The 110672-nt window shown below is 69.9% G+C and carries 116 protein-coding genes and 12 pseudogenes (2 of these 128 cut by a window edge); 57 read left to right on the forward strand and 71 right to left on the reverse strand.

Going from position 1 to position 110672, the window contains the following annotated elements; translation table 11 throughout:
• On the forward strand, nucleotides 1–423 hold the 3' portion of the coding sequence (locus ACX25U_RS39895) for a hypothetical protein (protein WP_454387383.1). The gene continues 39 nt to the left of window position 1, outside the view; the window shows 423 of its 462 coding nt (coding positions 40–462); its start codon lies off the left edge, out of view; its stop codon occupies nucleotides 421–423.
• Nucleotides 424–581: 158 nt separating this feature from the next.
• On the opposite strand, the gene ACX25U_RS39900 is transcribed toward ACX25U_RS39895, so the two are convergent.
• The 5 genes from ACX25U_RS39900 to ACX25U_RS39920 all read right to left on the reverse strand — a co-directional run bounded on the left by ACX25U_RS39900 (nucleotide 582) and on the right by ACX25U_RS39920 (nucleotide 10082).
• Nucleotides 582–1727 (reverse strand): Glu/Leu/Phe/Val family dehydrogenase, encoded by a 1146-nt coding sequence (locus ACX25U_RS39900; protein WP_454387385.1) that lies wholly within the window; start codon nucleotides 1725–1727, stop codon nucleotides 582–584.
• Between the two features lie 26 nt (nucleotides 1728–1753).
• Nucleotides 1754–4660, reverse strand: a complete 2907-nt coding sequence (locus ACX25U_RS39905; RefSeq protein ID WP_454387387.1) for an FAD-binding and (Fe-S)-binding domain-containing protein — start codon at nucleotides 4658–4660, stop codon at nucleotides 1754–1756.
• Nucleotides 4661–4714: 54 nt separating this feature from the next.
• A complete protein-coding gene (gene hglS, locus ACX25U_RS39910; protein ID WP_454387389.1) occupies nucleotides 4715–6106 on the reverse strand; it encodes a 2-oxoadipate dioxygenase/decarboxylase in 1392 nt (463 codons plus the stop codon).
• 146 nt (nucleotides 6107–6252) lie between these two features.
• A complete protein-coding gene (locus ACX25U_RS39915; RefSeq protein WP_454387391.1) occupies nucleotides 6253–7989 on the reverse strand; it encodes a hydantoinase B/oxoprolinase family protein in 1737 nt (578 codons plus the stop codon).
• Complete coding sequence (locus ACX25U_RS39920) at nucleotides 7986–10082, reverse strand: hydantoinase/oxoprolinase family protein (RefSeq protein WP_454387393.1); 2097 nt, start codon at nucleotides 10080–10082, stop codon at nucleotides 7986–7988. Before ACX25U_RS39920 ends, ACX25U_RS39915 begins: the two co-directional genes overlap by 4 nt.
• 191 nt (nucleotides 10083–10273) lie before the next feature.
• Between ACX25U_RS39920 and ACX25U_RS39925 the strand changes: the two genes are divergently transcribed.
• From ACX25U_RS39925 to ACX25U_RS39940, 4 genes are all read left to right on the forward strand, one after another.
• A complete protein-coding gene (locus ACX25U_RS39925; RefSeq protein ID WP_454387395.1) occupies nucleotides 10274–10918 on the forward strand; it encodes a GntR family transcriptional regulator in 645 nt (214 codons plus the stop codon).
• 206 nt (nucleotides 10919–11124) lie between these two features.
• Nucleotides 11125–12384, forward strand: a complete 1260-nt coding sequence (locus ACX25U_RS39930; protein WP_454387397.1) for an MFS transporter — start codon at nucleotides 11125–11127, stop codon at nucleotides 12382–12384.
• 667 nt (nucleotides 12385–13051) lie between these two features.
• Entirely contained in the window at nucleotides 13052–13393 is a 342-nt protein-coding gene (locus ACX25U_RS39935) for a hypothetical protein (protein WP_454387399.1), read from the forward strand.
• Between the two features lie 124 nt (nucleotides 13394–13517).
• The gene (locus ACX25U_RS39940) at nucleotides 13518–14216 is read left to right on the forward strand and encodes a hypothetical protein (protein ID WP_454387400.1); all 699 of its coding nucleotides are present in this window, start codon (nucleotides 13518–13520) and stop codon (nucleotides 14214–14216) included.
• Between the two features lie 311 nt (nucleotides 14217–14527).
• On the opposite strand, the gene ACX25U_RS39945 is transcribed toward ACX25U_RS39940, so the two are convergent.
• The 4 genes from ACX25U_RS39945 to ACX25U_RS39960 are packed head-to-tail and all read right to left on the reverse strand — an operon-like array spanning nucleotide 14528 to nucleotide 16486.
• Nucleotides 14528–14710: a DUF397 domain-containing protein gene (locus ACX25U_RS39945; protein ID WP_454387402.1), complete on the reverse strand. Its 183-nt coding sequence runs from the start codon at nucleotides 14708–14710 to the stop codon at nucleotides 14528–14530.
• An 11-nt stretch (nucleotides 14711–14721) separates the two neighbouring features.
• Nucleotides 14722–15576 (reverse strand): helix-turn-helix domain-containing protein, encoded by an 855-nt coding sequence (locus ACX25U_RS39950; RefSeq protein ID WP_454387403.1) that lies wholly within the window; start codon nucleotides 15574–15576, stop codon nucleotides 14722–14724.
• A 6-nt stretch (nucleotides 15577–15582) separates the two neighbouring features.
• The gene (locus ACX25U_RS39955) at nucleotides 15583–16107 is read right to left on the reverse strand and encodes a DUF6879 family protein (protein WP_454387405.1); all 525 of its coding nucleotides are present in this window, start codon (nucleotides 16105–16107) and stop codon (nucleotides 15583–15585) included.
• Nucleotides 16085–16486, reverse strand: coding sequence for a hypothetical protein (locus ACX25U_RS39960; protein ID WP_454387407.1), 402 nt, complete (start codon nucleotides 16484–16486; stop codon nucleotides 16085–16087). The genes ACX25U_RS39955 and ACX25U_RS39960 overlap by 23 nt, the downstream gene beginning before the upstream one ends.
• A gap of 333 nt (nucleotides 16487–16819) precedes the next feature.
• Here ACX25U_RS39960 and ACX25U_RS39965 point away from each other — a divergent pair, with 333 nt between their 5' ends.
• From ACX25U_RS39965 to ACX25U_RS39980, 4 genes and pseudogenes are all read left to right on the forward strand, one after another.
• Nucleotides 16820–17029: a hypothetical protein gene (locus ACX25U_RS39965; RefSeq protein ID WP_454387409.1), complete on the forward strand. Its 210-nt coding sequence runs from the start codon at nucleotides 16820–16822 to the stop codon at nucleotides 17027–17029.
• The gene (locus ACX25U_RS39970) at nucleotides 17026–17514 is read left to right on the forward strand and encodes a DUF6415 family natural product biosynthesis protein (RefSeq protein WP_454387410.1); all 489 of its coding nucleotides are present in this window, start codon (nucleotides 17026–17028) and stop codon (nucleotides 17512–17514) included. The genes ACX25U_RS39965 and ACX25U_RS39970 overlap by 4 nt, the downstream gene beginning before the upstream one ends.
• A 296-nt stretch (nucleotides 17515–17810) precedes the next feature.
• A complete protein-coding gene (locus ACX25U_RS39975) occupies nucleotides 17811–18476 on the forward strand; it encodes a hypothetical protein (protein WP_454387412.1) in 666 nt (221 codons plus the stop codon).
• Between the two features lie 230 nt (nucleotides 18477–18706).
• A pseudogene (locus ACX25U_RS39980) lies at nucleotides 18707–18937 on the forward strand (helix-turn-helix domain-containing protein); the annotation flags it as partial.
• Nucleotides 18938–20243: 1306 nt separating this feature from the next.
• Here the strand turns inward: ACX25U_RS39980 and ACX25U_RS39985 are convergent.
• Together ACX25U_RS39985 and ACX25U_RS39990 are read right to left on the reverse strand one after the other, a co-directional pair.
• Nucleotides 20244–20417, reverse strand: coding sequence for a hypothetical protein (locus tag ACX25U_RS39985; RefSeq protein WP_454387414.1), 174 nt, complete (start codon nucleotides 20415–20417; stop codon nucleotides 20244–20246).
• Between the two features lie 100 nt (nucleotides 20418–20517).
• Nucleotides 20518–21948: a hypothetical protein gene (locus tag ACX25U_RS39990; protein WP_454387416.1), complete on the reverse strand. Its 1431-nt coding sequence runs from the start codon at nucleotides 21946–21948 to the stop codon at nucleotides 20518–20520.
• 466 nt (nucleotides 21949–22414) lie between these two features.
• Here ACX25U_RS39990 and ACX25U_RS39995 point away from each other — a divergent pair, with 466 nt between their 5' ends.
• Together ACX25U_RS39995 and ACX25U_RS40000 are read left to right on the forward strand one after the other, a co-directional pair.
• Nucleotides 22415–22867: an SRPBCC family protein gene (locus tag ACX25U_RS39995; RefSeq protein ID WP_454387418.1), complete on the forward strand. Its 453-nt coding sequence runs from the start codon at nucleotides 22415–22417 to the stop codon at nucleotides 22865–22867.
• A 186-nt stretch (nucleotides 22868–23053) separates the two neighbouring features.
• Nucleotides 23054–23218, forward strand: a complete 165-nt coding sequence (locus tag ACX25U_RS40000; RefSeq protein WP_454387420.1) for a hypothetical protein — start codon at nucleotides 23054–23056, stop codon at nucleotides 23216–23218.
• A 150-nt stretch (nucleotides 23219–23368) separates the two neighbouring features.
• On the opposite strand, the gene ACX25U_RS40005 is transcribed toward ACX25U_RS40000, so the two are convergent.
• The 4 genes from ACX25U_RS40005 to ACX25U_RS40020 all read right to left on the reverse strand — a co-directional run bounded on the left by ACX25U_RS40005 (nucleotide 23369) and on the right by ACX25U_RS40020 (nucleotide 27067).
• The gene (locus ACX25U_RS40005; protein WP_454387422.1) at nucleotides 23369–24544 is read right to left on the reverse strand and encodes an RNA polymerase sigma factor; all 1176 of its coding nucleotides are present in this window, start codon (nucleotides 24542–24544) and stop codon (nucleotides 23369–23371) included.
• Nucleotides 24545–24553: 9 nt separating this feature from the next.
• Nucleotides 24554–24961: a YciI family protein gene (locus ACX25U_RS40010; protein WP_454387424.1), complete on the reverse strand. Its 408-nt coding sequence runs from the start codon at nucleotides 24959–24961 to the stop codon at nucleotides 24554–24556.
• A gap of 756 nt (nucleotides 24962–25717) precedes the next feature.
• Nucleotides 25718–26551, reverse strand: a complete 834-nt coding sequence (locus ACX25U_RS40015; protein ID WP_454387426.1) for a transposase family protein — start codon at nucleotides 26549–26551, stop codon at nucleotides 25718–25720.
• A 51-nt stretch (nucleotides 26552–26602) separates the two neighbouring features.
• Nucleotides 26603–27067, reverse strand: coding sequence for a hypothetical protein (locus tag ACX25U_RS40020; protein WP_454387428.1), 465 nt, complete (start codon nucleotides 27065–27067; stop codon nucleotides 26603–26605).
• Between the two features lie 417 nt (nucleotides 27068–27484).
• On the opposite strand from ACX25U_RS40020, the gene ACX25U_RS40025 reads away from it, so the two are divergent.
• Nucleotides 27485–27652, forward strand: coding sequence for a hypothetical protein (locus tag ACX25U_RS40025; protein ID WP_454387430.1), 168 nt, complete (start codon nucleotides 27485–27487; stop codon nucleotides 27650–27652).
• Nucleotides 27653–27672: 20 nt separating this feature from the next.
• Nucleotides 27673–28166 (forward strand): annotated as a pseudogene (locus tag ACX25U_RS40030) (IS5 family transposase); the annotation flags it as partial.
• Here ACX25U_RS40030 and ACX25U_RS40035 read toward each other — a convergent pair.
• From ACX25U_RS40035 to ACX25U_RS40055, 5 genes are all read right to left on the reverse strand, one after another.
• On the reverse strand, nucleotides 28108–28497 hold the full coding sequence (locus tag ACX25U_RS40035; RefSeq protein ID WP_454387431.1) for a hypothetical protein: 390 nt from the start codon (nucleotides 28495–28497) through the stop codon (nucleotides 28108–28110). The pseudogene ACX25U_RS40030 and the gene ACX25U_RS40035 sit on opposite strands and share 59 nt — an antisense overlap.
• Before the next feature lie 225 nt (nucleotides 28498–28722).
• On the reverse strand, nucleotides 28723–29010 hold the full coding sequence (locus ACX25U_RS40040) for a putative quinol monooxygenase (protein ID WP_454387433.1): 288 nt from the start codon (nucleotides 29008–29010) through the stop codon (nucleotides 28723–28725).
• Between the two features lie 491 nt (nucleotides 29011–29501).
• Nucleotides 29502–30575 (reverse strand): IS110 family RNA-guided transposase, encoded by a 1074-nt coding sequence (locus tag ACX25U_RS40045; RefSeq protein ID WP_454386631.1) that lies wholly within the window; start codon nucleotides 30573–30575, stop codon nucleotides 29502–29504.
• Nucleotides 30576–31513: 938 nt separating this feature from the next.
• On the reverse strand, nucleotides 31514–32158 hold the full coding sequence (locus ACX25U_RS40050) for a hypothetical protein (RefSeq protein ID WP_454387435.1): 645 nt from the start codon (nucleotides 32156–32158) through the stop codon (nucleotides 31514–31516).
• Nucleotides 32155–32703, reverse strand: coding sequence for a TetR/AcrR family transcriptional regulator (locus tag ACX25U_RS40055; RefSeq protein WP_454387436.1), 549 nt, complete (start codon nucleotides 32701–32703; stop codon nucleotides 32155–32157). Before ACX25U_RS40055 ends, ACX25U_RS40050 begins: the two co-directional genes overlap by 4 nt.
• A gap of 583 nt (nucleotides 32704–33286) precedes the next feature.
• Between ACX25U_RS40055 and ACX25U_RS40060 the strand changes: the two genes are divergently transcribed.
• On the forward strand, nucleotides 33287–33652 hold the full coding sequence (locus tag ACX25U_RS40060; RefSeq protein WP_454387438.1) for a replication-relaxation family protein: 366 nt from the start codon (nucleotides 33287–33289) through the stop codon (nucleotides 33650–33652).
• Between the two features lie 30 nt (nucleotides 33653–33682).
• On the opposite strand, the gene ACX25U_RS40065 is transcribed toward ACX25U_RS40060, so the two are convergent.
• Nucleotides 33683–33964 carry a hypothetical protein gene (locus ACX25U_RS40065; protein WP_454387440.1) on the reverse strand — a complete coding sequence of 94 codons (282 nt, stop codon included), beginning with the start codon at nucleotides 33962–33964 and terminating at the stop codon, nucleotides 33683–33685.
• Nucleotides 33965–34209: 245 nt separating this feature from the next.
• Between ACX25U_RS40065 and ACX25U_RS40070 the strand changes: the two genes are divergently transcribed.
• The 5 genes from ACX25U_RS40070 (at nucleotide 34210) to ACX25U_RS40090 (ending at nucleotide 37911) form a co-directional block, all read left to right on the forward strand.
• A complete protein-coding gene (locus tag ACX25U_RS40070) occupies nucleotides 34210–34536 on the forward strand; it encodes a hypothetical protein (RefSeq protein WP_454387442.1) in 327 nt (108 codons plus the stop codon).
• 246 nt (nucleotides 34537–34782) lie between these two features.
• Complete coding sequence (locus tag ACX25U_RS40075) at nucleotides 34783–34965, forward strand: hypothetical protein (RefSeq protein ID WP_454387444.1); 183 nt, start codon at nucleotides 34783–34785, stop codon at nucleotides 34963–34965.
• 487 nt (nucleotides 34966–35452) lie between these two features.
• A complete protein-coding gene (locus ACX25U_RS40080; protein ID WP_454387446.1) occupies nucleotides 35453–36082 on the forward strand; it encodes a hypothetical protein in 630 nt (209 codons plus the stop codon).
• A 65-nt stretch (nucleotides 36083–36147) separates the two neighbouring features.
• Nucleotides 36148–36660 carry a hypothetical protein gene (locus ACX25U_RS40085; RefSeq protein WP_454387448.1) on the forward strand — a complete coding sequence of 171 codons (513 nt, stop codon included), beginning with the start codon at nucleotides 36148–36150 and terminating at the stop codon, nucleotides 36658–36660.
• A 168-nt stretch (nucleotides 36661–36828) separates the two neighbouring features.
• Complete coding sequence (locus tag ACX25U_RS40090; RefSeq protein ID WP_454387450.1) at nucleotides 36829–37911, forward strand: integrase core domain-containing protein; 1083 nt, start codon at nucleotides 36829–36831, stop codon at nucleotides 37909–37911.
• Between the two features lie 308 nt (nucleotides 37912–38219).
• Here ACX25U_RS40090 and ACX25U_RS40095 read toward each other — a convergent pair whose 3' ends face one another.
• Complete coding sequence (locus tag ACX25U_RS40095) at nucleotides 38220–38678, reverse strand: hypothetical protein (RefSeq protein WP_454387452.1); 459 nt, start codon at nucleotides 38676–38678, stop codon at nucleotides 38220–38222.
• 308 nt (nucleotides 38679–38986) lie between these two features.
• Here ACX25U_RS40095 and ACX25U_RS40100 point away from each other — a divergent pair, with 308 nt between their 5' ends.
• The gene (locus tag ACX25U_RS40100) at nucleotides 38987–39238 is read left to right on the forward strand and encodes a hypothetical protein (protein WP_454387454.1); all 252 of its coding nucleotides are present in this window, start codon (nucleotides 38987–38989) and stop codon (nucleotides 39236–39238) included.
• 935 nt (nucleotides 39239–40173) lie between these two features.
• Here ACX25U_RS40100 and ACX25U_RS40105 read toward each other — a convergent pair.
• The 9 genes and pseudogenes from ACX25U_RS40105 to ACX25U_RS40145 all read right to left on the reverse strand — a co-directional run.
• Nucleotides 40174–40386 carry a hypothetical protein gene (locus tag ACX25U_RS40105; RefSeq protein WP_454387456.1) on the reverse strand — a complete coding sequence of 71 codons (213 nt, stop codon included), beginning with the start codon at nucleotides 40384–40386 and terminating at the stop codon, nucleotides 40174–40176.
• A gap of 44 nt (nucleotides 40387–40430) precedes the next feature.
• A complete protein-coding gene (locus ACX25U_RS40110) occupies nucleotides 40431–40739 on the reverse strand; it encodes a DUF6247 family protein (protein ID WP_454387458.1) in 309 nt (102 codons plus the stop codon).
• Nucleotides 40740–41278: 539 nt separating this feature from the next.
• Nucleotides 41279–41566: a hypothetical protein gene (locus ACX25U_RS40115; RefSeq protein WP_454387460.1), complete on the reverse strand. Its 288-nt coding sequence runs from the start codon at nucleotides 41564–41566 to the stop codon at nucleotides 41279–41281.
• A 59-nt stretch (nucleotides 41567–41625) separates the two neighbouring features.
• Nucleotides 41626–42600 (reverse strand): NAD(P)-dependent alcohol dehydrogenase, encoded by a 975-nt coding sequence (locus tag ACX25U_RS40120; RefSeq protein WP_454387462.1) that lies wholly within the window; start codon nucleotides 42598–42600, stop codon nucleotides 41626–41628.
• Complete coding sequence (locus ACX25U_RS40125) at nucleotides 42597–42848, reverse strand: helix-turn-helix transcriptional regulator (protein ID WP_389173471.1); 252 nt, start codon at nucleotides 42846–42848, stop codon at nucleotides 42597–42599. The genes ACX25U_RS40120 and ACX25U_RS40125 overlap by 4 nt, the downstream gene beginning before the upstream one ends.
• Nucleotides 42842–43273, reverse strand: coding sequence for a hypothetical protein (locus ACX25U_RS40130; RefSeq protein WP_451391042.1), 432 nt, complete (start codon nucleotides 43271–43273; stop codon nucleotides 42842–42844). The genes ACX25U_RS40125 and ACX25U_RS40130 overlap by 7 nt, the downstream gene beginning before the upstream one ends.
• Before the next feature lie 474 nt (nucleotides 43274–43747).
• Nucleotides 43748–44653, reverse strand: a complete 906-nt coding sequence (locus ACX25U_RS40135) for a GlxA family transcriptional regulator (RefSeq protein WP_454387464.1) — start codon at nucleotides 44651–44653, stop codon at nucleotides 43748–43750.
• A gap of 7 nt (nucleotides 44654–44660) precedes the next feature.
• Nucleotides 44661–45269, reverse strand: coding sequence for a cysteine hydrolase family protein (locus ACX25U_RS40140; protein ID WP_454387465.1), 609 nt, complete (start codon nucleotides 45267–45269; stop codon nucleotides 44661–44663).
• 79 nt (nucleotides 45270–45348) lie between these two features.
• Nucleotides 45349–45522, reverse strand: a pseudogene (locus tag ACX25U_RS40145) (IS5 family transposase); the annotation flags it as partial.
• 452 nt (nucleotides 45523–45974) lie between these two features.
• Between ACX25U_RS40145 and ACX25U_RS40150 the strand changes: the two are divergent.
• From ACX25U_RS40150 to ACX25U_RS40160, 3 genes and pseudogenes are all read left to right on the forward strand, one after another.
• On the forward strand, nucleotides 45975–47060 hold the full coding sequence (locus tag ACX25U_RS40150; RefSeq protein WP_454387466.1) for an integrase core domain-containing protein: 1086 nt from the start codon (nucleotides 45975–45977) through the stop codon (nucleotides 47058–47060).
• Nucleotides 47061–47298: 238 nt separating this feature from the next.
• Nucleotides 47299–48450: pseudogene (locus ACX25U_RS40155) on the forward strand (IS110 family RNA-guided transposase); the annotation flags it as partial.
• Nucleotides 48451–48541: 91 nt separating this feature from the next.
• Nucleotides 48542–48853, forward strand: a complete 312-nt coding sequence (locus ACX25U_RS40160) for a hypothetical protein (RefSeq protein WP_454387468.1) — start codon at nucleotides 48542–48544, stop codon at nucleotides 48851–48853.
• A 911-nt stretch (nucleotides 48854–49764) separates the two neighbouring features.
• On the opposite strand, the pseudogene ACX25U_RS40165 reads toward ACX25U_RS40160, so the two are convergent.
• Nucleotides 49765–50768 (reverse strand): annotated as a pseudogene (locus ACX25U_RS40165) (IS5 family transposase).
• A gap of 105 nt (nucleotides 50769–50873) precedes the next feature.
• Here ACX25U_RS40165 and ACX25U_RS40170 point away from each other — a divergent pair.
• A complete protein-coding gene (locus ACX25U_RS40170) occupies nucleotides 50874–51206 on the forward strand; it encodes a hypothetical protein (protein ID WP_454387470.1) in 333 nt (110 codons plus the stop codon).
• Nucleotides 51207–51313: 107 nt separating this feature from the next.
• On the opposite strand, the gene ACX25U_RS40175 is transcribed toward ACX25U_RS40170, so the two are convergent.
• The 5 genes from ACX25U_RS40175 to ACX25U_RS40195 form a co-directional block, all read right to left on the reverse strand.
• The gene (locus tag ACX25U_RS40175; RefSeq protein WP_454387472.1) at nucleotides 51314–51688 is read right to left on the reverse strand and encodes a fic family toxin-antitoxin system, toxin component; all 375 of its coding nucleotides are present in this window, start codon (nucleotides 51686–51688) and stop codon (nucleotides 51314–51316) included.
• Nucleotides 51685–51912: a hypothetical protein gene (locus ACX25U_RS40180; protein WP_454387349.1), complete on the reverse strand. Its 228-nt coding sequence runs from the start codon at nucleotides 51910–51912 to the stop codon at nucleotides 51685–51687. Before ACX25U_RS40180 ends, ACX25U_RS40175 begins: the two co-directional genes overlap by 4 nt.
• 296 nt (nucleotides 51913–52208) lie before the next feature.
• The gene (locus tag ACX25U_RS40185; RefSeq protein WP_454387347.1) at nucleotides 52209–52781 is read right to left on the reverse strand and encodes a transcriptional regulator; all 573 of its coding nucleotides are present in this window, start codon (nucleotides 52779–52781) and stop codon (nucleotides 52209–52211) included.
• 98 nt (nucleotides 52782–52879) lie between these two features.
• On the reverse strand, nucleotides 52880–54418 hold the full coding sequence (locus ACX25U_RS40190) for a helix-turn-helix domain-containing protein (RefSeq protein WP_454387345.1): 1539 nt from the start codon (nucleotides 54416–54418) through the stop codon (nucleotides 52880–52882).
• Entirely contained in the window at nucleotides 54415–54729 is a 315-nt protein-coding gene (locus tag ACX25U_RS40195) for a helix-turn-helix domain-containing protein (protein ID WP_454387343.1), read from the reverse strand. Before ACX25U_RS40195 ends, ACX25U_RS40190 begins: the two co-directional genes overlap by 4 nt.
• A 243-nt stretch (nucleotides 54730–54972) precedes the next feature.
• On the opposite strand from ACX25U_RS40195, the gene ACX25U_RS40200 reads away from it, so the two are divergent.
• The 5 genes from ACX25U_RS40200 to ACX25U_RS40220 all read left to right on the forward strand — a co-directional run bounded on the left by ACX25U_RS40200 (nucleotide 54973) and on the right by ACX25U_RS40220 (nucleotide 61125).
• Nucleotides 54973–56045 (forward strand): IS630 family transposase gene (locus ACX25U_RS40200; protein WP_454385098.1). Its coding sequence is split into 2 segments (ribosomal slippage): nucleotides 54973–55456 and nucleotides 55456–56045, totalling 1074 coding nucleotides; the frame shifts between segments, so codons are not numbered across the junction.
• Nucleotides 56046–56204: 159 nt separating this feature from the next.
• Nucleotides 56205–57548 carry an IS701 family transposase gene (locus ACX25U_RS40205; protein ID WP_454383239.1) on the forward strand — a complete coding sequence of 448 codons (1344 nt, stop codon included), beginning with the start codon at nucleotides 56205–56207 and terminating at the stop codon, nucleotides 57546–57548.
• A 207-nt stretch (nucleotides 57549–57755) separates the two neighbouring features.
• Nucleotides 57756–58223 carry a hypothetical protein gene (locus ACX25U_RS40210; protein ID WP_454387341.1) on the forward strand — a complete coding sequence of 156 codons (468 nt, stop codon included), beginning with the start codon at nucleotides 57756–57758 and terminating at the stop codon, nucleotides 58221–58223.
• Between the two features lie 783 nt (nucleotides 58224–59006).
• Entirely contained in the window at nucleotides 59007–60353 is a 1347-nt protein-coding gene (locus tag ACX25U_RS40215; protein WP_454387246.1) for an IS701 family transposase, read from the forward strand.
• Between the two features lie 313 nt (nucleotides 60354–60666).
• Nucleotides 60667–61125, forward strand: a complete 459-nt coding sequence (locus tag ACX25U_RS40220; protein ID WP_454387339.1) for a hypothetical protein — start codon at nucleotides 60667–60669, stop codon at nucleotides 61123–61125.
• On the opposite strand, the gene ACX25U_RS40225 is transcribed toward ACX25U_RS40220, so the two are convergent.
• Nucleotides 61116–61346, reverse strand: coding sequence for a hypothetical protein (locus tag ACX25U_RS40225; protein ID WP_454387337.1), 231 nt, complete (start codon nucleotides 61344–61346; stop codon nucleotides 61116–61118). The two genes, ACX25U_RS40220 and ACX25U_RS40225, sit on opposite strands and share 10 nt — an antisense overlap.
• Nucleotides 61347–61432: 86 nt before the next feature.
• Here ACX25U_RS40225 and ACX25U_RS40230 point away from each other — a divergent pair, with 86 nt between their 5' ends.
• Entirely contained in the window at nucleotides 61433–62473 is a 1041-nt protein-coding gene (locus ACX25U_RS40230) for a hypothetical protein (protein ID WP_454394861.1), read from the forward strand.
• Between the two features lie 20 nt (nucleotides 62474–62493).
• Here ACX25U_RS40230 and ACX25U_RS40235 read toward each other — a convergent pair.
• A pseudogene (locus tag ACX25U_RS40235) lies at nucleotides 62494–63356 on the reverse strand (transposase); the annotation flags it as partial.
• 440 nt (nucleotides 63357–63796) lie between these two features.
• Between ACX25U_RS40235 and ACX25U_RS40240 the strand changes: the two are divergent.
• Both ACX25U_RS40240 and ACX25U_RS40245 read left to right on the forward strand, forming a co-directional pair.
• A pseudogene (locus tag ACX25U_RS40240) lies at nucleotides 63797–63907 on the forward strand (LexA family protein); the annotation flags it as partial.
• Nucleotides 63908–63993: 86 nt separating this feature from the next.
• Nucleotides 63994–65673: a hypothetical protein gene (locus tag ACX25U_RS40245; RefSeq protein WP_454387474.1), complete on the forward strand. Its 1680-nt coding sequence runs from the start codon at nucleotides 63994–63996 to the stop codon at nucleotides 65671–65673.
• A gap of 167 nt (nucleotides 65674–65840) precedes the next feature.
• On the opposite strand, the gene ACX25U_RS40250 is transcribed toward ACX25U_RS40245, so the two are convergent.
• Complete coding sequence (locus ACX25U_RS40250; protein ID WP_454387476.1) at nucleotides 65841–66023, reverse strand: hypothetical protein; 183 nt, start codon at nucleotides 66021–66023, stop codon at nucleotides 65841–65843.
• A gap of 755 nt (nucleotides 66024–66778) precedes the next feature.
• Between ACX25U_RS40250 and ACX25U_RS40255 the strand changes: the two are divergent.
• Both ACX25U_RS40255 and ACX25U_RS40260 read left to right on the forward strand, forming a co-directional pair.
• Nucleotides 66779–66832, forward strand: a pseudogene (locus tag ACX25U_RS40255) (hypothetical protein); the annotation flags it as partial.
• 171 nt (nucleotides 66833–67003) lie between these two features.
• A complete protein-coding gene (locus ACX25U_RS40260; protein ID WP_454387478.1) occupies nucleotides 67004–67510 on the forward strand; it encodes an integrase core domain-containing protein in 507 nt (168 codons plus the stop codon).
• A 32-nt stretch (nucleotides 67511–67542) separates the two neighbouring features.
• Here ACX25U_RS40260 and ACX25U_RS40265 read toward each other — a convergent pair whose 3' ends face one another.
• The 5 genes and pseudogenes from ACX25U_RS40265 to ACX25U_RS40285 form a co-directional block, all read right to left on the reverse strand.
• Nucleotides 67543–67734: a hypothetical protein gene (locus tag ACX25U_RS40265; RefSeq protein WP_454387480.1), complete on the reverse strand. Its 192-nt coding sequence runs from the start codon at nucleotides 67732–67734 to the stop codon at nucleotides 67543–67545.
• A gap of 130 nt (nucleotides 67735–67864) precedes the next feature.
• Nucleotides 67865–68752 (reverse strand): septum formation family protein, encoded by an 888-nt coding sequence (locus ACX25U_RS40270; RefSeq protein WP_454387482.1) that lies wholly within the window; start codon nucleotides 68750–68752, stop codon nucleotides 67865–67867.
• A gap of 422 nt (nucleotides 68753–69174) precedes the next feature.
• Nucleotides 69175–70227 (reverse strand): annotated as a pseudogene (locus ACX25U_RS40275) (integrase core domain-containing protein).
• 38 nt (nucleotides 70228–70265) lie between these two features.
• Nucleotides 70266–70529, reverse strand: coding sequence for a group II intron maturase-specific domain-containing protein (locus tag ACX25U_RS40280; RefSeq protein ID WP_454387484.1), 264 nt, complete (start codon nucleotides 70527–70529; stop codon nucleotides 70266–70268).
• Nucleotides 70530–70557: 28 nt separating this feature from the next.
• Nucleotides 70558–71810 (reverse strand): IS3 family transposase gene (locus ACX25U_RS40285; RefSeq protein ID WP_454387486.1). Its coding sequence is split into 2 segments (ribosomal slippage): nucleotides 70558–71528 and nucleotides 71528–71810, totalling 1254 coding nucleotides; the frame shifts between segments, so codons are not numbered across the junction.
• A gap of 63 nt (nucleotides 71811–71873) precedes the next feature.
• Here ACX25U_RS40285 and ACX25U_RS40290 point away from each other — a divergent pair.
• Nucleotides 71874–72350 carry a hypothetical protein gene (locus ACX25U_RS40290; RefSeq protein ID WP_454387488.1) on the forward strand — a complete coding sequence of 159 codons (477 nt, stop codon included), beginning with the start codon at nucleotides 71874–71876 and terminating at the stop codon, nucleotides 72348–72350.
• A 351-nt stretch (nucleotides 72351–72701) separates the two neighbouring features.
• Here the strand turns inward: ACX25U_RS40290 and ACX25U_RS40295 are convergent, their stop codons facing one another.
• Nucleotides 72702–73949 (reverse strand): IS256 family transposase, encoded by a 1248-nt coding sequence (locus ACX25U_RS40295; protein WP_454382163.1) that lies wholly within the window; start codon nucleotides 73947–73949, stop codon nucleotides 72702–72704.
• A gap of 474 nt (nucleotides 73950–74423) precedes the next feature.
• On the opposite strand from ACX25U_RS40295, the gene ACX25U_RS40300 reads away from it, so the two are divergent.
• Nucleotides 74424–74981, forward strand: coding sequence for a pyridoxamine 5'-phosphate oxidase family protein (locus ACX25U_RS40300; RefSeq protein WP_454387490.1), 558 nt, complete (start codon nucleotides 74424–74426; stop codon nucleotides 74979–74981).
• Nucleotides 74982–75154: 173 nt separating this feature from the next.
• Here the strand turns inward: ACX25U_RS40300 and ACX25U_RS40305 are convergent, their stop codons facing one another.
• From ACX25U_RS40305 to ACX25U_RS40315, 3 genes are all read right to left on the reverse strand, one after another.
• The gene (locus ACX25U_RS40305) at nucleotides 75155–75598 is read right to left on the reverse strand and encodes a VOC family protein (RefSeq protein ID WP_454387492.1); all 444 of its coding nucleotides are present in this window, start codon (nucleotides 75596–75598) and stop codon (nucleotides 75155–75157) included.
• 68 nt (nucleotides 75599–75666) lie between these two features.
• Nucleotides 75667–76137, reverse strand: coding sequence for a helix-turn-helix transcriptional regulator (locus tag ACX25U_RS40310; RefSeq protein ID WP_454387494.1), 471 nt, complete (start codon nucleotides 76135–76137; stop codon nucleotides 75667–75669).
• 343 nt (nucleotides 76138–76480) lie between these two features.
• Nucleotides 76481–77032, reverse strand: a complete 552-nt coding sequence (locus ACX25U_RS40315) for a hypothetical protein (protein ID WP_454387496.1) — start codon at nucleotides 77030–77032, stop codon at nucleotides 76481–76483.
• A gap of 57 nt (nucleotides 77033–77089) precedes the next feature.
• Here ACX25U_RS40315 and ACX25U_RS40320 point away from each other — a divergent pair, with 57 nt between their 5' ends.
• Nucleotides 77090–77476, forward strand: a complete 387-nt coding sequence (locus ACX25U_RS40320; protein ID WP_454387498.1) for a hypothetical protein — start codon at nucleotides 77090–77092, stop codon at nucleotides 77474–77476.
• A 125-nt stretch (nucleotides 77477–77601) separates the two neighbouring features.
• Here the strand turns inward: ACX25U_RS40320 and ACX25U_RS40325 are convergent, their stop codons facing one another.
• Nucleotides 77602–78435, reverse strand: coding sequence for a PIG-L family deacetylase (locus ACX25U_RS40325; RefSeq protein WP_454387500.1), 834 nt, complete (start codon nucleotides 78433–78435; stop codon nucleotides 77602–77604).
• Nucleotides 78436–79022: 587 nt separating this feature from the next.
• On the opposite strand from ACX25U_RS40325, the gene ACX25U_RS40330 reads away from it, so the two are divergent.
• Nucleotides 79023–79589, forward strand: coding sequence for a dihydrofolate reductase family protein (locus ACX25U_RS40330; RefSeq protein WP_454387502.1), 567 nt, complete (start codon nucleotides 79023–79025; stop codon nucleotides 79587–79589).
• Nucleotides 79590–79756: 167 nt separating this feature from the next.
• Here ACX25U_RS40330 and ACX25U_RS40335 read toward each other — a convergent pair whose 3' ends face one another.
• Together ACX25U_RS40335 and ACX25U_RS40340 are read right to left on the reverse strand one after the other, a co-directional pair.
• Entirely contained in the window at nucleotides 79757–79888 is a 132-nt protein-coding gene (locus tag ACX25U_RS40335; RefSeq protein ID WP_454387504.1) for a hypothetical protein, read from the reverse strand.
• Nucleotides 79889–79901: 13 nt separating this feature from the next.
• Complete coding sequence (locus tag ACX25U_RS40340; RefSeq protein WP_454387506.1) at nucleotides 79902–80558, reverse strand: class I SAM-dependent methyltransferase; 657 nt, start codon at nucleotides 80556–80558, stop codon at nucleotides 79902–79904.
• A gap of 1403 nt (nucleotides 80559–81961) precedes the next feature.
• Between ACX25U_RS40340 and ACX25U_RS40345 the strand changes: the two genes are divergently transcribed.
• From ACX25U_RS40345 to ACX25U_RS40355, 3 genes are all read left to right on the forward strand, one after another.
• Complete coding sequence (locus ACX25U_RS40345; RefSeq protein WP_454387508.1) at nucleotides 81962–82384, forward strand: hypothetical protein; 423 nt, start codon at nucleotides 81962–81964, stop codon at nucleotides 82382–82384.
• A complete protein-coding gene (locus ACX25U_RS40350) occupies nucleotides 82381–82722 on the forward strand; it encodes a winged helix-turn-helix domain-containing protein (protein WP_454387510.1) in 342 nt (113 codons plus the stop codon). The genes ACX25U_RS40345 and ACX25U_RS40350 overlap by 4 nt, the downstream gene beginning before the upstream one ends.
• A 275-nt stretch (nucleotides 82723–82997) precedes the next feature.
• Entirely contained in the window at nucleotides 82998–83156 is a 159-nt protein-coding gene (locus tag ACX25U_RS40355; protein ID WP_454387512.1) for a hypothetical protein, read from the forward strand.
• A gap of 32 nt (nucleotides 83157–83188) precedes the next feature.
• Here ACX25U_RS40355 and ACX25U_RS40360 read toward each other — a convergent pair whose 3' ends face one another.
• Nucleotides 83189–84355, reverse strand: coding sequence for an IS630 family transposase (locus ACX25U_RS40360; RefSeq protein WP_454387514.1), 1167 nt, complete (start codon nucleotides 84353–84355; stop codon nucleotides 83189–83191).
• Nucleotides 84356–84442: 87 nt separating this feature from the next.
• Here ACX25U_RS40360 and ACX25U_RS40365 point away from each other — a divergent pair, with 87 nt between their 5' ends.
• Nucleotides 84443–84769, forward strand: a complete 327-nt coding sequence (locus ACX25U_RS40365) for a hypothetical protein (protein WP_454387516.1) — start codon at nucleotides 84443–84445, stop codon at nucleotides 84767–84769.
• Nucleotides 84770–84994: 225 nt separating this feature from the next.
• On the opposite strand, the pseudogene ACX25U_RS40370 reads toward ACX25U_RS40365, so the two are convergent.
• A pseudogene (locus ACX25U_RS40370) lies at nucleotides 84995–86392 on the reverse strand (IS1380 family transposase).
• Between the two features lie 226 nt (nucleotides 86393–86618).
• On the opposite strand from ACX25U_RS40370, the gene ACX25U_RS40375 reads away from it, so the two are divergent.
• Nucleotides 86619–87461, forward strand: coding sequence for an IS5 family transposase (locus tag ACX25U_RS40375; RefSeq protein ID WP_454387518.1), 843 nt, complete (start codon nucleotides 86619–86621; stop codon nucleotides 87459–87461).
• Between the two features lie 251 nt (nucleotides 87462–87712).
• Here ACX25U_RS40375 and ACX25U_RS40380 read toward each other — a convergent pair whose 3' ends face one another.
• Nucleotides 87713–88087 (reverse strand): PIN domain-containing protein, encoded by a 375-nt coding sequence (locus ACX25U_RS40380; RefSeq protein ID WP_454387520.1) that lies wholly within the window; start codon nucleotides 88085–88087, stop codon nucleotides 87713–87715.
• A complete protein-coding gene (locus ACX25U_RS40385) occupies nucleotides 88084–88338 on the reverse strand; it encodes a hypothetical protein (RefSeq protein WP_454387522.1) in 255 nt (84 codons plus the stop codon). The genes ACX25U_RS40380 and ACX25U_RS40385 overlap by 4 nt, the downstream gene beginning before the upstream one ends.
• A 229-nt stretch (nucleotides 88339–88567) precedes the next feature.
• On the opposite strand from ACX25U_RS40385, the gene ACX25U_RS40390 reads away from it, so the two are divergent.
• Nucleotides 88568–88930, forward strand: coding sequence for a hypothetical protein (locus ACX25U_RS40390; RefSeq protein ID WP_454387524.1), 363 nt, complete (start codon nucleotides 88568–88570; stop codon nucleotides 88928–88930).
• A 300-nt stretch (nucleotides 88931–89230) separates the two neighbouring features.
• Here ACX25U_RS40390 and ACX25U_RS40395 read toward each other — a convergent pair whose 3' ends face one another.
• The 9 genes from ACX25U_RS40395 to tnpA form a co-directional block, all read right to left on the reverse strand.
• Complete coding sequence (locus tag ACX25U_RS40395; RefSeq protein ID WP_454387526.1) at nucleotides 89231–89791, reverse strand: transposase; 561 nt, start codon at nucleotides 89789–89791, stop codon at nucleotides 89231–89233.
• Nucleotides 89788–90363 carry a helix-turn-helix domain-containing protein gene (locus ACX25U_RS40400; protein WP_454387528.1) on the reverse strand — a complete coding sequence of 192 codons (576 nt, stop codon included), beginning with the start codon at nucleotides 90361–90363 and terminating at the stop codon, nucleotides 89788–89790. Before ACX25U_RS40400 ends, ACX25U_RS40395 begins: the two co-directional genes overlap by 4 nt.
• Before the next feature lie 249 nt (nucleotides 90364–90612).
• Nucleotides 90613–91215, reverse strand: a complete 603-nt coding sequence (locus tag ACX25U_RS40405) for a hypothetical protein (RefSeq protein ID WP_454387530.1) — start codon at nucleotides 91213–91215, stop codon at nucleotides 90613–90615.
• Nucleotides 91212–92558, reverse strand: coding sequence for a DUF58 domain-containing protein (locus ACX25U_RS40410; protein WP_454387531.1), 1347 nt, complete (start codon nucleotides 92556–92558; stop codon nucleotides 91212–91214). Before ACX25U_RS40410 ends, ACX25U_RS40405 begins: the two co-directional genes overlap by 4 nt.
• On the reverse strand, nucleotides 92555–93562 hold the full coding sequence (locus tag ACX25U_RS40415; protein WP_454387533.1) for an AAA family ATPase: 1008 nt from the start codon (nucleotides 93560–93562) through the stop codon (nucleotides 92555–92557). Before ACX25U_RS40415 ends, ACX25U_RS40410 begins: the two co-directional genes overlap by 4 nt.
• Before the next feature lie 63 nt (nucleotides 93563–93625).
• On the reverse strand, nucleotides 93626–94162 hold the full coding sequence (locus ACX25U_RS40420) for a hypothetical protein (protein ID WP_454387535.1): 537 nt from the start codon (nucleotides 94160–94162) through the stop codon (nucleotides 93626–93628).
• Nucleotides 94159–95136 carry a DUF4129 domain-containing protein gene (locus ACX25U_RS40425; protein WP_454387536.1) on the reverse strand — a complete coding sequence of 326 codons (978 nt, stop codon included), beginning with the start codon at nucleotides 95134–95136 and terminating at the stop codon, nucleotides 94159–94161. Before ACX25U_RS40425 ends, ACX25U_RS40420 begins: the two co-directional genes overlap by 4 nt.
• Before the next feature lie 53 nt (nucleotides 95137–95189).
• Complete coding sequence (locus tag ACX25U_RS40430; protein ID WP_454387538.1) at nucleotides 95190–95357, reverse strand: hypothetical protein; 168 nt, start codon at nucleotides 95355–95357, stop codon at nucleotides 95190–95192.
• Nucleotides 95358–95441: 84 nt separating this feature from the next.
• A complete protein-coding gene (gene tnpA / locus ACX25U_RS40435; protein WP_454387540.1) occupies nucleotides 95442–95870 on the reverse strand; it encodes an IS200/IS605 family transposase in 429 nt (142 codons plus the stop codon).
• A gap of 29 nt (nucleotides 95871–95899) precedes the next feature.
• Here tnpA and ACX25U_RS40440 point away from each other — a divergent pair, with 29 nt between their 5' ends.
• Nucleotides 95900–97069, forward strand: a complete 1170-nt coding sequence (locus tag ACX25U_RS40440) for an RNA-guided endonuclease InsQ/TnpB family protein (RefSeq protein WP_454394726.1) — start codon at nucleotides 95900–95902, stop codon at nucleotides 97067–97069.
• 220 nt (nucleotides 97070–97289) lie between these two features.
• Here the strand turns inward: ACX25U_RS40440 and ACX25U_RS40445 are convergent, their stop codons facing one another.
• Together ACX25U_RS40445 and ACX25U_RS40450 are read right to left on the reverse strand one after the other, a co-directional pair.
• A complete protein-coding gene (locus tag ACX25U_RS40445) occupies nucleotides 97290–98228 on the reverse strand; it encodes a sigma-70 family RNA polymerase sigma factor (RefSeq protein ID WP_454387542.1) in 939 nt (312 codons plus the stop codon).
• A gap of 10 nt (nucleotides 98229–98238) precedes the next feature.
• Nucleotides 98239–99429: an NAD(P)/FAD-dependent oxidoreductase gene (locus tag ACX25U_RS40450; protein WP_454387544.1), complete on the reverse strand. Its 1191-nt coding sequence runs from the start codon at nucleotides 99427–99429 to the stop codon at nucleotides 98239–98241.
• 516 nt (nucleotides 99430–99945) lie between these two features.
• Here ACX25U_RS40450 and ACX25U_RS40455 point away from each other — a divergent pair.
• The 3 genes and pseudogenes from ACX25U_RS40455 to ACX25U_RS40465 all read left to right on the forward strand — a co-directional run.
• Nucleotides 99946–100179, forward strand: a pseudogene (locus ACX25U_RS40455) (IS630 family transposase); the annotation flags it as partial.
• Nucleotides 100180–100435: 256 nt separating this feature from the next.
• On the forward strand, nucleotides 100436–100837 hold the full coding sequence (locus ACX25U_RS40460; RefSeq protein ID WP_454387546.1) for a hypothetical protein: 402 nt from the start codon (nucleotides 100436–100438) through the stop codon (nucleotides 100835–100837).
• 164 nt (nucleotides 100838–101001) lie between these two features.
• Nucleotides 101002–101235 (forward strand): ATP-dependent DNA ligase, encoded by a 234-nt coding sequence (locus tag ACX25U_RS40465; RefSeq protein ID WP_454394863.1) that lies wholly within the window; start codon nucleotides 101002–101004, stop codon nucleotides 101233–101235.
• Between the two features lie 78 nt (nucleotides 101236–101313).
• On the opposite strand, the pseudogene ACX25U_RS40470 reads toward ACX25U_RS40465, so the two are convergent.
• A pseudogene (locus ACX25U_RS40470) lies at nucleotides 101314–101616 on the reverse strand (SDR family oxidoreductase); the annotation flags it as partial.
• 222 nt (nucleotides 101617–101838) lie between these two features.
• Between ACX25U_RS40470 and ACX25U_RS40475 the strand changes: the two are divergent.
• The 4 genes from ACX25U_RS40475 to ACX25U_RS40490 are packed head-to-tail and all read left to right on the forward strand — an operon-like array spanning nucleotide 101839 to nucleotide 104158.
• Entirely contained in the window at nucleotides 101839–102450 is a 612-nt protein-coding gene (locus ACX25U_RS40475) for a molybdopterin-dependent oxidoreductase (protein WP_454387548.1), read from the forward strand.
• Between the two features lie 22 nt (nucleotides 102451–102472).
• On the forward strand, nucleotides 102473–103180 hold the full coding sequence (locus ACX25U_RS40480; RefSeq protein ID WP_454387550.1) for an FAD-binding oxidoreductase: 708 nt from the start codon (nucleotides 102473–102475) through the stop codon (nucleotides 103178–103180).
• A gap of 10 nt (nucleotides 103181–103190) precedes the next feature.
• Entirely contained in the window at nucleotides 103191–103481 is a 291-nt protein-coding gene (locus ACX25U_RS40485) for a DUF6510 family protein (RefSeq protein ID WP_081235550.1), read from the forward strand.
• Nucleotides 103478–104158, forward strand: coding sequence for an RraA family protein (locus ACX25U_RS40490; RefSeq protein WP_454387552.1), 681 nt, complete (start codon nucleotides 103478–103480; stop codon nucleotides 104156–104158). The genes ACX25U_RS40485 and ACX25U_RS40490 overlap by 4 nt, the downstream gene beginning before the upstream one ends.
• Nucleotides 104159–104360: 202 nt before the next feature.
• Here ACX25U_RS40490 and ACX25U_RS40495 read toward each other — a convergent pair whose 3' ends face one another.
• Nucleotides 104361–105278 (reverse strand): NADP-dependent oxidoreductase, encoded by a 918-nt coding sequence (locus ACX25U_RS40495; protein WP_454387554.1) that lies wholly within the window; start codon nucleotides 105276–105278, stop codon nucleotides 104361–104363.
• A gap of 38 nt (nucleotides 105279–105316) precedes the next feature.
• Nucleotides 105317–105592 carry a hypothetical protein gene (locus ACX25U_RS40500; RefSeq protein ID WP_454387556.1) on the reverse strand — a complete coding sequence of 92 codons (276 nt, stop codon included), beginning with the start codon at nucleotides 105590–105592 and terminating at the stop codon, nucleotides 105317–105319.
• A 456-nt stretch (nucleotides 105593–106048) separates the two neighbouring features.
• Between ACX25U_RS40500 and ACX25U_RS40505 the strand changes: the two genes are divergently transcribed.
• The 5 genes from ACX25U_RS40505 to ACX25U_RS40525 all read left to right on the forward strand — a co-directional run bounded on the left by ACX25U_RS40505 (nucleotide 106049) and on the right by ACX25U_RS40525 (nucleotide 109584).
• Entirely contained in the window at nucleotides 106049–106372 is a 324-nt protein-coding gene (locus ACX25U_RS40505) for a hypothetical protein (protein ID WP_454387558.1), read from the forward strand.
• Between the two features lie 243 nt (nucleotides 106373–106615).
• Entirely contained in the window at nucleotides 106616–107326 is a 711-nt protein-coding gene (locus ACX25U_RS40510) for an IS3 family transposase (protein ID WP_454387560.1), read from the forward strand.
• A 107-nt stretch (nucleotides 107327–107433) separates the two neighbouring features.
• Entirely contained in the window at nucleotides 107434–108528 is a 1095-nt protein-coding gene (locus ACX25U_RS40515; protein WP_454386658.1) for an IS110 family RNA-guided transposase, read from the forward strand.
• Nucleotides 108529–108654: 126 nt separating this feature from the next.
• Complete coding sequence (locus tag ACX25U_RS40520; RefSeq protein WP_454387562.1) at nucleotides 108655–109002, forward strand: transposase; 348 nt, start codon at nucleotides 108655–108657, stop codon at nucleotides 109000–109002.
• Nucleotides 109003–109326: 324 nt separating this feature from the next.
• On the forward strand, nucleotides 109327–109584 hold the full coding sequence (locus tag ACX25U_RS40525; RefSeq protein ID WP_454387564.1) for a hypothetical protein: 258 nt from the start codon (nucleotides 109327–109329) through the stop codon (nucleotides 109582–109584).
• A gap of 194 nt (nucleotides 109585–109778) precedes the next feature.
• Here ACX25U_RS40525 and ACX25U_RS40530 read toward each other — a convergent pair whose 3' ends face one another.
• Nucleotides 109779–110672 carry the 3' portion of an SgcJ/EcaC family oxidoreductase gene (locus tag ACX25U_RS40530; RefSeq protein WP_454387565.1) on the reverse strand. The gene runs 111 nt beyond the window's last position, so 894 of the gene's 1005 nt are visible here — the last part of the coding sequence; its start codon lies beyond the right edge, outside the window — the gene reads right to left on this strand; the stop codon is at nucleotides 109779–109781.

The raw sequence follows: 110672 nt of genomic DNA on the forward strand, positions 1-110672 counted from the left end.
GACACGCTGGCCATCGTGGCCGACCGGGCCACTACGGCCGGGTGGCGGCGCGTCGCCGCCTACTTCACGACCACGGAGCGCAGGACGGTCGACGGGATGTTCGTGGCTGAAGCCCGTTTATCAGAGGTCGCAGCGCTGCGACTCATCGAGCTCGACAAGGCCGCATTCGCGGGCAGCCTGCCCGGCCGTCGGGCGCGCATCACCGACTCGCTGTGTCCGGCGCTGCTGCGTGGCCTGACCGGCACGGTGCAGGAGCGCAACAGCCCCGGCACCCGCGCGGGATTCATCCTCGCTGAGGAGTCCACCCGGCGGCTGCGCACCGACCCGCGTAACAGCCGCTACCGCATCCCCGAGGACACCCAGCGCTTCCGGCTGCCCAGCAACGGCGTCCCGGTCTCCTGCCTGGAACTGGTCAAGGACTGACATCGCACCGCGCAAGCGCGGGGCGGGCACCGTCGGTGCCCGCCCCGCCACGTCTGCCCGTCGTCTCCGGCAGGGGCCTGGAGCACAGCACCGACGACGAGCGCACTTTCCGCCTCGTTCCCTCGGCGCCAGGCCTGGTCGCGGTGGACTGCGGCGTCTCAGCGGGGAATACGTCCCTTGCTGTGCATGGCGGTGCGGACGCGTTCCTCGGCGAGGCTGCGGCCAGCGCGGTGAGGAGTCGTGCCGCGGCGCTTCGCCTCTTCCATGACGACGACGGCATTGGCGCGCAGTCGGTGGGAGATCGTCTGGAAGATAGTGGGGGTTTCGGGACGGAAACCGGAGTAGCGGGCGTCCATGGCGAATGCGGCGGCGACGACGCCGCCCGCGTTGGCGACGAAGTCGGGCAGGACGGCGATGCCGCGCTGCGCGAGGATCTCCTGGGCTTGCGGAGAGGTGGGCAGGTTCGCGCCTTCCGCGACGAGTTTGGCCTTGATCTGGTGGGCGGTCTCGTCGTCGATGACATCCTGCAGGGCGGCGGGGACCAGGATGTCGCAGTCGACGGTCAGTTCCCGACCGGGGGCGATGACGGTCCCTTGGGGGTGCCGGTTCACGAAGTCGTCGCCGTGCTCTTCCCGGGCGGCGAGCAGGGCCTGCACATCCAGGCCGCTGGGGTCGTGGAGCGCGCCCTTGGCGGTGGACACGGCGACGATGGTGGCACCGAGCTCGGCGAACCGCGCGGCTGCGGCATGACCCACGGCTCCGAAGCCCTGAATGGCGACCCTGGAACCACCAAGCGGTAGGCCCAGGTGCTGGGCGGCGGCGTCGGTCGCCTCGGCGACGCCGTAGCCGGTGACGCCGAGCTTGTCGTAGGCGACACCGCCGAGGTGTTCCGGGGTGCCGACAGCGGTGCCCCGGTCGCCGAGCTCGTCCTGGATGATGGCCGCGTCGTCCTCGGTCAGGCCCATGTCCAGCCCCATCACGTATTCGCGGGGCACCTCGTTGGACAGGGCACGTGCGAAGGCCCGCAGGATGGCCTCCTTGTCGGGGGAGGCTGGGTCGGCGACGATGCCGGCCTTCGCGCCGCCGTAGAAGAGGTCGACGCTCGCCCACTTCCACGTCATGACGCGGGCCAGGCGGGCCACCTCGTCCACGGTCACGTGAGGGCTCATGCGGGTGCCGCCCTTGCCCATACCGCGGGCGGTGTTGTCGATGACCAGGACGCCCTTCATACCGGTGCGCCGGTGGGAAACGACAACGATCTTCTCGGGTCCCCAGTCGTCAACCAGGGAGAGTGCGTCAGTCACGTGTGGTTCCTTGTCTGGGGTCGGAGTCAGGCACTGGGACGGTGGGAGGGGAGAGCGCGGGCAACCAGCTCGGCGAGGTGGGTGCCGCGGCGGTCGGTCTGCTGGGCGATCTGCGTGCGGCAACTGAAGCCGTCGGCGAGGACGACGGTGTCGGGCGACGCTGCCCGCACGGCAGGCAGCAGGACCTGTTCGCCGGCGGCGACGGACACCTCGTAGTGGCCGCGCTCGAAACCGAAGTTGCCGGCCAGCCCGCAGCAGCCGGAATCCAGGCTGCTGTTGTCGACACCCATGGCTTGCAGCAACGTGCTGTCGGCGTTGAAGCCGGAGGTGGCGTGCTGGTGGCAGTGCGTCTGGCTGATCGATTGGGCTTCGATGCGCGGGGGTCGCCAGTCGGGTGCGTGGTGGACGAGGAGTTCGGCGAGGGTGACGGTGGTCTGGGCCAGGGCGCGGGCGTCGGCGTTGCCGTCGAGAAGTTCGGGCAGGTCGGACTTGAGGGCTGCGGTGCAGCTGGGCTCGAGGCCGACGACGGGCGTCCCGGCGCGTACGGCTGGCGCCAGCGCGGTGACGGTGCGTCCGGCGATGTGGCGGGCGATGCCGAGCTGCCCGGTGGTGATCCACGTCAGTCCGCAGCACTGTGTGCCGTCGGGGACCTGAACGCGGAAGCCGGCGTGCTCCAGCACGGCCACTCCGGCCTTGAGGACCTCGGGGGTGAAGTGGTTGTTGAAGGAGTCGACCCACAGCATGACCGGTCCGCGGTGTCCGGCGCCGTTGGGGGTGCGGGTGCGGAACCAGGACAGGAAGGTCTGCTCGGCGAACCGTGGCACTTCCCGCTCCGCGGCGATTCCGCCCAGGCGTTTGATCAGTGGGGCGAGGCGGGATGCGGTCAGCGCGTTGACTAGGCGCGGCGTGCGGGCGGCCAGGCGGGAGAGCAGGGGAAGCCAGCCCATCGTGTAGTGGGAGGCGGGCCGGATGCGTCCCTTGTAGTGATGGTGCAGGAATTCCGATTTGTAGGTGGCCACGTCCACGCCGACCGGGCAGTCGGCGCTGCAGCCCTTGCAGGACAGGCACAGGTCGAGGGCGTCGCGGACTTCGGTGGATCGCCAGCCGTCGGTGATCACCTCGCCCTGGGTCATCTCGTACAGCAGGCGGGCGCGGCCGCGGGTGGAGTCCTTCTCGTCCAGGGTGACCCGGTAGCTGGGGCACATGACGTCGCCGCGGTGGGCGGCGGTGCGGCATTTGCCGACGCCGACGCAGCGGCGGGTGGCCTTGGCGAAGTCGCCGTCGTCGGCGTGGAAGGGAAAGACGGTGGTCAGGGGCAGCGGGGTGCGGTGCGGGCTGACGCGCAGGTTTGTGTCGAGGGGGAGCGGTTGCACGATCATGCCGGGATTCAGGCCGTTGTCGGGGTCCCAGATGTTTTTGAACTGCTCGAACAGGGCGATGACGTCGGGCCCGTACATCAGGGGCAGCAGCTCGGAGCGGGCCTGGCCGTCGCCGTGCTCGCCGGATAGGGAGCCACCGTGCGCGGCGACTAGTTTGGCGGTGTCGGTGACGAAGGCGCGGAAGGCGGCGGTGCCCTGCTCGGTGGTGAAGTCGAAGTTGATGCGCACGTGCAGGCAGCCCTCGCCGAAGTGCCCGTAGACGGCCCCTTGCAGTTGGTGCTGTTCCAGCAGCTCGGTGAACTCGCGGAGATAAGAGCCGAGTTGCTCGGGTGGGACCGCTGCATCCTCCCATCCGGGCCATGCCTCCGACCCGTCGGGTAGGCGGGTGGCCAGGCCCGCCCCGTCCTCGCGGATCCGCCACAGCCGGCGGGCGCGCACGGGGTCGGTGACGACCTCGCTGCCGGTGAACCCTGCTGCCTGTTCGGCTGCCGCGGTGAGTGCCCGGGCACGCTGGGGCAGTTCGTCTGCGGTGCCGCCGAGTTCGGCGAACAGCCAGGCCTGCGCGGCGGGCAAGGTGTCGATCGCCGCGCGGGTCTCGGGCCGGGTGACGATGTCGGTCAGCGCTTGGTCGAGCCCTTCCAGCGCCAGCAGCCGGTGGTCCAGCAGCGCGGGCACCGCGTCCGCCGCGGCGCAGGCGTCCCGGAAGCCGAGCACAACCAGGGCCCGCGCACGCGGCAGGGAGAGGAGGCGGACGGTCGCCGAGAGGACGACCGCCAGCGTGCCCTCGCTGCCGACGAGAGCCTTGGCGAGGTTGAAGCGGCGCTCGGGCAGCAGGTGCTCCAGCGCGTAGCCCGACACCTGTCGCGGAAACCGCCCCAGATCGGTGCGCAGCGTCGCCAGATTCCTCTGGGCGAGGCGGTGCAGGGACGCGATGAGCTGGCCCCGGTCGCCGCCCGCGGCGACGGCCTCGTCGATCTCGGCCTGGGTCATCTCACCAAGGCGCACCACGGTGCCGCGGTAGGTGACCACTTCGAGTTCCACCACGTTGTCCGCGGTGCGGCCCCAGGCCACCGAATGGGTACCGCACGCGTTGTTGCCGATCATGCCGCCGAGGGTGCAGCGGCTGTGGGTGGACGGATCGGGACCGAACAGCAGGCCGTGCTCGGCGGCGGCCGTCTGCAGGTCGTCCAGGACGATGCCCGGCTGCACCGTCGCGGTATGGGCCCGCGGGTCCAGGGCGAGCAGCCGGTTGAAGTAGCGGGAGAAGTCGAGCACCACGCCGGAGCCGACGGCCTGCCCGGATGTGCTGGTGCCCGCTCCGCGAGAGGTGACCGGCACGCCCAGCCGGCGGCACACGGCGAGCGCGTTGAGGACGTGCTCCCGCTCCCGGGGGAAGACCACCGCCAGCGGGACCTGCCGGTAGTTGGAGGCGTCGGCCGAGTACTGTGCCCGGCGGCCGGCGTCACCGGCGACCTCGCCGCAGTTCCCCCGGCCGAGGGCTTCGGTCACGGCTGCCGCATCGGGGTGGCCGAGGCCCTGCGCTGTCGTGGTCACTGTGCTCGCTCCTTCGTGCTCACTTGAGTCGTCCCTGCGCTCCGACCAGGTGTGTCAGCCGAGCGTGCCGTCGAGTTGCAGCTTGTCGGTGACCTGCGCGATGGAGCGGTTCTGTTGCTGCTCGTAGAGGGCGAACGGATCCAGGACCTCGCGGCCGATGGCACCGGAGAGCCACTCGGCGTCGTAGGCGGTGCCCTCGTGGTCGTTGTTCCTGGAGCCCTCGCCGCTGAGGTTGGACTGGAAGATGCCGGCCGCGGAGCGGGGCAGGAAGTCCTCGTAGACGATGGGCTCGGCACGCACCCAGCCCTGCTTGACCAGGTCGACGACGCCGGTGGGCGGGCGGTTTCCGTCCCGCGGCCGGTCGGGCGCCACCTGATAGGTGAAGTAGGCCTGGCCCTGGGCGAGGAGCTCCTGCTCGGTGCGGGGCATGTGCTGTTCCCACACGGTGCGGGCGAGTTCGCTTCGGTCCGCTTCGGGGTGGGCGGCCGCCTGCTGGTCGACGAGGGCGAGCAGGCGGTCGTAGAGGGTGCGGCCCTCGCGGGTGAGGGCGATGCCCCGGGCCTCGACCTCGCCGAAGCGTACCCGCAGGGCGCCGCTGATGACGGTGCCGTCCGGGGTGCGCAGGGCGCGGGGCTCGGCGAGGGCGCGGAAGGACGTCTGGCGCAGCAGGACGTCGGGGCCCTGCCAGGCTGGCGGGCCCTGAATGGTGTCGATCATCTCGATGCCGCGCTCGGTCATGCGCAGGTAGAGCTCATCGATGTCCAGCACGCGGGGAGTGAGGTGGTTGATGTGCGTGCTGCGTACGCCGCCGATGTCCGCGGCGACGGCGGAGATCCGCTCCAAGGTCTCGTACCAGGCCTTGTCGACGGGCTCGGCCGACAGCTCGAAGGCCTGCACGGCGAGTTGGAGGAAGCGCTCGGCGTCCTCTTCGGGCAGTTGCTTCTCCGCTTCGGCCCGGTCCGCGAGTGCGAGCAGTTTCGGGGGGAACAGTTCGCGGCTGGCGAGGAAGGCCTCCAGACGGGAGCGCAGGCCCGCGTCGAAGAACCGTGGGTCGGCGGGGGTGAGCATGGAGGTGAAGACGCGGAAGGGATTGCGCGCCAGTTCCTCGCTGTCGATGGGCCGGAAGGCGGTCGAGACGACCGGGACCGCGCTGGCGGCGGCCTCACGCAGGTCGTAGAAGCCGACCGGGTGCATGCCCAGGGCGCCGAAGATACGGGCCACCTGCTGCAGCTCCTGCGGAGTGCCGACCCGGATGGCACCGTGGCGTTCGGCGGTCACCCGGCTGATGGACCCGAGGCGTTCGGCGTCGGCGCCCCGCGTGTGCAGGACGTCCTCGTTGACCTCGCGCGAGACGTCCACGAGCGTGGTGTAGGCAGGGACCTCCCGCCCGTACATGTCCGAGAGCCGCGCAGCGAATGCGGCGCGCAGCTGCCACTGGCTGATCATCGACAGGTTTCGCCTTTCAGTCGGGGGAGTTCACCCCACGTGCGCTTCGGAGCGGGCCCCGGCATCGACCCGTGCCCCGGCCGGGTCTGCCGGCCGGGGCACGGGTGTGCCCATCACGTGGGGAGCGGGAGTGTCGACCCGTCGGGTCAGTCGCGGGCCCGTACGACGCGGTAGGACGAGGGAGGCCGCACCAGGGCATCGGGGTCTCCCGTGTATTCGATGTGGACCCCGTAGTACTCGCGAGCGGCCTCGCAGCTCACATAGCCGTTGACGACATCATCGAGTACGCGCTCGACCGGACGCGCCTTCGGGTCGCCGTGGCCACCTCCGCCCGGAAACCGCAACTGGACCACGGAGTCGGGGGCGAGGCGTACCAGCTGCTTGCGCGGAAGCTGCTCCCCGGTGGTGGCGTCGGTGAACTCGCCCCGCGCGCCGGGCAGTCCGCCCAGTGTGCCCGGGGCGGGGTGGTCGACGCGGTCGATGTTGGCGTTGACCGTCCATCCGTGTGTGCCACGGCGGCCGACCCGTACCACCTGTCCGAGGCCGCCGCGGTGCTCGCCGGGGCCGCCGGAGTCGGGGCGCAGCTCGCGCTGCCGCTGTACGAGCGGGGTGAGGGTCTCCAGCACCTCGGTGGGCGCCGCCCGTACGCCGGTGGGGAAACCGGTCGTGTTCAGGCCGTCTTTGCCCGGGCGCCCGCCCGTTCCGCCGGCACCGAACACGGTGAGGGTGAACGGATGTGTCTCTCCCATGTCCCCGCCGCGCCACACGGTCATCCACAGGGCGTCGGAGCTGGTGGCCGGCAGGCCCCCGGGAACCGCCGGGCGGAGGGCGTCGAACAGGAGGCTGGGCAGGAAGTGCCCGACCAGGTGCCGGGAGGCGACCGGGGCGGGGTCGACGCAGTTCAGCACCGAGCCGCGGGGCGCGCTCACATGGACGGGACGGAACGAGCCGGCGTTGTGCGGGACCTCCGGCGCGAGCGCGGCCTTGATCGCGAAGGAGGTGTACGCCCTGGTGTAGTTGAGGACGACGTTCACGCCGTGCGGGGACTGGGGCGAGGAGCCGGTGTAGTCGATGTCGACGCGGTCCCCGTCGATCGTCACGGCGACCACGAGGTCGATCGGCTCTCCGTTGAACCCGTCGGACGTCAGCCGTGACTCGTACCGGCCGTCGCGCAGTCCGCGCAGCGCGTTCCGCAGTGCCTTCTCGGAGCGGAGCATGATCTCGGCGGCGACGGCGTCGATGCTGTCCAGGCCGAACTCGTCCATCATCCTGCCGAGGCTGCGGGCCCCGACCTGATTGGCCGCCACCTGGGCGTAGATGTCGCCCATCGTCTCGTCGGGGGTGCGCACGTTGGCGCGGACGAGTTCCTCCAGCGGCTCGTTGGGCCCGGCGGCGGTACGCAGTTTGAGGATGGGAAGCCGCAGTCCCTCCTCGAACACTTCCGTCGCCGCTGCGGACAGGATCCGCCCGCCGATGTCGGGCGAGTGGCAGCAGCTCGCGAACCATGCGATCAGCGTCCCGTCGCGGAAGACGGGGGTCGCGACCGTGATGTCGTTGATCTGGCCGGCCGTCATCCACGGATCGTTGGTGATCAGTACGTCGCCGTCCGCGAGTGCCTCGGGCGGATACTTCGCCACGATGTGTCTCATCCCGGTCGCCATCGCGTTGATGTGGCCCGGGGTGCCGCCGGAGGACTGGCCGATCATCTCGCCGCGGCTGTCGAACACGGCGCAGGCGAGGTCGAGGGATTCGCGCACCACGGGGCTGAAGGCGGTGTTCACCAGCGCGGCCTGCTGCTCGTCCAGCAGGGAGTGCAGCCGGTTGGCCACCAGCCCGACAACGACCGGGTCGACCGGGCGGCCGGAAGCGGAGGCAGTGGTCATCGGGTTCCTCCTGAAGTGAACTCGACCAGGATGCTGCCGTCGTCGGTGACGGTGCAGCGGGCAGCGGGCGGGACCACGAGCGTCGACTCCCGTTCCCGCACCAGCGCCGGGCCTTCGACGGTGGTGCCGACGGCCAGCCGGTACCGGTCGTACACGGCCGTGGGCACATAGCCCCCGGCTGCGGGGAAGTAGGCGTCGCGGTGCCCGACGAGAGCGTCCTCGGACTCCGCAGGACGCGCCTGTCGCAGCCGGGCCCTCGGGTCGGGGCCCCGTGACGCGACGCGCCAGGTCAGGATCTCGGTTTCGACCCCCACCGGGGCGACGGTGCCGAACCGCTGCCGGTACTGCTCGGCGAAGCTCTCGGCGAGGTCCTCCCTCCAGCGGCTCCCCAGCGGGGGCACCGGCACCTCGATCTCGCTGCCCTGCCCGACGAAGCGCATCTCCAGGGTGCGCTCGTGCGTGATGTCCCCGGCCGACATGCCGGAGCCGCACAGTATTCGGCTGCCCTCGTCCTCCATCTCCCCGAAGATCTCCTCGAGGACGGCGAGTTCGACGGTGCCGAGCTCCGCGTGGCGCGAGCGGACGACGTCGATGGACATCGGCGCGGACAGGAAGCCCAGCGCGCTCAGGACGCCCGCGGCGGGGGGCACGACCACGGCCGGCGAGCCCAGTGCGGCCGCTACTCCGGGGCCGTGCAGGGGGCCGTTGCCGCCGGAGACGAACATCGGCAGGCGCGTGGGATCCTGCCCCCGTTCGATCGCGTGGACACGGGCAGCGTTCGCCATGCTCTCGTTGGCCGTCGCGTGGATCCCCCACGCCGCCTCGGCCACGCCGATGCCGAGCCTTCGGGCGATCTGCTTGTCGATGGCGTCGGCCGCCGCCTCGACGTCCAGGGGCATGTCGCCGCCGAGGAAGTGGCCGGGGTCCAGGTAGCCGAGGACGACGTCGGCGTCGGTGACGGTGCAGTGCTCGCCGCCGCGGCCGTAGCTCACCGGGCCCGGTTCGGATCCGGCCGAGTCGGGGCCGACGGTGATCAGACCGAGGGAGTTGACTCTGGCGATCGAGCCGCCGCCCGTGCCGATCTCGATCATGTCGATGACCGGCGCCCGTACGGGGAGGCCGGACCCGGCGCGCAGCCGGTACACCCGGTCCACTTCGAAGGTGTGGGTGACCAGGGGACGGTCGGCCTCGATGATGCAGAGCTTGGCGGTGGTGCCGCCCATGTCGAAGGCGATCTGGTCGGGCCGCTGCGCGCTGCGGCCGAACGCGACGGCTCCCAGCGCGCCGCCGGCAGGGCCGGACTCCAGCATCCGGATCGGGAACTGCCGGGCGACGTCGATCGCCGCGACCCCGCCGTTCGACAGCATGATCAAAGGGTCACTGCGCAGGCCGAGGCCTCGCAGACGGTCGCGGAGGTCCTGCAGGTAGGTCTCGACGAGTTGCTGGACGTAGACGTTGGCCAGGGTGGTCGAGCTCCGCTCATACTCACGGATCTCGGGGTTCACCTCACTGGACAGCGCCACACGCAGCTCCGGCGCGGTGGCCTGGATGATCTCCCGGGTCTGCCGCTCGTGCTCGTTGTTGACATGGCTGTGCAGGAAGCACACCGCCACCGCCTGGACCCCGGCCGCCGACAGCTCGGCCGCGAGTTGCTTCACGACGGCGCCGTCGAGGGGGGTGTCGACCGTGCCGTCGGCGAGCACGCGTTCGCGGACGCCGAAGCGCAAGTGTCTCGGGACGAGGGGGCGGGGCAGTTCCAGATCAAGGTCGTAGAGCTCGTACCGGTGCTCACGGCCCATCTCCACCACGTCGCGGAAGCCTTCGGTGGTGAGCAGCGCGGTTTTCGCGCCACGGCGCTCGATCAGCGCGTTCGTCACCAGGGTGGTGCCGTGGACGAAGGTGGTGATGTCTGCCGCGTCGAGTCGGTGTGCTGCCAAGGTCTGACGCAGCACGGTCTCGACGGCGGCAGCGGGCTCGCTGTGGGTGGTGAGGGTCTTCCCGACGGCGACGATCCCGGAGTCGTCGAGGATCGCCATGTCTGTGAAGGTGCCACCGATGTCTACCCCGACACGCAGTGCGCGGGACTGGGTCATAGAAATCCTCCAGGGCCGGCTGAGAACGTGCGCGGCGCCTCTTGCTCGGTCATCGGCACGCCAGTCGGACGCTATAGATCGTCCGACGATTTAGCAAGAGATCGTCGGACGAAAATTGCTAGACTCCGACTCCTCCCCACCGGGAAGAGCGATCGGCCGCCGCTGTCGTCGCGGCCACGAACGGAGCAGGAATGACGGATTCGGCCGGCACCGCGAGCCGCGTGGCGGACGCACTGCGGGCACAGATCGTCTCCGGCGAGCTCAAGCCGGGAACGCGACTGTCCGAGGAACAGGTGAGGAAGGTCCACGGCGTTTCCCGCAGCACCCTCCGCGAGGCCTACCAGCGGCTCATCCGGGAGCGACTGCTGGTCCACGAGCTGAGTCGCGGGGTCTTCGTCCGTCAGCTGTCCCGGGAGGACGTGGCCGATCTCTACCAGGTCCGGCGGATCGTCGAGTGCGCTGCGGTGCGGAGCATTCGGATCCTGACACCGGCCGGCCTGCGCAGACTCTCCGCCGCGATCTCCGACGGCCGCGCCGCGGCGGAGGAGTCGCGGTGGGACGCCGTCGCCGCCGCGAGCATCCGGTTCCACGAGGCGCTGGTCGCACTCGCGGGCAGCGACCGGCTGGACACGATGATGAGCGGCGTCCTGGCGGAGTTCCGGCTCGCCTACGCGCACATGAGCGACACCCGGGTCTACCACGCCGCCTACCTCGACAGGAACAGGGAGATCGCCGAGGCCCTGCGTTCGGGAAGCATCGAGGAGGCAGCCAGCCTGCTGGAGTCCTACCTGACGGACTCCGAAGCGGCTCTCCTCGAGGACTATCCCGATCGATAACGCGAAGGTCATCGTCTGATGACGGAGATGTTTCGGCGGCGAATCCCTTGCGCATCGTCAGACGATTCCCTACGGTCGCAGCACTGTCGACCGCGGCATATGCCCGCCCGTCCCCATCGGGAGTTCCTGTGAGCGCTGACCCCAAGACCGCCGCTCCTCCAGGGGCGAGCCCCCCTGAGACGCGACCGGTCCCCGACAGGTCCACGTTGCGCCGAGCGACCGCCGGAGCCACCATCGGCAGCGTCGTCGAATGGTTCGACGTGGCCGTGTACGGCTACCTGGCCGGTGTGCTGGGCAAGGTGTTCTTCCCCACCGGCGATCCCACCACCCAGCTGCTCAGCTCCTTCGCCGTGTTCGGAGTGGCCTTCGCCGTAAGGCCCCTGGGCGGCATCTTCTTCGGCACGCTCGGCGACCGCATCGGCCGGCAGAAGACCCTGGCCCGGGTCATCATCTCGGTCTCGGTCGCCACTTTGTGCATCGGCCTGCTGCCGTCGTACGCCTCAATCGGATTGCTCGCCCCCGTACTCCTGGTGATCCTGCGGCTGATCCAGGGATTCTCCGCGGGCGGGGAGATGGGCGGCGCGTCCGCCTTCGTCGCCGAGTACTCACCACCGAAGCGGCGCGGCTACCTGGTGAGTCTGGTCGAGACGGGCTGCATCCTCGGCTTCCTGCTCGGCTCGCTGGTCGTGCTACTGCTGAACCTCTCCCTGACCTCGGAGCAGATCCACGACTGGGGCTGGCGCATTCCGTTCCTGATGACCGCCCCGCTCGGACTCATCGGGCTCTACATCCGCAACAAGCTGGAGGAGACCCCCGAGTTCACCGCGCTGCGCGCGGAGGGCAAGGTCGCCAAGCGCCCCCTGCTCGAGTCGATCACCAAGCACTGGCGGTCCATCCTCCGCACCGCCGGCTACGCGCTGTTCCAGAACGCCGCGCTGTACGTGATCCTCACGTTCATCCCGAGCTACCAGGAGAGCACACTGGGCCACACGGCCACTCTCGCCTCGGTCTCGTCGGTCGTCTCCATGGTCCTGGTGTGCCTGGTGATCCCGCTGATGGGCGCACTGTCCGACAGGGTCGGCAGAAGGCCCGTGCTCGGCGGGGCGTGCGTCCTGGCCCTGCTCTTCTCGTATCCGCTGTTCGTCATGATGGACTCGGACAACGCCGTGCTCGCGGTGGCCGCGCACTGCGGCCTGGGACTGATCCTGGGGATCTTCCTCGGCCCGACCCTGGCCGCGATGAACGAGCTGTTCAGCACCCGGGTGCGGTACGGCGGGTTCTCCCTCGGCTACAACCTCTCGGTCTCCGCCTTCGGAGGCACCGCGCCCTTCCTCGTCACCTTCCTCGTGGCCGAGACAGGAATCGTCGCCTCCCCCGCGTTCTACGTCATGGCGAGCGCCGCCATCACCCTGACGGTGGTCCTGGCAACCCGGGAGACCGCACCGCACAGGACCGGCGAGGCATAGCGCGGCTGCTGCGTGATCTGCCTGGGGCAGTCCGGGAGCGCAGGGCAGGACTGACAGTGATGATTGCTGTGGCTCCGCCCGGAGGCCTGGCCCCAGGGCCAACTGGCGCTTCGGCCGCTCTTGGATGGATTCGTCGGCCACCCGGGCGGAGCCACAGCGCGCGTCGTCGACGAGTGGCTGCCGGTCAAGGACCGGCCTACCGCCACGGTCCTGGAACGGCACCAGGGTGCACCGGTAGGACACCACTGGACGTACGACTCCCAGCCGGGCGCGGGCGACTGGCTGGGAGTCAGCAGACATGCTCCTCCTCGCTGTGCGTCTTCGCCTCCCGCCATGACGTGCAGCTCTCCCTTGGCCGGCGGCCGGCCGCTCTGTATGCAGAGGCCGAGCAGGCGCGCAGCGGTAACTTCCGCGCCGACTGGCGCGTCACCGACCTAATCGAGGCCAGCCGCCGGCCCACAGCCCCGACCCGGCATCACCTGCCCCGGCGACGGCCCCGACATGGACGTGCTGGAGCTGCGGGTCCGCCGCGCCCTGCAGCAGCCGCCCCGCACAAGGCGGTCGACCTCGCCGCCCGCCACACCTCCGCCTGTGACGGCTGCAGCCGACCACCACCTTCTGCTCCCTCTTTCTCACCGCCCTCAAGAAAGGAGGGATACTGCTCATAATGACGACGACCACCCAGCGCCTCCTCGACCTCGCCGCCGCCGCACCGGCCAGCCACGACGCCGACCTGCTGCTGCTCCTGCGCGAAGCCAACGAGCTGTACCAGCAGGGCCTTGAGGAACTGCGCCAGACCGTCACCACGCGCTTCAGCGACCTGCCCACCGACGACCTCCTCGCGGCGACGGCCGCGGTCGGCCTGCCCGGCGACGCTTCCCTGGACCGCGGCGAGCTGCTCCTGCTGCTGACCCTGGCCGAGTGGGAGCTCACCCCGGCCGCCCTGGCCTACTCGGAAATGGCCGAGGACGCCGCCCGCCGCGGCGTCTGCCTCATCCCGGAGACGTGAGAAAACAGCCCGCCGCCCGGAAGAAGCCGGGCGGCGAACTGGACCCCACCCCAAACTCCTGCCATTATGAGAAGTAGGGGCCGGGCAGGCCGGCCCTCCTCCCCACCGGACGGACGCTTCTGCCATGCCCCCGCGCCGTGAGCCGCGCCTGACCGACGCTGCCGAGATCGCGGCCGAGCAGGACCTCTCCCCCGCGCGGATCAGCATGCTCTACAACGACCGCGCCGCAAACGGCTTCCCCGAGATCGCCGGCACGCGCGGCCGCGCCCGCCTGTGGGACCACGCCGAGGTCACCGCCTGGTTCGCCAACCGCCAGGGCGCCCGGCTGCGCACGCACACGCCACCCAAGCGCAATCCCGAGGACCTGCTCAACGCGGCGGAAGCCTCAAGATTCCTGGGCTACAAGAACCCCAACCAGGTCACCACCTACGTCCGCGACCACCCCGGCTACTTCCCCGACCCGGACGCCGTCGAGGAACTCGGCACCCCCGCCAACCCCTACCGGCGGCAGCTGTGGCGGGTGCAGACCCTGCTGGACTGGATGGCCACCCGCCCCGGCCGCGGCAAACGCGCCGGCGCCCAGCGCACCGCCCCCACCCTCCCCGACGTCCCCGCCGACGGCGACCCCGACGAGCTCCTGGGCGCCACGCAGGCGGCCGCCCTGCTCGGCTTCAAGAGCCTGAACTCCTTCTCCAGCAGCCTCTCCCAGGGCAACCTGCCCCTGCTGCAAACCCCCGACGCACTCACCGAGAAGGGCGGCCGCCGGCGGTGGACGCGCCGACGCATCCTCGAGCAGGCCGCCCAACGCAGCCCGAAAAGATAGAAACCGGCGGTGCACCCACCGCCCCCACAGCACGGCACCCGGTAACGGGTTCGATGGTCCCTTGTGGGCCGGGTGCCGCAGGCGATGGCCGGCACGGCGTGACTCGCCACCACGCCCCGCAGCAGCACACGCTGCCGCGGACCGGCCATCGCCAACCACCCAAGCGCGCGGCTGGCAGGCACCAAGCTCACACGAGCCGCAGGTGTGAACACCCCCGCGTCGGCGGGAAGGGCCGCGTGACGGTCGGCCAGGGTGCTCGATTCGACGGAACACCCCTGGGATGGGTAACCGAGGACCGGCTTTCCTGGAATCTACTGCTGCTGCTTTGCGTACCACACGAAGGCTGCCCAGGATGCCGGCAGGACACAGACGACCCCGCGGCCGTGGTCCTTGGTGTCCCGCACCATGACCGCGGCCGGGTCGTTGTCGGCGACCTCCACGCAGGTGTCCTGTGAGGTATATGAGCTGGTGCGCCAATTGGGCTTCTCGGGCACGGCGTGGCCTCCTAGTCGGTTGGCATCCGGTCGAAGTGCTGGATGGCAGCGAAGATGATGTCCCGGACGGCGTTGCCGTAGACGGCTGACTGCTGGAGCAGGGCGAAGGCCTTGGCGTACAGCTCGATCTCTCGGGGCTGGGAGACGGACAGCTCTGCGGAGTAGGTCTCGACGAGGACGAGCTTGTTGTCGAACATCGAGAACGAGTTGCCGGGCCAGATTGCGGCGGGCGCGGAGCGGGGGACGATGCCTAGACTGAGTCTGGGTAGCCGCATCACCGCCAGGAGGCGGTCGAGCTGTCCTTTCATCACGTGCGGGCCGCCGAAGTTGGTGTAGAGGGCCTGTTCGCCGAGCAGGACGTTGAAGATTCTCTCGCCCTGGTAGAGGTACTGCTGGCGTTCCAGCCGCCTGGCCACGGCCGCCTCGGAGTCGTCGGGGATCTCGTAGTAGTTGACGACCTGCTCAAAGACCTTGCTTGCGTACTCGGTTGTCTGGAGGGTTCCCCATACGACCGTGGGGTGCCAGATGCGGAACACCTTGGTTCTCGCGTAGACGGGGATGGCTTTGTGCTGGCGCTTCTCCGCCCCGGCCTGAAGCTGCCGGCGCCACTCGAGCCACAGTTCATCGACGTGGCGGACGATGGCGATCAGGTCGCCCAGTTGCTCGCCTTGCCCGGTGATCTCGCACCAGAGGCGGATGTCGTCCTCGCTCGGGCGCTGCTTGCCGTGCTCGATGCGGGAGACTTTCGATTCGTGCCATGCGGCGGCATGCGCGAAGGCCCGGCCGCTTGTGAATCCGGCATCCTTGCGGAAGCCGCGCAGCCGGGCACCGAGCGCTTGCAGTGCCTCATCTACTTGTGTGCTCACGGAAGTTCAGGGCTTGTACTCGGCGTGGGGGATGGCGTGGGTCCACAAAAGGTCCCGCAGGGCTACGCACTGGGTGACGGCGTCTGGGGCGTCGATGAGTTCCGATCCGAGCACGCGGCCGTCCGCATCGAAGTGGCCCACAGCCAGCAGGCGGCTGTCGTACAGCCACCAGTCCCTGGCATCGAAGGGGAAGATGACGCCGTTTGGGAGGAGGTGTCGGGGTAGCCAGCGGATGGTCTCGCCGGCTTTCTCGTTCAGCGGCGTGGTGGCGTATTCCCACTGGATGTAGGGGCTCAGCGGCTCGGTCACGACCCGCATCCGGCGCACCGTCATGCCACGGCCGGTGGTCTGTCGCATGAGCTGGATCCACGGCTCGAGGTAGGAGTAGTCGACGTCGCTTCCCTCAAGCCAGCTGTGGAACGGTCCGCCTTCGCCGGGTACGGAGTAGTCATCGCGCAGCTCCAGGTGGAAGGCATCGCGCTGGAAGCGCTCGAAGAGCCGGTTGCGCTCAGCGCTGGAGATCAGCTCCACGGGACTCCTCCAGGAGGACGGTGATGGCCGGCTTCGGGACCTCGACGCAGGTTTCGTAGTGCGGGATTGACATCTGGGCCAGGGCTTCTGGGTCGGTCACCGCCTTGCCCTGCACGACGCACGTACCCTGCGGGGTAAGGATCATGATCGGGGCCTGGAAACGCTTGATGTCCACGACCGGAAGACCGTCCTCCTTCAGATGCTCGAACAGCTCGGTCGGCACCTCCACCGCGGTTTCGCCTTCGGGGATGTCGAGCTGCATCAAAAGCTCGTTCGCGAAGAGCTGCCAGCCCTGCACGATGTAGCTGTCCTGGTCGGTCGCGTACAGCGTCGGGCAGTCGCCGCCGGTGGAGTTGGTGCCGAGGAACCGTAACTTCATCGCCTGTCTCCTGTCCTCAACCTTGCTCAGGTTTGCGTGACACGTCGATGGTCGGCGAGCCAAACGAGCCCGTCAATCACGCTGCTGCAAACTCACGCAAGTTCCTTGGGATTTGAGTAACGCCGGTCCTACGGTCGTCATCGGTCGCCCGGAGGCCACCGTCGCATCCCACCCGCGGCATGGCTTACCGCCCGGCGGCATGGAGGAGAGCCTGGCCCTGCGTTCCCCCGCCAGGGCCGGGCGCCCCTCGCAGGGGGGCGTCCCTTGAGCTTGACCGCCGCACAGCCCCACGCGGCCGGAGCACCCAGCTACACGACACCAGGGAGCATCAAGATGCCGAGCGGTACCGCGCCGCCTTTGCACCGCCCACCCGGCGCCAAGATGTGGATGCGCATCTACACGGTCACCCGGGAAGGCACCGCGACGCCGCCGCGCGCCGCCGTGATCGTGCCCGACGGCCACAGGCCCGTGCCCACGCCGATGAGCACCGCGCTGCCGCCCTGCGCCTGCCCCCTCCACCGCACGGCGGGGTCAGCCCGGTGAACGCGTCCGACGCGCCGGCGGATGCGCCGCTGGCCAGCGTCACGGTGCGCGCGGCGGCCGGCTGGTTCATCGACCAGCCGACGCTCCTGCGCCACCAGACGGTGAAGGGCTTCGAACAGGACTTCCGGCAGCACCTGTGGAAGCTGATCGCGCGTATCGAGCAGCTCACGGGAGGCCTCCCGGCCGACGACGTGCCCCGCAACGTGGCGCTGGCCGGAGTCGGCGAGGCCCGCCGGCGGCTTGAGGAGATCGAGGCCGCCGGCCTGCACGGCGAGGTCGAGCGGGTCAAGCGGCTTGCCCGGTCCGTGATCGCCTTGTGCGACCACCACGACACCCTCACCGGCGTGCGGATGTGCCCGGCCTGCGACCAGCCGATCAGGGACGGTCAGGACTCGATGCCCTACGACCACATCAGTCCCTCCGGCGGCGCCGCCCACTCCGGCCGCATCCACACCCGGTGCGCCCACACCGTCCGCCGCCGCTGACCAACCCTCCCCCAACTTCCCGCCCCCGTGGCCGCCACCCCGGTGGCCGCCGGCCCCGTAGCGGCCACTCCGGGGCAGGAGCACACCCCCAGGACCGCCCCACGCCCCGCCCGCGATGCAGGACTGCGGTCCACCGCACTCGCTGCCCGCAGTGCACGTGCGGCTTGCCGGTCTACGGGAAGCCGGGGCCCAAGCCGCCCGTCCCCGGCCCCCACCCGGACCGGCCGAGTCCCCGGGGCAGACACCCCCGCCACGTCGTCCACCCACCCCTTACCACCGATAGGAACCCCTTTTCGATGAGCACCGCCCCCACCAGGTCCGCGAGCACCACCGCGCGGCTGGTGCCCTACATCACCAGCCGCGACGGCGAACACCCCGACCTGCACGTATCGCTGCGCGGCATCCACGGCCCCGACGGTCGCCTGCAGCTCGGCTACCGGGACGAACAACCCGAGGACCGGGACCTGCGCGGCGTGCTGTGGGGACGCTGCTCCCAGACCATCGGCACCGACGGGCTGCCCGCCGGGCGGCCGCGCTGGCGGATGGTCCACCCCTCCCGGCAGCGCGAGACCATGGAGCAGCTGCGCTGCCAGGTCTGTGCCGCCCCGGCCCGCACCCGCCACGGCGTGATCTTCCTCGCCGGCCCGCAGGAGGTACGCCCCGAGGATGCGGTGGTGCGCACCGCGCAGCCGCCCGTCTGCCTGGAACACGCCCGCATCGCGGCCCGGCAATGCCCGCACCTCGCCTGCCGGCCCACCGTCTTTTTGGTGCAGAGCGCCCCGCTGTACGGGGTCATCGGCACCCCCTACCACTGGGGCGACGGTGGACTCCGTGCCCTGCCCGCCCCGGACGACGCACTGCCCTACGGACACCCCGGCCTACGCTGGTACCTCGCCTCGCAGATGGTCCGCCGCCTCCGCGCCTACACCACCATCGACCTCAACGACCTCCCGGAGGCGTAAGGCACCAGCCACCCACGGACACCCGCCCCTCCTCCCACGCATCCCCGGCTTGCGGGGAGGGGCGGGCCCCAATCCCCGGTACTCCACCACGAACCCGACCACACCCCCCAAAGCCCCGACCACGACCCCCACCAAAGCCCCCGAAACCCCGACCATGGACCCGACCACAGCAGCTCAGCGCATTGCGCAGCCCACCCGGCCGGAATGCGCAGGCCCCAAAGCCGCCGCGTGGCTCGCGGGCGCTGGGCCCGTTCCGCCAGGCGGTGCTGGTGCTGCGCTGGTTCCGCGAGTGTGGCTGCGTGCACTGCCTGGCTCGTAATGCCGGCGTCTCCCAGGCCACCGGCTACCGCTACCTGCACGAAGGCATCGATGTCCTCGCCGAGCAGGCCCCCGACCTGCACGAGGTCCTGAAGGGCTGTCAGACGCAGGGCATGGCGCACGTGATCCTGGACGGCACGGTGCGCCACGAGGCGCTTGAAGACCGGGCGGGGGTGAAAGGACTCCGCCACCGGGCTGTCGCAGCAGTCCGGTTGAAGCTGAGGGCAGCCTGATCCGGGGGACGCCGGTGAGGGTGGGAAGCGGCCCTGACAACGCCGGGACGTGCTGGCACTGCCAGACGGTGCGGGCCCGGCAAGCGAGACGAGAAGGTGTACGCGAGGAACCAGTGGTAAAGCCCCGTAAGCGAGCGAACCGGCTCCAACCTGGTGGATATGGGCCGGGATGCAGCGCGTGGCCACTTCGGTGGTCAACTCCGAAGCCGCGTAGTGCCGTCGGTGAGGAGGCCACGATGAAGAACTGCGGCGTAGTCGTGGCGATGCTGCCGGGGCAAGAGCTGGGCACCTCCCTCGTCAACCGGTCATCGAGTGAACGTGGGAACCACCCCCGGTCGCCCTCGGGAGCAGGCAGCCGGCCTGGTCCAGGGCAGGCCCGTCGCCGGCCGAGGGCCGCGGGGTGGGGCGGAGGTCCCGTAGTAGTCCGAGCGCGCGAGAGGCGTGCACATGGCGAAGGGGACCAGCCTGTGTGGTTGGCGAGCGTCACTGCCACTGACCGGTCCTGCGCCACGGCCGGTCATGGGCGCCGCCGCGCTTCTGGCAGGCGGCCCGGTCGAGCGCGGCCGCCGACGTCATCTCCTCGCATGGTTCAGCGGGCGCCTTCCCGTATGGAGTCACCACGGCCAGCCGTGGCGTCTGGCACCCGCATGGATGCGCGCCCGTGCGGAGCACGCGCGACCGCTTGGCACGCTCCGGGGCGTCAACCAGGGCCGCCCGGTACCCGTCCAAGGGCACACGCCGCCGCCTTGCCTTCGACCGGTTGAATCGGCGCAGCCGCTCTTTGCCGGGGAAGACCAGGGGGAGGAAGGCAGGGCCGCGGATCTGGCCCGGCTCCGGGTCGAGCACGGCCACCGGCACGCCGTTGCGCAGGACAGGACGCGCTGCACAGGCAGCAGGGGCGTGCAGCCGTCAAGCCGGCTCCCCGCCCCACCGGCCAGGTCCGGATCGTCAACCGGCCGGCCGAGGGCGGCGACCTCACCGACTCGTTCTCGCCCGGTTTCGGGCTCGGACCTGTTCGCGGCCGCGCACGCGCGGCTGGACGCACTCGGCGTCCGCGGCCCAGCGATCCGGCGTGACCGCCGTACCGGCAAGTCGCCGCGGTCCCCTGACCGCACGTATGGCGTGACATATCGGACGGAGTGGGCGGGGCGAGGCAATCAGGCCTGGAGGCGGCCGGGGGGCTGCCGTGGTGGCCGTTGGCGAGCGCGCGGCCGCGTCAGCCGGGCGAGGCGTGCGGGCCGATGCCGAGGTGCTGCGGAACGAGGCCGGTCGACAGGTGCCGGCGCGGCCGTGCGGTGTGCCGGTGGCGCACCCGGCGCGCACCCTGCGGCCGCCGCACCGCGGTCTTCACCACCGCACGGCAGAACAGCCGTCCCAGCTTGTTCGGCACCAACCGCTCGACCAGACTCCCCCTGCTCCGCCGAACGACCGCAGACGACCAATAGAGGCTGCCGGTGAAGAGGCTGACGTCCCTGCGGGACGGCCGGGCGTCAGCGGCCCAGACCGGCCGCCCCCAGGAGCCGACGGTACGCGTGGGCGCTGAAGAGATGCTGGACCTTCTGGAGCAGTTCGCCTACCTCCGCCGCTCCACGGGGTACGTCGGCACAGGGATGCCAGCCCTGCACCGACTGCTCGGCCCACGACCGCAGCCGGTCGTCCGGATCCGCCAGCAGCGCCACCGACGCCCTCAGCCCTACGAGCCCGCCGGCGGCGTTAAGGAGCCGGAACGCGGCGACCCGCACGTGCCGCGGCCGGTCGGACGCCAGCCGCGCGGTGAGCCAGTCGGTGTCCAAAGACCGCGCCGAAGGCAGCAGGGCCGCGGTCACCTCCCGGACGACACCGGGCGCTGCGTCCTCCAGCAGGGGCAGCAATCGTCGCGTGCCGGTTGCGTCCAGCGTGCGCAGCCCGGCCACGGCCCGCGCCCGCACCCCGGGGGCGGGATGGGTGAGCAGGGGCCACAGCAGTGCGGCGTCGGTGCGCTGGCCGCATTCCGCCAGTCCGATCGCTGCGCCGGGCGGCAGCGCGGCGTCGCCCGCACAGGAGCAGCGGCGCCGGTACCAGGGCAGCGGATCGATGCCGTGCTGCCGCAGGACGTACCGCGCGCAGGCCCGTACCAGGGCCGCGCGGTCGGCCAGGAACTCCTCGGCCCGATCCGGCCGCCCCGCCCGCCGCAGTGCCGTGACGCCGATCGCACGCACGCGCGGAAAGCGGGCTCCGAGCAGTGGGGTGAGCACGTCGTCGCCCGGCGCGCCCGCGGCCGAGTCGCCCACGGCGGCCAGAGCGGCCTGGCCGCACAGGGTCTGCACGACCACGTCCTCGTCGCGTGAGGCCGTGCGGGCCAGTTCCGCGGAAGTCAGCAGGCGCTCCTCGACCGCCAGGCGGTACGCGAACCGCCTCACCCCGCGGTCGGCATGACCGAAGAGGAAACCGAGATGCTCGCGGGGCGTCGTGCGCAGGATCTCGCCGAGCAGTCCGACGACGGCGTCACCGCGGTCTCGGCGGCCGACGAGCAGGATCAGCGGGGCCAGGGCCACAGCGGACTCCGCATCCAGCAGGTCGCGCAGGAGCGCCCGGGCCCGCTCGCGCACCGGGTCCGCCCAGTCGGAGGCACGGATCACCAGCAGCGGCAGCAGACCGGGATACGCCGCCGCCTGCCGCACGGCCCGCTCACGGATCCGGCCGTCGCGGTGGCACAGGGCCAAAGCGAGCCGCGGCTCGTCGAACGACGCGGCGTCGGCGGGCAGCGGGGCGGTGCGCTCCCCCTGCGGCAAGCGGCCCGGCCGGTACCAGTCAACGGTCCGCACACCGGTGTCCAACGCCAGCCAGGCAAGAGGATCGGCGACGGTGAGGGCAGCTTGCAGCGGCGCACCACCCGCCAACCGCACCGCCGCAGCCTCACCACCCCTGAAGTCCCCACGCATGCCCCACACCCCCACCGCCGCCCCATGGCACCCGTCCCCCCGGGATCGTAATTCGGATACAGACCCAAGACCGCAGGGTTTTTGGTTCCCCCCGCACATGCATCCGCCGGGAGATCCGCAACGACACCCGCGAAGCGCTCCTCCTCACCCTCGGATGCGACGGAGGGCGCAGGAAAGGCACCGCCACGGCAGCGCCGTCCACCACACCCTCACCGCCCTGGGCACCGGCCTGCTCAACGGCACACCACGGCTCTCGCAGCAGGAGGTCGGGACGCCATAAAGGTGGCCGCGGGTCCACTCGGCGTGGTGCCCGTGACGCCGGATGGGCGCTGTGGTGGAACCGCGAGGAACGGTCGAGATGCCGACGGTCTCGTCGTCGCCCCGGACGGTACAGCGATGAGTTTTTACGCCCACGGGCGTCTACAAGTGCAACAGCCCGACCAGGAACGAGACGAGGAGACGAGACATGAGCACCGAGCAGACCACCGCGGCCGACGGCTTCGCCTACACGCTGACCCGCACGCTGGACGCCCCCGCGGTGAAGGTGTGGCGGGCGTGGACCACCGCCGAGCAGTACGCCCGGTGGGCAGGCGCTGCCGCCGGCTCCGTCGAGATGGACGTACGGCCGGGCGGAGCGTGGAAGGCCACGATGCTCACCCCCGACGGCGGCCAGTTTCCGCTGACCGGCTCCTACCTCGAGGTCGTCGAGAACCGCCGCCTGGTGATCGGCATGGACGTCCCCGGCAAGCCCGAGCCCGCCACCATGACCGTGAAACTCGACCAGCAGGACGGCCACCACACACAGATCGTGCTCCACCAGACCTGCGACACCGCCGAGGAACGCGACATGGCCAAGCAGGGCAGCACCATGCTCCTCGACAGCCTGAGCACCTTCCTCGCCGCAAGGACGACAGACTGAACGCTTTCAGAAGTCACCAGCAGGCCGCAGCTCACAGGGCAGGTCCGGGACAAGCCCGATCCTGTCCCTGACCGACCGGCTGTGCGGTTACTGTCCGGCCTGTCAGCGGTGGATCGTGACGCACGGTGAGCCGTTACTGCGGCTGAACCGGACACACATCCTGGTGCCGTTGCGAAGGCGGCGCCCGTGCGGGTGCTCAACTCCGTGAAAGCCCTCGAAGAAGACATCGACACCACACACTGCGATGCGGTCGCTTTCTGCGATACGCGCGTGGGTGAGCCGCTTGCCGCACAGCCGAACCGTCGCGGATGGGCCGCCTTCACCGGGCACTTCACCGGGCGGGTCTGTTGAGGCACCACGCTTCCAGCGCGCCTGTCGTCGCTACGCTTCCCCGCCGGCAACGCGTTGCGCATCTGGTCTCGGCCTGCCTACTCACTGTGCGGCGACCGCTTGGGCCGCGGGGCCGCGCCGGGTACTGCGGGACATTGCGAGCGCGGCCCGTCAGCGACATCGGCGGGCGTTGAGCCGGGCGGCCTGACGGGTCAGGTGGTCGCGCTCGGCGAGGCTGGATGCCTTGTGGGCCGCCTCGGCGTACAGCCGTGCCGCCGTCGCCAGGTTGCCGTCGCGCTCGTGGAGGTACGCCGCCACCGCGGCGTGGCGGGGCAGTGAGTCGTCCAGCGCCGCGAGTGCCGCCAGGCCGGCGCGCGGTCCGTCGGCCTCCCCGACGGCCACGGCGCGGTTGAGCCGGACGATGGGGCTGCCGGTCAGGCGCGCGAGCTCGTCGTACCACTCGACGATCTGCACCCAGTCGGTCTCCTCGGCGGTAAGCGCGTCGGCGTGGAGGGCCGCGATGGCGGCCTGGGCCTGGAACTCGCCCAGCCGGTCGCGGGCGAGGGCCGCCTGCAGGATCGCGATGCCCTCGGCGATCGAGGCGGTGTCCCACCGGCCGCGGTCCTGCTCGGCGAGCGGTACCAGGCTGCCGTCGGGCGCGGTCCGGGCGGCGCGCCGGGCGTGGTGGAGCAGCATGAGGGCGAGCAGCCCCGCCACCTCGGGATGGTCGACGGCGGCCGCGAGCTGCCGGGTGAGCCGGATGGCCTCGGCGGCGAGGTCGACGTCGCCCAAGTAGCCCTCGTTGAAGACCAGGTAGAGGACGCGCAGCACGGTGGCGACGTCGCCGGGCTGGTCGAACCGCACGCCGGCCACGGTGCGCTTGGCACGGCTGATGCGCTGCGCCATGGTCGCCTCGGGCACCAGGTAGGCCTGGGCGATCTGGCGGGTGCTCAGCCCGCCGACGGAGCGCAGCGTGAGCGCGACCGCCGATGCCGGGGTCAGCGACGGGTGGGCGCACAGGAAGTAGAGCTGGAGGGTGTCGTCCACCGCGGGCGCCGGCCCGGGCGCCGACTCCTCGTCGAGGAGGTCCTCACGCCGACGGCGGGCGGCGTCCGCCCGCCGCCCGTCGAGGAACTTGCGCCAGGCCACAGTGACCAGCCAGCCCTTGGGATCCCGCACCGGGTATCCCCTGCCCGAAGAGCTTGGGGAGGGGCCGGCCGGCCAGACGCGCACCGCCTCAAGAAGCGCCTCCTGCACGGCGTCCTCGGCCGCCGCGAAGTCGGCTCCGCGGCGGACGAGGATGGCGAGCACGCTCGGCGTGAGGCTGCGCAGCAGGGCCTCGTTCATCTTGAAAGGTCATTCCGTGACGGTGGGCGGCGCGGCCAGGAACGGGCGCACCTCGAGCCACTCGTGGATCGGCTTCCCGCCCGCCCCTGGGGCGGCCGACAGTTCCCCGGCCAGCTCGATGGCGCGCTCGTAGCTGTCGACGTCGATCACCATCCAGCCGGCGATGAGGTCCTTGGTCTCGGCGAACGGGCCGTCGGTGACCGGCGGGCGCCCCTCGCCGTCGTACCGCACGAACGTGCCCTCGGGGGCGAGCGCCTGACCGTCGACGAACTCGCCGGTCCGCTCCAGCCGGGCCGCGAAGTCGTGCATGTACCGCACGTGCGCCGAGATCTCTTCCGGCGTCCACTGCTCCATCGGCACGTCGTTGACCGCGGCCGGAGCGCCGCGGTAGTGCTTGAGCAGCAAGTACTTCGCCATCGTGTCTCTCCCCGGTGCTGGTGCGACCCATTGTGGGCCGCGTTCACCCCGGGGACGGATCCAGTCACGGGTTCTCGACATCGCCGTCCGAACTTTTTTCGGGCTCTCGTGGATGAGCCCGGATGAGCCCTCTCGCGGTGCCCGGATCCCCGTTTCCTGCCCCTGTGGGAAGCCGAAACCCCCGCACCCTCCGCCCCGGCCCCCCAGCCACTCCCCCCAACCCCCCTTCAGGGAAGCCCCCCGTGTGGCACCCGCGTCGAAGAACTCCTCACCGCCTTCAAAGACGCACTCAGCCCCCAACGCCCCCCCAACCATCGGCACCCGCCGCTGCCTCGCCACCCCCATCCCCAGCGTCACCCACTGGAGCGGCCGCTGAGTGCGGTCCCGCGAACACGGTGGTAGGCCAGGAACAGTGACCCCTGGCTGGTCTTGGGCCGCGCGTGACGGCTCATCCTCCCGCCAGGCCCGTCTGACACGCCCGGTCCCGGTACTGCAGCGCCGAGAGGCTACCGGGCCAGGTAACGGTGACAGGGCTGTCGGGACAGTGACTCAAGGACTCCGTCAGTGCAGCCTGCTCGCCAGCATCGACGCTCCCCCTGCACGCACCCGGCTTCACGGAACCTCCACGATCCGGGAACCTCGCCATGGCACTGAGCTTCCTCCAACTTCGAACCCGCAGGTCATCGGGGCTGGTGTGAGTCAGCGATCTCGTACTCGTACTGGTCGCGGGCGGTTGCCTGCTCCCAAGATCGTCTGTCAGCGTGCGACCTCGGTGTTGGTCAGCACGAGCAGCGCCCGCAGCAGCGTGGTCGCGTAACGGGACGACAGCCGGAGCTTGGTGAGGATGCGCCAGTTCTTCAAGTGGGCGAAGGCGTGCTCGCAGACCGCGCGGACGGACGCGATCAGCTTGTTGACCTGCTTCTTCGCCTTCGTGAGTGGCTTGGTGCGGGCGGCCTTGTAGCCGGTGATGACCACGGGGTTGTCCACATCGTCGTCCAGGCCGGTGAAGCCGAGGTCGCCGATGGCGCCCAGCTCGTGGGCCCGCAACTGCTCGACGAGCCTGTTGTAGCGGGCGGTGGTGATCTCCGAGGAGCGTCCCGGGCGGGCCGCGGAGATCCACAGCAGGCGGCCCTTGTCGTCGGTGAGTGCCAGGAAGAGCAGGCCGTGGGTCTTGTGTTTCCCACTGTAGTTGCGCCGGTTGTCTTTCCCGGTGCGGCGCCGGGTGCGGATCAGGGTGCCGTCGACCAGGACCACGTGGCCACCCTTTCGGGTGACCTTCTGCAGCGCGCGGTCCAGCCGCTCGGCCCGCGCGGCGAGCAGTTCGATCACCTCCATCACCCAGCGGCGCACCGTGGTCGCGGAGATGCGGTTGCCGCCCGCCATGTCGGCAAGCCGCTGGTCATGGCGGAGAACGGCCAGCACGATCGTGGCGATTCTTCCGGGCGGCAGCTTGCGCCACCGCGAACCGATCTTCTTCAGGTGACCGCGCAGCAGGTCGCCGAGGAGGGTCAGGGTGGCCGTGGACAGCGTGAGGCTGGACTGGTAGACAACCGTTCCGGTGCCCCCGGCGGGGCTGGTCTTGTTTCGCATACGATACCAACTGCCGCCGGGGGCCCTTGGGTTACGGTCCTGGGCGGACGCTCACAGCGTGGTGGTGAACTTCCCGTCGGCCGGCTTGCGCAGCCAGCCCCGCTCGGCCAGCCGGTTCAGCTTCGCGCGCATTGCCTCCGAGCGGGCCGGCTCGGTGGACATCCCCAGCCCGGCGCAGACCTGCCTGACCATGACCGGCCCTTCCGCCCGCCGCACCACGTCCATGATCCGCTGGTAGTCCGCGGGCAGCACCGCCTCGTCCATGCCCCGCTCGCGCGGCGGCACCAGCAGCACCGCACGGCCCGCGACCTGCCCGGCAGCCGGTGCCGGCACCGCTTCCCGCTCCACGCGCAGCTGCTCGGCCAGCCGACGCGCAACCCGCTCGGCCACGGCGAGCTCCTCCAGCTCCTCGCGTACTTCCTGAAGCTGCTGACTCAACTTCTCCGCCTGCAACTCCAGTTCCGCTCTGCGGGCCGTGATCAGCTCGCGAAGGTCCGGTTCCGCGTCCTGGGCCACCCGATGCACCTCCCGCCCGGATCGTACGGACAGGCGCCCCGCGCACGCCGGGAAACCCGTGGATCCGTGATCGCCGAAACGGCAGACGATCTTGAGCTCCGACAACCGCCCCCGACCAGCGCGAGAGCACGATCAACGACTCACACCAGCCCCGTGACCAGCAACTTCAAGGTGGTGGATCTTCAGTGACCTGCGGCGCTACGAGACCGGTGAGAAGGCTCGCGCAAGAGATGACGCAAGAGATCATGCAGGAGATACCGCAGGAGATCGCGCAAGAGATGTTGCCGATGATCTTGGGCGGGGTCAGTAGCCCAGGCGGCAGGTGTTCCAGCCCCGGCCGCCACGTATCAGCGCGCCAGACCACTCCAGGTCGGCCAGGTGGTAGGCGACCGACGCGGTGCTGCGCATCCCGACGGCGTGGACGGGAGGGCCGAGTGGACGTTCCCGGCCACGTACGGCGCTGCTCCAGCCGTCACGGCGGTCACCCTCGACCCGGATCCCGACGACGACCATACAGTGGCCGTCGCGCTGGAGGAGGTCACGGCCTGGTGCGCGGTCGCGGGTATGGCGGACCTAGTCTTCTGAGTCGGGAGTTCTGTTCAGATGTGTCTGTCCGGTTGGTGATCACTGATGCGATGTGGGTCCTGATCGAGCTGTTGATGCCGGCTGATCCAGTCCGCGGTCGGCGATGGGCCGACCACCGCCGAACCCTGGAGGCCATCGCGTGGAAGTACCGCACCAGCTCGCCCTGGCGAGACTTGCCGGACGAGCTGGGCCCGTTCCAGACTGCTCACAAACGGCTGCTCAGGTGGGCCGTGGACGGCACCTGGGAACGGATCCTCGCCGTGCTCTTGGCAGCGGCCGACGGTGCTGGCGACATCGGCTGGACCGTGTCCGTGGACTCCACCGTCTGCCAGGCCCACCAGCACGCTGCCGGAGCCAGGAAAAAGGGGCTTCAGATCGGGCTGAACCTGAGGACCATGCGCTCGGCCGCTCCCGCGGCGGCCTGAGCACGAAGGTCCACCTTGTCAGCGGACGTACTACCGCAGGTCCGTGCTTGGTTGGCGACGCCAGTCCCATTCCGGGTGATGGTCCAGCAGCGTGAGGAACTCATGCGTCGACAGGATTTCGTGGTGGTTGGTGTCGATAAGACCGTCGAAACCATCGAGAACGCGACGGAGGAAGGCCCGGGCCGCGTCCATGGACTCGCACGAGACATAGACCCCGTACGGCTCACCGATCTGGGATCTCACCTCCGCAAGCTCGTCCGGCTCGTAGTCGGCCAGGATCCTGCCGGAGAGGTCGAGGTAGTACGAGTACCCGTGCCAGTGGAGCCGTTCGTCACCCGTCGCAGCATCCGGCGCGAGATCAAAGGAACGGATTAGCCCCTCAAGTAGCGGGCGTCGCCCCACAGGGGCAAGAACGATCACAGACGGCCAGGACACAAGCCTCCACCTCCGCAGCGACAGTATCCGAGCAGCTCCCTCACGTCGTCTGACTTCTCGACCAGCCAGTGCAGCTGGCACCGGCGCACGAACAAGGAGACACGCTCTAGGCCCGCCGCGGCCACGGCGTCGCCGAGCCCGCCGGACCCGATGTGCGCGTGCACGTGATGGCCGTGGATGTCGGGCAGGAGAACTCCTGACGGAACAGGGTCAGGTGAGCGAGCGCACATCCACAACGCCGTACTCGGCGACGGAGGCTGCGAGCATCGCGGTACTCTGCTCCTCGCTTGGGCCACTGCCACGGAAGCTCGTGACGGCCTCCTGACTCTCCCACCGCTCGAAGACGTTGATCCGCCCCCGGTCGATCAGATCGGCAGTGATCGCGAAGTCGAGGCAGCCCGGTGCGCGGCGCGCCTGCTCCACGATGCCGACGCACCCAGCCAGGTATTGCTCTCGCTGAGCAGGGTCGACAAAGATCTGTCCGGCGACGATCACCATGGCGTCCTCTTCCGAGTCTGGACCAGCATCTGCCAGATCAGACCCCCCGCAGCGTCCAGACTCATCGCTATGCCGCCCCACTCCTTCGCGCTGGGTCGCACGCCGTCGCAGCGCTGTCATCCCTGAAGGAGCGGGGCCGGTCAAGGGTGTTACCCTGTCTGTTTTCCCGGTTTCCGGCCGAGTTCGGGCAACGCCGAGCCCAGGCGCGGGGTCAAGGCGGAGCGCCCGCAGGCGGAGCCGAGGACGAACGGCCTTGAGGCCGCGGCGGATCGGCGCACACTGGCGGCGCCGGGGACCGGGGGTATGGAGTTGTGGTGTCTCGCCCCAGAGGTGTGGTCGTGGGGTGGGCAGGCTCGGCTGCCGGTCATCCCTTCGCGGCTGCGTCCGGCCCCGCGGCCGGACGAGCTTGTGCATGGGGCGTTCCGCGACGGCCGACGGGATCGATCACGTTAACGGCCGCGCCGCATGCGCGGGGGCCAGACAGTGCGCGATCACGCGTCGGCCGCGTTCCGGCCTGCTCGCGCCGGGTCCGGCTTCGTCAGGCAGCGGACCTCGCCGTCGCGCAGGGCGTAGTAGACCAGGGTGAGCAGCTTGCGGGCCGCGGCGGTCTTGGCCACGTTGCGGGCCGTGGTGCCGCGGCGGTAGACGATGCGGTCCTTCAGGCGCCGCATCGGGGTGTCGGCCCCGCTGCGCTGGACCGCCTCGACGCAGGCCCAGCGCAGCAGTGGCGAGCCCTGCTTGGTGATCCTGCCGCGGTGGACCTTGGTGTCCGAGGCCCGGTGCCGCGGGGTGAGCCCCGCCCAGGAGCACAGCTGGCCGGGTCCGGCGAAGCGGGCCACGTCGCCGATCTCGGCGACCATGACGGCGGCGAAGACCGGGCCGATGCCGGGGATCGTCTGCACCGCGCGGTAGCCGGGATCGCCCGCCAGGGCCTGCGCGATGAGCCTGTCCACCTCTGCGATCTCGCCGTCCAGGAAGGCGATCAGCCGGAGCAGGGAGTCGGCGCGTACCCGGTAGGAGCCGTGCAGCGGTATCCCGGCCAGCCAGGTGCGGCCGCCGCGGTCGAACACGTCGGTCACGGGCACGTGCAGGCCAGCCTTGCCGAGCACCGCGTGGATCTGGTCCTTGGCCGAGGTGCGCATGCCTACCAGCTTGTGCCGGTAGCGCACCAGCTCCCTCACCTGGCGGGTCCGGCGGGGAGCGATCCACGCCTGCGGCAGGCGTCCCATGCGCAGCAGGTCGGCCAGGTCGGCGGCGTCCTTGTCGTCGGTCTTCACCCGCCGGTAACCGAACATCTTCACGCCCAGCGGATGCGCGAGGTGCACCTCGGCTCCGGCTTCCTGGAGCGTGTCGGCGGCCCAGTACCAGCCGTAGGTGGCTTCCAGCACCACCTGCGGGTGCGGGCCGGCCTTGGCGATCTCGGCCTTGAGGGCGGCCGGGCTGTTGTCGATGCGAATCCGCTCCAGCCGTTCCCCTTGGGGGGTCATGCGCAGCAGTACCGAGCGGTTGCGGTGCAGGTCCATGCCCACGATCTGAGGTCCGTCGTAGGCTTGCATCTGGTCCATCAGGGCCTCCTGCCTGTGGACGGTCGTTACTTCTCCTGGACCGAGCATCGTTCGCACCCGGCCGGAGCGGGAGGCCCCGCTCCTTCATCGCATCACGTTGCTGGGTGCATGGATCTCCGACGGCGCGTCGGGGCGTGGCGGGGGTCGGGATTCGGGCCGGTGCTCAGGCCTCGGCAGGCTGGCCGACGGCGCCGGTGGCCTGGCCCCAGATGACGAAGCGGACGGCCATCTCGGCTCGGTAGCCGGGGGCGGTCATCAGGCGGCGGCGATGCCGTCCGTGGGGACTTCCGGCGCGACGTCGTGACAGGCCTGCCGCTGCCGCTGCGCCCTGGCCGCCTGTTCCTCTGGCGTGCCGGGCCCCGCCCGGCGTGCAGCGCGGAGGCCCCTGCCGCCGCGCAACACGAGCCCCGGGCCGCCCGATCCCCCGCCGCGCCGACCACCGGCCCCAGCCCGCCCCAACCCTTTCTCTTTCCTGCTTCGGGACGGCTGCGAGAGGCGCATAGGGGGATGTCAGCACCCCGACCACACCGTTTTAGGCCTGGTGACCTGCGGCGCTGCAAGACCGGCGGGAAGGCTCGCGCAAGAGCTGCCGCAAGAGATCATGCAGCAGATGCCGCAGGAGATCGGGCAAGAGATGTTGCCGATGATCTTGGGCAGGGTCAGCGGCCCAGGCGGCAAGTGTTCCAGCCGCGCCCGTCGCGTATCAGCACACCGGGCCAGGTGGGCGAGGTAGTAGGTATCCGACGCCGTGCTACGCATCCGACGGCGTCGGCGAGGCGCAGCACGGACGGGTCCTCGCCCCGCTCCTCGATCCACCGCCGGATACAGCGCAGGATCTCTTCTGACGGCGGCCGTAGCAAGCGGCCGTTGACGCTCTTCTTCCCGCTCGGTGTCGATGAGGTGTCGATGCCCAGCGGTCCGGTGCCGGAGCTCCGGGCTCAGGACCGGCGGCCGAGGGCTGTGCCGAGCGCGGCGATCCAGACCAGCAGCAGGGGCAGGGATACGAACGCCATCGGGGTCAGGGCGGTGGACGGCAGCAGGTAGCCGATGCCGGACGCGGTAATCGTGGCGGCGAGGGCCCAGCCGGTGACGGCCTCCCAACGCCGCAGCAGTGAGCCGTGCCGCGAGGCCGCGCAGGCAGCAGCGGCGAGCGCGAACATCTTGACGCCGTCCACGCGCTGGACCACCTCGAACAGTGTGCCGGTCCTGCCCGGTGACGCCGGATCGGCTCCGGACACGGCGATCAGCTCCAGGACGAGTTGTACGGACGCGAGTGCGGCCGCGGCCGTCCCGGCCCATCCGGCGAAGCGAGCTGTAGCGTTGCCGGTCCGGCGGGCCCAGCCGAGCAGTCCGGATCCGACGACCACAAGGCCGGCTGCTGCCACACCGTGCACGAGCAGCGCCTGGGCGATCGCCTGGACCGGCCGGTCGGCGTACGCGGTCGCGATCCGGGCGTGTGTGTCACCGACTTCGGGCGTGGCGCCCCATGCGACGGCGAGCCCGACGATCCATGCCGCGGCGTGTGTGTATCCGGCGGCGCGGGTGGCGGTGGCGGTGGCCGGCCCCGTAGCGGTCACGGTCATGCGGTGTCTCCCTGGCTTTTGTCGTGGATGGCACGGGCGAACGCCTCGCAGCCGGCTCGCCATGCGGCGTCCAGGTCTGCGCCGGGCGGGAAGCGGCCGTCGAGTTCGAGCACGACCATGCCGTGCGCGAATGCCCAGAGCGAGCGCGCGATGTCGACGTCGCCGTGCGCCGCGCGGACCAACGGCATCGCCGCGCGGCCCTCGAGCCCTTCGGGCAGTGCGGTGCGGACGAGCGGCCGGGTGTGGGTGATGCGGTAGAGGTGCGGGCTGGCAAGGGCGTGCCGCCGGTAGGCGCGGGCAAGCGCAGGCATGAGTGCTTCGACGCCGATCCCGGCTTCGGCGGCCTCCAGTTCCTGCGCCAACTGGGCCATGCCCTGCGCCTGGAGGGCGGCCTCGACGGCGCCCTTGTCGGGGAAGTGCTTGTACAGGGACGGTGCCCGGATGCCGACGCGCTCGGCGATGCGCCGCATCGACAACGCGTCCGGCCCTTCGGTCTCGAGCAGTTCCCGGGCGGCGGCCGTGATCTGCTGCACGCGGTCAGCCATGGCGCGCCGTCCGCGCGGTTGCGATGCTGGTGGGCCGGCCGGGTCCGGCGACGGGCAGGGTGCTGTCGGGGGTCGTGGCAGTGGTCACGTGGTCCTCCCGCGTCAAGACTGATCCCATTGAGCTAACAGCGTTAGCCGAGCGGTCGTCACCATACGGCTAACAGCGTTAGCCGTCAAGTCTGGAGGGTGTCAAACTCCGATCAGGCCGCTGAGCTGGGAGCCTCCCGTACCACGTCCCCACGCGAAGCCGTCCCCTGGTGAACCTCGTCGTTCCAGCAGCACGATTCCTGCGCTCACGCCCCGCTCCGGCGAAGGCGGCCCAAGAGGGCCGGTTCCTCCTCGGAGAGACGCAGAGCGCCCGCGGCCACGTCGGCGGCCGGATGGTCGAGGTTGCGGTTCCTGGGATGGCCAGCGCGGGCAGTGAAACCGGCTGACCCGCTCCCTGGTCGAGCCTGCAATCAACTGGAGCGAAGAGTAGGGGTGGGGATTTTCAAGAAGTCCCAACACGGCGCCGGCTGCTGCTCTGGCCGGTACGCGCGGTGCCGGACAGGGTCGGCGCCGCACCATGCGGAGGAGGCCGGCGATGGCGGACGTGGACGCGGGCGGCGGCGACCGGATGGCGCCGGCGGTGCTGACGCAGTACCGGATGGCGACCACCGAGCAGATGCACCACATCCTCAACCCCCGGCTGCGGATCGAGCAGACCCGGCGCCGGCCGGCCAAGCTGCGCACCGAGGCGCTGGTCGACCGGATCACCCTGCCCCAGAGGGGGCGGCTGCGGGTCTGGTTCCCCACCCGGTACGGGGTGCAGGTCGCCTGCGAGTGGCCGGAGCTGCGGGGACGGCGGCCACCGAAGACCGTGTCCGACCGGACCGCGGTGCGGCTGCGGGTCAGGCACGCGCTGACGGTGGCGGAAGGTGCGCAGGCCAGTGTCGTGCAGCTGGCCTGACGGCCTACCGCCGACGATCACTGGGACACCTCAACCGTTCTCTTGGTCCTTTGTCTCCCGCGCCCGCGAAGTGCGACTGCGAAACCGCTCCAGTACGACGGTGCCCCCGAGCACAAGACCGATGGAGATGACCTTGCTCGCCTGGTAGCCGGCCGTCGGGTTGTCCGCAGCGCCGGACGACCCGAGGAAAACCCACAACGCCCAGGCGATCCCGGCGATGACAAGGATGACGGCTCCCACCGGGCCGATGCCCCACCACCAGGGCGCCTGGGGATGCAGGTCGTCGGACTGGCCGCGTGCGTCGTCTGCCATGGACGGCTCTCCTTGTCGTGAGGCGAGTAGCGCTTCGCGGGACTGCCACGAAGCAGTGATCAAAAAGACGCCCGACGTGATCTCCTTGGTTCCGGGAGGTGAGATGGTCGGAGAGGAACGCCCTTGTCCGTAAACCCGAGTTCGACAGTTGGTGGGCATGCGGCGGTAGCGGATCTGCGAGCCTTCGTCGAGGGCCGACCGGGCCACCATGGGCCCCGAACGCCTGGCCACCAAGCTCACCGCCTATGCCCGCCTCCACCAGTACGTACCCGCGGCAGCGGCCAGCCGGCGAGCAGCCGCTGCAGGAGGAATGGCGGCGGCACTACCCGCTCTTTCCCCGGCTGCGGTTCGTCCTGGACGGCACCGGCCCCACCGGCATCACCACCCGCATCACCGCCCTGCACGCGGCCGCCGCCAACCCGGCGCCGGCCGGCCTCCTGCGCCACGTCTCCGTGCTGGCGGCGCCGCTGGTCGACCTGCTGCAGGGTGGCCCTGCCGAGCCCGTAGGGCACCCCGTCCGGGACCCCGACCGCACCGTCAGCTGGATGCACACCCACCACTCCCATGCCTAGCGCATCTGCCCGCGGGCCTGCGCAATGCCCCGACTGCGCAGGCCCGACCACAGCCCTTCCGCGGGGTACGTGGCTCCCCCGGAGAAGTCATGGAGACACGCGGATGCCCGGTGACACGAGGAGGCCCCCGCTGCCAGGCGACAGGGGACCCGCTCATCCCCGCGAGGCGTCAGCACGCCGCGCACCGTGTCGCCCTGTCCGGTGCCCCGAGTCGCAGGACGCCAGCCGGGCCCTTAAACCGGACACATGAGCAACAGCAGCGACCAGATCTACCACCCCGGCGAGATCGTCCCCGAGTCGGGCATCTACGAGTGCGACTGCGGACAGCATCAATGGAGCACGGACGTCAAAGGGCACCGCTTCCCGCCGATGCACGAGGGGTGCAGCGGCAGCGGCTGGAAACTGAAGGCCGCCGCCCACCCCAGCTGACCGCCCAGGGGAGCGGGATGGTCCTCCGTCTGACCCACAGCAGGCCAGCACGCTGCGCAGCCCCACCGGCCGGAAATGCGCAGCCACGGCAAGAACCCGGCACGACGGCATGAATGCGCAACCCGGCGCTCGTTGCGCAGCGACCTGCTCGCCCACGCCGGCGGACACCTTGGCGACGACGACGCCGCGGTCGCCGTCCAGCGCAGTCCCCGGCCGGCACCCACCGCGCAGCGGCCGAGCGCGCCCCACCCCGACCCGCCAGCAGAGGCGACCCCGTGCCCACCGCGCATACGAGCCCGGCTGAGGAAAGCAATCCCCGGCCGGGCCCCGCCACGATCAGGAGCCGCTCGCTGCTCTCGGAGGCCGCGCGCAGCATCTCGGTCCGGTCGGCGCGCTTCTTGTCGTCCAGCTCGCGCAGGACGACCGGCTGCACTTCGGGTCAGAGATAGGAGTCCGGGGCCTACAAGACCCAGGAGGTCGCCTTCACGTGTACGCCGACAGCGAGGGCGGTGACGGGTCGATGCTGCGGGCGTTCGTGGAGGGCCGGCCGGGCCACCATGGGCCCGAGCGCCTGGCCGCCAAGCTCAACTCTTATGCCCGCCTCTACCACTACGTGCCCGCACCCGCGCCCGGCAGACGGCACCGGCCGGCCTTCCAGGAACCGTTGCAGGAGGAACGGCGGCGGCACTACCCGCTCTTCCCCCGGCTGCGGTTCGTCCTGGACGGCACCGGCCCCACCGGCATCACCACCCGCATCACCGCCCTGCACGCGGCCGCCGCCAACCCGGCGCCGGCCGGCCTCCTGCGCCACGTGCCCGTCCTCGCGGCCCCGCTGGCCGACGTACTGCAAGGCGGCCCCTGCCGAGCCCGTAGGGCACCCCGCCCAGGACCCCGACCGCACCGTCAGCTGGATGCACTCCGCGCCCCTGTAGCTGCCCCACGCAGCCCCTGCCCGCCTGGCGAAGCCGCTGCGCACCACCCCGACCATGGCCCCAACCACAGGCCCGACCACAGCAGGTCATGGAGTCGGCGCGGCTCGGCTCCCCCGGCTTCGGCTGCGCGCTCGTCCTGGACCTCGGCGTCGGAGTGCGGGTCGTACACATTGCCGGTGCGGTGAGAAGCCACCGCGTGCATAGTGAGTGTGGCACTCGATGCGGGGAGGCGGGTGTGGAGGGGGAGAGCATGCGCAGGTATGTCCACCACGAGTTGACAACCATCGCCGAGGCGGTGTGTGCCGTGGCCATCAGCGTGCCAGTGGTGTTCGGCGTGCGCGGCATCCCCAAAGTGGATGCCGGTTGGCGGGCTGCCGTTGCCGTCATCGCGCTCGGCGCTGTGTACGGGGTGCTCACGTCCACCCGCTTGACGTGGCTGGGCGGCGAGAAGCGGGACTTCGAGAGAGCGGTTCCCTTGAACCCCGACACGGCACTTCCCACACCTGGCGAGTCTCTCCGTCATAGCCTGGACGGAAGGTTCGTCGCCTTCCTGGTGGTGTCGACGCTGGTCGTTGCCCTGTTCTGGGAGCCCTTGGCGGCCCTTCTGCCACTGATATTTGTACCGGACCGGCTCGCCAAGGCGGCATACGCCGCTTACTGGGAACGGCGCCACGGCATCATGCTGTGGCGGGGACACGTTCCCGATCAGCCCCTGGAGGAGGGCCAGTACCTCTATTCATCGATACGGCACCTCGCGTCCTAGACGGCAGCGCGCCCGCCACGTAAACCGCCCACTACGGTCGTGCACTGGCAGCGTCCAGGAACCTGTGGGTGCCGACAACCCTGTCACCTGTGCTGAGCTGCGGCTTCAGAGTCACGATGGGATCACATCGAAGGTGTTCGCGAGCCCGTCGGCGCAGGCTTGGGAAGCGTGACGTTCCGTCTGGTCTACCGATTCGGCTGCCTCCTGCTCGGCCGGCTGCGCCTGCCGGCCCGCTCCTCCGCGGCCAAGGATGCCGAGATACTGGTGCTCCGGCACCAGCTGGCCGTCCTGCAGCGCGGCAGCCCCAAGCCAGCCTTCACCCGCGGGGACCGCGCGGTGCTCGCCGCCCTGCTCCGCTTGCTGAGCAAGCGTCACCGTTCATCGTTGAAGCTGCTGGTCACCCCGCGTACCGTGCTGCGCCGGCACGCGAGACTGGTCGCGAAGAAGTGGACCTATCCGCAACGAGGCCCGGGCCGTCCGGCCAAGCCCGAGGCGCTGCGTGCTCTGGTGCTGCGCCTTGCTCGCGAGAATGACGGGTGGGGGTATCCCCGGATCCACGGCGAACTGCTCAACCTGGGCTGGAAGATCGCCGCCTCGACGGTGTGGAAGATCCTCCAAGAGGCTGGGATCGACCCGGCGCCCCAGCGCGCCGACCGCTCCTGGGCCCGGTTCCTCAAGGCTCAGGCCCGCGGGATCCTCGCCGTCGATGTCTTCCACGTGGACACCGTTCTCCTGCGGCGCCTGTTCGCCCTGTTCTTCGTCGAGCACGGCACCCGGCGGGTCCACATCGCCGGCGTCACCCGGCACGTCACCGCCGCGTGGGCCACCCAGTGCGCCCGGAACCTCCTCATGAGCTGGGACGACACACGCGGCGAAGGCGTCAGATTCCTCATCCGGGACAACGCCGGCTACTTCACCGAGGGCTTCGATGCGGTCTTCACCGCCGTCGGTGCCCGGGTCGTGCCCATCCTGCCGGGCGTGCCCCGGATGAACGCGATCGCCGAGCGCTGGGTCGGATCCTGCAGGCGCGAGGCCACCGACCGCGTCCTGATCACCGGGGAGCGGCACCTGCGGCTCATCGTCGGTGAGTACGCCGATCACCACAACGAGCATCGGCCTCACCGATCACTGGGACAACGGCGCCCCGACGGCCTCGGCGCACCCGAACCACCCGCCGTCGACGCCCCATCGCGCATCCTCCGACGTGACCGCCTCGGCGGCCTTATCCACGAGTACGCGCAGGTCGCATAGGGTGACGGAGGTTGTCGGCACGCACAGGGGATAAAAGATCGCTAACAAGGGCGAGTCTCAGTCACCACCGCCCCATCACGAACAATTCACTCTTGTGACCGCCTCCGGCGCCGCCGTTCCAGCCAGCGAACAACAACCGGGCCCGGAAGACCGAGCGGCACGGCGGGGACGTAAGAGGTGCGCCACGAGCAGCAAACCATCGACCGCCTGATCGCAGACCCTGACCGGATTCTGATTACGGATGCGGAGATGAGCGCTTCCGCCAGGTCGGTATGACCAGTCCCAGACCGCCGGGCGCCGCAGTGGATTCATCGGTTGCGGCGTGCTCGCGCGGCAGGGCCTGGCCGAGTGCGGCGGTTGCGCGTGTGCTGGGTGGCGCTTCGGCGGCCTGGAGGAACCTCCTCGGAGGAAGGCGCCGGGTTGGCGGGGGGTGAGCTGCCCGCTCCACCGCGCAGGATCAGCAGGGTTCCGGTGCCGAAGACCACCAGGAACAGCACGATTGCGCCCACCGCAATCAGCGCGGGAGGAACATGGGCCGCCCTGCCTGCCAGGGTGAACAGCACGGCCGGAACACTTCCGCCGGCAGCCAGTAGCAGCATGGTCACGCCGATCGCGGACGGTGAGGTCGACTCGGCTTTGTCAGTGGTGACTTCCACTTTGGCCGGGCCGAGCTGCCAGCTGAACGTCAGTCCCGCGCTCTCCCGCAGAGCGAAGACGTCCGCGCGGTTGCTGGGCGTTTCATCGCTGAGGTCGAGGTGCTGGGCCACCCTTCCCCCATTTCTCCCCTGGTTGTTCCCCCCATCACTCAAACAGCTCATAGTCAACGGTACCGACGATCCTTGTACTTCTCTAACCCCCTTGTTTCAACGTACACATGACCGACACTCAGCTCGGACGCGACCGTGACGAAGCTGCCAGCTGAACACACTCAGCCATACGATGCGCATACGATGTATGCTATCCATGCAGGAGATTGATTGACATCATGAGGCCAACCTGCCATACTGAAGAAATTCAGGAGTCTGGGCAGCGCACGCCAGACCCGGACGGACCGGATTGAAGGGGGATCTGCCAGATGTCCACCTCGCTTGCGGACTCCAAGGACAAGCCGCAGGGCATGAGCCCCTGCCGAATCACCGTCAACCTCGCCCCGAAGGGGGCCGCGGCATTGGACCAGGCCGTCAAGCTCACCGGCGACACCAAGACCGACACCATCAACCGGGCCCTGCAGGTCTACGCCCACCTCGAGAAGGTCATCCAAGACGGCGGCACCCTGTACACCAGGTCGGCGGACAGCGACGAACTCGAGCGCCTCCTCTTCGTCTGAACGCCTCACGGCGGCTCCGCGGTCACGTACCGCATGAGCAGCCACAGCGCCCCGGCGGCCGCTCCACTGGAGTCAGCCGCCGGGGCGTTCGCCGTCGTTGAAGGAGGCCGAAGCGCACCGGTGTGTTCAGGCGGACCCGGCCCGGCATGAGAGCAAGTCGGCTGCGCGGCAGGGCCGAACGCCCACCGACGCCCTGGCCGCCTGCGAGGACTCCGCCACCACCGGCGCGCTCGCCTCCCCCGCCTACGACCACCCGCTGATCGCAGCCGGAGCCGACACCCCGCCGGAAGAGACCCACCAGCAGATCCCGGCCCGGACATCGCGGCGGTCGCGGCCCGCGGCAGCCTATCGTCGTGGCCACCACCGCCCAGCACCACGGCATCCCCACCCTGCCCCCATCACACAGATACCAAGGATCCCTCACACGCGCGGGCGGCGTGACCGGCCACAGACCCGACCACAACAGGTAAGCGCCTTGCGCAGCCAGTCCGGAAATGCGCCGCCACGGCAAGAACCCGGCCAGGACCGCATGAGTGCGCAGTCCGGCGCTCGTTGCGCAGCGAATCCAGCTCGAGCTGGGGCGCTGATCGGGCCGGTGGTCCCGCTCCGGTACGGCATCCGACCACGGGCGCCACGAGCCCGACCACAGGGCCGACCATGGCAGGTCACAGCGTTGCGCACGGCAGTCCGGCCGGACTGCGCAGACGCGGGGGCAGCGCAGCGAAGATATGCAGGGACGCGCAACCCGTCCGGCCGTTGCGCAACAGGCCGGCCCCGCCCCCCTCCGGCCCTGCGCAGCGGGCGATGCCCGGCCGCGGCGTGCGCATCTGGTTGCGCACCGGTCATGGGCCAGGCAGGACGCGGTTGTATCCGGGAAACGAGGCCACATCAGGCAACGGCGCGGCCCAGCGCCACCCCGTGGCCCTGCAGGGCCACTAGCCAAGCCAGATGATGTCGAGGACGTACAGGCGTCCGGCGGGTCGGTTGATCCAGTAGACGGCGCTCAGCTGTCCGACCGAGGCGGAGCGGACGTCCTCGCCCTCAGGGTCCCGGCTGTCGAAGACCGGGAACGACCACGGGTCACGGCCGGCAAGGTCCAGCACATCGCGGACCATCTCACGCGCGTGCTCCGGCAGTTCCTCCAGCACGGTCACAGCCTGAGGTGACAGACGTGCGGGCCACGGCGCGTCGCTCACCGGCGCTCGCCCAAGGCGTCGGCCAGGTCGACGCCGTCGGAGTCGTCCCTGCCGGAGGTGAGGAACGCCTGAACGGCCGGGGCGGCCGCAAGGCGGGCCTGCCAGGTGCGCACCACGTCGTGGAGCGGGCTGAGGCTGTAGCTGTGCCGGGAGTCCTCCAGGGCGCGTGCCCAGTCCTGCTCGAAGGCCGGCACCCAGCTGTCGGCGCGGTGACTGGCCCGTAGCTGAGCGAGCAGCTGCGCGGCCGCGGTCGGCGCGGGCGGGGCCGACGGCGCGGCAGGGGCGTGGTCGGGCTGGGTGCTCATGGACTCCTCCAGGCGGGTCTCACCGCCACCGTAGCCACGACTGTCCTCGCTCAACAGACGTCCGGCCAAACCTGCTGGTCACAACCAAAGTCGGGTTATCCAACGTTGGCTGAGCCGGGTCGGGGACTGGCGCGGTGGCTGACGCTCCGTTTCCAGTCCCCGACCCTACTGAGGTGCCCCGCCTCGCCCACGCGCTGCGCCGGAGACTCTGCTTGATCATCGGGGCGAGCCGAACGGTGGATCCGGGGCTAAGATCGCGCAATCGCCATTGCGGTCACCGCACGTCGAGCGGCTAGGGCCTGTGTGATGTTGTGATCAACCGGCTGCCTTCAGGAGGTCATTGATCCAGATCATCGAGGCACGGAGGTGGAGGCCGGCAAGGTGGCCGCGTTCGGGCACTCGCTCGGTACACGCTGTTCCGTACCGGCGCACGGCCCGATCGTTGCTCGGGCGCCCCTGCCCCCGGCTCGCGCGCCCGAGCAACGACATGGTGCCCCCGGCCCGGCCGCACGTGCCGAGGCCGGGCCGGCTGCTACCAGTCAGAGCGACTTCGCGACCTCGACCAGCTGGTCCAGTGCCATTCCCCAGCCGTGGATGTACGCCTCTTCGTCGTTGTCTGCGGCGTGAAAACCAATGAGGAAAGCCCTGATGCCGGCTTCGTCCTCCAGGACCAGGCTGATGCCGGAGAAAAACTGCAAGAACAGCTTGGGGAGCAGCAGTGACAGCTCGCGGGCCTGCGCGGGGGTACGTGAGTCCCCCCACCACTGCTGCACACATGCGACGATCGTGCCGTGGTCGGAGACGCGGGCCTGTCGCAACACTGGCATGTCGTTCCCTCTCGGGGTCATGGCGTTGGCCGGGCACCCACTTTGAGCGAAACTCACCGTCAGACGCTGACGGCTATTTTCCCGCGTGCGCGGCCGCTCCTCAGGTAGCCGATGGCCTCGGGGACGTCGGCCAGCGGGTAAGTCCGGTCGATGACGGGGGTCATCGCGCCCGCCTCGATGAGCTCCGCGAGGAGCCGCAGGTCGTCGTGGCTCTGCGTGGAGAAGAAGCCGCGGAGGCGCTGGCCGGTGAACGGAGACAGCAGCAGCGCTCGCAGGAGCCGGCCCATGCCGCCGAACCACTTCCCGCCGTCCTCACCGCCGACCAGGACCAGCGTCCCGCCGGGGCTCAGGACGCGGCGCAGCCGGGCCAGGGGGCGGTTGCCGGCGATGTCGAGAACGAGATCGTAGCGGCGGGTGCCGTCGGTGGGGTCCTGACGCGAGTAGTCGATCACCTCGTCGGCGCCGAGGGAGCGGACCAGCTCCGCTTTGGCGTCGTTGCAGACACCGGTGACATGGCCGGCCCCGAGGGCCTTGGCCAGTTGCACCGCGAAGGTGCCCACGCCGCCCCCGGCGCCGATGACGAGGACACTCTGCCCGGACCGCAGTCGCCCGACATCGCGCAGCGCCTGGAGGGCTGTGCAGCCGGAAACCGGGACGACGGCCGCCTGCTCGAAGCCGGCGTTGCCGGGCCTGCGGGCGAGCCTGTCCTGCTTGGCGCAGGCGTACTCGGCGAACGATCCGTCGCAGGTGCCGTACACCTCGTCGCCCGGCTGGAAGCGGGTGACGTCCGGGCCGACGGCCTTGACCCGTCCGGCGACATCCATGCCCCGGACGCGTGCCTTGGGCGCCCGCAGCCCGAAACCGAGGGCGCGCAGCAGATACGGCTGGCCTGTGGTGAGGTGCCAGACGCCCGGGTCTACGGATGCCGCCCGGACTTGGATGAGCACCTCGCCGCTACCGGGCTGCGGCTGTGCGATCTCTTCGACACGCAGGTCCTCGGGCGGTCCGTAGGCGTCTTGGACGATGGCCTTCACTTGCTCTCTCCCTCGATTTCGCCGGTTTCATCGGTTCCGGGGTACTGGAAAGCCTCTTCGAGCGGGACGCCGAACACTCGGGCGATCTGGAAGGCCATCTCCAGGGTGGGCGAGTAGCGGCCCTGTTCGATGGCGATGACGGTCTGGCGGGTCACGCCGATGCGGCGGGCGAGTTCGGCCTGGGTCATCTCGCCGTGGGCGAAGCGCAGCGCCCGGATCGCATTGGTGACCCTGGTCGGCCTCACCACGGGTGGAAGCCCAGCCGGTAGGCGACGATCTTCGCCGTGGATGACAGGATCGCCGACAGGACGAACGCCAGGTAGATGGCGTTGGCGATCCAGAACTGATCGGCGCGGACCATCGCGAGGACGAGTCCGGCCACGCCGCCGATCACGATGAACGACTGCCCGATGTACATGCCGAAGCGGTGGATCTCCCGGTCGCGCTGGTCTTTGGTGTTCGCGCCCTCGGGAGACACGATCGCCACTGTGATGTTCAGCGCGATCTGCGTGACGATCGCCGCACCGACGGTCCACAGCAGCGGGGACGCATAGGACGTCTGCGCCAGCGGCGCCGCTCCTTCGTGCCGCCGAAGGACGACGCCCAGGTACGCCGCGTATGACGCGACCGTGACCAGGACCATGATCCAGGCACGTTTCTCTTCGAATGCCACTGCCGCTCCCGATGTAAAGAAAGCTTGACACGGGCAGTGTCAAACAGCAGCGACATGATGTCAAGTTTTCTGTACATCGCAGGGGGGCGGCAGCGGTTGGGCCGGCAAGCGCTGACCAACCCGGCCTCCCCTCATCGCCACTGAGGGTGCCTTCGAACCGGGCTGGAAGCCGGGATCGTCGATGGCCGCTGCCACACCGCCGACCCCGCGCAACGCCCGTCGCAGCCGGGCGGCGGGAGACCGGTCAGGCGGACGGACGCCGGGCCCTGCTGGTCCGCACGGAGGGGGACGCGCCCTGACCGACCAGGTGCACCGCCGCCGCTCGGCGTTCACGGCGGCGTGGCCCGCGCCCGACCAGGCCCTGTTCGCCCGCCCTCTGACGTCCTTCGTCGAAGCCCTCGGCAGCCTGCCGAACCGAGAGACCTGGAACCCGCCCGCCGGCCCCGGCACACACCACCGGCCCAACCCGGGGGCTCAGCCGCGGGATCTGAGTCGCCGGAGCATTCGCGCGTCCTGGAAGCCGACCGAGCGGGCCGCCGATTCGACCGTTGCGCCCTGGCCGATGAGGTGTTCGGCGCGCTCGACGCGGAGGAGTTGCTGGTATCGCAACGGGGTCAGGCCCGTCGACTCCGTGAAGTGGCGAGTCAGTGTGCGTTCGCTGACGCCGACGGCAGAGGCGAGATCGGCCAGGCCCAGGTGCTCGGTGAAGCGGGAGTCGATCAGGTTCTGGGCGCGGTGGACCGCGTCGTTGACGTGCGCGCGGTGCCGCAGCATCGCGCTCACCTGCTGGTCGTGGCCGTTGCGGCGGGTGTAGACGACCATCTGGCGGGCCACGCGCGCGGCGGCGGCCGGGCCATGGCGGACGGCGATCAGATGGAGAGCCACGTCGATGCCGCTGGCGATGCCCGCCGAGGTCACCACGCGATCGTCAACCACGTACAGCACGTCCCGTACAACGCTCGCCCGGGGATACCGCCGGGCGAGCTCGTCCTGCACATCGTGGTGGGTGGTGCAGCGCCGACCGTCGAGCAGCCCCGCCCGGCCGAGTGCGTCCGCCCCCACGCAGACACTGGCGACGGTGCCGCCGGACGCGTGATGATCCGCGAGCCACCGCAGCGCGGCCGGGCCGATCGGCCCACTGCCTCGGAGCCTCACCTCGCGCCAGCCGGGGACGATCAGCAGATCGTCAGGCGCGGGCTCCGGCAGGCTCACCTCCGCTTTCAGCGTCACGCCCTGCGCGGTGGGAACGTCCTCCCGCTCGGCCACATAGCCCACCTCGTACCCGTAGCCGAAATCGGCCGCCGTGGAGAAGACCTGGGCGGGCCCGGCGAGATCCAGGAGATGCAGCTGCGGGACGAGAAGGAAGACGACACGGGTCACGATCCGGTCAGCCCCTTCCGCCGCTCGTGGCTGCCTTGCCGGTCAGTTCGTCGACACCGGCGATGGTCGCGAAGCGGCCCGCCAGCGCGTACTCGGTGCGGGCGATGATCTGGTCCGTGGAGAGGGTGAGCGGGTCGGCGAGGATCTGCGCGAGGGAGCGCCCGGCGGGGGCGTTCCAATGCTCGATCGGATGGGTCGCCGTCGCGTCCGTGACGAACGTGACCCGGAAACCGAAGTCGGAGGCCAGCCGGGCGGTCGTCTCGCAGCACTGCTCGGTGCGGATGCCGCATATGACCACCTCGCGGATGCCGCGCTCGGTCAGCAGCTGCTGCAGGTTGGTCGTGGTGAAGACGTTGCGCGAGGTCTTGGTGACCACCGGCTCGCCATCGGCCGGGACGAGGCCGTCGATCAGGCGGACATGGCCGAGGGCCGGGTCGAAGGCGGTTCCGCTGCCCGGCTGGGAGTGCAGCACCCATACCACCAGGTCGCCCTTGGACCGGGCGGCCTCGACCAGGCGGTCCACCTGTGCCACGACATCAGGGTTGGACACGGCCGCCCAGTTCGGCAGCTGCCGGAACGACTCCTGGACATCAATGACGATCAGTGCTCTGTTCATGCCTCGATCCTGGCCCTCGCCATGGCTCGCGCGAAGACACCATCCTGCCCCGATGCGGACCGATCCGGTCACAAAAAGCTCAGAGGGGCGCCGGGTCGCGCCAGGAGACGGTGGCTTCGCCGGTGAGGCGACGGGCCATCAGGTCGGTCATGGCGAGGTGGATCATGGCCTCGGACCGGGCCGGGAGGGTTTCGTAGTCGCGCGCCAGGCGGCGGTGGAACATCAGCCACCCGTAGGTCCGCTCCATCGCCCAGTCACACTGCACGTATGGATGGTCGAGAGCGCGAGCGGGCGCCGATAATCGGTCGCGAGGGCCTGGTGCGGCTGGCTGCGGTGGCTGAGCGGTTGCGGGGCCGCAGGCGCGAGGGTGAGAGGACCGGGTCGCCATGCGAGACGGGAGTGACGTCGGCCCCAGACGACGGTGAGGGCGGCGCCGGGCGAAGGGGTGTGGGCCGGGCTGCCGGAGGTGAACCGGCGGGCGGTGGTGGGGCAGCTGGTGCGGCCGGCCGGCCGGGCGGTGGCCGCCGTGGCGATGGCGGGTGAGCGGGACCGGCGATGACCGCGGTGATGCCGTGGGGGCGGCCCGGCAGCAAGATCGACGATCATCACCTGCAGCGGCTCGCGGTGGTATACCGTTCGGAAACTCATCGCTGCTGCCCGGAGGGGGTCTGGCGCGGCATCACGGTCTGCTGGAACCCTGTCCGGGTGATCGTCTCACTGGTGTATCGGGTGGTACGCAAGCTGCTCGCGGTTCCGGCAGTGCTGCTGCGCCGGAACATGGCCAAGGACGCGGAATTGCTGGTGCTGTGCCACGAGAACGCGGTGCTGCGCAGGCAGCTCACGAGTCCGGTGCGATACGAGCCGACGGATCGGCTGTGGTTCGCAGCACTGTCCTCGCTGATCCCCCGGCGCCGGTGGACGCAGGTGTTCCCGGTGACGCCCGCGACGCTGCTGGCGTGGCACCGCAGGCTCATCGCGGTCAAGTGGGACTACAGCAAGCGCCGGAGCAGGCCCGGGAGACCGGCGACCGCGAGTGCGGTGAAGGCTCTGGTCCTGCAGCTCGCCAAGCAAAATCCCCGCTGGGGCTGTCGACGGATCCAAGGGGAACTGGTCCGGCTCGGACACCCGGTCGGCTCGACGACGGTCTGGGAGATCCTCACCGCAGCGGGCATCGATCCAGCCCCACGCCGCAGCGGGCCGACCTGGCGCGAGTTCCTGACCGCGCAAGCCGAGGGCCTCATCGCCTGCGACTTCGTCCACATCGACCTGGTCGACCTGCGACGGGTCTACGCGCTGGTGTTCCTCGAACACAGCACACGCAGGCTGCACATCGCCGGAGTGACCGCCCATCCCACCGGGTCCTGGACGGTGCAACAGGCAAGAAACCTCGCCGTCGAGTTGGGCATTCGGGTGGACTCGCTGCGTTTCCTGCTCCGCGACCGGGACGCGAAGTACACCGAGTCCTTCGATGCAGTCTTCGAGGCCGACGACATCCGCATCGTCAGGACCGCGCCGCGGGCCCCTCGGATGAACGCGCACTGCGAACGGATCATTGGAACCCTGCGGCGCGAGGCCCTCGACCACCTCTTGATCTGGAACGAGACGCACGCGAGGCAGGTCCTCGATTCCTACGCCCGGCATTACAACGGTCATCGCCCCCACCAGGCTCGCGGACAGCTCCCTCCCCTTGCCCAGGAGCACCCGACGCCCATGGTCACCCCGTCCGCTCACCGGCTTTTACGCACCCGAATACTTGGCAGCGTGATCAACGAGTACAGATACGCGGCCTAATGGGAGCTGCCGGGTCGGAGAGACTCGGTGCCGTAGCCGCCAGCAGGTGAGCACTTATGTGGCCGGAACCAGTACGAGTTCTGTGGTCAGACCGTGCCCCTGCTGGTCGGCCGGAAGGCCATGACCGCTGATGGGGTGGCGTGCCCGCCGAGCTGAGCGTGAGCACTGGATCCATTAGGCCGCGTGCCGTGTCTTCCGCGGGCTGCACGACCGGGAAGTACCTGACCAGGAGGAAGAGTTGCTGCTGATCGGCGACGACTGGGCCGAGGACCATCACGACGTCGAGGTCCAGGACACCACGGGCCGCCGCCTCGCGACCGTGAGGCTGCCCGAGGGCGCGGAAGGCATCGCCAAACTCCACGAGCTCGTGGCGAGGCACGCCGGTGAGGATCTCGAGCCGGCCGATGTGGTTGTCGGGATCGAGACGGACCGCGGTACCTGGGTGCAGGCCCTGCTCGCCGCCGGCTACCAGGTCTACGCGATCAACCCCCGGCAGGTCGCCCGGTTCAAGGAGCGGTACGGCACCTCCGGCGCCAAGAGCGACAAGGGCGACGCCCACGCGCTGGCCGACATGGTCCGCATCGACCGTGACCAGTTGCGGCCCGTTGCCGGCGACAGCGACCAGGCCCAGGCCGTCAAGGTCGTCGCCCGCGCCCACCAGACCCTGATCTGGGAACGCACCCGCACCTTTCAGCGGCTGCGCAACACGCTGCGCGAGTACTTTCCCGCCGCCCTGAACGCCTACGCGAGTCTGGAGCTGACCAGCACGGACGCGCTGGAACTGCTCGTCAAGGCGCCCACCCCGCAGGCAGCGGCGAAGTTGACCCGCACGCAGATCACCGCCGTCCTGGCCCGCGCCCGACGCCACCACCGGGACCAGAAAGCCGGGGCCATCCAGGCCGCGCTGCGTGAGAAACACCTGGAACTGCCCGAACCGGTGGCCGCCGCCTACGGGGCCACCACGACCGCCCACGCCCGTCTCCTGATCGCCCTCAACGAACAGATAGCCACGCTGGAAGAGCAGGTGAAGGCGCATTTTCTCGCGCACCCGGACGCTGAGATCTACCTCTCCATGCCTGGCATCGGAGCGATCACCGGCGCCCGGGTGCTCGCCGAGTTCGGGGACGACCCCACCCGCTACGCATCCGCCAAGGCCCGCAAGAACTACGCCGGCACCAGCCCCGTCACCCGGGCATCCGGCAAGAGCCACACCGTCCAGGCCCGCTATGTCCGCAACAACCGGCTCGCCGACGCACTCCAGCGCCAGGCGTTCTCCGCCCTGCGGGTCTCACCCGGCGCCCGCCGCTACTACGACAAGCAGCGAGCCCGTGAAGCCGGCTACAACTCCGCCCTCCGCCAGCTCGGCAACCGCCTCGTCGGCATCCTCCACTGATGCCTCAAAACCCGCACTCACTACGACGAAGCAACTGCCTGGGCACACCACGCCCAACCCCATGCCGCTTGACACCAAACAACATGGGGTGTCTGACCAGCGGCGACGAATTTCCGAACGGCACAGGGCCCGAGAGAGCCAGCAGCGGGCGCTGGAGCTGTCCGCGCCGACCAGCACCATGACCCGGTCCCTGCTGACGATCGACGCGGCGGCCTGCGTCCACCACGACGGGGACACGGAGCAGGCGTGCCGCCGGACCGTCGCCGTTCTGGACGGTCTCCCGGACGCCTACCGCACCGGGCTCGTCCGCCGCCGCGCGCTGGACCTGTACCACTCGATCCCCGCCCAGCACCACCGCGAGAGCGCCGTACGCGAACTGCGGGACGTCCTGGCGGCCTGAAAACGGTGGGACGCGGAGCACGGAGCCCGTTGGAGGAGTCGGGACGTGTACTGCGGCGGGCCGGTGGGCATCAGCGGCGACTCTGTGAAGATTCTGCGATGACCCCATGTGTGGCGCTGTCCGTGCCGTGCGCTGGCGTCTGACCAGTCGTAGCCGTCTGCATACGTCGGCACCCCGAGACGACCACAACCCTGAACTTCCGAATGCATCTCCTCCGCGCAGGGGCCCCTGCCGTCGGAAGTCCGATGGTGTCCCGCCGAGTGGTGTAGCAGCGATCACCGCGAAAGTGCAGCTCGCGGGCCTGATTCGAGTGGCCGCCCATCGGGCCGACCTGACGACGTGTCAGTGAATTACTGCCCGAGGCGCTGCGATGCCAGCGTTGACACGGCCTTCTTCGAGGCTGGGCCCAACAGGCGCGGCGATGGCGGTCACGACGACCGCTCTCACCTGACGGACGGTCAGGTAATGGTGGCGTCGGAGCGAGCCAGCTTGGAGCGTGACCTGCAGCTTCCCCTTGATCGCTGCTACACCACATGGCGGGACGTGACCGGAAGTCCGCCGTCAGAACATCAACCACCGGCCGCCAGAGAGAACCTCAGCCATACACACACGTACTGCCCCCCCATCCGCCGCCTGTCAGCCATCCCGGTGATAGTCGGCGTGTGGCGGCCCGGCCGACGCCGAGCAGCTGGCGCCGCGTCGAGGCCCAACTCGGCCTGGCTGACCGACACCGCGCCACCGAAGTCCGCCGCGGCCTTGGGTTAAGCCGACCGCTACGTGTGCACCCGGCTCGACGCCGACGTCGCACTGGGTGACACCGTCACCGAACTGATGGTCGCCAGCCGCGGCGGAAAGTTGGACGCCGTGGTCCACCCCGTTGCCACAGACCTAGGGCGTGTATCGAGTTGTGATCATTGGCCGGTCCGGGTGAGGTCTTTGATCCAGATCATCGAGGCGCGCAGGTGGAGGCCGGCGAGGTAGCTGTCTGGGGTCTTGTCGTATCGGGTGGCGATGCCTCGCCAGGCCTTGAGCTTGTTGATCAGGCGCTCGACGGTGTTCCTCTCCTTGTAGAGGTCGGCGTCGTGGCTGACGGGACGGCCGCCCCTGGAGCCCTTCTTCTTCCGGTTGGCGGCCTGGTCCTTCTTCTCCGGGATGACTGCCTTGATGTGGCGCTTGCGCAGGTGGGCGCGGTTGCGGCGGGATGAGTAGGCCTTGTCCCCGGCGACGGCGTCCGGCCGGGTGCGGGGGCGGCCGACAGGCCCGCGGACCCGTATCTTCCCCAGCACGGGGATGAACTGCGGGCTGTCCGCGGCCTGGCCCGCAGTCAGAACGAACGCCAGCGGGCGACACTTCCGGTCGGCGGCGAGGTGGACCTTGCTGGTCTGCCCGCCCCTCGAGCGTCCCAGGAGGGCAGCCTTCAGACGGAGTTTCCGCCGGCGTCGGACGCGTCGTCGTTCTTCCTGCCCGGGATCGTCTCCGGTTCCCTGCCCGTTTTGTTCTTCGGAGCTGCCCCCTTTGACCTGGCCTTCTCCTCCTCGGCGGCGGCCTTCTCCAGGGCGGTGAACACGTCCTCGCTCAGGTGCATCCCGGCAGCGTCGTGGTGTGCCCGCGCGGTGGTGGAGTCGATGCTGACCAGGGACAGGTCCACCTCACCCCGCTTCGCGGCTTCCGCGATCATGCCCTCCAGCAGGGCCTCGAACACGCCGGCGTCACGCCACTGCCGGAAGCGGTTGGAGACGGTCGACCAGGCACCGAACTCCTGCGGCATCTCCCGCCACTGCCCGCCCGTCTTGAACCGCCAGATCACGCCCTCGAACTGCTGCCGCAGGCGCTCGGGGTACGGGCCGTACTCGCCGATCGGCAGATACGGCCCGATGAACTCCCACTCTTCGTCTGTCAGTTGCACTCGCGTCACACAAGACGATCTACCGGATCAGGCCTCGGAGCGAGGGCAAACCCCAAGATTGATCACGACTCGATACGCGCCCTAATGCCGCGCAGATGTGACACCACCCAGTTCATGGAGTTCGTCGACAAGATCATGTCGTGGACGGCCGAGGGGGACACGGTCCGGCTTCCCAGCACGCCGGTCCAGCCGGTAGCAGCCGATGAAGCCGTCCAGGCTCTCGCCGACGTCGCCGTGGAAGAACCGCTGAAGGGCACCCTGAACGTCGTGGGCCCCGACGTTTTCCCTCTCGACGAACTGGGGCGCCTCACCCTGCGAGCCCGGCCCGCGGGCGGCCGCAAGGTCGTGACGGACCACACCGCACCCGCGGGAGCCCGACTCGGCACCGTCCACTACACCGACTGGCTCACCGGACAATCCGCCGGGGACACGCCTGGTCCGGCATGAGCACTCTTTGGCCCCTGGGGGCAGTAGCAGTACTGGACCGAGAATCAGCGGTAGCGGTGGTCCCGCGCCACCAGTCGCCTGGCCTACGCGGGCTGACCGCCTGGTGGTCAGCCCGCGATCCATTCCCGTCGGATCTCGTCGGCCAGATCGCGCACGCCGAGCCCGTCACGAACCCGGGTGGCAAGGGCGACGGCGTCCTTCGGTTCGACGATCACCGTGAGCCCGCTCGCCGCCAGGTACGAGGTGGCCGCGACCACGCCGAACAGTTCGTTGAAGGTCTCCAGCCCGGGCACGCGGATCAGTTGGTGCATGAGTGCCGCGGCGCGGTGGTGCGGCTGGGTGTAGACGAGGGTGTCCATCACCTCGTCGGTGTGTCGGGCGGCCGCGGCGGCGAGGGTGCCGTAGTCGGTGACGTCGGGGTCGCCGGGCAGGGTCTGGCGGGCGATCTCCAGTAGCCACCCGCGGTCAACGCGGAGGATCACGCGGCCGCTGCCCCGCGGTCGGCCTCCGGGTAGCCGAACGCCTCCGTGAAAGCGGGGGTGAGCAGGGCCGTGAAATGCTGCGCGGCCGCGAGGAATCGGCGCTTCTGCTCGGCCTCGGCGAGTACCTGGCCGGCGAACTCGGAGACCTCCATGCCGGCGGCCGCGGCTCGCTCCTCTATCCCCTCGAAGGTGCCGTCGTCGACCTGAACCCTGATCTCCTTCATGCCCAGAAGCGTAGCCGTCTGGGCAGAGGCCGACAACGAAAACGGGAGCATGCCCCGGCCCGGCAGGATGAGCTACCGGCTGCTCTCGCGCGTGCTGGGCGGCGGCCCGCCCAGCTTCCACCCCGACGACTGGTCCGCGGAACGTGGGGCCGGACTCCACCGCGGCCTTGTTCCGGGCGAACTCCCTCTCGGCCGCCGCCGTGTCCCACTGGCGAGGCCCGGCCGAACTGGTCGCCCCGTCGGCTGCTCAGAACCTACGAGGTGAAGTTGCCGGGCCGGTGGTCACCCCAGCTGCTTCACGCGGCGAAGCCGATGTTGGTGACGTACTCGTACTGGCCCCACTGGGAGCCGAGGTCGACGATCTGGTCGACCCAGGCGTCGTCCAGCTCCTGGTCGTCGCCGGCCGCCCAGGCCCGCACGATGCGGTCCCAGCGGCGGACGTTCAGCGTGCGGTACTCGATGACGCGCTGGCGGGGCCGGTCGACCTGGGACTGGTTGAGCGGGTGGATCTCCACGCGGGTGCCGCGGCCCTCCCGGTTGAGGCGGGCGAGCAGGTAGCGGGCGACGTTCTCGCGCCGCACCGTGCGGTAGGCCTGCTCGATGCGCTCCAGGTTCGCCTTCGACGGCGCCCGCTTGCCGTCCAGCCAGGCGCGCAGGGTGCGGTCGGTGACGGTCAGGCCGGCCTCGCGCGCCCTGTGGCGGGCGTGGTCGGTGCGGGTGAGGTAGTGCAGGCGGGCGAGCAGGCCGCGCCGGGCGGTGATGGGGGTGGCGATGTAGCCGGCGAGCGCATCGAGTTGGCGGGCTACGGCTTCGTGTCCCTTGATGCCGCGAGCCCCGTGTTTCCCGAACTCGATGTTGCGCTCAGGCACCGGCTTTCTCTTTCGCCGTCGTACGCGACTCTGATCAACTGGGAGCAGAGTACAGCAATTCCCGTGCCGGCCCTCGTGGAGTGCGAGGCAGGCTTTCGCTATCCGCTCGTGCCGGCCGTGTCGCTCCCGACGGTGTAGACGTCCTTGACCTTCACCTCGGTGACGCCGCGTCCCTCGGGGAACACCGCACGCCAGTCGCCGATCACGTGCAGCTCGTCGGTGCCCATCGCGCGGACGACCATCAGGCCCTCGTCGTACGCCCGGTGCGCCTTCCACCACAGGTTCACGAAGGCCTGGGAGCGGATGAGGTGCATCCAGTCGGTGCGGTACAGCTCCCGGTTGTAGTTCGACTCCCCCATCGTGGAGACGAACTTCGCGTACATGGCCTTGACGTACTCCAGCGTCACCCCGTCGTCCTCGGCGATCGCCCGGTCCCGGGCGTCCTTCAGCACGATACGGAACTTCTCCAGCAGGTTCTCCGTGGCCCCCGACGTCCAGGACTCGTGGATCTCCGGCGGGTCGCACAGCCCGTGCGTCGGGCCCGCCAGACGCAGCAGCAGGCGCAGGGTCGGCTCGGTCACCCACAGCGGGCCCGGCTCGTCCCGACTGCCGAGCGGGTTGGGCAGGTAGGCGTCGTGCTCCCAGACGGGCGGGGTGATCAGGTGGACGCCGGCGCGGCGGCGTTCGTGGTGGTTGCCGACCGTGTGCTCCAGCTGGCCGATCGGCAGGTGCGTCTTGAGCGCGGACAGGTAGGCGCCGTTGATGTCGAGCGCGGTCACCTCGTGTACGCCCGGCGGCAGTTCGGGCCTGCTCCACTTCGGGCGGGCCTCCCAGATCTGGTCGGCGCCGCGTGCCGTCTGCTTGCGCAGGATGTCGGGCAGCCACGGGTGGGCGACGATGTCGTACCGGCCGCCCTTGCGGGTCTCGTCCAGCAGCGCCATCGCGTCCGGGATGGCCCGCTTCACCAGCGCCTCGGTCGCCGCCTCGACGTCGCCGGCGTGCTGGGCGAGCGCGGCTGCGACGGCGGAGCCGATCAGGTCCGGGGTGTCGGCGGTCTTCAGACGACGGCCGACGGGTACGACCTTGACCCCGCCCGCCGCCCGGCCCTGCCCGGAGGACGTCGTCCGGCGGGGTTCCTTCTGCCCAGCGGGTTTCTCCGGCCGCGAGGGCTCGACCGTCTGCGTGTGCTCGGCCGTGCCGCACTCGGCGGGGTCCAGGTGCTGCGGAAACCCCGCGACCTCGTGGGAGGCGGGCTGCCCGCACAGCACACAGGGCTGCGACGCGGACAGGACCCCAACGTCGTCAACGTCGTCCTGACCCGTTCCCGTTTCTTGCGCAGCTTCCGCCGCGACGGCGTCCACGGGTTCCCCGGCCGGGGCCTCCTCACCCGCGGCGGCAGCCAGCTTCGTTCGGGCGCCCTGAAGGAAGTACGCGTACTTCTCCCGTACTTCACCACTCGGGTCCCGTCCGGACTCCCAGCCCCCGACCGTGGACGGACTGACGTTCAAGGCCTGCGCGAGCTGGGCGCGCGACAGGCTCAGCCCTTCGCGCAGGGCGCGCCGCTCCCCGGCGGGCGGCAGCGGGACCTCTTTCCTGGCTCCGGCGAGCAGAGCATCGATCGCGTCGAAATTGGTCATCGGGCTCCCCCGTCCCGTACGGCCGCGGGGCGTACGGTGCCCACGTGGCGGCCGGGAACGCGGCGGCGTTCCGCGGGCAGCGACTCCGTGGCCCGGGTGGGCCCCGCCAGGAGTTCCAGGACGTCGATGCCGTAGTGCGCGGCGACCGCGTCGCAGTCGGCCAGGCTCCATGCGGCGGCGCCGGACTGACGGCGGCTCACCTGGGCCTGACTCACCCCCAATGCGGCGGCGAGATCGGTCTGCGCCTCGCCGGTCGCGTGCAGGAGCGCGGCCACCGCGGACCGAACCCGCTCATCGAGACTCATACCCATGAGGACGACGCTACCACTTAATGCTCATATTTCATGCGTATAACGCATCGATGTCGTGGAAGGGACGTCCCGGTCTGGTGGATCCGGCGCTCGTAAGGAATGGGAGTTTCATTTGGGCTGACTGTTCTCTGATGAGTGCGACGAGCCGGGTTCCTGGGATGAGACGCCGCTCGAGGCCGGCGTGTGCTTCTGAGTTTGGCTTCTCGGGGTGACGAATAGTGTATATGGGTGTATTCCGGAGGTATGCGGTACCCCGATGGTGGCGGCCTGACCGCGAAGCAACGTGCCCAGCGGGAGCGGCTGCGGTTCGAGGCCGCCGAGATGTTCGCCCAGGGGGTCCCGCCGCCCGAGGTGGCCAAGCGGTTGAGGGTCTCCCGGAAGTCGGCCTACGCCTGGCACGCACGCTGGCGCGAGAAAGGACCGGACAGCCTTGCCTCCAAGGGGCCCAGCGGCTTCCCCAGCCGGATGCGACCGCAGTGGCGGGCCTGGCTGGAAGCGGAGCTGGACCGCGGTCCCGCCGCTCACGGCTGGACCGAGGACCAGCGCTGGACCCTGGCCCGCGTGGCGACCGTGATCGCCCGCCGGTTCCACGTCCGGTTCAGCCTCAAGCATGTCTCGCGCATCCTGCACCAGATGGGCTGGACCGTGCAGAGCCCCGTGCACCGGGCCGCCGAACGCGACGAGCAGGCCGTAGCGACCTGGGTCAAGGAGGCCTGGCCCCGCGTGGGAAAACCGTGAGGAACCGGGATGCCTGGCTGTGCTTCGAGGACGAAGCAGGGCAGAGCATCAGGCCGCCCAAGGCGCGTACCTGGTCCCGACGCGGCCATCCGCCGGTGGTCAGGGTCAGCGGCAAGGGCTCCGGGCGGATCTCCCTGGCCTCGATGCTGTGCACCAAGCCCGGCACCCGCACCCGGCTGATCTACCGGATGCTGGTTCAGCACGCCGGGCGGAAAAAGGAGAAGAAGGGCTTCAAGGAGCCGGACCTCGCGGCGCTTCTGGACGCGGCGCACGCCGAGCTCGGTGCGGAAATCGTGCTGGTATGGGACAACTCCACGCAGCACACCGACCGCGCGATGCGTGACCTGCTCGCCGCACGATCCTGGCTGACGGTGTTCCACTTCCCGCCGTACAGCCCGGAGTTGAATCCGGATGAGGGCGTGTGGGCGAACCTGAAGGGGAGTCTGGGCAACCTGGCAGCGTGCACCACCGACCAGCTCGCGGCCTTCGCCCGGACCCGGTTGAAGAAGATGCAGTACCGGCCCGAGCTCCTCGACGGGTTCATCGCCGAGACCGGACTGGCCCTCGCGCCGCCGTAGAGATCGATGTCACCCCGAGAAGCCAACCTCAGTTGTCAGTGCCTGTATCTACGCTGCCACCTGTTCTGACACGGCAGCTGTAAGTCTTGATCGTTGGCGTGCCTGTGCAGGTCAGGGGTGGTGCAGGCGTGGGAACGGCCACCGCGATCATGGTCGTTTGTGAGGACAACGCAAGATGTGGTGGCCGTGGAGGCCACGATAGCCCAGCAGGAGTGGACGGCCGCGTTCGGGGACGTGATGGCGCAGGTCGCGGACTGCTTCCCGCGGCGGGACTCGCGGCTGCTGGCCCGGGAGGCGGTGCAGGCGATGCTGATGGAGCTGGAGCGGCGCAACTGCTGGTCGCTGGCCGAGGCTCTGGGGCATGGCGGGCCGCACCGGCTGCAGCACTTCCTCTCCCGCGGCGCGTGGGACCACGACCTGGCCCGGGACCGGCTCGCGGTCTGGGCGGCCGGTGAACTCGTCGGCCAGGAAGCGGTGTTGGTGGTGGACGAGACCGGGGATGCGAAGTCGTCCACGGACTGCGTCGGTGCCGCCCACCAGTACTCCGGTGCTCTGGGTGGGGTCGGCCTGTGCCAGGTCGCCGTCCACCTGACCTACGCCTCCACCCGCGGCCATGCGCTGATCGACCGGGAGCTGTACCTGCCGGCCGGCTGGGCCGCGGACGAGGAGCGCCGCCTGCTGCGGCACGTGCCCGACGCGGTGGAGTTCGCCACCAAGCCGCAGCTTGCCGCCGCCATGCTCGCCCGCGCCCGATCCCTGGGCATCTCGGCGCGCTGGTTCGCCGGGGACGAGGTGTACGGCGGGCGCGAACTGCGCCGCACCGCCCGCTCCCTGGGATTCGACTACGCCCTGGCCGTGAAGGCCGACCACCACGCCACCACCCAGGCCGGCCGCCTGAGCGCCGCCGAACTCGCCCGTCGCGTCCCGAAGAAGGCGTGGATGCGGATGCGCACCGGCCACGGCCTGAAGGGCGACCGGCACTACGACTGGGCCGTGATCGACGTGATCGAGGACGACACCCCCGCCGACGAGGCAGCCGCCGCCGGGCACGCCCACCTGGTCGTCCGTCGCCACCGCTACACCCGCGAACTCTCCTTCTACCGCTGCCACTCCATCACCCCCGTCAGCCTCGCTGACCTCGTCCACATCATCTGCACCAGGTGGAAGATCGAAGAGGACTTCCAAGGCGCGAAGGGGACCACCGGCCTCGATCAGGGCCAGGTGACCTGCTGGAACTCGTGGATGCGCTGGAGCCTGATCAGCCTCCTGGCCGCCGCGGTCCTGACCGTCACCCGCGCCCGCGCCACCGGCCCCGCAGGCATCGACCTCGTCCCGGCCAGCCCGCGTGAACTCCTGGCCGTCCTCCGCGCCACCGTCATCCCGATGCCCCGCCGCGACCTCGACCACGTCCTGCACTGGTCCGCCTGGCGCCGCCGCCACCAACACCGCGCCACCACCTGCCACCGGCACTGGAACAACGTCACCGCCGAGGCGAGCACATGACCCGACGGCCAAGATCAAGACTTACAGCTGCCGTGTCTGACGGGCGAACCTAATGGGGACGAAGTGGGATTTTGGGGCGATTTCATCGTCTTCCGCAGCAAGGAGCCGCCGTCACGTGCACCAGTGTTCTCGGGATCGCCTACATGCAGCGAGGGACACGAGCGCTGCGTGTCGATGTGCTGGCCTCGGGATGGAGGGTGGCAGACGGTGCAGGTCCATCACGGACTTCCGGGCGACGCCGAGGATGCCCTGCTCTCCGTTGTTCAATGGACCGGGGCTCCGGCCTGTGTCGCCACGATCTGCGACAGTGACTTCGGTGTTGTCATGGGCGCAGCACCCGACGGCAGCTTCTGGCAGGGGTGGCTCAACCTGGACACCGCTGCCGGGGAGCTGACGGAGATGCCCGAGGATGCCGAGGAGTCTCTCCCCGAGGACCCCGCCTTCCAAGCGGCGGTCACCTGCAAGCGAGCCGAGATGGAAGCGTCCGTTTCCAATGACGCTCTCAAGGCCGTGATATGGGCTCGCGCCGCTGGTTTCGGCCAGGGTGTCGACCCGTCCGTCGTCGAACAGATCTTCCGGGGCCATGAGACGTTCGCTGAAGATCTCTTCTTCACTCTGCTCGACAGACTCGGCTTTCCGCCGGCCGTCGATCCGGGGGGCTTTGATGGCCGGTGACTCCAGTCGGGTCCTGGTCCCGGATGAGCTGTGGGAGTTGTTCCAGCGGGTGGTGCCGGCGCCGTCCCGGCCACAGGGCGGCGGTCGTGAGATCGCCCGGCGCGCAGGCGTCTCCGTCAGCGCGCTGAACGAATACGGATCGCCGTCGACGCAGTCCGCGCGGCCTGTGAGGCCCTCGCCAAGCAGCACGCCGAACAGCGCACCGCGACCCCGGTGTAGCCGCGCCCTACATCTCGGCGGGGTCGGGGTGAACCTCGAACATCGGTGCGGAGGATACGGTCACGCGCGCAGCCTTGATCACCCATGGCTACCTGCAAATCCGGGGAACAAGGTCCTTGGGACTGACGAGGAAGACCAGTAGCGGCAGCGGTCAGCCGGTGTCCAGTACGAGGATGACGACTAACGTCCGGGAACGCCCCCGCCCGAAGGGAAGGGGCGGGGTTGTTGTCACCGTTCCGGAACGCACGTCGGGGAAGGAGCTGGCCGGGGTCTTGCCCGCCTCGGCTGGAGCATCGGGTGTCGCGGTGGCCGCGGCAGGAGGCTGGCCGCCGGACGTCTGCCCAAGCCAGCATCTGAGTACGGAACGCACCTCTGCTGCGTCGGCACCGCACGCCTCGGCGATTCTGATCACGAGATCCGGGCCCGAGGGCGTTCCCTGGCCCGTGAAATAGCGGTGCAGGCTTGAGGTACTGACACGGCAGCTGTAGTTCTGGTATCTGTGCTGTTCAGCAGCTTGGGGGCTGGGTCCGGACATGGGTACGGCCACCATGATCATGAACGTTTGTGACGACGTTTCAAGAAGCGGTGGCCGTGGAGGTCACGATAGCCCAGGCCGCCTGGGACCGGTTGTTCGGGGCGGCGATGGATGCGATCGCGGGCTGCTTCGCGCGGCGTGAGACACGTGCGACGGCCGCGGAGATGATCACCGGGCTACTCACGGAAGTGGACACGCGAAACTGCTGGACGCTGGCTCAGGCGCTGGGACATCCAGGCCCGCACCGGCTGCAGCATCTGCTGTCACGGGCGAGGTTCGACCATGACCGGGCCCGGGAGGAGATCGCCCGCCTGGTCGTGCGGGAACTCGCAGGTCAGGACGTGGTGCTGGTTGTGGACGAGACCGGGGACGCGAAGTCATCGACCGACTGCGTCGGCGCCGGCCGCCAGTACTCCGGCGCGATCAAAGGCGTCGGATTGTGCCAGGTCGCCGTGCACCTGGCCGCGGTCACCGAGTCGGTGCGGGTGGTGATCGACCGGACCCTGTACTTGCCGAGGGACTGGGCTGGGGACGAGGAGCGCCGCGAAGCAGCCGGCGTCCCGGAGGAGATCATGTTCGCGACGAAGCTGCAGCAGAGCGCCGCCATGGTCAAAAACGCGCTCGAGCTGGGTGTCCGGGCACGCTGGTTCGCCGGTGACGATGTGTATTCGGGCCGTGAACTCCGCCAGATCATACGGGGGTTCGGGCTCGGTTACGCGGTCGGCGTGTCCCACACATACACGGTCACGGACGGAGCGGGCCGCAGCTGGAAGGCCCGCCAGGTGATCAACAAGGTGCTGCCGCACCAGTGGATGCGCATGCAGACCGGGCACGGAACGAAGGGCACCCGCGAGTACGACTGGGCCTGGCTCGATGTCCGTGCGGACGACACCCCCAACGGACACGAAGATGACGGCACCAGCGTCCTGGTCGCTCGCCGGCACCGGTACACCGGCGAGATCTCCTTCTTCCGCTGCTGGTCGCCCGAAGATGTCACCCTCGCCCAGCTGGTGGAAGTGATCTGCCGACGGTGGCGGATCGAGGAGACTTTCCAACTCGGCAAGACCTTCACCGGCCTGGATGAAGGACAGGTGACCTGCTGGAACTCCTGGATGCGCTGGTCGCTGTTCTCCCTTGTCGCATCCGCCGTCCTCGCCCTGACCGCGGCCGCCACGACTACGGCCGGCCCCGCCGGACCAGCCCGTCTCGTCCCGTTGACCTGCCCCGAACTCGTCCGACTCCTTCGGGCGTTCGTCCTCACACCACCCGTCCGGGACACGGAACACATCCTGCACTGGATGGCCTGGCGCCGCCACCATCAAGCCATCGCACAAGCCTGCCACCAGCACCGACACGCTCTCCAGGACCAGCCATGACCAGAACTACAGCTGCCGTGACTGAGGTAGCACTTGCGTGAGATCGCCGCGTAGCTGAGCCCGCTGCGCTCCTTCAGGCGGGTGAAAGCTTCCGCCAGCGTCGTTGCCCGTACTATCACGTCCGCCCCGCCCCCCGACCAGAACCCCAGTACCAGCGCAGCATCCCATAGCGTCCCAACCTGTGGAAGGATCCCCAGCCAGGCCCGTGTGAATCATCCCGGGACGCCCCTTCCGTTGCCCCCGGCCCCGGGCCCGACCACTGTGTGGACGGCGAGCCGTCCGCCGGGCGGCTCTCGTCCTAGGGGAGGGAACAGTGGAACACCGCACTAGATGGCGGTCTGCCGCCTTTGTGCTGGGAGCTGCTGCGGCCGCAGTCGTGGTCGGCGTCGCGAGCCCTGCGTACGCTGTCGTCGGCGGAGATGTCATCCGCCACGACAGCATCCAGAACCTCGTCATCGCCAAGGACATCCAGTTCACCAACGGCACCAAGGGCAGCACGTGCCACATCTGGAACCGCGACGGCGGCAACACCTATAAGTACGTTAACGCGCATAACAACTGCACTACAGCCAGCATGAACGGCCGCACTTACAGCTGGACCGTCTGGAACGACACCGACGCCTTTACCATGCAGTACGAGAACTACTGGGTGAACATGCACGGCGCCTGGCGCTACGTCAGCGCCAACGACTACACCCGCATCCACGACAACGAGAACGCCCATTGTTACCGGGAATCCGACGGCGTCAACTGCTACGTCTCCTACGGCTGAGCCACGCGGGGGGTGCCGACTTCGCCGTGCGCGGTCCACGTCTTGAGCACGTGCGCGCGGCCGCCTGCCTCCTCGATGAGGCGGATGACCACGCTCTGCTGGCTGCCGTACAGCCCGACCCACCCGCGGTAGGTCCGCAGGGCGGCGGCGTCGTCGGCCCACTGACCGGTGACGGCCGGTTCGCCCTCCTCGAACTGGAGGACGGCGAGGTACGTGGTCACCGGGCGGGCTCCGCCTGCCCCGCCGTGCGTGGGGCTACGAGTGCAGCCGGGCCAAGACCGACTACGGCGACGAGCTGTGCCAGCAGTTGTCCGGGACCTGCGTCGACCGCTATGTGGCCGGCCTGCTGCTGGCGGCGATGGCACCGGCCGCGCTGGAGGTCTCGCTGCAGGCCGCCGAGCAGGCCCAGGCCCGGCGAGAGGAGGTGGACCGGATCTGGCGCCAGCGCCTGGAGCGGGCGGACTATGCCGCAGGCCGGGCCCGGCGCCAGTACCAGCTGGCCGAGCCCGAGAACCGCCTGGTGGTCCGGGAGTTGGAGAAGGACTGGGAGCGTGCGCTGGCCGAGCGGCAGCGGCTCGCCGAGGAGTACGACCGCTTCGCCGCGGCCCGGCCCCGCCTCCTCACCGCCGCCGAGCGCGAGCGGATCCGGGCCCTGGCCGCCGACCTCCCCGCCCTGTGGCGGGCACCCACCACCACCGACGCGGACCGCAAACAGCTCATCCGGCACCTGGTCGAGAAGGTCCACCTCACCGTCATCGGCGACAGCGAACGCGTCACCGTCCAGGTCACCTGGGCCGGCGGACACCGCACGAGGGGCGAACTCGCCCGCCCGGTCGCCCGCCTGGACCAGCTCAGCTACTGCCCCCAACTGGCCGCCCGGGCCCGCGAACTCGCCGCGGCCGGGCACTCCGCCCCGGCCATCGCGAAGATCCTGGGCGCCGAGGGCTTCCGCCCGCCCAAACGCCGCGAACACTTCGCCGCCCAGGGCGTGCGCAGGCTGCTGCAGGAGCTGGGCTGCGTCAGCCGGCAGGAACAGACCCTCCGCCGGGGAGCACCCCCACTCGGCCCGCACCAGTGGTGGCTGACCGACCTCGCCCGCGAGATCGGCGTGCCCCGCGTGACCCTCTTCGGGTGGATCACACGCGGCTGGGTCACCGCGCACCAGCAACACGACGCCCGCCGGTCCTGGGTCATCCACGCCGACCCCGCAGAGGTCGAACGGCTCCGCCGGCTCCACGAGCAGTCCCGCGGCCACCGCCCACGCCAGGCCTGGCTCGACCACCAGCAGGCGGCGATAATCCCGAACGAGGAAGGAACCCGAGGCGATGATGCCGAACCGCAGCTATGACAGCACTGCGGCTTGCCCGTCTCGACGGTGTTGCGATCTTTATAGAGCGTGGCGTCGTGGCTGACCGGGCGGCCGCCGGAGCGTCCCTTCTTCTTGCGGTTGGCGGCCTGGTCAGCCTTTTCCGGGATCACCGCCTTGATGTTGCGTCTGCGCAGGTGAGCGCGGTTGGCGCGGGAGGAGTACGCCTTGTCGCCGGCCACTGCGTCCGGCCGGGTCCTGGGGCGGCCGACCGGACCGCGAACCTTGATCTTCTTAAGGACAGGGATGAAGCGCGGGCTGTCCGCGGCCTGGCCGGGAGTCAGCACGATGGACAGCGGGCGGCAGCGCCGCTCGACGGCGAGGTGGACCTTACTGGTGAGCCCCCCTCGCGAGCGGCCCAGTTCGGCGGCCCGCAGTCGGGCCCTGCGGCGTCGGCGCACGATGCGGCGGTGTTCTCGATCGGGGTCCTCCTTGTCCGGCCCCTCGCCTACGGGGTCGTTTTGCCCCTTTGCTGCAGCCCCTTTTCCTCCGCCACGGCCTTCTCCAGGTCCTCGAGGAGCTCCGGGTCGACGACCATGCCCGCCGCGTGGTGATGCGCGCGGGCAACGGTCGAGTCCACGCTGACCAGGCTCAGGTCGACGTCGTCGCGGGCCGCCGCCTCGGCGATCATCGCGTCCATGAGGGCCTGGAAGACCCCGTCACGCGCCCACATCCGGAACCGGTCGTAGATCGTCGACCAGGAGCCGTAGCTCTCCGGCACATCCCGCCAGGGGCTGCCGGTACGGAACCGCCACATCACCGCGTCGAAGTAGCTGCGCAGGTCAGGGATCGGCCCGAACGCCCCCAGCGGCAGGTGCGGCTCGACCAACTCCCACTCACCATCGATCAGGTCACCACGAGTCACGTGACCGGTCTACCGCAGCCAGCACCCTCATGAAGTGGGAATGACCGATCCTGTGATCTCAACTCAGAACAGGCCCTAGTCGTCGCCACCGAGCAGATGCCGTGCCCCGCCCAGAATGTCGTCTGACTGATCCACTTCAGCGAACCGGAACCGCCTGGCGGGTACGGGGAGAACGATGCGGCCCGGCGGACGACGCCGATACGGCGGCCGGGGTCCTCGCCGAGGCGTCCGCGGCCCGGACCCTGTACTGCAGACTCCCGTCCTCCAACGTCGTCCGGTCGGGATCACCCACGTCGTAGGGAGTGAGAACGGCCCGCACCACCTCCATGTCCAAGGGAACGGGCGCGACGCTGCCTTCGACTAATTTGTAGATCGACGGGCTGTAGTTCACACCAACGTCCTTTTCTTCGCTGGGGGCCGACCCGGTAGATGACCGTGATGTTCTTGAGGTGGTTGGCAACGCCATGGTCGCGGCCGCCATCTGCGACGGCGACGGGGTCACCGTCCGCCGCCAGCCCGTCGCCGAGAACGGCGACACCGGGGCGCCTCTGTCAGTGAAGGGTGCGAGCATCGGTGCCGCCAGGTCGGGGGCGACACCGGCAGGGGGCGTGGGCATGTCGATGAGAAGGGGGCGGGGATGGGTGCGACGCGGGACACACGGCGGATCCAGACGGCGGTGCTGGGGCACCGGGAATCCGACGAGCCGCTGGTTTTGCCGCTGGAGGCGTTCGAGTTGGATGTCTTCCGGCACCTGTACCAAGGGGCGACGTTCTGGTGCGGGGTCCTGCTGGGCGGCTGCGGTGGGCGGTTGGCGACGAAGCTGTACACCGACCGGGCCTGCCACTTCGCGCACTACCCCGACCCTGACGGAGCGTTGACGGTGTGCTCGCGCACCCATGGGGGTGTGGGCAGCGCCGACCACCTGTACCTCAAGGCCGTGACCACTGCGTGGCTACGGGAGCAGGGGCGCGGCGCGCATTTCCATTTCGCCCGGCACGAGGGCGCGCCGGTCGGGTCCGTGGTCGACATCGACGTCGAGGGCGGTATGCAACTACGGGTCCACATCAACGGCGAGGTCCCTGTGCGCTGGGACCCCACTGGGCGGACCGAGACGGTCCTCGGGCCGGGGGTGCGGGTGGAGTACGAGACGTTGGCCCGCCGCCGGTACGTCAACCGGGTCCGGTTCTACAGCGACGGCCCGTGCCGCCGGGTCCAGATCGGCACCGAAGCGCTGGGCCGGGGCACGGAGTGGTTCGCGCTCGAGGACTGCACGATGGCCCCGGACGGGCTGGTGACGCCGGTCGTCGCCGAGTTGCGGCGCCGCTGGGAGCAGCTCACCGCGCCTCGCCCGGGAGCCGAGGCGCCGGGCACGAGCGATACGGCAGCGGGTACCGCCCCCGCGGCGGCAGCCGCCAGTCCCGCGGTCTCCGACGCAGTGCCGGGGAAGGTTCATCGCCTGGTGCTCCGGCTGGGCAGCGCGCAGCGCGCCGACAGTCTGGCCGAAGTCCGCAAGCTGTGCGCCGACGGCGACCATCTGCTGGGCCGGCTCAAGGACGGCACGGCCGCCCGTGACAGGCTCCAGAAGGCACTGAGTGCGGCACAACGCTGGCAGGAGCAGAAGGACAAGGTGTGGCAACTGGTACTCGCCCGCCTGCAGGAAGCCATGGATCGGCAGCGGGTCGCAGAGATCCGCTCCCTGGTGCAGCAGGCCATCACTCTGCGCGGGCAGGGCCACCACCTGTCCGTGGAGGAGGAGGCACTGATCAAGCAGGCCCAGTCCGTCCAGCATCGTTTGCCGCGGCCCGGGCACACGGGCCGGATCCCGTTGGCGCGGTCCGGTTCCCCAGCGGACCGGACGCCACCGCGCGGCAGTGAGCCGCGCTCGCGCAGCCGTACCCGTGGACCGCAGGCAGATGCGGTACCAGTCCCGGCCCGCCGGCCGCAGCCGACGTCCCTCGTAGAACGTTCGCAGCAGGAACTCGAAGCGGTAGCGAGGGCCGTACGCGGGGCATTGCGCAGGACCGCCCGGCAAGGAGGCGTCACCTCGTGGAATACGCTGCGTCGCCAACTGGGCTCCACGCTGCCCCGGCTCACTGCCACCGACCAGGCTCGAGTGTTGCTCCTGGTCGACCGCGCCACCGAGACCGACCAGCCGCCCCTGTCCACACTGCTCGCGGCTGGCGACCCCAGCGCCGTGGCGGCGTACCGGCAGTCCGCCGCCAACCTCGGCCTGATCGTCCCCGGTGACCCCGACGCCCTGCGCGACGTCCTCGACGCCGACACGGCGCATCTCCACCGCCTATGGCGCGGCCGGTGACAGCCGCAACGCCGTGTCCGGTCGTCGAGCCAGATCGCGGCCGTTATCAGCGCCGTGGACGGCATCATCACCGCGGTCATCACCGCGCGGCGGCGGGGCCTGGGGCAAGTTGCGCGCAGAGGTGACGTGACGCGACATCACCGCTCTGGCCGCGTCACGTCACCTCGTCACCGCGTCGAGAGCCGGGCGAACAGGCTGCGCCAGGCCGAGCGGACACCGAAGTGCCGTTCGGCCTCGGCGTCGAGGTGCTCCCGGCACGCAACGAGGAACGCTGGCGACAGCATCGGCGCGGCCGAGGCGGGACCGACCGGAGCGTCAAGGGTGAGGACGTCGACGAGGCGCCAGTACACCTCGAGGAGCTGCCGTGCGCCAGCACGGACACCAGGGCCGGCTCCCAATGCGACAAGCCCCTCCGAGCGCTCGAGGCGCCGCAGGTAGGCCCGGGCGCTCTCCCGCTGCTCCGGCCGGGCCGCGGCGAGCAGCGTGGGCCACAGGGCGGCGGTGGCAATCTCGTCCGCGACCGTGGCAAACCCGGCTCAGGTGTCGGCGCGCCGCTGGTGCGTCCGCTGCCACTCCACGCTGTCGGCGAGCGGCCGGGGCCGGGCCGTAGCGGCGCCGGTCACCAGGCGGAGAGAACGCGGGTCACCCGGCGAAGAGACGCGGCGGGCGCGGTCGGGGCCTTGTAGGGTGCCGAAACTCACGTATAGCTGTTGACCAGGAACTTTACGAGGGTCGGCAGTCCTGACAGGCTCGGACTGCATGGCGTTGCGCATGCTCTATCTGATCTTCATTCGGCTCCTCGGACTGATCCTTCTCCTCTCCCGTGCAGACCGGACGAGGGATGTAGAGCTGCTCGCACTGCGCCATGAGAATGCGGTGCTGCGCCGGCAGCTCGGTGTCCGACCGAGGCCGACCTGGCCGGAGCGTGCGGTCCTCGCCGCTCTCGCTCGGCACCTGCCCGGCAGACTCCGCCGACACCGCCTGGTCACCCCCGGCACGCTGCTGTCCTGGCACCGACGCCTGATCCGCTGGAAGTGGCGGCCAAAAACCCGCACGGACCGGACGGCCACCGATCCCCGAGGATCTCACCGCTCTGATCCTGCGCCTGGCCCGAGAGAACCCGACCTGGGGCTCAACCCGCATCCAAGGCGAACTGCGGCGCCTGGGCCACCGCGTCGGCGCCACCACCATCCGCCGAATCCTGCGCAGCGCCGGTCTCGGTCCCGCGCCCAGAGGCGGCCCCGAAACAGGGCCTACCTGGTGCGAGTTCCTACGCGCCCAGGCCTCCGGCCTGCTCGCCGCCGACTTCTTTCATGTCGACACTGCGGCCTTGACCAGGCTGTATGCCTTCGCCGTCATGGAGGTCGGCACCCGCACCGTCCACATCCTCGGCGTCACCGCCCACCCCACCGCGGCCTGGGCCGCCCAACTCGGCAGAAACCTCCTTGCCGACCTCGGCGAGCGGACATCAGGCTTCCGCTACCTCCTGCGCGACCGCGACAGCCGGTACTCCCAGGCATTCGACGCCGCCTTCACGAGCGAGAACATCGCGATCTTGAAGAGCGCGCCGCAGGCGCCGAAGATGAACGCCCACGCCGAGAGGTTCATCCACAGCGTGCGGGCCGAGTGCACCGACCAGATGCTGATCTACAACGAGCAACACGCACGGCGTGTCCTCGCCGAGTACGCCGAGCATTACAACTCCGGAAGGCCGCACCGAGCCCTGCAACTTCGCGCACCAGCCGACGACCCGGACGTCATCCCCTTCCCAGCCCAGCGGATCCAGCGCCACGACGTCCTCAGCGGACTCATCCATGAGTACCGCGACACACCCTGACGAAGATCATGACGCTCTGGCAAGCGCCCAGCTCAACGCATGTACGGGACTTTTGGCACCCAACACGGGCCGCCCTTGTTCTTGCCGACCAGGTAGCCGTTGTCGTCGGTCCAGTAGGTCCGCTCCACCGCCGCGGTCTTGCTGTCCGCGCCGTAGATGTAGGTGCCGTCGTACACCCATCGGCAGGTGTTGCCCGTGCTGCGGCTGTCGCCGCAGCCGCGCATCTCGGTCCGCGAGCCGGATGCGGCCGACGAGGGGTGGATCCCTTCCTTGGCGGCGGCGTCGAGGCCGGACAGGTCCTAGGAAGCGGGGCCGGGTCCTTGACGGACACGGCCCCGCTAATCCGACGGAGCGTCAGCCCGCCCAGACCTCGGCCTCGTCGGCCGGGACGGTGGTGGCCAGGCCCAGTTCCTTGCGGGCGGCGACCGACTCGTTCGGGTCGATGTCGGTGAACGCCGGGGCGTAGGCGATGTGGAACGCGTCGGCGTCGGCGGCGTTCGCGGCCTTCTTCCAGTTCCCGGCCGCCTTCGTCAGCGTCGCGCGGAGCTTGCCGACCTCGGTGCCCTCGATGCCGTCCAGGCCCTTGACGTGTGCGTCGAGGGCGGCCGCGACGGCCTTGGCCTGCGCCTTGTAGCCGGCTAGGTCGTCCTCGATGGTGTCCTTCTCGGGCTGGTTCGCCCACAGGGCCTCGTAGACCGCGTTCGAACCCTTGAGGTACGTGGTCTGCTCGGGCTTGAGGGACCTCGCGGTGTCCAGCGAGCCGCTGATCGTGCCCTTCTCCGCGGTGTAGGTGCAGCTCACCGCGCGGTCACCCGTCGCCCAGCTCTCCTTGGTCGGGGTGTAGTAGAAGAGGGCGACCCCCTTGGGGAGCGCCCAGGTGTCCGGGGCGTACTTCTGCGCCTCGACCGGGCAGCGGTTGTCCGCGATCGTCGAGACCCCGTCGTCGCCGGGGTACTCCTTGCCCTTGTCGATCGCGAACTCGCCGACGACCTGGCCCTCGTGCGCCTCGTCGCAGGGCACGATCTCGACGGCGTACGCCGTCCCCTCGGCCTTGCCGGTCGGGTTGTAGCAGTCGCCGATGTCCAGTGAGAACACCGAGCGCTGGCGAGCCACCTTCTTCGCGCTGTCCTTGGCACTGTCGACGGCGTCGGAGACGTCCGAGCATCCCACCGCGCCGATCGCGAGCAGGGCGGCAACGGCGGATATGCCGCGAAGGGAACGATACGGTGCACGGATTGCCATAACGTGTACATCCTCTTATGTGATCTTTATGAGGGTCGCACGCATCGTATGCCCTTCCTGTGGCCCGGTTGTGCGAAGGCCCTCACCTCATCGCGGCGTCTCTGACTCGCGACGGGCCGCGAGGGTTGTATCCGGGCTGCTCGCAGGTGGGAGTCGGGAGGGCCCTGTGACACTTCTGTGGAGCCGGGCGCTGTTGAGCGTGGAGGGACGTGCGCAAGGGCGGGCGTACCGCGAGGTACGGATTCGCCACGAACCGGTCACACATCTTGTCGGCCAGATGCCCGCAGATTCAAAGCGTGCATCTGTACGTAAGCGTCGAGGCCGCTGCCTGGGTGCACGTATACCTTCGAGCGGGCTTGCTGAACCTGGAGCTGGTTGAGCTGGCGGCGAGGGTGCTGGTGCCGATTATTCATCCATCCTGGTCACGCGGCATGTTGGTACTCGTGAAGGGTTCCGCCGAGTCGATCTCGTCGACGGACTTCCAGGGGGGGTGATCTGCCCGGGATCGGCGATTGGTGCGGGGAGTTGGCAGAGCGGAGCCGCTTGCCCCAGGGCTCGGTGCGGCCGGTGCCGGCTGTAGAAGGTCTCGAACTCGCGGAGCGCGTGCCGGAGGTGGCCCTGGTTCCAGATCACAGTGCGGTCGAGGAGCTCGCGCCGGCAGGTCTGTATCCAGCGCTCCATGAGGGAGTTCATCCGGGGCATCCGGACACCGGTGGCGACGACCTTCAGACCGGCATCGGCCGGCAGGGCGTCGAAGGCCGCGGTGGACCTCGCGTCCCGGTCCCGGATCAGGAACCTGGCCCTGCTGCCCGCGTCCTCCAGGTCCATGACGAGATTGCGACCGAGCTGCACGACCCACTCCGCGGTCGGGTGTGCCGTGGCGCCCAGGATCCAGACGCGCCTCGTGGAGTGCTCGATGACGGCGAAGACGTGCATCCGCGCCCCGGTCAGCGTCCGGGTCTCGAAGAGATCGCAGGCGAGCCGCGCGGCCGCCTGGCTGCGGAGGAAGTCGGCCCAGGTGGTGCTCTGCCGCTTGGGCGCAGGCGGGATGCCGTGCGCGCGAAGGATCTCCCCGACGGTGGAGGCGGCGACCTCGATGCCCAGCGCCGCGAGCTCGCCTGGGGGCACCTCCCGGCCGAAGGCCGGGGGAGGACCCGGCGATACCCCCACGAGGCGTTCTCGCGGGCCAGGCGCAGGACCAGGACGCGGATCGAGCGGACGGTGGGCGGGCACCCACGCCGCTTGGGCGCGCAGGTCGCGGCATGGCATCGCTTGAGCAGGTCACGGTGCCGGCGCAGGATCGTGTCCGGGCGGACCAGCAGCAGGAGGTGGCGCAGCCTCTGCCTCGGGAGGTGGTGGAGCAGGCCGGCGAGGACCACGCGGTCGGTGTCGGTGAAGGCGGGCTTGCCAACCTGGCCTTGCAGGACCAGCAGGTGGTGCCGGAGCGCGAGGTGAGTCGGCGGCGGGAATCGCACCCGCCGCCGCTCGCAGAACCGTGCGGGAGCCTCTCGGCTCACACGGCTCCCATCGTCCAGCCGTCAGGCTTGAGGCCGAACCGCCAGTGGGCGAACAGGTTCGGGTAGCGGCGGGCCGCACCCGCCAGCAGTTCCCGCGCCCGTTTCTCCCGGCGGCGGAGTCGTTTGTACTTCCGGCACGCCCACCGCACCAGGTAGTCGTTGATGCGCCGGAGGAGGGGATACAACCCGGACTGGTAGAAGCGCCCGTAATAGTTGATCCATCCCTGCACGATGCTGTTGAACATCCGCGCAAGGTCCATCTGAACCGCCCCGGGTTCGGTAGAGATCTCAGATTGTGGTGATGACCTGGGATTTCGTGAGTTCGGTGTAGTAGTTGGCTTCGTATTCGACGGGCGGAACGTGGCCTATCTCACCGTGGAGTCTTCGGTGGTTGTACCAGTCGACCCACTCGGCGGTGGCCAACTCCACCTGGGAGAGCGTCTTCCAGGGCCGCTGGGGCTTAATCAACTCGGTTTTGAACAGGCCGATCGTGGACTCCATCAGGGCGTTGTCGTACGCGTCACCGACGGATCCGATGCTCGCCGCGATGCCGGCGGCGTCCAGGTGCTCGGCGAGCTTGAACGATGTGTATTGCGACCCGGCGTCCGAGTGATGGATCAACTCGCCTGGCTGAACAGACTGTTGGTCGCGGTCGCGTTGCCAGACGGCCATCTCCAGGGCGTCCAGGACGAAGACGGTCTCCTTCACGGTGGCGGCCGACCAGCCGACGATCCGGCGGGAGAAGGTGTCCACGACGAACGCGACGTAGACGGTTCCGGACCAGGTCTTCACATGGGTGAAGTCCGCCACCCAGCACCGGTTCGGAGCGACGGCGACGAAGTCGCGGTCGACCAGGTCGGGGGCCCGCTCGACCTGCCCGCCGGGGATCGTGGTGATGACGCGCTTGCCGCGCACCGCGCCCTGGACACCCATCTCGCGCATCAGGCGCTCGACGGTGCAGCGGGCCACCGCATGTCCCTGCCGGTTCAGCTCGCGCCAGATCTTCCGGGCGCCGTAGACGCGGTAGTTGGACGTGTAGACCTCCTGGATCCGCTCCTTGAGCTCCGCATCGCGCAGGGAACGGGCGGAGGGGGTTTCGAGGCGTTTCTTGTGGGCGTAGTAGGTGGAAGGGGCGATCTTGCAGTCGTGTGCGGTGAGCGTCCTGCAGATCGGCTCGACGCCGCCGAAGCGGTCCCGGTGCTCGTCGATGAAGGCTACGAGCGCGTGTGTGGCCGGTCGAGCTCGGCCGCGAAGAAACTCGCCGCGGCCTTCAGGATCTCGTTGGCCCGCTTGAGTTCGGCGTTCTCCTTCTTGAGCGCCTTGAGCTGGGCGGACTCCTCCGTCGTCGTCCCCGGCCGCGTCCCCGCGTCGACCTCATGCTGCTTCAGCCAGTTCCGCAGTGTCTCGCGGGAGCCGATGCCGAGCTTGTCCGCGACCGCCTGCAGGGCCGCCGTCTCGTTCGGGTAGTCGCCGCGCACTTCGGCGACCATGCGCACCGCACGACGGCGGAGCTCAAGCGGGTAACGGGAGGGTCGTGCCATGACTCAATCCTTACATGGAATCGAGCCTCCACCTGACCCGGGGCGGTTCAGCAGGTGCTTGGCGTGTCGCCGGCATCGGTGCAGCCTGAGGCCGTCCTGGACAGCTCCGCCGTGCCCGCTCCCCGCAAGAAGGCTTCTGGTGAGCCTGGCGCCGGCAAGCGGACGCGGGCGAAGAGGGCCGCCGACGCACAGGACCGCGCGGCGGTCAAGAAGGCGACCTCCAAGAAGGCGGCGGCCGGCAGGAAGCCCGCGAGCAAGTCCGGAGCCGCTAAGGCGGCCCAGTCCACGCTGGTCGAACTCGTCCGCCACCACCTCACCGAACAGAGCGAACCGCGCTCCGCGGCGGAAGTCACCACCGCACTCGACAAGGCACATCCCGAGCGCGGCATCAAGACCACTGTCGTGCGCACCACTCTCGAAGGACTCGTGGCCAAGAACCAGGCTCAGCGCACCAAGCAGGGCAGCTCCGTCTACTACACCGCGGCCGAGCAGACGTCCACGCCCGTCCAGGACGAGCAGCAGTCCGAGCAGGCCGAGTGAGACCGCTGGGCCGCCCTCTGAGTTCGGCCACTTCACAACATGGTGGCATTCCATCACAATCTGTGAACATAGGAAGGTGGTGGCCGGAGGTCGGCGTGAGTTGAGGCTTTCAGCTCCGAGAGGTGCGCTGCACCGGAGTGAGGTGGGATGTCGAGACCTGCCGCCCCCTCGAAGCGAATAGCAGAGGCCCACCCCACGGAGTTCCCCCGATACCGCAGCCATCTATCGTCTGGTTGGGGTCTTTGCCCCCTCGTTGTCAGCGACCTGCTGGCCGTCGACCTTGATCACGCAGGATGTCGGCTGCAGCGTTCCATCAGGAGTAATTGTCAAGACTTGTGGGTGAGTTGAGGTTCAGGCGGCTTCGAGGTTCTCGACGAGGTGGCCGTTTTCGAAGCGGGCGCCGGAGCGGACGAGGGCGACGAGGTGGGGTGCGGTGACCGCCCGCCAGCGGGCCTGGGCGGCCTCGGCGAGCTTGAACACCATCGCCAGGGCGGCGGCCGGGCTGCCCGCTCCTCGGGTGACCTTCGTCCGCAGCCTGATCGTGGAGAACGTCGACTCGATGGGGTTCGTGGTCCGCAGATGGATCCAGTGCTCGGCGGGGAAGTCGTAGAACGCCAGGAGCTCGTCCAGGTCGTCGGTGACCTTCTTCACGGCCTTGGGCCACTTCGCCCCATAGGTCTTCTCGAACGCGCGGGCCGCCTTCTCGGCGTGGGTGCGGTCCTCGGCGTTGTATATCTCCTGCAGGGCCTTCTTCGCTCCGGGCTGCGCGGACTTCGGCAGCGTGTTCATGACATTACGGGTCTTGTGGACCCAGCACCTTTGGTGCCTGGCCTGCGGGAACACCTCCGCCAGGGCCCGCCACAGGCCCATGGCGCCGTCGCCCACGACGAGGGCCGGATCGCGCATGCCCCGGCGGCGGCAGTCCCGCAGCAGGTCGGCCCACGACTCCGTCGACTCCCGCAGCCCCTCGGCCAGCGCGATCAGCTCCTTGGTGCCGTCCAGCCGCACGCCCATCAGGACCAGGACACAGGAGTGGGCCTGGCCGAGGCGGACCTTGGGGTGGACGCCGTCGGCCCACACGTAGACGTAGTCAGTGCCGGACAGGTCCCGGTTCTGGAAGGCCGTGTGGTCGTCCTGCCACTGCTTCGTGAGCCGGTTCACGGTGGCCGCCGACAGGCCGGCCGCGGAGCCGAGGAACTGCTCAAGGGCGGGCACGAAGTCCCCGCTGGACAGCCCGTGCAGGTAGAGCAGCGGCAGGACCTCGCTGATCTTCGGGGACTTGCGGCACCAGGGCGGGAGGATTTTCGAGGAGAACCGCTGCCGTTCGCCGGTCGCTTCGTCGACGCGGCGGTCGTTCACTCGCGGGGCGCGGACCTCGACCGGGCCGGCGGCCGTGGTCACGGTGCGGGGGCGGTGGTGGCCGTTGCGCACCACCAAGCGCCGCCCGCGTTCGTCCCGCTCGGCAGCCAACTCGGCTATGTACTGGTCGACTTCTGCCTCCAGCGCGGCGGCGAGCATCCGGCGGGCGCCTTCCCGCACGATCTCGTCGATCAGCGAACCGGTAGCGGTGGAGCCGTCTTCGTTGACTACGCTGAGCACGGGCGTGCCTTCCCGACCCGCGCTGCGAACGCGGGCCTGACTTGGTGACCGATACAGGATCATTCGGGAAGGTACGCCCTTCGCGTGCCGTCCCGAAGACCGATCCACAAGTCATGAGCATTGCTCTTCCATCAGCGGCCCGGACCGAGCCGGGGACGATCGACACCAGGTACCCCACCTTCTGCTCGCCCTCGGTCAGTTCGACTGTCTCCGTCTTCGTCCACGGAAGGGTCTGCTCCCCGAAACCGTTGCTTGCCGCGTGGTACATGATCTGGGTGGTGCCCTCGCCGGCGACCTGCAGCGTTGCTCCATGGCATGCCCGGCAACATCTGGCCTGGTGAGCTGTGTGACGCGCTGACCTGCTGCGGTCGGCGTCCTGGCCGTCGTGGTCGGGCGTGCAGATGGACACAAACGAGTGGGGCGATGGTTTCGGTGCGGGTAGTCGGTCGTTATGGGGAAGGAAGGAGATCTGCCATGCCGGCACAGGGACCCGCAAAGCAGCCCACGAGCCAGCTCGACGCCCGCTACAGCTCCGCGCTCCATCCCCGCCCGGGTGCCGCGGACGTCACCGCCACCGCGTGGGCCGAGGCCCGGCGGCGGCTGGAGGCCGCCGAGATCTTCTGGGTGTCCACGGTGCGGCCCGACGGCCGGCCGCACGTCACTCCCGTGATCGCCGCCTGGCACGACGGGGTGCTGTACTTCTCCACCGGCGCCGGGGAGCAGAAGGCGAGGAACCTCGCTCATGACGGGCACTGCGCGCTGACCACCGGCAGGAACTCGCTCACCGAGGGGCTCGACCTCGTGGTCGAGGGCATGGCGGAGCCGGTTGCCGATCCGGCGGTGCTGGAAGAGGTGATCGCGGCGTACGAGGCGAAGTACGGGCCGCACATCACCTCGCCGGAGGGCACCTTCCATGGGATCGGGGACGCGTTCCGGACGGGGGACGCGGTGGTGTTCGCGGTGGCCCCGGCCACCGCGTACGGCTTCGGCCGGGGTGACGGGGTCTACACCCATACACGGTGGACGTTCTGAACAACAAGGCCCCCACGGGGCTGTGGGTGGGCATTTCGCGAGGCTGAACGGGCGGGCACAGCCGGACCAGCCGGACCGCGGCCGCCGGCACAACGGTCACCGGGTTCCGGGACAGCCATTACCGGCGACAAGCCGCACTCCGGGCATGAAGATCACGGTCTACGGCTTATGTATCAGCAGCTCCAGTCCTTGTCGAGATCGAGCTGCTCGCGGCGCTGGGTGAAGGAAAACCAATTGCCGGAATCATCGCGGAAGATGGCCTCGATGCCGTACGGCCGCTCCTGCGGTTCCTGCAGGAACTCCACACCGCGCGCCTTCATCGCCTGATAGTCGGCATGGATGTCGTCGGTGGCGAATACGCCCGCGCCCAGTACGCCCTTGGCGATCAGCTTCTTCAGCTCCTCGGCGGACTCCGGATCGAGCGCGGGCGGGCCTGGGACCATCAGTGTGAGCTCGAGATCCGGCTGGTCCTTGGCGCCGACGGTGAGCCAGCGCATCCCGGCCTCGCCCATCGTCATGTCGGTACAAACCTCCAGTCCCAGCTTCTCGGTGTAGAACGCCCTGGCCCGCTCGTGGTCGAGAACCCAGACGTTGGCGATGGACAAACCCTTGATCACAACTGACTCCCGCGCTCGTGCGGGGCGCCGCTCGCCACGCGCTGCAGCCCACCGTAGTTACCGCTGCCTCACCGGGCTTCTCCAGAATTGCGCTCTTCGGTGCTGTGCTCCAGCAGTCCCTTGAAACTTCCGTGCCAGAGCAGCGCATAGCACCCCGGGATCAGCGCCGCCCCCTGCCCGACATGCCGGGCACGGTACTCACTCGGCGTGAGGCCGGTGTGCTTTTTGAAGCTCGAGGAGAAGGAGCCCAGGCTGGTGAAGCCCACCAGTGTGCAGATCTCGGTGACCGACAGGTCGGCGGTGCGCAGCAGGTCCTCCGCGCGCTCGATACGGCGGCGGCTCAGATACTGCCCGGGTGTCTGCCCGTACACAGCCCGGAAGACGCGGACGAAGTGGTAACGCGAGTACCCGGCATGCGCGGCGACCGCGTCCAGGTCGATGGGCTCGGCCCAATCACGGTCCATGACGTCCTTGGCCAGGCGTAGCTGCCGCAACTGCGAGAGCTGGGCGCCGCGCGTCGAGGCCGGGGTGGTACTCATCTGGCGATGGTGACACACCCACCCCGACGCCCCGCCCCGGACAGGCTGATCCGCGCTTCGGCCACCGGCACGGCTTCATCGACCATTCACGGTGTTCGTCGTCCGACCCTTGCACGATCCGGTCACCGGCCCGACTGATCCACCCGACGACGTCACCACCAGGCCCGAGCCCGGGCCGGCCATCGCCGCTGACGAGTCGCGAATCAAACACAGAGATCACAATCTGCAGCTGAAGTATTTCCCTTCAGCTGCAGATCGTGATCAGGCCCGCGCTTGGGGCGCAGGCTCGAAGTCAGCAGCCGGCGCAGGCCCGCCCAGAATGCGTAGGGCCCGCAACCGAACATTACCCGGGGCCTTCGGGAGGTACTTCGGCCGGCAGGCCGTCGCCCGGCCAGAGGGTGCAGCCCGCTTCCGCCCACTCCAGGTGCCTGCCGATCTCGACCAGCACCTTCATGCGGTCGGTCGGCCCGTAGGCCTGATACCGCCCGGTCGCCGGGTCGTAGGCCCGCACCTGGCTGTGCGGGCCGCAGCACACCAGAGCGCGGGCCAGGTCCGGCAGTCCCAGGCTCAGCGCGTCGCAGCCTCCGTCGCGGACAAGTTGAAGCAGGTCACCGGTGACCTGCTCCCAGTCGCCGACCTCCGGCCAGCCCGCCTCGCCGCCCAGTTCGTGGGTGAGCGTGGACAGCGGCACGATCTCGCCCGGCAGCCGGCCGCGGGTGAGGCGGTCGTAGATGCGCGCGCCGTCGGGCTGCCGTACGCGCGGGTGCAGCAGGGAGGCCGCGGCCACGAGCGAGGTGTTGATCTCCTGGGCGGCGGCCGGGTAGTACGGCTCGTGGGCGAACAGCAGATACACCTCGCCGGTCCGCTGCTCGGGCTCGTCCTGCAGGTGGGGCATGGGAGTTTCCTCCTTCGTCGACGACATGGGTGTCGTGCACCGGGCTGCGGACCGGAAGTGTCGGCGGCCCTGCGCAGGCGCGATGATCTGGCGGGTCTGAAGGGCGAGTTGCAGCATCAGCCGCTTGCGGGCGACGAGCGCGCCGGCGGCCGAGCGGGTGTCGCGGCGGATGGGCAAGTCGGCTGTGTCGAACAGCTGGTGGTGGCCGACCTCGACGGCGCGCCGCAGCTCACAGGCGTCGCTGCCGCCGGCAGCGTGGACGAGGCCCGCGTGCAGGGCGGCGAAGCGCTGCAGACAATGGCAGGCGGCGTGGGCCTCAACGATCCGGACGTGTCCGCGGACGCGGGCATCGAGCGGGTCGGACAGATGTTCCACGAGCAGCGGGGCCACAGCGGCCGCCGGCACCGCGGCGCGACAGCGCAGGCAGGCGGCGCACCGCTGTGAGGATGCGCCGCCCGGCCGGGGCGGCGCCTAGCGCGTCCGACTCGCCTAGTGACTCCGGGTGTGTGACGCGCTCGATCGCGCCGTGCGGCCGATGGGCTTTCCCGGGCCCCAGTCGGACGGGCGGATCAGCGCAGTCCGGCGAAGAGATCGTTCTCGGGTACGGCCGCGCCGGTGGCGTCCTGGACACGTACGAAGGTCTCCGTGCCCATCAACTCGCCGAACCTCTTCTTGCCCATCTTGAGGAAGAAGATGTTCTCGCCCTGACTGGCGTGCGCGGCCAGCGCGTCGAACTTCTGACCGCTGAATGCGGTGGTGTCCACCCACGTGGTGATCTCATCGTCGGGGAGGCCGATCTCGGCCATCGCGGCGGCCTCGGCAGGATCCAGCTCCGGCACGTCCTCATGAAAATCGCGCATGACCTCACCGAACTGCTGCATCATCGAGCGGGGCATCGTCGTCCAGTACACCTTCGGTGTCAGCGCGGTCATCTCCAGCGCCGCCATCGTGATGCGGTGGGCCTGGATGTGGTCGGGGTGGCCGTAGAAACCATTTTCGTCGTAAGTGACGACCACATCGGGTCGGTAGTGCCGCATGAGTTCCGCGAGTCGGGCGGCGCCTTCCTCCACGGGGGTCTGCCAGAAGGATCCGGGGGCGTCGTTGCTCGGCCAGCCCGTCATCCCGGAGTCGGCATAGTCCAGCATCTCCAGATCGCTGACCTTCAGGACGTCACAGCTCGCCTTGAGTTCTTGACGGCGCATCAAGGCGACGGCCGCCGGATCGTGCCCGGGATCGCCCGGCTTGACACCCCCCGGTCCGTCACCGCAACCGCCGTCGGTACACGTCACGAGAACCGTGCGGATGCCTTCCGCCGCGTACCGCGCGAGGATCCCTCCGGTACCGGTGGCCTCGTCGTCGGGATGAGCGTGCACTGCCATGAGCGTCAAGGGCCGGTCAGTCATGAAACAGTCCTCCTGCAGAAATACGTCTTGGTTCGAGTGCGCGGCGGACGTACCGCGATCCCGGAGCCCGGATCCTGACGGGGCGGACGACCTTGTGGTCCCCGTGTTCCCCGCCCGTGCGGCGCCGGTCCCTCGGCCGATGCAACAGCGGCGGCCGGACCGGCTGTTCCCGCCGCGGCCGCTTGACCTTCCAGGCGTCGGCGTTTCAATTCGAACGAGGTACGGGCACGACCTGCACGTCTTAGCGCTACGTCGGATCCGACTTCCATCCGGCATCAGCCATGCGATTCCGACACGAAAGGTGAGCCCCTACAGCCATGTGGGGTCTCGCCGCTCGTGGCATGTCGATCTTGCGTGACCTGGGCGTTCTTGGCTGTCTCACGGCCTTTTCATCCATGATCAGTCTCAAATCCGTGGCATTTCCTCGCGAGGGCGAGGTCGAGATCAGGCGGCTTGCCCGTGTCGGCCGAGTACACCACGCTGAACCCCGAGCACGAGGGCTACCGGCGAGCCCGGATCGCGCACCGATGAGTTTCCCGCGCCGCGCTGGTCTATACGCCGGACACCCACGGACGGAAGGCTGGGCCATGCGGAAACTGATCTACGGCATGAACCTGACCCTGGACGGCTACATCGCCGCGGCCGGCGACGACATCGGCTGGAGCGGACCGCCGAGCGACGAGCTGTTCCAGTGGTGGCTCGACCACGAGCAGGCGAGTGGCCTGTCGCTGTACGGGCGCAAGCTGTGGGAGACGATGAGCTCCTACTGGCCGACCGGCGACCGGCAGCCCAACGCCACCCCGGCGGAGATCGAGTTCGCGCGGAACTGGCGGGACACGCCGAAGGTGGTGTTCTCCTCGACGATCGACAAGGTCGACTGGAACACCCGCCTGGTCACCGGCGACGCGATCGCCGAGATCACCCGGCTCAAGGCCGAGGACGGCGGCCCAATGAACATCGGCGGCGCAACGCTCGCCGGGGCGGCCATGCGCGCCGGGCTGATCGACGAGTACGCGATCGCCGCCCATCCGGTCCTGGTGGGCGGCGGCACGCCGTTCTTCACCGCGCTGGACAACTGGGTGAACGTGAACCTGGTGGAGACGCGGACGTTTCCCGGCGGCGTGGTCCTGACCAGGTACGAGACGAGGCACTGAGCAGCTTCCCGCTGCCTCACGGCTTGGATGGGTGTTTCCTCTCACCGTCGTGTCATTTCCTCGGCAGGGATCTTGTTGATCGCGATGACCACTCGTTTGGGGGTGTGACCCAGATACGCGTCAAAGGGGCAACGAGTTGATCTTGAAGACCTGGCGGGCGTCCGGTCTCACGCGGTGCTGTCGGCTTCCTCGGCGAGGATGCGGTAGACGGTGGCGACCGAGGGGTGTTCGCCCTTGTTCTTGCCCGAGGTGATGACAAGCTTCTGCGCGATCTGGGGTGCCGGTAAGAACGCTGTCACCGATCCTGCTGGCTTATTGTGCGGTGGCCTCGACGGTGTCCTCCGACTTGCGGGCGAGCAAGTGGGCGTCGAGGAAGCCCCGCTCAGAGGCCGGGTCGTGGAGCAACCGGGCGAACGTGACGAGCCCGGCCCCGGCCAGCAGCTCGGCGAACCGGTCCGCCGGCCAGCTATAGGCGGGCGTCACCTTGTGGTCGAAGCGGACCGGCTCGGGCCCGTCGGTCGCGAAGAACGAGACCAGGAGCAGGCCCCCTGGTGCCAGGCCACGCGCCTGCTCGGCGAGCAGCGCGGGTAGTTCCCCAGGAGGAGTGTGGATCATCGAGTAGTGGGCCAGCACGCCGCCGAGCGCGCCGTCCTCGACTGGCAGGGCCTCCATCCGCGCCTCGTCGAACTGCAGCGCCGGATGGGCCCGCCGGGCGTGGTCGACCATGGCTGGGGAGAGGTCGAGCCCGAAGGCATCCAGCCCCAGCTCATGCAGCATGGCCGTCAGATGTCCGGGCCCGCACCCGACGTCGGCCGCCCGCGGGTTCCCCGTCCCGCGCACCAGCTCGGCAAAGATGCCGATCATGTTCCGCGAGAACGGCTGCGTCTCCAGTCGATCAGCGAACATCGACGCATACAGCTCGACGACCCCGTCGTAGGCCGCCCTGGTCTCGTCCTGGTGCCCCACCATGGAAAGGAAGTTAACACCCGCCGTTCGCAGCTGTTCTCCCGCCTTGTGCCGAATCCCGCGTCCGTCGCCGCGGGCGCTCTCGCTACCAGGACAAGACCACCACCCGGCTCCGCAACGAGGCCGGTGGGACCCGGAGCCGATACCCCGCCTTGGTCGACCTCGCCCGCAGCCTGCGTGACTTGATCACCTTGCGCATGGTCCTCCAAGACACGGACCCTGACCAGCGGGCTGATCTCCTCAGTGTCCACCGTGCCTGGCGCGCCGATCCCACCAGCCGACCGCGCCGCATCCCGCCGCAGCGCACACGCCGATCGTCGACCAGCTCACGAGGCTGACCCCGACTTACGGCTCGTCGGGATCGTCCTCCTGCAGTCCCGGGGCGCGTAGCTCGCACGTTCCCGGGGCTGCAGGCTGGGCGAAGGCGTAGCGGCCGAGGTTGATGTGGTCGAACTGGAGCGGGGACAGCCGGGCCCTCTGCGACAGCGACGAGGCGACACGGCCGCCTCTCTCAACTAACCGTTTGCGAGAGACCCGAACCGGAACCACCGCTACCGTCAATCACGGTTCCGTTGTCCCTACCGACGCCAATTGCATCGGATGCGAATAGGCGACACCCGACCTGGAGGTCACCCCCGAACCGCGGGCGAACGGTCCCACCAGGGACGTTGACCTCGGCATCGCGCGGAACCACGATAGCCGTCGCAGCGGCGCCTTTGCGGGTGCGTCACTCCATCGGGCGATTGACCTGCGAAGACGCCCCAGGTTCGCATCTGATGCGAAATTCTCGCATCAGATGCGATAGACGGAGAGTGATCGTGGGTGGGGACGGTCTCGTGCCGGGATCTGCTCAACTGCACCTGGTGGTCGGCCCTCCCAGGGCAGAACACTTAGTGGTCGGCTCCGGAAGTCCTTCGGGGGTTGTTTTTGGATCTGGTGGCGTGCGTGTCGGCTGGTCAGATGTCGGGCGCGGCAAGGTGGACTGCGCGGGCGCAGTCGAGGTCGTCTCCGGGGCTGCCCGCGAGGACGCCGGTGGGCAGAAGGGAGTCCTCTTAGCGGTCGCTGCTGGCGTGGTAGAGGGTAAAGCCCAACCTGGTGACAGTTTGGCCGTAGCGCAGGCGCATCAGCTTGACGGCCTCGGTCCCCCGGCAGTTCACCGTTGGCGTGGGCGAAGGTTGCGCCGTGGCGGACGCCGTCAGTTGGGGGCAGGCGGTACGGGCGTGCTCGCCGGGTTGCTGCTCAAGTAAAGCGAGGAACGGTGCGGCTGCCCCCGGTGCAGGCGCGCGGTGGCGGCGTGTCAGGTATGTCGAAGAGTGCCCCTGTTCTGCGCGCCGTGCCGCGCTTGCCGCCGACTGGATCACAGCATCTAGTTGCCATTTTGGTAACTAGATGCCAGAGTGGAATGCATGGATGAAGCGATGACACCCGAGGCCGCCCGTGAGGCGCTACGCTGCGCCGCAGGCGCGTCTGAGCGGCTGCGCGTACGCGCGCGCTGGGCCAGCACCAAACTCGTCGTGTTCGGTGTCGGTATCGGCTTGGTCACGGCCGCCGTCGGGCTGATCGAGTCGAAGCTGTTGAAAGCCGTCGTCTTTGCCGCGTGGGGGGTGTTGGCCGTGGTGATGTCGGTGTGGGAGCGGCGCCGCCTGGCCCACCTCTCCGGCACGGGCCGGCGTATCAGCCCCTACTGGGGCGGCAGTTTCGCCCTCTACGGCGTGGCTCTGGCGGTCGGCAGCGACGAGACGATCGGAGACCTGGCTTACTGGCTGCCCGCCGGTGTGATCGTCGCACTTCCCATGCTGATCGGAGCGGTTCGGGAGCGGCGCGCATGAGCCACGGGCACGACAGCGATCGCGGGCAGGGGGCAGCCCTGAGCCACCCGCGCCGCGATCTGGACGACCTGCTGATCCACGCGGTCCGGTTCTCGATCGTTGCCGCGCTTGCCGGCGTCGCGAACGCTGAGTTCGCTGCGGTGCGCGACAGTGTGGAGATCAGCGACGCGATGCTGTCCAAGCAGGTGGCGCTGCTGGAGAAGGCGGGTTACGTCCACGTCGAAAAGGGGCGTGTCGGCCGACGGCCGCGTACGTGGCTGTCACTGTCCGGCGAAGGGAAGGCGACGTACGCGAGGCACGTCGCGGCGCTGCGAGCCATCGCTGATCTCACCGGCTGACGCACGACCGACCAGATCGCAGTTCAGGGTGAGGGATTTCCCAGTGGGTGACGCGGAGCTGTACTGGCCGGCGGGGTGAAGGCTCGGGTGTGCTCGGTAGAGGACAGGGTGGGGGACGGGCGAGCGCAGGGTGGTGCTGAGGTCGGGCTGGGTGTGGTCGGTCTCGGGCCGCAGGGCTTGGAGGGCGTCTGTGGATGCTGCCGCGGCGGCGAGGGCGACGGGCACTACAGCAGCTCCGGCGCGCTCACCCGGGCAGGGCCGAGGGCGTGTTCCTCATGCAGTTCGCGTCGCAGGGCGGCCAGGAGGTCCTCGCCGGGCTCGACGTTGCTGCCGGGGCCAAGCAGGCCCGCCAGGAACAGCAGAAGAAGGCCGCAGCCGAAGCCAAACGGCGGCAGGAGGAACGGGAAGCACAAGAACGCGCCCGCCGCGCCTAAGTAGTCCCGTCCGGAAGTCCTTCGGGGCTTGATCACGTCACCGGGCCGGCGGAGGATTCTTCTGGGTGATCGGTGGTGTGCCGGTCGAGCCTGGCCAGCAGATCGTCCAGGTCGGAGGTGGTGAACTTCCACTGGAACGGCTGTGCCGTGGCGTTGTAGCGGTCTTCGAACGCTCGGAGCCGGTCCCCGATCTCGTCGAGATCGGTGAAGTCGTTGGGCGAGACGACCTTGCGCTGCACGACGGAGAAGTAGATCTCCACCTGGTTCAACCAGGAGGCATGTACCGGGGTGTGGACCATGACGGCGTTGGGGAATGCGGCGGTCAGCCGGTCGGCGGCCTTCTGCCCGCGGTGGGAGGAGCCGTTGTCCACGATCCAGAACACGCGCTTGGCGCTGGCGTACGGCTCGGTGCTCATGACCTGGGCGACCAGGGCCATGAACGGGTCGATGCCGGTTCTCGGCTCGCAGCGGCCGAAGACCTTTGCGCGGTGGACGTCGTAGGCGGCCAGGTAGGCCAGGGCTCCGCCGCGGCCGTAGGTGTGGTTCACCCGCACCGCCCTGGCCTGGCCCGGGGCCAGGGTGGGATGGCAGCGGCAGCGGGCCTGGATGGAGGTCTTCTCGTCGGCGCTGATCACGTATTCGTCCGCGCCGAGGGCCTCGCCGTTCCGGATGCGGGCGTACAGGTCGAGCACGCGTTCGGCCCTGGGCCGGAAGGCGGGGTCGGTGATGAAGATCCAGGACTGGTGCTGCCAGGGTTTGATCGCGTCTTCCTTGAGCCAGCGCCGCACGGTGGAGGCTGAGATCGTGTCGGCAATGGCGCGGGCGGCGACCTCGCAGGCCAGCTCCGGGCAGGACCAGCGTGACAGCGGGGTGCCGCTCTCGGCGGGCAGTTGGCAGGCCAGGGCCTTGACCTGCGCGCTCTGAAGCGGCGTGAAGGTGGCCGGGCGTCCGGAGCGCTTGCGGTCGGACAGGGCCGGCAGTCGGTGCTCGGCGAACCGGCCGCGCCAGGTGCGGACGGTGTCCAGGTGCAGCCCCATCTCGCGAGCGATACGGGCGTTGGGGCGGCCCCGGGCCGCGAGCAGGACGATCTGGGCACGCTGACGGATCCGGTGCTCGGTCTTGTGGCCGTAGGCCATCGTCTTGAGCCGCTTGCGCTCGGAGGCGGTCAGGGCTATCGGGCGGGCAGGGGCAACGGGCAAGGCGGGAACGCCGATCACGAGAAGTGGATCACGACAGGCCGCATCCTGCCGCACCCCGGTCCCCGGCCCTCCGGCAGGATGTCCGCTGTGCCCACGCCCTCGGAACACACCCGGCTTCAGCTCGAGCTGTACCTGAACATGCGCGCCAAGGCCGCCTGGCCGCAGCTGGCCGGCCTGCGGGTCCGCCACCGGGGCCAGTACGTCTACGTGGAAGGCGAACTGGCCGATGGCGGGAACGTCAAGCTGATGCGCCTGCGCTACCACGGCACCGCGAGCCGTTGGGGCTTCGCCCTGTACGACGCGGCCAGCGACCGCTATCTGGACGCCCTCCTGCCCACCGGCAGCGGCAGCGGCACCCCCGAGGACGCTCTCGACACCGCCTGCCACCTCCACCTCACCGGCCTCGGCACTTGACCGCGGGTAAGCGCACAGCAAGCTCCAACGTCAACCCCCGAAGGACTTACGGAGCCGACCACTTAGCCTCGATCCACCGACGTGGTTTCGAAATGATCTCCGAGGGTTTTCGGGGCGGGTCCTTGGGCTGTCGGCTGAGTGCGGGCAGGGTGCATCCGCTGGTCTGCCCAGCTCTTCCACGATTCGGCTCCGGTCGGGCCCTGGCGGGCGGGGTGGTCGGTGACGTCAGGGTGTCTCGGGCGGCGCGTGGACGGTGGTGAACAGTCGTGTCCACGCGTGCTGCCAACGCCAGTTGAGCGGCAGGTGCAGGGTGGTGCGGCGGGCGGAGCGGGCGGTCCTGGCGGGGATGTGGACCAGGTGGGCGCGGAGGGTTGCGGTGGTAACCCTGGCGTGGAAGGCGGAGGCCAGGGCGCCGGCGGCCCGCAGCAGGTTGTGGGCCATCGCCCACAGGGTCAGCCAGGCCGCGTTGGCGTGGAAGTGTCCCGAGGGCAGGTGGGCCAGGGCTCCGGCTTTGCTGTCGGCGATGACCTGTTCGACGACGGCGTGGTGGCGGTGTTCCCGCTCGGCCTGAAGCGTCGGAGCGGGGTTGTCGGTGAAGAAGGGGTGGTAGCGCCAGACGGGGAACAGTTCGCCCTGCTCGCCGGCGGTGGCGGGCCTGGCCAGGTCGCGGACACGGCGCACGATGAGGCGGGCGGTGACCCGTTCGGTCTTCTTGCGGCCGGTGAACGCGGTGTAGGCGGGGATCTCGGCGACCTCGGCGCCTGAGATGAGCTCGCCCGTGTCGGGATCGGGTACGGCGGTGGGGTAGGTGATCTGCTGCCATGCCTGGTCCGGGATGGCCTGGACGGCGCGTTTGACGGAGGGGTTCATGCCGCAGGTGATCGAGAAGCGGGCACCGGCCCGGCGGCAGGCGGCGATCACACCGGCGTTGTAGAACTGCGAGTCCGCGCGCAGGATGCGCAGGCCGGTGCAGCCGGCCCCGGCCGCGGTGGCCAGGGCCTCGCTGACGAATTTCGGGGCGCCCCGGGAGTCGGCTGCCTTGCCGCGGCGCATCCGCACGGTGGCGATCACCGGCCGGGTGGTGGGGGTGCAGAGGGTGGCGAGCAGGGGGTGCAGGGTGCGGATGCCCTTGAACCGGCCTTACTCCGCGCCCTGCTTGGCGCGGCCGTAGACCCGTTTGTGGGTGGAGTCAACGTCGATGAACGCCTTCTCGCCGGCGCCGGGCAGCAGCGGAGTGTGCCGGGTCAGGGCGCCCAGGAACTTCCGGTGCACGGCGTGCAGTTGCAGGGCGTGGCCGTGGGTGAACGCGCACAGGAAGGTGCCGAGCGTGGACGGGGCGCGGATCCCGCCGAACAGAGCCGGCATGGCGCCGTGCCGCAGCAGGTCCAGGTCGTCGATGCTGTCGGCGCCCGCCACCATTTCGGCCACCATGCTGGTGACCTTGGCGTCCGCCGCGGCACCCGCACCGTTCTTCGCCCCGCCCAGCTTCACCTTGTCCGCCGTCAGACGGGCGAGCCCGCACCGCTCGGCCAGCCGCATCACCGGGACCAGCCCGGCATGCGCGACCAGATTCGCGTCATCGAACGCAGCGGACACCGCCGACGCGGCATGGGAAGATTGCATCTCGCGGGTGCTCTCTTGCTCTGTGGATGTGGAACCGTAGGAAGTCCCATCATCCCAGCTCAGAGGGCATCCGCGTCCTCATGTCCAAGCCCCGGACCCGCTATTGCTCGGTGGATCGAGGCTAAGAACTCGCGCAAATAGGCGACGTGGGGAGCCCCGGCAACAAGGCGGGCACAGGTCCCAGTGATCATGGAGTTGCGACGCTCTGTGACCACTGGGGAGACCTGTGCCCGTCCTTCCATCATGGCTGACCGACCCGCTCTGGGACCAATTCGCGGCACTGCTGCCCGAGCGCCCCGCGGTCGATCCGGCCCACCCGCTGGGCTGCCACCGCAGCCGTATCAGCGACCGGATCGTGTTCGACAAGCTGCTCCAGCTCCTGCGGTTCGGCTGCTCCTACCAGGCGATCGCCGACACCACCTGCTCGGCGACCACCATCCGCAACCGCCGCGACGAGTGGATCCGGCTCGGCGTCTTCGCCCGGCTCAAACAGATCGCGCTGGAGTCCTACGACCGGATCGTCGGGCTCGTGCTCGACCACATCGCCATCGACGGCGCCATCACCAAGGCCCCCGGCGGCGGCGAGGCCGCCGGGCGCTCGCCGGTCGACCGCGGCAAACAGGGCCTGAAACGCTCGGGCATGACGGATGGTTATGGGATCCCGCTGGGCAGGGTCCTGGCCGGAGCGAACCGCCACGACTCTCCGCTGCTGGCTCCGGCCCTGGACCTGCTGGCGGACCTGGGGCCGCTGCCCGAGGACATCACCGTGCACCTGGACGCCGGCTACGACTCGGACAAGACCCGCGCCGAACTCGCCACGCGCAGCCTGCACGGCCGCATCGCGCACAAGGGCGAGAAGGCGCCGACCCAGGCGAGCCGGCGGTGGCGCGTCGAGCGCACCCACGCCTGGCAGAACGCCTTCCACCGGCTCGCCCGCTGCTACGAACGCCGCGCCGCGGTCATCGACGCCTTCTTCGACCTCGCCGATACGATCATCACCGCCCGCAGCCTGCTCCGCAGGGCGTGGACGACCCACCGCTGGGACAACCGCCCGAACCGCCGCCCATGAGCACGCGCCTATCTGCGCAGCCTCTAAGTGAAGATCGAAAGAGCCTCGGGGGGATGGTCGCCGCCGCGTGACGGACGGGCCGCTCGTCCTGGGCGCGGACCGTGCCGACGAGATCGGGTGCCGACTCGCCGAAGTGGTGCGGGTGCACAGAGAGCGCGGTGGGCACCGGTGTTTCCAGGGCGCCAGGCGCTGAACCAACGAGGCGGAGCCGGTTCCCGTGGAATCGGCCTCACTCTCGCCGGGTGCGTGACTTATCTGGGGTTCAGCGGAGTGATGCCGGTGCCCGCGTATAGCTCGGGTTCTAGTGACAGGACCGTGAGCGGCTCCCCTGCCTTCATCGCGTGCCAGGCGATCGCAGCCGCGTGAGCCACCGGCCAGTCCACGTTTCTCCAGTCCATTGCATCCACCGCGTGGTCTGCGGTGAACGGAACGTTCTCCGCGAACCGCAGGGATGCCGCGTGCTTGCCCGCGCCCACGACCTGCCGCTCGGCAGCGAGGACGGACAGTGACGGGATGATGACGCGGCCGGTGCCGCGCGAGGCCTCGATGTAGAGACCGGTGAAGAAGGGGTCCGCACGGTACAGGGCAGCCAGGGCGGTGTGGTCCAGGACGGCCGTCAGATTCATGCGGCGGCGCCGCCCTGATGGGCGCGGATCTTCGCCCAGGCATCCAGACCAACCTGCTGAACGTGCTCGGTGTACTCGATGCCGAGCTCATGGGCAGCCTCGATGGCACGCTGCTCCCGCTCGGCTTCCGTGAGCTCGCGGGAAGCGAGCTCTTCCAGCAGCTCGGTGATGGTGGTACCGCGCTCGTCGGCGAGGATACGCAGCCGGTTGCGCACTTCCTCGCTGGTCTTGATGCTCGTCGGCTTACTCATACAGTCAATTCTACCGTTGGTAGAACGGTTGGGGAATGTTGTCGGCCGGACGGCACTCCCCCGGCCAACGACAGCCTGTCGACGACATTGACAACGCGGTTCGATGACATCTGCTCCGCAACCACTCATTGACATCCTCCCTATCCCGCTCGGAAATACGATTCTGGGTTTGGCCTGCAGCTTCTCCGTGTGGGGCAACGGCCTCCACGGCGCCTGGGATGATCCTTCGATGCCGCTGTCGATCGTCACCGCACCGGTCCGGAATCTGATCAGGGTGCCCGCCGCCGTGCTGCGCAGCCGGGTGGCCAAGGACGCGGAGGTGCCGGCGCTGCGGCACGAGAACGCGGTGCTGCGCCGCCGGATCACTCGGGTCCGCCATGAGTGCGCCGACCGGATCTGGCCGACCGTCCTTTCCCGGCCGGTCCCGCGGGAGCGCCGGCGTCAGGTCTTCGCGGTCACGCCGGCCACGTGGCCGGCCCGGCACCGACGCCTGGTCTTTCGGAAGTGGGCATTCACCGAGCGCCGCCGCCCGGGACGGCCCCCGACCGCGCCCACCGTCAAGCCTGCGTTCCGCGTAATTCGTCACGCCTAGAGGCTTGAACAGGCCGGTGACCTGCGAAAACAGGTGGGAGCGCATCGGTGGCGCGTTTCTCTAGGCATAGAGAAACGCGCAGGTCAGCAAAGCGCCAGACCATGCTGGTCGACCGACAATGCCCCCAGCAACCCGCCCTACCAAAGGACCGTAAAACGGCGCAAAACGCCACACGTATGCCGAGCGGAGCCCCGGGCCTCTATCGTGTAGATCGAACTTGGCGGTCGGACTGCCACCTCCGCCGACCGTCTCAGGAAGCCCGCTGACCTGCGTGAACATCAGCACCTAGTGCTGCGTTCCTCAAAGATGGTAAACAAAACGGCGACGCAGTGTGCGGGTCGGTGGTGCGGGGCGTCCCCAGATCCAGGGTCTGGCACGGGAGTTGAGCTGGGTGGTGGCCAGTGTCGTGGACCGGTCGATCTCGGCGGGGTCGGCGAAGGACTGGCCCGCCAGAGCGGTCTTGCGGAAGATCCGCCACCACCCCTCCTGCAGGTTCAGCCAGCAGGTGTCGACCGGGATGAAGGCGTGCCGGATGCGGGGGTGGTCCTCCAACCAGGTCCGGGTGGCCAGGCTGTTGTGGGAGGAGAGGTTGTCGGTGACCACCACGATCTCGCCCGTCGGGTTGGCGTCCTCCACCGTCTGCAGGAACCGCTGGTAGTTGACGCTGTTTCGGGAAGAGACGGTCATCGTGACCTCCCGGCCGTCCGCCGGCCGCAGGGCGCCGTAGACCCAGGTCTTCTCCGGCCCCCGGCCGTAGTCCAGTTCACTCTTGACCCGGTGCCCGTCCGGCGACCAGCCCGGCGCCGGCGGGAAGGCGCGCGGAATCACCGGGCCGAGCTCGTCGGCGCACAGGACCGTCACGCCCTCGGGCGGGCTGGTGTAGAGCGCGACGATCCGCGCCCTTTCCCCGCGAAGTCGGGATCCCTGCTCCGCGCCCAGGACCGGGCACGGCGCCAGCGCACGCCTTCGGCCAGCAGGATCCGGCGCACCTGACTGCGCCGGACCTCGATGCCCTCGGCCCGGGCCGCCTCGGCCAGCGCGTCCAGCGTCCACACCGGCGCCCCGCCCTCGTCGGCGGCCTCCAAGGCGCCGTCGGCCCCGGGGACCGGGCGCCCGGGCGGCGGCTCCCTGACCAGCGCGATGATCCGGGAGCGCTCGGCCTCGGTGATCCGCCGCTTGCGGCCCTGCCCGCCCAGATCGGCCAGACCGTCCAGGCCGGAGGCGTTGAAGCGGTGCAGCCATCGGCGCACCGTCTGCTCATGGCAGCCCAGCTCCCCGGCGATCTCCGGGACCCGCAGCCCCTCCCAGCTCAAGACCACCACCCGACCCCGCTGGATCCAGTCACCCGGGGCATGACGAGCCCCGGCCAGCTTGCGGATCTTCTCCTCCTCGGCCGCATCCGCAGCCGGACGCGCGCGCAGGATCTTCGGCATGCGGCTCGCCTCCAGACTCGAACCAGCATCCCTACCAACCTACGCTCCGAAAGAGGAACGCAGCACTAGAGAAACGCCTCCCAGGTGCTCTCACCCATGTTCGCCCAGGTCACACCCCAGATTCGCGTCTCCAGGCCGCGGAATTACGCGGAACCCAGGCAGATGGGACGCGTGGTGTTGAGTCGGGATCGACGGCATCGCTGAACCGCTCCAGGTCGGTCCGGTGCCGCAGTCGGTCCGGTGCGGCGGTCAGCCGGGCGGGCGGCGACGGGTGCGCAGCGCCAGTACCAGGCAAACCGCGGTCGCGGCGATGGCGAGTGCGACGGGCAGCCGTGCCCATGAGGTGCCCGCGACCGGCGCCTGGGCGGCAAGCAGGACCACCGCGGTCGCGGCGGCGGCCGCCAGTGCGGGTGTCGCCTGCGGCTGGCCGGGCGGGGCGGTGACACCGGCTGTCCACGCGTCGGTGACGAGCAGGTAGGCGAGCAGCAGTGCGGCGATGCAGACGACCAGCCAGAGTGCGGGGCCGGTGGCCGCCGCGACCGTGATCGCCGCGGCCGGCAGCACGGTCGTCCTGCGGCGGGCCGCGACGGTCCGCCAGCGCATGGAGGTCAGGACGGGGCGCGCGTCGACCATCGGAGCGGCCCACCACGCGGCCGCCGCCGCCCCGAGCACCAGCACCCTGACCGGCAGCGGTGCGTGCAGGGCGGCCGGCGGGTCGCAGGCGGCGACGGCGAGGGCCGTTCCGAGCAGTCGATCGGTGATGCGGGAGGTGAGACGTGCGATGAGCCGAGCGGCTCGGCTGCCGGCGGAGCGCGGGCCTGGCCGGGCGATGCGGGCGGGGGCGGTGGTCATCGGGTCCCCCCGTGGATGCGGGTGCGCAGCAGCGGCGCAAGGGCGAGGTCGAGGGTCTCGCCGGGCCGGTGGGCGACGACCGCGATGCCGCGTTCCACGAGGGCGAAGCGCATGGCGTCGCGGTCGGCCCGCCACAGCCGCAGCGCGAGTTCGCCCTCGGTGTCGCCGGGTTCCACGACCGGGTCGCCGGTGGGGATCTCGACCACGACCATCGGGTTGGCCCGTTTGCGCACCTGGTGCAGGACGTCGAAAATCCGCTGGTCAGTCAGCGGCGTGACGACGTACACCAGCGCTCCTTCGGGCAATGCGGGAGGTGGGAGCAGGCTGAGGCCCGCCGTGCGGTACGCGCGGTCCTTGCGGACCTCCAGCACACTCTCGACGATGCGGTAGAAGTACCCCTGGCCGCTGCCCGGTTGCAGCCAGCGGGTTGCGCCACCGACCGACACGACGCCGACCCGGTCGTGGGTGCGCAGGTAGGCGCGGACCAGCCCGGCAGCAGTCCGGAAGGTCTCGTCGAGCGAGGACGCGCCGGTGACCGGGTCGACCACGTCGGTAAGCACGTCCAGCAGCACCACGGTGTCGGCGGTGCGCTCCGCGGCGAACTGGTGGACCTGCAGGGTGCCGCGGCGGGTGGTGGCCGGCCAGTGGATCCGGCGCTGCCGTTCGCCGCGCACATACGGGTGCACGCCGGTGACCTCGACGCCCTCGCCGCGCTGCACGGCGGTGTGCTCGCCGAGCCGTTGCGGCAGCCGGACCGGGATGGGCGTGAGGCCGGCGTGTTCGGGCACCGGGAAGACGGCGATCTCTCCGAGTTCGGCCCGCACGGTGCGCCGGGCCAGCCCGCCGCGGTCGTAGACGTCGACGTCGACCGTGCCGAGCGTCCAGCGGCCCCAGCGCTGCGCGGTCAGGACGAGATCGACGCGGTGCGGGCCGACCGCGAGGTGGTCGAGCTGGACCCCGTGACCGAGGGTGACACCGGGGTCCAGGCGGCCGGTCTCACCGTCGTAGGCCACCGCGATCCGCACCGTCACCTGCTCGCCCTCAAAGCACCGCCGCGGCTCCACCTCGGCCTCGGCCGTCACCGCGTCCGGGCGCGGCCCGCTCGGCAGAGCGAGGGCGAGCAGCACCAGGGGCGCGGTGGCGAAAGCAAGCACCCAGGGGCGCCCGGTGACCAGCGCGGCGGCCAGCGCGACAACAGCCAACGTACCCAGCCGCAGTGCGCGTTCACCGGTGCGCCAGCCGGGCGGGGGCGGCGGCGGGGGTTCGGCGGTCACGTCCTGGCGGCCGTCCAGGGCCCGTTGGGCGGCGGCGGCCGCTCTGCGGGCCGGCACTGGCTCCGTCATGACACGATCGGAGTGCGCGGCAGGGTCTGCGGGGCGGGCACGGACTGCATGATCTCGCGGATCACGTCGTCGCCGTCGATCTGCCGGACCCACAGCTCCGGCTTGAGGGTGACGCGGTGCGCGAGGGCCGGCACCGCCACGGACTTGACGTCCTCCGGGGTCACGTAGTCCCGCAGGTCCAGGACGGCACGGGCACGGGCGAGCTGCACCAGGGCCAGGCCGCCGCGCGGAGAGGCACCGACCTGGATGTGCGGGTGGGCCCGGGTGGCGCCGACCAACGCGACGACGTAATCCAGCAGGTCGTCGTCCACCTCGACGCGTTCGACGGCGGCCCGCATGGCCAGCACCTCGCCCGGCCCGCTGAGCGTGCGCAGCACAGCCTCGGGCGCCGCCCGATCGACACGCGCGCGCAGCATGCCGGTCTCCTGGGACGCCGTCAGATAGCCCATCCGCACCCGCAGCAGGAACCGGTCGAGCTGGGCCTCGGGCAGGGTGTACGTGCCCTCATATTCGATGGGGTTGGCGGTGGCGACGACCACGAACGGCTCCGGCAGCGGCCGGGTGCTTCCGTCGATGGACACCTGGGACTCGGCCATCGCCTCCAGCAGCGCGGCCTGGGTCTTGGGCGGGGTGCGGTTGATCTCGTCGGCGAGCAGCAGGTGGGTGAAGACCGGTCCGGGCCGGAAGACCATGTCGGCGGTCCGCTGGTCGTAGAACGGAGCGCCGGTGACGTCGGAGGGCAGCAGGTCGGGGGTGAACTGGATGCGGCAAAAGTCCAGGCCGAGGGTGGTGGCGAAGGAGCGGGCCAGCAGCGTCTTCCCGAGTCCCGGCAGGTCCTCGATGAGGACGTGGCCGCCGGCGAGGATGCCGAGCATCACCAGCGCCAGCGGTTCCGCCTTGCCGACCACGGCCGTGCGGATCTCGTCGAGCACGGCCGCGGCCCGTTCGCCCGCCTGCCGAGGGGTCAGGATGTCTTGGTCCGGGGTGGGCTGCGGGCTGGTCACGATCGGATCCTCACGGGGCGGGGTCGGGTGTGCGGGCTGCGGGGTCGGCCGCAGCACCACCGGTCACAGGGCTTCCAGGCGGTCGAGCAGGGAGCGCAGGACGGGCTCGGGGAGAGTGGGCTGCGGAGCGGTCGCCTCGGGATCGATCCACGGCCACAGCTCAGCGCCGACCAGCGCCCGGGCCCGCTGCGGGTTCCGGTACATCGCCACGCCGTGCCGTTCGGCCAGCCGTGCGGCGAACAGCCGCTGCAACTGCGGCCGCATGACGGTGCGCAGGTGCACTTCGCTGTCGTCCGCGAGAGTGTTGGCCACGATGCGCTGCCACCCACCAAGCGCCGGGGCCCGCCTGCCCAGCAGACGCACCGGCTTGCGGTGTCCGCTGTCCTGGGCGGCACCGCCCGCGACATAGCGCCCCAGGGCCAGCGCAACAGCGGTGATGAGGGCGAGACCGGTGGCGGCCGCGGCGGCACCGTCGGCCAGGACGAGTAGCACTTCGGCCGCGACGGCGACGGTGCCCAGTACGGCCAGCGAGTGCCGTACCGAACCGGGCGCCTGCAGCACGGAGTTGACGAAGGTCCGGGTCCGTGTGAGCGCCTTCACGTGGCATCGCCCACGGCTTCGGGCCCACGCGCCCGCGCGCGCAGGCCGTGAGCTATCTCGGCGAGCGCGGCCGCGGCCCGGTCGCGGTGGCCGCCGTCCATCGGGTGCGTGGAGTAACGGGCCTCGCGGAACAGGGCGGTGAGCTCGGCGGCGGCCGCCCTCGCGGGCAGGCCGCCGGCGACGGCCCGCTCCAGCAGGTCCTGCGGGCTGTCCGAGGCGCGCCGGGCCACACCGGAGTCGGCGAGCGACTCCTCCATGGCGACATAACAGGCGATGACGGCTGCGCGGGTGTCGGTTCCGTCCAGCAGGGCGCGGCGCCCGGAGTCCACGGCCTGGGCCAGGCGTTCCTGCTCGTCGTCGAGCGTCGCGTACGTCGCCGGAGCCTCGGGCGCCGGCGGCCGGGTCAGATACCGCCACAGGTGCAGCCCGGCGAGCACGACGGCCACGGCGAGCAGGGCGACGCCGAGACCGAGCAGGATGCGCGTCAGCCCGAAGTGCATGCTGTGGTCACTGTGCTCGGCATGCTGTGTGGGTGGCGGGGTGCGCACCGGGTCCTGCCGCGCGGGGGGAGACCGGAAGGGCCCGTGGCCGTCCCCGTGGCTGCTGCCGGACGAACCGAACTGGTGCAGGACCAGGATGAGCAGCGGGAGGACCAGCGGTGCGGCCAGTAGGACGCGGCTTACGCTGTCCACCAACCGCTGTTCCACCGGGTTGAGTTCCTTGCCGACGCCGACCTGCTCCAGGTACTTCTCGCGCAGTGCGATGCCGCCGAGGAGTGACAGCAGGGCGAGGCCGACCACGAGGACAGGGTTGCCGCTGAGCGGCCCGCGGCCCTTGGCGAACAGGCCCGTGCTGGGGTGCAGAAGCAGTGCTCCCAGGGCGGCTCCGCCCACGACCAGTACCGTCAACGCGGCCTGTGCGGCGCCGATCGTGCCGTGCCGCCGTCGCCCGCCGGCCGTACGCTCCCGCCCCACCGCCGCACCCCCTCCCTTGCGACCGGCAGCTTTGCACACCGGTCGCCGGCGTGTCAGCAGGGGTTCACCGGTGGGGCGGACTGGGGCGGGGCATCCAGCGCCCGGCGCACCGTCCGCCCCGTCACGTTGTGCGTGCGCTGCAGCCCGCGCTGCGCCACCCCGGCGTCGTGATCCCTACGGATCGCGGCGTACAGATCGACCTTCGCCTGCGAGTCACCCATCAGGCCCTGGCAGCAGAAGTACACCTCAGGGCGGCGCGGAGCGCCGCCGCATCGCTTCGGAATGCTCCCACGACGGGGCGGGGTTCAGTCCGGGCGCTTCTGGTTCTCGATGTACTCCTTGACCACGGCCAGTGGTGCCCCACCGCAGGAGCCGGCGAAGTAGGAAGGTGACCAGAAGTGCTCGCCCCACAGGTACGTGCGGAGGTGGTCGGGGAATTCCTGGCGCAGGCGGCGGGCGGAGACACCTTTGAGGCTGCCGACGAGCCGGGAGAGGGCAACGGACGGCGGGTAGTGCACGAGCAGGTGGACGTGGTCGGTTTCGCCGTTGAACTCCCGCAGTTCCGCGCCGAAGTCCTCGCAGACCTTCCGCATGACCTCTTCACACCTGGTGAGGATGACGTCGGTGAAGACGCCGCGCCGGTACTTCGGGGTGAAGACCAAGTGCGCGTGCAGGGTGTGAACAACGCTTCTCCCCCTGCGCACGTCGGGGTTTGGGTCCCATCGTGGTGACATAGATCAATGATATGGTCGTGTGTGTGAAGATGATCGTGCAGGTCAAACTCACCCCGGAGGCCGTGCAGGCTCCGGCGGTTGAACGGACCCTGCACGCGGCGAACGAGGCCGCGAACTGGGTCTCGTCCGTGTCGTTCGGCCGCTTCGGACTCAAGGGCTCCGTTCGGGAGCTGCGCAAGCTGTGCTACGCCGGGCTGAAGGCCCGTGGATTCGGCGCGCAGGCCGCGCAGCACATCATCAAACGGGTCGCCGACTCATATACCGCGCTGCGAGCGGGCATCAAGGCCGGGAACCTCGGACCCGAGGGATCCAAGCGCCGCCGCAAGGCCGAGTCCAAGCCGGTCACCTTCCGCCCGGACGCGGCCCACACCTACGACGACCGCTGCCTGTCGTGGAACTACGACGCGCAGACCGTGAGCATCTGGGCCCTGGACGGCCGGATCAAGAACGTCCGCTTCGCCTGCTCTCCCGCCGTGCTCAAGCAGCTCACCGAGCACCGTAAGGGTGAGTCCGACCTGATGGCGCGGGACGGCAAGCTGTTCCTGGTCGCCACCCTCGACATTCCCGAACCCGAGGTGTTCGAGCCGAAGGGCTTCCTCGGGGTGGACCGGGGCATCACCAACCTCGCCACCACTTCCGACGGGGACAACCACACCGGCCGCCGCCTGAACCGCTACCGGCGCTGGCAGGCCCGCAAGAAGGCCGAACTCCAGGCCAGGCAGACCCACAGCGCCAAGCAGCTCCTGAAGAAGCGTGCCCGCCGTGAATCCCGGCACGCCACCCACATCAACCACAAGATCTCCAAGACTGTCGTTGCTGTCGCCCAACGCACCGAGCGCGGCATCGCCCTCGAAGAACTGAGGGGCATCCGCGAGCGGGTCACGGTTCCCCGCGACCAGCGAGCACGCCAGTCCTCCTGGCCGTTCCACCAGCTCGGCGCCTTCATCGCCTACAAGGCCAAACGCGCCGGAGTGCCGTTCGTCGAGGTGGACCCGGCCTACACCTCGCAGCGCTGCCCGCGCTGCGGCCACACCGAGCGAGCCAACCGGCCCGCCCGGGACCGCTTCTCCTGTCGTCGGTGCGGCCTCGCTGGGCCGGCCGACCACGTCGCCGGGGCCAACATCGCCAAGCGCGGGGCCACGGCGTGGGTATTCGTCAACATGCCCGATCCGGTCCCCGCACAACGCGGGGACCGGTAGATGTGACCCGTGACCGTCCTGTCGTAGGGGACAGTCGGGAGCATAAGCAAAGCCGCATCGAACCGAGCCAACAAGCTCGGTCGTTTACGGCCGAGTAGTTGACTGGTGCCGCCCTTCTGGATCTGTGCAGACGTGCTTCGGCCCCCGTGCTGTGCAGCGAGGGGGCCGAAGGGGTGCCGTCCTCGCTCCGACTCAGGTCACTGGATTCCGGTGGCTTTGGTCACCATGCGGTGATGACCGGCGCGTCGGGTTCGTGCTGCCGCCAGGCCTCGTTGAGGCGCGCGAGCCGGTCCGCGGCGGCGATGCCGCGCAGGGACGCGACCTTGCCGTCGCTGACTTCGAACGCCACGGCGCCCACGACCCGGTCGTCGACCACGGCGAGGACGGCCGGGGAGCCGTTGACCAGCGCGATATGCATCGCGGGCGAGCCGCCGGCCAGTCGCCGCTTCGCCGGCGTGGGCTTGAAGCCGGCCCGCACGTAGGAGGCGACCCGCTCGCGCGTCTTGTACCGCAGCAGCCGCTTGCCCAGTCCGGCGCCGTCCGAGACCGCCGTCACGTCGTCGGTGAGCAGCGCCACCAGCCGTTCGGTGCGCCCTGACGTGGCGGCGGCGAGGAACTCCTCGACGACCCGGCGCGCGGACACGGGGTCGCCCTCGCCGCCGCGGCGGCGCTCGGCGGCGACCCGGATCCGGGCCCGGTGGACATGCTGCTGGCTCGCGGACTCGGTGATGTCGAGGATCCCGGCGATCTCGGCGTGGCTGTACGAGAAGGCCTCACGCAGGACGTAGACGGCCCGCTCGACCGGCGAGAGGCGCTCCATGAGGGTCAGTACGGCCAAGGACACCGATTCGCGCTGCTCGAACGTGTCGGCCGGGCCGAGCATCGGGTCGCCCTCGAGGAGCGGCTCGGGCAGCCAGGCACCGGCCGCTCGCTCGTGGCGCGCCTGCGCCGAGCGCAGCCGGTCGAGGCAGAGATTCGTGACGACCTTGGTCAGCCACGCTTCCGGCACCTCGACCCGTTCGCGGTCTGCGGCCTGCCAGCGCAGGAACGTGTCCTGCACCGCGTCCTCGGCGTCGGCGGCCGAGCCGAGCAGCCGGTAGGCGAGCGAGGCCAGCCGGCCACGGCTGGCCTCGAACCGGTCGACGGCTGCGCTGTCCATGCGGAACACCCTATGCGGCCACCCTCACACCGGCCCGGTCGGGCGCGGTGGCCAGGCGGCGCCTGCGCTTCGGCATGCCGAAGGTCGGGTGGGCGATGCCCCACCCGGCCCCCTTGAGCACGCCCGACTTGAGCCGCGCGGCGGTCCGGCCGCCCAGGTACCAGGACTTCGACCGGGCGTCCCCGTCCACCATCTGGAAGATCGCGTCCCGCCGACCGAGGCTGATGTGGTTGCCGTGGTACTTCAGCCCGGTGGTTGGGACCTTGCTGCCCGTCAGGCGCGCGATGATCGCGGCCGTCGCCTGCATGTTGGTGAAGCCGGCCGAGGCGCAGGACATCGGCAGCGGCCGGCCGTTCTCGCCGATCGCATAGGCGCAGTCACCGGCGGCGTAGACGTCCGGGTGCGAGACCGAGCGCATGGTGCGGTCGACGACGATCTGGCCGGTCTCGGCGACCTCCAGGCCGCTGGCGGCCGCGATGGGGTGCACGGCGAACCCGGCCGACCACACGGTCACGTCGGCCGGGATGGACCTACCGTCGGCGGCGATCGCCCGTGCCGGCTCGACTGCTTCGACGGCGGTGTGCCCGTGGACGGTGATGCCGAGCCGGGCGAAGGCCTGGCCCAGGTGACGGCGGGCCTTCGGGGAGAGCCAGGCGCCCAGCTCGCCGCGGGCGGCGAGCGCGACCGAGAGGTCGGGCCGGGACTCGGCGAACTCAGTGGCGGTCTCGATGCCGGTCAGCCCCTCACCGACGACCAGCACGGTGCCGCCCTCGCCCAGGCCGGCCAGGCGCTCGCGCAGACGCAGCGCCGAGGACCGGCCGGTCACATCGAAGGCGTACTCGGCCACGCCCGGGACGCCATGGTGGGCTACGGAACTGCCGAGCGCGTAGAGAAGCGTGTCGTACGCGAGCTCGCCGTCGCCGTCCTCGCCGGTCACGGCGACAGCCCTGCGCTCGGGGTCGACGCCGGTGACGCGCGCCAGGCGCAGCCGCACCCCGGTGCCCGCGAATACGTCGGCGAGCTTGCGGAACGCGAGGTCCTGGCCGATCGCGAGCTGGTGGAGCCGCATCCGCTCAACGAAGTCGGGCACGGCGTTGACGACGGTGATCTCGGTGTCGGCGGGGGAGAGCCGGCGGGCCAGGTTTCCGGCGGCGAAGGCCCCGGCGTATCCGGCGCCGAGTACGACGATGCGGTGCTTCATGGCGTTGCTCCTGTCTCGTTCGCGTGCCCCTTGAACGAGACGGTGCCCCGATTGCTGACAGGAGCCGGATGTGACGCGGGTCACCGAACCAAGACGAGCAGCTGAGCCTCCGACAGGCGCCTGGGCCTGTCCTGGGCAGTCGAAACGGGGCGATGGCCAACTACCGGTCGGCGTCACATCCGAACCCATGTGGCGCCCTGTCCGGGACCCCGGCAGCACAGTCAGTTGGAGCCAGCCCCAAACCCTGTAGACACCCCGCGCAGCCACTGCGCACCACTGTGCAACGGCTGCGCACCACCCCGACCATGGCCCCAACCACAGGCCCGACCACACCACGCCAGCGCGTTGCGCAGCTGGTACGCACCGAGTGTGCAGCCACCGCCCCGTGCACGCTTGTTCAGTCCGCCATGATTGCGCAGCCGCGGCCACAGATGCGCAGTCAGTGGCTGTTGCGCAGCAGGACCAGCCTGCCTCTGCCGGGGCGTGCGCAACGGGACACGGGTACGAATGCGCGTCCAACTGCCCACCTATACGCCCGACATCAACCCGGTCGAGGGGGTCTGGTCGCTGCTCAAGCGGCACCTGGCCGACTTCGCCGCGGCCGACCTGGCCCACCTGACCCGCGTGATCAAGCGAAAGCTGAAGAAGATCCAGTACCGGCCCCACCTGATCGACGGCTGCCTCCCGCCGACTGGCCTGATCATGGACCACGACGCGACCAGACCATCGGACTCCACGAGTTCAACCTGAGTAACAGCGTTGTGGTTGCGACAGGCGAATCTCCTGTGGGCCGCCTGGCTTTCTCGTAAGGTGAGGCGGCAGTGCTGCTCGCTCTCGCAGTGAGCCTCCGCCAACTTGAAGACGCAGGTCAAAGGGCTGGTGTGACCCGCTCTTGGGTCGCTCACGCTGGTCGCGGACGGCAGTCCGCAGAGTAGATCGTCTGGCGGGGCGGTCGGTTCGCCAGTTCCTGCTCACTGCGGCCGGGCCGCCTTCTACGATCCGGTGCATGGATCCCGAGCTGCTGGAACGGATCACCGCGCGGCGCGCGGAACTGGACGAACTTGAGGAACAGCTGGCCAAGCAGCTGGCGGAAATACGGGCGGAGCTGGACGAACTCGCCGTCGCCGAACGTGTCCTTGAGCGGGTGAGCGAGCAGATCGCCGACGAGCGCGTCTCGGCCGCGCCGGCGCCCGGGCAGGTGGGTGGACGGGCTGTGATGCTGATCCCGCACCGCGCGCCGGACGTGGAGGAGACCATGCTTCCGCCGGACTACCAGCGCATCCTCGCCGTCGTGCGGCAGGCGGCCGGGCCGGTCATGGCCCGGCAGGTCGGCGAGAGGCTGGGGGGTGGACGTCAGCGTGCGGGCCAAGCTGGAGCCGTTGCGCGGGAAGCTGGTCAGGCTGGTTGACCGCGGCTGGCTGCGCAAACTGCCCGACGGGCGGTTCGCCACCCGCCTGTGAACTCGCGCCGTGCGGCAGCTCGGCTGTACCGCAGCAGCCATGCCGCCCGGGCCGCCTGCTGGCAGCGCGGGAGTACGCCAGCGGGCGGCCGGTGTGCCGAAGGCGCAGGCTGATGGGGTGGAGTGGCCCGCAGCTGCCGACAGGCCCGTCGTGGGCCTACGAAATCAAGGTCGACGGCTGGCGGGTACTTCTGTCGTGGGATGCTCACCGCCTGGTACTGCGCTCCCGCAAGGGCACCGATCTCGAACCCTTCTTCCCCGAGCTGCGCTCCGGCGCTGAGCAGCTCCCCGATGCGACGGCCCTGGACGGGGAGCTGGTCGTATGGGGACAGATAGATACGGCATAAACCCGCCACGGGATGATCTTGGGTTGTCGAACGCCTTGGCCCGTCACCCGTTCGGCTCAGTGTCGTTGCTCGATCCACCCCGACGATCGAGAGCAGCACGTGGTGACGGACTCCGGCCCGCTCCTCGGCGGCGAGCAGGTTCCGCGTGGTGGTGCCGAAGAACGCCACGGTCTCGTCCCGGTCGGCCGCCTCGTGGCTCGTGGCGTCGATGACGGCCTCCACACCGGTCAGGGCGGCGTCCAGGCCGTCGCCGGTACGCAGGTCCACGCCGAGCGAGCGGCTGATGCGCACGACGTCGTGTCCGGCCCGTTCCAGAGCGGCCACTGTGAGGGACCCGATGTTCCCGGTCGCGCCGGCAACGGCGATTCGCATTCTCCGCATGGCAGTCTCTGTTCGCAGACGATGGTGATGCCACTACTGACGAAGCGGTCCCATCCGCCGACGTATCCACCTTGCACGCGCGAAGAGCCTGCACGCATCCCGTCCCGCGCGGACCGGTCGCTGTCCCCCGGCTGCGGCTGCAGCGGGATGGCGGGGGAGGCATCTGGGCCACTCATCGCGGCGCAGGCGAGAGCGCTCACGGTTGGTTACACTGTCGATACGATGGGTGGTGAGCGACAGATGGTCACGCGCGGATTCACGGGACGTCCTCGACGCACGGAAGGCCCGGTCCCACCGGGGCAGTTCGTCACCAGTGACTTCCCGGTCCTCACGGCGGGCCCGACCCAGCACGTACCGGCCCGCGCGTGGGAGCTGGTGGTCACGGACGGGATCACGGAGAAGACCTACGCGTGGGCGTCGCTGCACGATCTGGGCGTGGTGGACCTGACGACCGACATTCACTGCGTCACGCACTGGTCCAAGCTGGGGACGACCTGGCAGGGCGTTCCGGTGTCGGCCGTGCTGGAGGACGCCGGGGTGGCCGACGAGCCCTACGCGCTGGTGTCCTCGTACGGCGGCTACACCACGAACGTCCCGGTGGAGGACCTGGTGGACCGCGACGCGATGGTCGCGGTGGGCTACGAGGGCGGTCCGATCCCCGCCGAACATGGCGGGCCGGTCCGGCTGCTGGTGCCGCACCTGTATCTGTGGAAGTCCGCCAAGTGGTTGCGCGGGATCCGGGTGATGCCCGAGGACGAGCTGGGGTTCTGGGAGAACGCCGGCTACCACCACCGCGGTGACCCGTTCCTCGAACAGCGCTACTACGGTGACTGACCGTTCAGCCATGCCACCGCACGTGCGACCCGTTCACGGCTGGCGAGCCGCCACCGTCGCCGGTACGGCGCGTGAGAGCGCCTCGGCGCGCACCATCCGGCTCGCCGTCGCCGGCTGGCCGGGGCATGTCGCCGGCCAGCACATCGACGTCCGGCTCACCGCCGAGGACGGGTACCAGGCCACCCGCAGCTTCTCGCTGTCCTCCGCGCCCGGGGAGGCCCCGCAGATCACCGTGGAACGCGTGGACGACGGCGAGGTGTCTCCGTACCTGGTCGACGTCGCCACCGACGGTGACGCCCTGGAGATCATGGGACCGGTGGGGGGCTACTTCGTATGGCGGCCCGGCGACGACGTACCGCTGCTCCTGGTCGCCGGCGGCTCCGGCATCGCGCCGATGCGCGCCATCTGGCGGGCCGCCCGCGCTCACGGCACACCGGTGCGACTGGTGTACTCCGCGCGCACCGCGGACCGGGTCATCTTCGCCGACGAGCTGCGCGGTCCCGACGGGCCGGAGAGCACCGTCCATCTGACCCGGGAACGGGCGGCGGGGTTCGAGCACGGCCGGCTGAGAGCCGAGCAGCTGAGCGCGCTGCTTCGTCCCGGTGGTGTTCGCGAACCGCGGCTGCGGGCTTACGTATGCGGCCCGACCGTCTTCGTCGAGGAAGCCGCCCGCGGACTGATCGGCGCCGGCTTGGACGCCGACTCGTTGAGGACCGAGAGGTTCGGATAGGAGGCCCGCAGTGAACGCAGAGGAAGACCTCCTCTCGGTGCCCCCGGAGGACGGCTATGTGGACGGCAACGCCGTCGCCGGGGCGATGTCACTGGCCCTGGGCCGGGACGCGACCACGATCGTCCTGCAGTGCGCCGAGTGCGGGGATCGGCACCGCGTCGCCGAGACCAGGGTCTATCTGCGCTGCCCCGGCATGGTGGTGCGCTGTCCGGCGTGCTCGGCGTGCGAGGTGCTACTCGTCGACCGGCCACGCCGGCTCCAGCTCACCCTGATGTCGATCCGGATGCTGGAGCTGCCGTGACCCCCGCCTCGCCGGGCGACGAGCGAGAGGCGGCGGCCAAGCGGCGCGCTCGGGCGGCCCGGTCGCTGGCGTGCGCGGACATCGTCGACGCCCTGGGACGAATCCATCGGCACCGCGCGCACATTCACGACCTCGTCACTCCGACACCGGGCCGGGTCCTGTTCGGCCCGGCGGTCACGATCTCCTTCTTCCCCTCCTGTTCGGTGATGATGGACCCCGAGACGCACACGTTCGGCGCTCTGCTCCGGCAGGCGGTGGGCGTCGAACCCGACAGTGGCCGGGGGAAGGTGCTGGTGCTGGCCAGCAACGGCCACCGCGACGTCTCCATCGGCGGCGGCACCAAGCTTTCCCTCCTGACGCGCTACGGCCTGGCCGGTGTGCTCACCGACGCACGGCTGCGTGACTTCGCCCAGCTGCAGTCCCACCCCTTCGCGGCCTACTGTTCCGCGGAGGCCGTGCGATGGGGCGGCGATGTGATCACGCCGTACCAGGCGAACGTGCCGGTCGTGGTCGCGGGGGTGGGCGTGCACCCGGGGCAGTACGTCTTCGCCGACGACTCCGGCGCGGTGGTGATCCCCGAACCCGACATCGACGCCGTACTCGACGGAGCCGCGGCGGTGGGCAAGGAGGAGGCCGCGTTCCGTGCCCAGGTCGAGCAGGAGCGCACGACCACGTAGCCGACACGGTCGGATCGCGCGGTTCCCAAGCCGACCACGACCGGCTGGGGGCCCGAGCGCATCGCACGTGCCTGGACCGAGCTGATGAAGCGCCTCGGATAGCGGCGGTTCGTCGCTCAGGGCGGCGACTGGGGCGCGCTGATCTCGGACCTCATGGGCGTACAAGCGCCTCCGGAGCTGCTCAGAGTGTGGCCATCACTCCCTACGGGCGTACACGAATGACTGTCTTCCCCTTGCGTCGCTCGGTTGAGTTGAGGGTTGCAACCGCGTTGTCGAGGGACGCGGTGGTTCCGATGTTCGTACGCAGCCGCCCGTCCCGGACTCGCTGCACGACCTCACCCAGCTGGGTGCGATCGGCCTCGACAACGAAATCGATCGCCAGGCCATCAGCGGGGCGGGCCTCGACCGGGCCCACGACCGACACCAGCGTCCCGCCGGTCTTGGTCAGAGCCGCAGAGCTCCTCTGGACGTCGCCGCCGATGACATCGAAGACCAGATGGACGCCCCCGACGTCTTTCAGCGCGTCGTTCTCGAGGTCGACGAACTCATGCGCGCCGAAGTCGAGCGCCTTCTCACGGTCGGCGGCGCGTCCAGTGCCGATGACGTAAGCGCCGGCCTCACGTGCGAGCTGGGTCACCATCGTCCCGACTGCTCCGGCTGCGCCATGGGCGAGGACGGTCTGGCCGGCCTGAAGGCGGCCGTGCTGGAACAGCCCCTGCCACGCGGTCAGACCCGAGATGGGCAGGGACGCACCTACCGTGAAGTCGACGTCGCCGGGCAGCGGTGCGAGGTTGCGTGCCTCAATCGCCACGTACTCCGCGAGGGTGCCGTCGCGGTGCCAGTCGGCGAGGCCGAACACCCGCTGCCCGACCGACAGCCCCGTCGTGCCGTAGCCGAGGGCGGTGACCACTCCGGCCAGCTCGTGGCCGGGGATCGACGGTGTCTTGTCACGGCCGGCGCGATCGGTCCAGGTCGATGGCCACTCCATCTCTGTCGGGACGAAGCCCGATGCATGAATCTGAACGATGACGTCGTTGATCGCTGTGGGCGGCTCAGGCCGCTCCGTCAGCGTCATCCCGGCCGTTCCCGCGGCCTGGTCGGTTACCACAATGGCTTTCATTGAAATCGTCCCCTTCCTCGTATGAGCTCGTAACACGATCACGAGCGGTGGTTGCCGTGGTGGGCCGCGACCTTCTCGATCTGCTCGTACTGCCCCTCAAACCCGCCGAAGTCGTCCACCGCCGCCGCGGGCACCCCCAGGGCGCCGGCCTGCACGCGCAGGGCCTTCGCCATCGTGTGCAGGGCGGGCGCGAGTCCGTCGCCGAGCCGGGCCGCGATGACGTCAGGGGCGGCGTCCCGGTCGAGTTCCCCGACCGCCGTCAGGATCTCGGTGTCAGCGCGGCGGGCGCCTGCTGGTGGTCGATTCGTGGTCATCGCGGTGGCTCCTTCGCTTCGGGCCGCCCTTCGGTGGGCGGTGATCGAGGGAGCAGCGTGCACGGGACCCCCTTGTCCGCGGTCTGACGGCCGCCGGTAGCGAGCGTGGTCTAGGAGAAACGCGGCGGTGGTCGGGGTGTGGCCGGCCTGGACAAGGGGTCATGGTCGGGCTCGTGGTAGGGCCGACCATGGTGGACAAGGGGGCCGGGTTTGGCCCTTGCAGCCCGATTCGTCACGTCCGGGCGGGGAGGGAGAGCTCTCCCGCCTCTATCCACAGGCCGGCGGGCGGACACTGCCGGGGACGTCGTCGTGATCGGCACGGCGACCGTACGTCAGGAGCTGCCCATGTCCCCTATCGTTCCCTCGCTGCCCCCGCATCTGGTCCAGCTGGGCTTCGACTACGTCCTGGCGGTGGAGACCTGAGACGATGCCCAGGCCGCGCGGCTCGCGCCCGAGGTGGAGCAGCTGCCGGGGCTGCTGCCGGGCATCGCGGAACTGGTCGTTTTCCCCGTGACCGCGTTGTCCGACGACACCGACCCTTGCGCCGACTCCTTCGTCCTGGACGAGGTCGGCGTCATCTACCTGATGGCGATCAGGGAGGGGGCCATGCACGCTCCCGCGGCTGCCGCGCCGGGGATCGCCCGCACCATCGCACACTTCGTCGGCCAGGTCCTCGCCGACGCGCCGACGGACGTCGTCCGGGCTCTGCAGGTGTTGCGCGATGAGCAGGTGGAGCGGGCCCGTGCGGTGGTGGGTTCCGTGGTGGCTCTGCACCGGTGACGCACCACCGGTGCGGTGGTGCGCACCGGATAGAGCCTCCGCCAACTTGAAGACACAGATCAAAGGGCTGGTGTGACCGGTTCTCGGGTCGCTCACGCTGGTCGCAGGCGGCAGTCTGAGCACTAGATCGTCCGTCAGGCCGCGTTGTATTGCTGGCGCCAACGGACCGGAGTGACAATCTCCGTGCTTACTGCGGCAGGTTGGCCTCGTCCGCCTTGCGGAAGATGTCTCCGCACGAGGGGATTGACACTGTCGCCGTCGACGTACTTCGCCCGCAAGAAGCGGCCGAAGTCGGCCCGCCGGCTCCGCGACGAGCAGCTCATGCCGCTGATCGAACGGGTCCACACCGAATCCGGCGGCACCTATGGCGCCCGCCGGATCACCCGCGCGCTGCGGCGCGAGGGCGTCGTCGTGGCCCGCTGCACCGTCGAGCGGCTGATGGCCGAGCTGGGCCTGGAGGGCGTCATCCGCGGGCAGCGGCGTCGGACCACCATCCCCGAACCGTCGGCGCCCCGCCCGCCGGACCTGGTCGACCGGGACTTCACCGCGTCCCGGCCCGACCAGCTCTGGGTGGCGGACATGACGTATGTCCGTACCTGGTCGGGCTGGGTGTATGTGGCGTTCGTCCTGGACGTGTTCTCCCGGACGATCGTCGGCTGGCAGGTCGCGCACCACATGCGCACCGAACTCCCGCTGGACGCCCTGGAGATGGCGCTGTGGAGACGGAGGATCAAGAAGGACTCCGGTCTCGTTCACCACAGCGACAGTGAGTATGTGGAGTGCTGGATGTCCCCGGGCTTCCTGGCCCGCACAGCGACGGACGCGCGAGGATACCGGTGCCGGGATGCCCCGCGGCCTCCTGACCCGCACTCCGACCGACCGCGCTGTCCTTCCTCGGATCTGTCGGTGGCCCGGGGCATCCCGGCGAGGCACCCGCCTCGCCGACGGCCGTGACCTGAGGAGAGCCTGGCCAGAGGCGTCCCATCACTGTCGTGTCCGCCGCCTTCGACGAGCCCGTGCCGACCCCGGAACCAGTCGGACACAACCGTTCGGAGGCCGACATGGCCAGCATCCCACTCACGTCCCCTCTCGTCATCGGGGGCGTCGACACCCACAAGGACCTGCACGTCGGCGCGGTCGTCGACACCGACGACCGCGTCCTGGGCACCGCCTCCTTCTCCACCACCCGGGCCGGCTACCGGGCCCTGCTCGCCTGGATGCGCACCTTCGGGGACGTGCGGCGCATCGGGGTGGAGGGCACCGGCTCCTACGGCGCCGGGCTCCTGCGCCACCTGGACCAGGCCGGCGTCCAGGTCCTCGAGGTCGACCGGCCCGACCGCTCGGACCGCCGTCGCCGGGGCAAGGACGACACCCTCGACGCGGAGAACGCCGCCCACGCGGCCCTGGCCGAACGGCGCACGGTCACTCCCAAGACCCGCACCGGCATGGTCGAGTCGCTGCGGGTGCTGCGGGTGGCCCGCAGCACGGCGGTCAAGTCCCGCCGCGTCGCCCTGCAGATGCTGCGCTGCCAGATCGTCTCCGCCCCCGAGGAACTGCGCGACCAGGTCCGCAACCTGACCCGGATGCAGCTGATCCGCACCTGCGCGGCCTGGCGGCCGGACGAGAGTGCCTTCCGCGATCCGGTCGCCGCCACCCGGATCGCGCTGAAATCCCTGGCCCGGCGCTACCTCGAACTCGACGACGAGGTCGCCGACCTGGACGAGATGGTCGCCCCGCTGGTCCGCGAGCTCGCTCCCGGCCTGCTGGCGGCGGTCGGGTTCGGCATCGAGAACACCGCCCAACTGCTGGTCACTGCGGGCGACAACCCCGACCGCTGCAGCAGCGAGGCCCGCTTCGCCAAGCTCTGCGGAGTGGCCCCGCTGCCGGCCTCCTCGGGCCTGCACCAGCGCCACCGGCTCAACCGCGGCGGTGACCGGCAGGCGAACTCCGCCCTGCACCTGGCCGTGGTCACCCGCATGCGCGTCGACGACCGGACGCGCAAGTACGTGGAGCGCCGGACGGCCGGGGGAAAGTCGAAGATGGAGATCATCCGCTGTCTCAAGCGGTACACCGCCCGCGAGGCGTACTACCTGATCAAACAGGACGCCAGTCGGCGGGCCACCACCGGACGCCGCACCTACCGGACCGCCCGATAGCCAGCCCCTCCCGGGCCGGAGGCCGGTGCTGTCCAGGGTGGGCGAAGCCCATCGCGCAGCGACGCCGCAGGCGCCCTTGACAGCCCAGCCCGGCCCGGCATCCTTCAGGCTCGGGCGCTCCCGGCAATGGGCCGATCCCAGGAGGTTGACACACAGGAGAGCATCCGCGGGTCGCAATACGTATCCATTCGGTACACCGAGAAGCTGTCCGACATCGGGGCTTCGGCCTCGGTCGGCTCGGTCGCGGACAGCTATGACAACGCGATGGCCGAGGCCCTGAACGGCACCTTCAAGGCCGAGCTGATCGAGATGCAGGGCCCCTGGAAGGACGTCGACCAGGTCGAGCGGGCGATCTTCCAGTGGGTCACGTGGTACAACGAGGAACGGCTCCACTCCGCCCTCGGCTACGTACCGCCCGCCGAGTACGAACGCGACTGGTGGCGACAACGGGAAGCCACCCCGCACTCCGCCTGAAACAAGATCGCCGGACTCTACGAAACTCGGGGCAGCTCACCACGCGGGCGAAGACTTCGGGCGGCAGAAAGCCGGCGATGCGGTCGTGGGCGGCGAGGTCGACAAGGGCCCTCGTGAGCCAGGAGCCGCCAGCCCCCGGCAGGCGGCTTCGCCCATCAGTTGCCGGGTGCGTCGGCGACGGCGGCCCGCTGATACGCCCAGCGGCAGCCGGAAGACCGGCGACATCCGGAAGTCGTCTGCACCATCGGCCACATCAACTACTTCGCCCAGCAGGCCGTCGAATCCTTCCGAGCCGCCTGGCAACAGGACGCCGGCACCGGCCGGTTGGAAGCCGCGGGGCGCCGGCCCGGGGATGGGCTGGGGGCGAACCGGGGCGGTCCGGGCCGGGAGCAGCGGGAGCGGGCCGTCGCGGTCGTGCTCAAGGCGCTGCGCAAGGCCGGCGGGCACAGCCGCGGACTGGCCGCGCAGCCCGCCCGTGAGCACGACGGTGTCCCCCGCAGCCGGCAGCGCGCCGTGAACGAGGCCCGCAAGCGGTACGAAGCCGAACAACAGGGTGAGGGGACTTCCGGCGCGGCATCGTGACAGGCCTGCCGCTGCCTGGCGTTGTTTCGCGAGATTCGTTCTCACCTACGCAGCCACACCCGCTACGACAAAACCCCAGGCAGCTACCTCGCCGGCCTCCACCTGCGCGCCTCGATGATCTGGCTGAAAGACCTGACCCGTACCACCCGTTGATCACGACTCGATACACGCACAGCCCCGAGCAGGCGGCCCGCCTATGAGATCCTCCGGCCGAGCCCCTGGCGGAGTGCGTGGGCGACTTCTGCCGTGTGCTGTTCGGACAGTTCCGGACGGCCGTGGTACTGCGCTGGGGTGTTCTGGAGCAGGGCCACCCGCCACGTCCCCGACCGCTTCTCCACAACGAGGCACTGGACCGCATTGCGGGCCGGATTCAGCTCAGTCTGACCGGGCGGGACCATGCCGACGAGGGCACGCAGCACCGCGCCGGCTCCTCCGCTGAGTGTCCGTACCTCCTGCACCTTGCAGACAAATGCCGCGGTCGGGTGGTCTTCGAAGATCTGCGTAAGCTGGTCCTCGATCTGCGGACCGGTCATCTGACTGCCGTCGAATCCGATCGCCGTGGCGTCGGCTGCGAAGAGCGCTGCATAGCCATGGGCGTCACGGTCATTCCAGGCGGTGATCAGCTTGGTGTAGAGATCCCGCGCAGCCTCGGCCGCTTCGGCGCCTTCGGCAACGGGTTCGGGGATGGCCGCGCCGGCGGGGAGTCCCGCGGCTACGTACTCGTCGTAGAGCCTGTCCCACGGGATCGCAGGGGCACCGTGCGGGCCCTCGGTCGGTCGGCTCTCGGCGCGGGCGTCCAGGGCGGAGAGGCAGATATCCCAGCCGGCGGCGTTGCGGGCCGCGGCGTTGCGGGCTTCCAGGACGTTGGTGAGGGTGAACCGTGTCCGGTCGTCGGCGAGTGGCTCGAGGTCGAAGTGCAGCTCGTCCCCGCCCCAGGTGAAGGCCAGTCGGCGGGGCGGGTCGACGGCGATGACCCGTCCGGTGGAGTCCGGCATGTGCGGATCGCCGGCGAAGGTGACGATTCCGCCCGGAGTGAGGTCGAGGGTGATCTTGGGAGAGGGAAACCAGTGGGCCAGCTCGGCCGGCTC

This window comes from Streptomyces sp. JNUCC 63 (assembly GCF_054366325.1).

Excerpts from the sequence above, each read along its gene's own strand:
- ACX25U_RS40380 (WP_454387520.1), bottom strand. The coding sequence starts at position 88,087 with ATGAATCTGACGGCCGTCCTGGACCACACCGCCCTGGCTGCCCTGTAC.
- ACX25U_RS40300 (WP_454387490.1), top strand. The coding sequence starts at position 74,424 with ATGCCGGCACAGGGACCCGCAAAGCAGCCCACGAGCCAGCTCGACGCC.
- ACX25U_RS40085 (WP_454387448.1), top strand. The coding sequence starts at position 36,148 with ATGCGCAGGTATGTCCACCACGAGTTGACAACCATCGCCGAGGCGGTG.
- ACX25U_RS40330 (WP_454387502.1), top strand. The coding sequence starts at position 79,023 with ATGCGGAAACTGATCTACGGCATGAACCTGACCCTGGACGGCTACATC.
- ACX25U_RS40500 (WP_454387556.1), bottom strand. The coding sequence starts at position 105,592 with ATGACCACGAATCGACCACCAGCAGGCGCCCGCCGCGCTGACACCGAG.
- ACX25U_RS40055 (WP_454387436.1), bottom strand. The coding sequence starts at position 32,703 with ATGGCTGACCGCGTGCAGCAGATCACGGCCGCCGCCCGGGAACTGCTC.
- ACX25U_RS40070 (WP_454387442.1), top strand. The coding sequence starts at position 34,210 with ATGCCCGCCTCCACCAGTACGTACCCGCGGCAGCGGCCAGCCGGCGAG.
- ACX25U_RS39975 (WP_454387412.1), top strand. The coding sequence starts at position 17,811 with ATGAGCACCGCCCCCACCAGGTCCGCGAGCACCACCGCGCGGCTGGTG.
- ACX25U_RS40315 (WP_454387496.1), bottom strand. The coding sequence starts at position 77,032 with ATGCCCCACCTGCAGGACGAGCCCGAGCAGCGGACCGGCGAGGTGTAT.
- ACX25U_RS40445 (WP_454387542.1), bottom strand. The coding sequence starts at position 98,228 with ATGGACAGCGCAGCCGTCGACCGGTTCGAGGCCAGCCGTGGCCGGCTG.
- ACX25U_RS40115 (WP_454387460.1), bottom strand. The coding sequence starts at position 41,566 with ATGCCAGTGTTGCGACAGGCCCGCGTCTCCGACCACGGCACGATCGTC.
- ACX25U_RS40405 (WP_454387530.1), bottom strand. The coding sequence starts at position 91,215 with ATGACCACCGCCCCCGCCCGCATCGCCCGGCCAGGCCCGCGCTCCGCC.
- ACX25U_RS40065 (WP_454387440.1), bottom strand. The coding sequence starts at position 33,964 with ATGGCAGACGACGCACGCGGCCAGTCCGACGACCTGCATCCCCAGGCG.
- ACX25U_RS40440 (WP_454394726.1), top strand. The coding sequence starts at position 95,900 with ATGATCGTGCAGGTCAAACTCACCCCGGAGGCCGTGCAGGCTCCGGCG.
- ACX25U_RS39940 (WP_454387400.1), top strand. The coding sequence starts at position 13,518 with ATGCCCCCGCGCCGTGAGCCGCGCCTGACCGACGCTGCCGAGATCGCG.
- ACX25U_RS39965 (WP_454387409.1), top strand. The coding sequence starts at position 16,820 with ATGCCGAGCGGTACCGCGCCGCCTTTGCACCGCCCACCCGGCGCCAAG.
- ACX25U_RS40190 (WP_454387345.1), bottom strand. The coding sequence starts at position 54,418 with ATGACCAATTTCGACGCGATCGATGCTCTGCTCGCCGGAGCCAGGAAA.
- ACX25U_RS40345 (WP_454387508.1), top strand. The coding sequence starts at position 81,962 with ATGGATGAAGCGATGACACCCGAGGCCGCCCGTGAGGCGCTACGCTGC.
- ACX25U_RS40325 (WP_454387500.1), bottom strand. The coding sequence starts at position 78,435 with ATGACTGACCGGCCCTTGACGCTCATGGCAGTGCACGCTCATCCCGAC.
- ACX25U_RS40245 (WP_454387474.1), top strand. The coding sequence starts at position 63,994 with ATGGGTGCGACGCGGGACACACGGCGGATCCAGACGGCGGTGCTGGGG.
- ACX25U_RS40495 (WP_454387554.1), bottom strand. The coding sequence starts at position 105,278 with ATGAAAGCCATTGTGGTAACCGACCAGGCCGCGGGAACGGCCGGGATG.
- ACX25U_RS40355 (WP_454387512.1), top strand. The coding sequence starts at position 82,998 with ATGCAGTTCGCGTCGCAGGGCGGCCAGGAGGTCCTCGCCGGGCTCGAC.
- ACX25U_RS39990 (WP_454387416.1), bottom strand. The coding sequence starts at position 21,948 with ATGCGTGGGGACTTCAGGGGTGGTGAGGCTGCGGCGGTGCGGTTGGCG.
- ACX25U_RS39960 (WP_454387407.1), bottom strand. The coding sequence starts at position 16,486 with ATGAAGTTACGGTTCCTCGGCACCAACTCCACCGGCGGCGACTGCCCG.
- ACX25U_RS40060 (WP_454387438.1), top strand. The coding sequence starts at position 33,287 with ATGGCGGACGTGGACGCGGGCGGCGGCGACCGGATGGCGCCGGCGGTG.
- ACX25U_RS40310 (WP_454387494.1), bottom strand. The coding sequence starts at position 76,137 with ATGAGTACCACCCCGGCCTCGACGCGCGGCGCCCAGCTCTCGCAGTTG.
- ACX25U_RS40460 (WP_454387546.1), top strand. The coding sequence starts at position 100,436 with ATGGATCCCGAGCTGCTGGAACGGATCACCGCGCGGCGCGCGGAACTG.
- ACX25U_RS40040 (WP_454387433.1), bottom strand. The coding sequence starts at position 29,010 with ATGGTGATCGTCGCCGGACAGATCTTTGTCGACCCTGCTCAGCGAGAG.
- ACX25U_RS40390 (WP_454387524.1), top strand. The coding sequence starts at position 88,568 with ATGCCGCTGTCGATCGTCACCGCACCGGTCCGGAATCTGATCAGGGTG.
- ACX25U_RS40170 (WP_454387470.1), top strand. The coding sequence starts at position 50,874 with ATGGAGTTCGTCGACAAGATCATGTCGTGGACGGCCGAGGGGGACACG.
- ACX25U_RS40515 (WP_454386658.1), top strand. The coding sequence starts at position 107,434 with ATGGCCAGCATCCCACTCACGTCCCCTCTCGTCATCGGGGGCGTCGAC.
- ACX25U_RS40005 (WP_454387422.1), bottom strand. The coding sequence starts at position 24,544 with ATGAACGAGGCCCTGCTGCGCAGCCTCACGCCGAGCGTGCTCGCCATC.
- ACX25U_RS40100 (WP_454387454.1), top strand. The coding sequence starts at position 38,987 with ATGTCCACCTCGCTTGCGGACTCCAAGGACAAGCCGCAGGGCATGAGC.
- ACX25U_RS40010 (WP_454387424.1), bottom strand. The coding sequence starts at position 24,961 with ATGGCGAAGTACTTGCTGCTCAAGCACTACCGCGGCGCTCCGGCCGCG.
- ACX25U_RS40140 (WP_454387465.1), bottom strand. The coding sequence starts at position 45,269 with ATGAACAGAGCACTGATCGTCATTGATGTCCAGGAGTCGTTCCGGCAG.
- ACX25U_RS40450 (WP_454387544.1), bottom strand. The coding sequence starts at position 99,429 with ATGAAGCACCGCATCGTCGTACTCGGCGCCGGATACGCCGGGGCCTTC.
- ACX25U_RS40270 (WP_454387482.1), bottom strand. The coding sequence starts at position 68,752 with ATGGCAATCCGTGCACCGTATCGTTCCCTTCGCGGCATATCCGCCGTT.
- tnpA (WP_454387540.1), bottom strand. The coding sequence starts at position 95,870 with ATGTCACCACGATGGGACCCAAACCCCGACGTGCGCAGGGGGAGAAGC.
- hglS (WP_454387389.1), bottom strand. The coding sequence starts at position 6,106 with ATGATCAGCCAGTGGCAGCTGCGCGCCGCATTCGCTGCGCGGCTCTCG.
- ACX25U_RS40075 (WP_454387444.1), top strand. The coding sequence starts at position 34,783 with ATGAGCAACAGCAGCGACCAGATCTACCACCCCGGCGAGATCGTCCCC.
- ACX25U_RS39920 (WP_454387393.1), bottom strand. The coding sequence starts at position 10,082 with ATGACCCAGTCCCGCGCACTGCGTGTCGGGGTAGACATCGGTGGCACC.
- ACX25U_RS40180 (WP_454387349.1), bottom strand. The coding sequence starts at position 51,912 with ATGAAGGAGATCAGGGTTCAGGTCGACGACGGCACCTTCGAGGGGATA.
- ACX25U_RS39935 (WP_454387399.1), top strand. The coding sequence starts at position 13,052 with ATGACGACGACCACCCAGCGCCTCCTCGACCTCGCCGCCGCCGCACCG.
- ACX25U_RS40430 (WP_454387538.1), bottom strand. The coding sequence starts at position 95,357 with ATGGGTGACTCGCAGGCGAAGGTCGATCTGTACGCCGCGATCCGTAGG.
- ACX25U_RS40015 (WP_454387426.1), bottom strand. The coding sequence starts at position 26,551 with ATGCGAAACAAGACCAGCCCCGCCGGGGGCACCGGAACGGTTGTCTAC.
- ACX25U_RS39995 (WP_454387418.1), top strand. The coding sequence starts at position 22,415 with ATGAGCACCGAGCAGACCACCGCGGCCGACGGCTTCGCCTACACGCTG.
- ACX25U_RS40280 (WP_454387484.1), bottom strand. The coding sequence starts at position 70,529 with ATGGACCTTGCGCGGATGTTCAACAGCATCGTGCAGGGATGGATCAAC.
- ACX25U_RS40350 (WP_454387510.1), top strand. The coding sequence starts at position 82,381 with ATGAGCCACGGGCACGACAGCGATCGCGGGCAGGGGGCAGCCCTGAGC.
- ACX25U_RS40045 (WP_454386631.1), bottom strand. The coding sequence starts at position 30,575 with ATGGACCAGATGCAAGCCTACGACGGACCTCAGATCGTGGGCATGGAC.
- ACX25U_RS40265 (WP_454387480.1), bottom strand. The coding sequence starts at position 67,734 with ATGCGCGGCTGCGGCGACAGCCGCAGCACGGGCAACACCTGCCGATGG.
- ACX25U_RS40110 (WP_454387458.1), bottom strand. The coding sequence starts at position 40,739 with ATGAGCACCCAGCCCGACCACGCCCCTGCCGCGCCGTCGGCCCCGCCC.
- ACX25U_RS40385 (WP_454387522.1), bottom strand. The coding sequence starts at position 88,338 with ATGAGTAAGCCGACGAGCATCAAGACCAGCGAGGAAGTGCGCAACCGG.
- ACX25U_RS40410 (WP_454387531.1), bottom strand. The coding sequence starts at position 92,558 with ATGACGGAGCCAGTGCCGGCCCGCAGAGCGGCCGCCGCCGCCCAACGG.
- ACX25U_RS39915 (WP_454387391.1), bottom strand. The coding sequence starts at position 7,989 with ATGACCACTGCCTCCGCTTCCGGCCGCCCGGTCGACCCGGTCGTTGTC.
- ACX25U_RS40465 (WP_454394863.1), top strand. The coding sequence starts at position 101,002 with ATGGGGTGGAGTGGCCCGCAGCTGCCGACAGGCCCGTCGTGGGCCTAC.
- ACX25U_RS40195 (WP_454387343.1), bottom strand. The coding sequence starts at position 54,729 with ATGGGTATGAGTCTCGATGAGCGGGTTCGGTCCGCGGTGGCCGCGCTC.
- ACX25U_RS40050 (WP_454387435.1), bottom strand. The coding sequence starts at position 32,158 with ATGACCGTGACCGCTACGGGGCCGGCCACCGCCACCGCCACCCGCGCC.
- ACX25U_RS39925 (WP_454387395.1), top strand. The coding sequence starts at position 10,274 with ATGACGGATTCGGCCGGCACCGCGAGCCGCGTGGCGGACGCACTGCGG.
- ACX25U_RS40340 (WP_454387506.1), bottom strand. The coding sequence starts at position 80,558 with ATGGTGGGGCACCAGGACGAGACCAGGGCGGCCTACGACGGGGTCGTC.
- ACX25U_RS40520 (WP_454387562.1), top strand. The coding sequence starts at position 108,655 with ATGGGCCGATCCCAGGAGGTTGACACACAGGAGAGCATCCGCGGGTCG.
- ACX25U_RS40400 (WP_454387528.1), bottom strand. The coding sequence starts at position 90,363 with ATGCCGAAGATCCTGCGCGCGCGTCCGGCTGCGGATGCGGCCGAGGAG.
- ACX25U_RS40475 (WP_454387548.1), top strand. The coding sequence starts at position 101,839 with ATGGGTGGTGAGCGACAGATGGTCACGCGCGGATTCACGGGACGTCCT.